Here is a 115343-nt window from a genome sequence, read left to right as displayed (position 1 = left end):
CAGAACGCCCTGGCCCGCCACCAGGGCCAGCACGATTACATCCTGCTGGACTGCGCGCCCACCCTGGGCCTGCTGATGATCAACGCACTGGCCGCGGCCGATCGCCTGATCATTCCCACCCAGGCCGAACCGCTGGCGCTGCACGGCCTGGACGGCATGGTGCGCACCGGTGAAATGGTCGAGCGCTCGCGCCGCCGCCCGCTGCCGATCTCGATCCTGCCGACCCTGTTCGACCGCCGCACCCGCGCGGGCAACGAATCGCTGCGCAGCATGCAGGACCGCCACATCGGCCGCGTCTGGGAAGACGCCATCCCGCTGGACACCCGCATCAGCAACGCCGCCGGCCTGACCCTGCCCAGCGCGGGCGAAGACTACCCCGGCCGTGGCCTGGCCGCGTACCGCCGCGCCCTGAACTGGATCCTGGGCGAAGACGAGCGCGCACTGGAGCAGGCGGCATGAGCACCACCGGCGTGCTGGACGACTATCTGGACGAACTGCTGGGCGAAGCCATCGTGGCGCCGCCGGTTGCCGTCGCCGTGGCCGCCGAACGCGAGCCCACGTGGGACGATCTACCGGCCGAAGTGATCTACGAAACCCAAGACACCGACGGTAGCGCCGGGCCATGCCCGGCGAGCGCAGCGGTGCCCGAACCCGCCGTCGCCGCTCCCGAACGCGAGCCCACCTGGGACGACCTGCCGGCCGAAGTGATCTACGAAACCGAAAACACCGACGGTAGCGCCGGGCCATGCCCGGCGAGCGCAGCGGCGCCTGCACCCGCCGCCGCAACGACCGGCCCTGAACCGACCTGGGACGACCTGCCGGCCGAAGTGATCTACGAAACCGAAGACGTTCCAGCCGCCGCGCAGAGCGACAGCGCAGCGCTGGAGGCCGCCTTCGACGCCGTGGCCCTCGCCGCTCCAGAACGCGAACCCACCTGGGACGACCTGCCGGCCGAAGTCATTTACGAAACCGAAGACACCGACGGTAGCGCCGGGCCACGCCCGGCGAGCGCAGCGGCGCCTGCACCCGCCGCCGCCCCGACCGGCCCCGAGCCCACCTGGGACGACCTGCCGGATGAAGTGATCTACGAAACCGACAGCGCCAACAGCCACGCCCTGGCCCACATCGACAGCCCCGCCCTGCAGGCCGCCTTCGAAGCCGCCGCAGAAGGTGAAACGGTGGCCGTGCCTGCCCCCGCCACGGTGGCGCCGGCTCTTCCGCCCGCCGCGCCCGTCGCAGCCCCGGTCGCCCGCACCGCTGTGGCGCCGCCGCCGCGCGTGGCAGTGAATGCCCCGGCAGGCGCCCGCCCGTCCAGCTGGCAGGAACTGCAATCGCAGGCCCACCAGCCGGCCAGCAGCCCGCACCCGCAGGCCCGCCGCGCCGGCGAACGTACCTCGCGCTGGCTGCGCCTGCGCTGCGGCGTGCAGGCCTACGCGCTGGAGCTGCTGAAGGTGCAGGAAGTGGTGCTTCCCGTGCCCCTGCTGCCCCTGCGCGGCACCGCCGCCGCCATGCTGGGCATCATGAACCTGCGCGGCCAGGTGGTGCCGGTGATGGACCTGGGCCTGCACCTGGGCACTACCACCGCCGAGGACGACGCGCAGACGCGCATCGTGGTGCTGGAAGAAAACGGCGAGATCCTGGGCCTGCGCGTGTCGGCCGTGGAAGACGTGGCCAACCTCACCGATTCGCAGATTGAACCGCCGGACACCGCGCGCATCTGCCAGATTTCCAACGACCTGTTCCGCGGCGTAGCCCGCATTGGCCAACGGCCGATGATCCTGCTGGATGCGACGCGTCTGTTGGGGTGAAGCCCATCCACGCATGGCGTGGATCTACACGCCGGCGTTGCCCGGGGCGATCAACACCATGATCGCCCCGGTAGATCCACGCCATGCGTGGATACCCAGACATCGAGCCCCCGGTAGATCCACGCCACGCGTGGATACCCCCCGAAACAATCCTAAAGAACCCCGCCGGTGTGCCGTTATGGATCTCGGAACCGTTTGTCCGGAGCAATCATGAGCACTGTCGAACTGGGTGATGATCTCGGCATCGAGAGCAGCACCGAGCTCAAGAACCGCCTTTCGCCCCTGGTGGCGGAAGCAGGCGAGCTGACCCTGGACGCAAGCCAGGTCGGCCGCATCCACACCGCCAGCGTGCAGGTGCTGTGCGCCTTCGTGCAGGCCCGCCGCGAGGCAGGGCTGGACACCGGCTTCCACGGTTGCACCGCAACCTTCCGTGACGCCGCCCGCCTGTTGGGCGTCACCCAGGCCCTGGGCCTGGACGTACCCCATGACAACCTGAAATCTGTGGAGAACGCTGCATGAGCGCACGTATCTTGGTGGTGGACGATTCGGCGTCGATGCGCCAGATGGTTTCCTTCGCCCTCACCTCGGCCGGTTTTTCCGTCGAAGAAGCCGAAGACGGCGCCGTGGCCCTGGGCCGCGCCAAGGGCCAGCGCTTCAACGCGGTGGTCACCGACGTCAACATGCCGAACATGGATGGCATCAGCCTGATCCGTGAACTGCGCCAGCTGCCGGACTACAAGTTCACCCCGATGCTGATGCTGACCACCGAATCGGCTGCGGACAAGAAGTCCGAAGGCAAGGCCGCCGGCGCCACCGGCTGGCTGGTCAAGCCGTTCAACCCCGAACAGCTGGTCGCCACCGTACAGAAGGTGCTGGGCTGATTGCCCGGCACTGCTGAACCGCCCCTTCCCCACGTTTCCGGATTACCGCTGCCATGAGCATGGACCTGCAACGCTTCCACGCCACCTTCTTCGAGGAGAGCCGCGAAGGCCTCGACGCCATGGAGGCCGGGCTGCTTGCCCTGGAATCGGGGCAGCAGGATCCGGAAATCATCAATTCGGTGTTCCGCGCCGCCCATTCCATCAAGGGCGGCGCCGGCACCTTCGGCTTTGACACCATTGCCGGCCTGACCCACGTGCTGGAAACGCTGCTCGACGAGCTGCGTGCCGGCAAGCGGGCCCTGGAAGCCACCGCAGTGGACGCCATGCTGTCCTCGGTGGACGTGCTGCGCGCACTGCTGCGTGAAGCCGAACATGGCCAGGCCGCCGACCCGGCGTCGGTGGCCGCAGTGAAGGCCCGCCTGGAAGCGGTGCTGTCCGGGCAGGCTGCGGCCAGCACCCCGGTAGCAGCGGCCGCCCCGGTCGATGACACCCCCGAGGCCTGGCAGATCGGCTTCACCCCGGCGCCGTCGCTGTTCATGAGCGGCAACGATCCGCTGCGCATCATCCGCGAGCTGGAACACCTGGGCTCGCTGCAGGTGGCCGCACGCATGGACCGCCTGCCGGGCTTTGCCCAGCTGGACCCGCTGGAAGCCCACCTGGCCTGGGACCTGGGCCTGGTCGGCAAGGTGCCGCGCAGCAAGATCGAAGACACTTTCGCCTGGGTACTGGACGACTGCGAACTGGATATCCGTCCGGCCGCACCGCCCAGCCTGGCCACCCAGGCACCGCCGGCACCCGCCGCCACGGCGGCCGCTGCACCTGCAGCCGCACCTGCAGCTGCCGCTGCAGCCACGCCGGCCGCTGCCGAAGCAGAGACCTCGATCCGCGTGAGCGTGGACAAGGTCGATGCCCTCATCAACCTGGTGGGCGAACTGGTCATCACCCAGGCCATGCTCAAGCAGGTATCGCATGCGATTGATCCGGTGCATGCCGAACGTCTTTTCGCCGGCCTGGACCAGCTTGAACGCAATACCCGCGACCTGCAGGAAGCGGTGATCGGCGTGCGCATGCTGCCGGTGGACGCGGTGTTCCGCCGCTTCCCGCGCCTGGTGCGCGATCTGTCCAGCCGCCTGGGCAAGCAGGTGCGCCTGCGCACCATTGGCGAAGGCACCGAACTGGACAAGGGCCTGATCGAAAAGATCGCCGACCCGCTGGTCCACCTGGTGCGCAACTCCATCGACCACGGCCTGGAAATGCCCGACGTGCGTCGCGGCGCCGGCAAGGACGAGACCGGCACCATCACCCTGGCCGCTTCGCACCAGGGTGGCCACATCGTCATCGAAGTCAGCGACGACGGCCGCGGCCTGAACCGCGACAAGATCCTGGCCAAGGCCCACGAGCGCGGCCTGAGCGTGCCGGACAACCCCACCGATTCGCAGGTCTGGGACCTGATCTTCCAGCCCGGCTTCTCCACTGCCGATGCAGTGACCGACCTGTCCGGCCGCGGCGTGGGCATGGACGTGGTCCGCCGCAACATCCAGGCGCTGGGTGGCGAAGTGCAGATCGAAAGCAGCCTGGGCAGCGGCACCCGCACGCTGATCCGCCTGCCGCTGACCCTGGCGATCCTGGACGGCATGACCGTGGCGGTGGCCGGCGAAACACTGATCCTGCCGCTGGCCTACGTGCTGGAAGCGCTGCAGCCGCAGCCCGAGGACATCCGCAGCATGGCCGGCGAAGGCCGCGTGCTGCGCGTGCGCGGCGAATATCTGCCCATCCTGTCGCTCACCGAGTACTACGGCTACGGCAACCGCCGCGCCAACAGCGAATCGCTGGTGGTGGTGGTGGAAGGCGATGGCCAGAAGATCGCGCTGGAAGTGGACGAACTGGTCGGCCAACAGCAGGTGGTGGTCAAGAACATCGAGAACAACTACCGCCGCATCGGCGGTGTATCGGGCGCCACCATCCTCGGCGATGGCCGCGTGGCCCTGATCGTGGACATCGGCGGCCTGGTGCGCTCGCTGCGCATGCCGCAGGCCGCCTGACCGCCGCCTACATCGCCGTGCACCACCCAACCGCCGCCCACCTGGGCGGCGGCTCTGTTTGCGGGGCCAGATCCCCGGGGTCAGATCCCTTTCGCAGAAAGGGCTCTGACCCCCGCACTGTGACACCGGTCGCCCCTGCAGTTTCCCCAGCAACCATCCAGATACCCCAAGGCCCCCACCCCGCAAGGCCTGCAGGCGCCCATCCCTACGCCAGCGAATGTGACATCCGTCCATAAAGTCCCCGCGCGCAGCGCCGCTATCTCGCTTTGACGGCTTTCACCGAACCCCCACCGGCACGACCGTTCCCTCCTGCAACCACCCCCTACGCCGCCGCACCCGCGCCGGCACCTGCCCATCCGGAGCACCCTGCATGAAGTGGTTCCACGATCTGCCCATCGCCCGCAAGCTGGCGGTGGGGTTCACCCTGACCACCCTGATGACCGTCATCCTGGGCGTGTTCGCCCTGGTGCGCCTGTCCGAGGCCAACGCGCAGCTGCGCGCGATGGCCACCAACGATATTCCGTCCGTGCAGTACCTGGGCGAAGTGCGCTCGCAGCTGGGCGAATTCCGCACCTACGAGCTGGCCCAGCTGAGCATGCTCGACAAGCCGGAAAAGGTAGCCGAGTACAACACGCGCATGGCCGACACCGCCAAGATCGTTCGCGACCAGTTGGCCGCCTATGCCGCCCTGCCGTCGGGCGAGAAGGAACGCGCGCTGTACCAGCCGGTGCAGGCCGACGTGGATGCCTACTTCGCCGCCAACACCAAGCTGCGTGACGCCGCCACCGCCGGTGACGCCGCCCTGGCCCAGCAGGTATCCGACGAGCAGTCGCGCCCGCTGCGCCGCAAGGCCTTCGAAGACATGAAGGCGCTCAGCGCCTATCTCAGCTCGCAGATGCAGGGCAAGATCGACGATGCCAACGCCACCCACCGCAACAGCCTGATCGCCATCATCAGCTGCATCGTGCTGCTGTCGCTGGTCGCCGCAGCCTTGGCCGTGGTGATCTCGCGCGCCGTCACCGGTCCGCTGGGCAAGGCCGTGCAGGCCATCCAGGCCGTTTCGCGCGGTGACCTGAGCGTAACCACCCAGGCCACCAGCAACGACGAGGCCGGGCGCATGCTGGCCGCCACCAGCGAGATGACCGCCATGCTGCGGCGCTTCTCGGAACAGACCCAGCTGATGGCACAGATGCATGCCGGCCCGGATATCAGCCACCGCATTCCGGAAGATTTCCCCGGCGTGTACGGCCAGCTGGCCGGCGGCATCAACACCGTCATCTTCGAACACCTGGATGCCATCCGCGATGCCATCGACGTGCTGAACCAGTACGCCGCCGGCAACCTGACCGAAGATGCGCGCCGCCTGCCGGGCACCCGCGCCTTCCTGCACGAAGCCATGGATGCGGCCAAGTCCAGCCTGCTGGCCATCAACACGCAGATCCAGCAGTTGGCCAGCGCTGCCGCCGCCGGCGATTTCAGCCAGCGCGGCGATGCCGATCGTTTCGCGCACGACTTCCGCGCCATGATCGACAACCTGAACACCATGATGCAGGTGGCCGACGGCAACCTGGGCCAGCTGTCCACGCTATTGCAGGCCATCGCCGAAGGCGACCTGACCGCGCGCATGGACGGCCAGTTCAACGGCGTGTTCGCCCGCATGCGCGACGATGCCAACACCACCGTCGCCCAGCTGACCCAGATCGTCGGCCAGATCCAGGCCAGCACCTCCAGCATCACCCTGGCCGCCGGCGAAATCGCCTCGGGCAACAGCGATCTGTCGCGCCGTACCGAACAGCAGGCCGCCAACCTGGAAGAAACCGCCGCGTCGATGGAGGAGCTGACCTCCACCGTGCGCCAGAACGCCGAACACGCCCGCCAGGCCAACCAACTGGCCATCGGCGCGCACGGCGTGGCCTCGCAGGGCGGCGAAGTGGTCGGCCAGGTGGTCACCACCATGTCGGCCATCGAAGCCTCGTCGAAGAAGATCGCCGAGATCATCAGCGTGATCGACGGCATCGCCTTCCAGACCAACATCCTGGCGCTGAACGCTGCGGTGGAGGCCGCCCGTGCCGGCGAGCAGGGCCGTGGCTTCGCCGTGGTCGCCAGCGAAGTGCGTACCCTGGCACAGCGCTCGGCTGCAGCGGCCAAGGAGATCAAGGGCCTGATCGATGATTCGGTCGGCAAGGTCAACGAAGGTTCGGCGCTGGTGCACCAGGCCGGTGCGACCATGGGCGAGATCGTGGCCTCGGTGCAGCGCGTGACCGACATCATGGCCGAAATCTCCGCCGCGTCGCAGGAACAGAGCGCGGGCATCGAACAGGTCAACCAGACTGTGGTGCAGATGGACGAAACCACCCAGCAGAACGCCGCACTGGTGGAAGAAGCCACCGCTGCCGCACGCGCCATGGAAGACCAGGCCGCGCAGCTGGGTGAAGCGGTGGCGCGATTCCGCCTTGCCACCCCGGGTCTGTCCAGTGCACCGGTCCGTGTCGCGGCGCCGCCGGTGCCTGCGCCGCGCAAGGCGGTCAGCGCACCGGCCGTGGCCGCGCCGCGTGCGCGCAAGGCGGCACCGCAGCCGGCCCTGGCCGGCGACGGTGACTGGCAGGAGTTCTAAGCGCAGGCGCCGGGGTTTGCCCGGCGCCGGTGTTGTAGAGCCGAGCCATGCTCGGCTTCCCCGTGGAAAAGGCGCCGGGCCCGTCCCGGCGCCGTGATGCGATCGCCCTTCAGCTTCACGCCGCACCGGCCGCTAACGAACTACGGCCCAACGCGTGCACGCCCATGTCCGCCCGCCCCACCGCCCCTGCGAAACCGGTTCGAGACTGGCGCCCGCTGGCCGGGGTGCTGCTGCTTTCACTGTGGCTGGGCTGGACCCTGCCCTTGCTGTGGACGCAATCGCGCGCGGCAGCACCTGAACCGGGCGGCTGGAATGCCACCGATCTGCTCGCGCAGCTGCCGCAGGACGTGCTGACCGCCAGCGCCCAGCAGCCCTTGCTGCTGCGCCTGCCCGACCACTGCCCCTGTGATGGACACGATGTACTGCCCACCGGCAGCGCACTGCAGACCAGCGCCTTGGCCCTGCCGTTCGATTGGCTGGTCCTGCACCAGCAGCAACTGGTCTATGCCGGCCCCGCCCGGCTCGACCCTGGCTGCGGCGGCACCGGCCCTGCGGCCGCGCGCCTGGTGAACCATCTGCTGGCACAGCCGCAGGCAGCCGTGATCCTCGCCACCCCATGCCCATGCCTCAAGGAGTAGTGCATGCACGCATCCCCTGCCCCTCATGCAACGCCCGTCCGCGCCGGATCGCTGCCGTTCCTGCGCGCGCTGTCCACCACCGCCGACCGCCTGTTCCTGGTCGTCACCGCCGGCCTGGTGCTGGCCTCGCTGGTGCTGGCGGTACGCAGTGGCGCCTGGGCGCCGTGGCTGGGGGTCGCGCTGCCGGCACTGCTGGTCACCACGCTGCAGGTCTACTGGCTGCCCGGCACCCGGCTCAGCCGCTGCACCGTGGCCCTGGCCTGGATGGTGCTGTCGGCCACGCTCATCCACCAGACCCACGGGCAACTGGAAACGCACTTCACGGTGATCGTGCTGATCGCACTGCTGCTGTACTACCGCGACTGGTTGCCGATCGTGGTCGCCGCCGGCGCCATTGCCGTCCATCACGTGCTGTTCTACGCACTGCAGGTGCAAGGCCTGCCCTACCCGGTGTTTGCCGCCGGCAGCGGGCTGGGCACCCTCGCCCTGCACGCCCTGTACGTGGTGGTTGAAGCCGGCCTGCTCAGCCTGATGGCTGTGCAGATGCGCCGTCAATTGCTGCTGCTGGGACACGACCCGCAGCAGCTGGCACAGCTGGCGCGGGGCCTGGCCGAAGACCAGCCGGTGCCCGAGCACCTGCAGAACGCCCGGTTCCCGCCGGACTCGCTGGCGGCGGCACTGGTGCAGACCGGTGACCGCCTGCTGCAGCGGCGCGAAAGCGAGCAGCAGACCACGCGCGAATCGCTGCGCATCCGCACCGCGCTGGACGATGTCACCACCCACGTGATGATCGCCGACCGCGAGCGCAACATCGTGTTCGTGAACCGTCCGCTGCAGCACATGCTGGCCGCAGCCGAAGCGGACCTGCGCCGCGACCTGCCGCAGTTCAGCGCCACCGACCTGATCGGCCGCAGCATCGACATCTTCCATCGCAATCCCGCCCACCAGGCCCGGCTGCTGGACACGCTGACCGGCACCTGGCACGCGCAGATCCGCGTCGGCGGCCGCAGCATGCGCCTGATCATCAATCCGATCATCGGCGACGACGGCCAGCGCCAGGGCTTCGTGGTGGAATGGGCCGACCGCACCAGCGAACTGCAGGTGGAAGAAGAGCTGGGGCGTATCGTTGAAGCGGCCGCCCAGGGCGACTTCAGCCAGCGCGTGGGCACGGCGGGCAAGGACGGCTTCTTCCTGCAGCTGGCGCAGCGCCTGAACAGCCTGCTGGACGCCAACGCCTACAGCATCGAGCAGATCTCGCAGCTGCTGGCGGCGCTGTCGCGCGGCGACCTGACCGCGCACATGCAGGGCGATTTCCACGGTGTGTATGCCCGCATCCGCGACGATGCCAACACCACCATCGCCCAGCTCACCGCCATCGTCGGCAGCATCCAGACCGCCTCGGGCAGCCTGACCGGCGCGGCCGCCGACCTCGCCCGCGGCAACGACCACCTGGCCGACCGCACCGAACAGCAGGCGGCCAGCCTGGAAGAAACCGCGGCCACCATGGAAGAACTGACTGCCACCGTGCGCCAGAATGCCGAGCACGCACGCCAGGCCAACCAGCTGGCCAGCGGCGCCGCCGCTGTTGCCCACCAGGGCGGCGACGTGGTGGGCCAGGTGATCAGCACCATGGGCGCGATCCAGGCCGCATCACGAAAGATCGGCGACATCATCTCGGTCATCGATGGCATCGCCTTCCAGACCAACATCCTGGCCCTGAACGCTGCGGTGGAAGCCGCGCGTGCCGGCGAACAGGGCCGTGGCTTTGCCGTGGTGGCCAGCGAGGTACGCACCCTGGCCCAGCGCTCGGCCGCGGCCGCCAAGGAGATCAAGGGCCTGATCGACGATTCGGTCGGCAAGGTCGACGAAGGCTCCACCCTGGTACGGCGCGCCGGCGACACCATGGGCGAGATCGTCGCCTCGGTGCAGCGGGTGACCGACATCATGGGCGAGATTTCGGCCGCCTCGCAGGAGCAGAGCGCCGGCATCGAACAGGTCAACCAGAGTATTGCGCAGATGGATGCCAACACCCGCCAGAACGCCACGTTGGTGGAGGCCTCGGCGCACGCCACCCAGGGCATGGGCGAACAGGCCACGGTGCTGGCGCAGGCGGTGGCACGCTTCCATCTGGACAACAGCCGCCACCTGCGCAGCGTCGAACGCGGGCCACGGCCGGTGTCCCGCCTGCCCGGCTGACCACGGCAGCGGGTTTGACGGGCTACATATTTCCGGCGCGCGGCCGATACCCCCAGTAAGCCGCGCGCCAACACGCGCTGGCGCCCGCCCCAGACCCAAGATTCCATGTCCGACGGCCACGACATTGCATTGAGTGACACCCACGCGGCCGACGCCGCCGACGAGCGGTTCCTGGTCCGCAACCCCCGCCAGCTGCGCCAGTTGCTGCGCTCGCTGATCGACCAGCGTTCCCTGATCAACGCCCATATCGACGGGCGCGATCGTTCCTTCCCTACCGCCCTGCTCGACCTCGACGAGGACGAAGACACCCTGCTGCTGGACGGCAGTCCGCAGGAGGCGTCCAACCGTGCCGCCGAACAGGCCGACCATCTGCTGTGCTTCGCCCAGCTGGAACGGGTGCTGGTGCGGTTCCGGCTGCAGGCATTGGAGCGCGTGGACAACGACGGTCACGTCGCCTTCCGCGCACACCTGCCCGAGGAGCTGGTACACCTGCAGCGCCGCGAGCTGTACCGCCTGGAAACCCCCATCACCGACTCGCCGCAGCTGAGCCTGGCCGCCGGTGAAGCCGGTGCCGACGCACTGTCCATGCGCGTGGTGGATATCAGCGGCGGCGGCCTGGCCATCACCGTGCCCAGCGACTGCGCGCTGTTCACCCTGCAGAAGCGCTACGCCGCCACCCTGTCCATGCCCGACGGCCCGGACCTGCCGATCAGCCTGGTGGTCTGCAACATGCTGCCGCAGCGCCAGCCCAACGGCATCGAAGTGAAGCGGATCGGCATGCGCTTCGACGACCTGCCACGCGGCGGCGACAGCGCCATCCAGCGCTACATCTTCCGCATCGACCGCCAGCGCAAGGCGCGCCAGAACGGCGAGCTCTAAGGCGCCCACCCCGGGGTCGGATCCCTTTCCGCAGGAAAGGGCTCTGACCCCTGCCCGCCACCCACCCCGGTAGATCCACGCCATGTGTGGATGCACCCAACCCCACCTAAAGTCCCCCGCCGCGGGGCCGATATCGAGGCTGACACCGGGACTACCGGCCGAACCAGGACCCTCGATGAACGACAAGACCAGCTCCACCGCCAGCGCCGGTGGCGAATTCCTCAGCTTCACCCTTGGCGCCGAGCACTACGGCGTTGACATCCTCAAGGTGCAGGAAATCCGCGGCTACGACGCGGTCACCCGCGTGCCCGACGCGCCGGATTACATCAAGGGCGTGATCAACCTGCGCGGCACCATCGTGCCGGTCATCGACCTGCGCCTGAAGCTGCGCCTGGAAAACGCGCGCTACGACGCCTTCACCGTGATGATCGTGCTGAACGTGGAAGACCGCGTGGTCGGCATCGTGGTGGACAGCGTCTCCGACGTCATTCCGCTGGCCGCCGAGCAGATCCGCCCGACCCCGGAATTCGGCGCCGCCGTGGACACCCGCTTCATTTCCGGCATCGGCACCCAGGACGACCGCATGCTCATCCTGCTGGACATCGAAACCCTGCTCGACAGCGCCGACATGGGCCAGGCGGCCCTGCTGGAAGACGCCGCCGCCTGAGCACGCGGACTTTTTTTCACACTTCGACAAAGGTCCCCTTCAGTTCCCCGTCAGCTTGCCGATAGGGGGACAGAAGCCGGGTGCGCAGGAGCGCATCAGCCCGGATCGACTGTCCACACCATCCCCGGAGAATCACCTCGATGAAGTCCCTGCTTGTGTTCGTTTCGGCTGCCCTGCTGGCCACCACTGCTGCTTCTGCCTTCGCCCAGTCGGCCGACATGATTCCGCCGGAACTGGCCCCGCGTCAGGTCGGCAAGGACGGCATGGTCTGCGGCAAGGTGGAAAAGGCCCGCTTCGCCGAAGGTTCCGAAGGCCAGCCGACCTTCCTGTACATGGGCGGCGCCTTCCCGCGCCACACCTTCTCGGCACGCATCGCCGGCGAGAACCGCGGCAAGTTCAACTTCCCGCTGGAATCGCTGGAAGGCAAGACCGTCTGCGTGATCGGCAAGATCCAGCGCGACGCCTCGCGCGCTGAAATCGAAGTCAGCTCGCCGTCCAGCCTGAAGCTGGCCAACATCAAGTAATCCGCTGTCCGTCCTGCCACGCCGGCCGCCGGTCGGCGTGGTTGCTGCAAGCGGGCCCGATGCCCGCGCGCGTCTGCCTATGGAGATCGCAACGCCCATGCCGTGGATCAACAATCTGAAACTGATGCCGAAGCTGATGCTGACCTTCGGTGTCCTCCTGCTGGTGATGCTGCTGCAGGGCATCGTCGCCTATCGCGGCCTGCACTCGCTCAACAATGTCACCACCGAGCTGGCCGGCTCGCGCATGGAGAGCATCCGCCTGGCCGGCGAGATGCGCGGCATGATCGGCGAAATCCGCAACTCCGAGTACCAGCAGCTGGTGCGCGCCAGCGCTGAAGTGAAGGCCGAAGCCCATGGGCGCGTGGCCGAGCTGCGCACCAACCTGGACAAGGCGATCAAGACCTATCCCGGGCTGATCGACAACCCGCAGCAGAAGAAGCTGTTCGAAACGTTCGCCAACGACTGGAAGGACGCCCTGACGTCCTACGACAGCGTGTCTGAAATGCTCGAACTGGACCTGCCGGACGACGCCATCGATACCTTCGTCGGCGAAACCCGCACCAAGCACCGCAAGGCCACCGCCTCGCTGGAAGCGCTGATTGCCGAAGACAACCGCCTGGCCCGCGCCGCCCGCGAAGAGGCATCGAGCACCTATTCGGCCTCGGCCGTGCTGACCGTCATCGCCCTGCTGGGTGGCGCCGCGCTGGGCCTGGTCCTGGTCTGGCTGTTCGCACGCGCCCTGGTGGGCAGCGTGCGCGGTGCCGTCTCGGTCGCCAACGACGTGGCCGGCGGCAAGCTCGATGGCCATATCGATGTCAGCCGCCAGGACGAAGTGGGCGAGCTGATGCAGGCCATGCAGCGCATGCAGCGCGACCTGCGCGAGCGCATCGAGACCGACGCTGCCGTGGCCCGCGAAAACCTGCGTATCCGTACCGCCCTGGACTACAGCTCCACCGGCGTGTACCTGACCGACCCGAACAACACCATCGTCTACAGCAACCGCGCCCTGCAGCAGACCCTGTCGCAGTACCAGGACGAGCTGCGCCGCGACCTGCCCGACTTCGATGCCCAGGCCTCGCTGATCGGCAAGCCGGTGACCGTGCTGGAACACCGCGGCGAAATGGACCACACCCTGCTGGCCAACCTGAAGCAGCACGGCGTGGCCCGTCGCCCGATGCAGTACGGCGATGCGCAGTTCGCCCAGGTGGTGTCGACCATCCGCAACGAAGACGGCGACACCGTCGGCTACGTGGTGGAATGGCGCGACCGCACCCAGGAATCGCAGGTGGAAGCCGAAGTGGCGCGCGTGATCGCCCAGGCCGCCGCCGGCGACCTGTCCGGCCGCATCGACGCCGACGGCAAGGAAGGTTTCTTCCTGCAGCTGGCCCAGCAGATCAACGGCCTGCTGGACGCCAACGCCGGCAGCATCGAGCAGATTTCCGGCCTGCTGGCTGCTCTGTCGCAGGGTGACCTGACCGTGCGCATGCACGGCGACTACCAGGGCGTGTTCGCCCGCATGCGTGACGACGCCAACGCCACCGCCGCACAGCTGAGCGAGATCGTTACCCGCATCAAGCAGTCCAGCCGTGCGATCAGCTCGGCCGCCGGCGAAATCGCCTCGGGCAATAGCGACCTGTCGCGCCGCACCGAACAGCAGGCCGCCAACCTGGAAGAAACCGCCGCGTCGATGGAGGAACTGACCTCCACCGTGCGCCAGAACGCCGAACACGCCCGCCAGGCCAACCAGCTGGCCATCGGTGCACACGGCGTGGCCTCGCAGGGCGGCGAAGTGGTCGGCCAGGTGGTCACCACCATGTCGGCCATCGAAGCGTCGTCGAAGAAGATCGCTGAGATCATCAGCGTCATCGATGGCATCGCCTTCCAGACCAACATCCTGGCGCTGAATGCTGCGGTGGAAGCCGCACGCGCCGGCGAACAGGGCCGTGGTTTTGCCGTGGTCGCCAGCGAAGTACGCACCCTGGCCCAGCGCTCGGCTGCTGCGGCCAAGGAGATCAAGGGCCTGATCGACGACTCGGTCGGCAAGGTCAACGACGGCTCGGCACTGGTGCACAAGGCCGGCGCCACCATGGGCGAGATCGTCGCCTCGGTGCAGCGCGTGACCGACATCATGGCCGAGATTTCCGCCGCTTCGCAGGAGCAGAGCGCCGGCATCGAACAGGTCAACCAGACCGTGGTGCAGATGGACGAAACCACCCAGCAGAATGCCGCGCTGGTGGAAGAAGCCACCGCTGCCGCCCGTGCCATGGAAGAACAGGCCGGCCACCTGAGCGAAGCCGTGTCGATCTTCGTGCTGGACGAAGCCGAAGCCGTGGCCGCCCCGCGCGCCCCGGCACCGCGTGCAGCAGCACCGGCCGCGCCGGTCGCAGCCGCCGCACCGGCCCGTCGCAACACCGGCGGTCGCCCGATGGCCACCGAACTGGCCGACGGCGACTGGCAGGAGTTCTGATCCCTGCCCGGGGTCGGATCCCTTTTCCAAAGGAAAAGGGCTCTGACCCCCGCCTTCCCAAGACGCCCTGGCCCGTGCCGGGGCGTTTTCGTTTCCGGGGTATCGATAGATCCAGCCAACGGCGAAGCCCCTCGGGGTGGACGCGCTTCTGCTGGGTTCCGTGGGGTGGCCGGGTGGGTGGGCCGCGCAGGGGACGCTGCAAGTACGTCCTTGTAAGCTCGTAGGCGCCATCCATGGCGCCTGCGCCCCTGCGCAACCCACCCACCCGGCCCCGGACAGTTCCCCGCACGTCCACCCCGGATTGAAGAAAGAAGAGCAAGAGCAACAGCTGCACGCTGCGGGGCCTCTGCGGGGTCGGATCCCTTTTCCAAAGGAAAAGGGCTCTGACCCCACTCGCCCTGCATCCCGCCCCAGGGGTCGGATCCCTTTTCCAAAGGAAAAGGGCTCTGACCCCAATTCCCCGCCCGATAGAAACAACGCTCTTGCCGTCCGCCTCCCCCAGAAGCAACAAACAGCCGACCAACCGCTGTTGCTGTTGCTGTTGCAGTTGCTACAAAAGCCTGCCGCAGGCAGCGAAGCAGCCGCCGCTGCAAGGGAACCTGAATGCGCTCATAGCGCCACCCTCAAATCTCCCCGCCCCCGGCCGATAACCGTTGTGTCACGGCCGGTCGCGCCGTAACCGGTACTGGCGCCGCCCGCCCGTCTCGACCTGGTCCCGCTTCATGAACCTCCTGCATCGCTGGCAACACTACTTCAGCAACCTCTCCGTCCGGCGCAAGCTCAACCTGCTCACGCTGATGATCGCGATCGGCGTGATTGCACTGTCGGTGATCGCCGCCCGCATGCAGTACCTGGACCTGACCGAAACGCGCAAGGACGCCCTGCGCACCCAGGTCGAACTGACCTACGGCGTGCTGGACCACTACAAGCGCCTGGCCGGCACCGGCGAACTGACCGAGGCAGCCGCCAAGGCCGCCGCGCTGCAGGCGCTGGAAGTCATGCGCGCCAACAACGATGCCGACTACTACAACGTGCTGGACACCCAGTACCGCGTGCTGATGCACCCGTTCGCGCCCAAGCGCGTGGGCACCGTGCAGAAGGATTACACCTCCGATGACGGCGTGCCGATCTACTACCTGCAGGTCGGCATGGCCCGCCTCGGCGGCGGCTACACCTACTACCAGACCACCAAGCCCGGCAAGGAAGGCCTGATCGACAAGATCACCTACGCCGGCATGTACGAACCGTGGAAGTGGGTGGTGACCACCGGCGTCTACATGGACGACGTGCAGAGCGACGCCTGGGCCTTCACCGGCATCATGGCGCTGTCCGGTGGCCTGATGGTGCTGATCGTGCTGGGCCTGAGCTGGATCATCGGCAACCGCATCGCCGTGCCGCTGAAGCAGGCCACCGCGGTGGCCGAAGGCATTGCGCGCGGCAAGCTGGACAGCCACATTGGCCCGCAGCCGCACGACGAACCGGGCCGCCTGCTCGAATCGATGTCGCGCATGCAGCAACAGCTGCACGCGGTCATCACCGCCCAGCGCGAAATGGCCCGCCGCCACGATGGCGGTGAACTCAGCTACCGCATCGACGCCGCCGCCTTCCCCGGCGAGTACGGCCTGATGGTGCAGGAAACCAACACCCTGGTCGGCAGCCACGTGCAGACCCTGCACGATGTGCTGGACGTGGTGCAGCAGTACGCCGTGGGCGACCTCAGCCGCGACGTGGCGCGCTATCCGGGCGAAAAGGCCGCCATGACCACCACCGTCGATACGGTCAAGGCCAACCTGGGCCGCATCAACGCCGAAATCAAGCAGTTGGCCGCCGCCGCCGCCGCCGGTGATTTCAGCCAGCGTGGCGATGCCCAGCGCTTCAATCACGATTTCCGCGTGATGCTGGAAAACCTCAACGCCATGATGGCGGTCAGCGATGACAACCTGGGCAAGCTCTCGCAGCTGCTGTCGGCCATCGCCGAAGGCGACCTGACCACCCGCATGCACGGTGACTACCAGGGCGTGTTCGCCCGCATGCGCGACGATGCCAACAGCACCGTTGCCCAGCTGACCCAGATCGTCGGCCAGATCCAGGCCAGCACCTCCAGCATCACCCTGGCCGCCGGCGAAATCGCCTCGGGCAACAGCGACCTGTCGCGCCGCACCGAACAGCAGGCCGCCAACCTGGAAGAAACCGCCGCCTCGATGGAGGAACTGACCTCCACCGTGCGCCAGAACGCCGAACACGCCCGCCAGGCCAACCAGCTGGCCATCGGCGCACACGGCGTGGCCTCGCAGGGCGGCGAAGTGGTCGGCCAAGTGGTCACCACCATGTCGGCCATCGAAGCGTCTTCGAAGAAGATCGCCGAGATCATCAGCGTGATCGATGGCATCGCCTTCCAGACCAACATCCTGGCACTGAACGCCGCAGTGGAAGCGGCGCGTGCCGGTGAACAGGGCCGCGGTTTTGCCGTGGTCGCCAGCGAAGTGCGTACCCTGGCGCAGCGCTCGGCTGCAGCGGCCAAGGAGATCAAGGGCCTGATCGACGATTCGGTCGGCAAGGTCAACGAAGGCTCGGCACTGGTGCACCAGGCCGGCGCGACCATGGGCGAGATCGTGGCCTCGGTGCAGCGCGTGACCGACATCATGGCCGAAATCTCCGCCGCTTCGCAGGAACAGAGCGCCGGCATCGAGCAGGTCAACCAGACCGTGGTGCAGATGGACGAAACCACCCAGCAGAACGCCGCGCTGGTTGAAGAAGCCACCGCTGCCGCACGAGCCATGGAAGACCAGGCCGCGCAGCTGGCCGATGCAGTGGCCATCTTCCGCCTGGACAACCAGGTGTCGGCGGCGGTGAAGGCCGTGGCCGCCCGCGTCGCCCCGCCCGCACACGCCATCGTGCGCGCCCCTGCCCGCCCGCAGGCCGTGCGCACCGCGGCACCGCGCACGCCTTCCAGCCCGGTCGCTTCCAGCGACGGTGACTGGCAGGAATTCTGATCCCCCGCGGCGGCTTCGGCCGCCGCCCACCCGATGGACACCTCCCCCGTGCAGAGCCCAACCCCCATCGTGACCGGCCCCCGCGAATTCGAGTTCGCCGACCGTGATTTCCGCCGCGTCTGCGACCTGATCTACCAGCGCGTAGGCATCGCCCTGGCCCCCGCCAAGCGGGACATGGTCTACGGGCGCCTGTCGCGGCGCCTGCGCGCACTGGGCATGCGCAGCTTCCAGCAGTACCTGGACCATCTGGAACAGGGCGAAGGCGAGGAATGGCAGGCGTTCACCAACGCGCTCACTACCAACCTCACCTCGTTCTTCCGCGAGCCGCACCACTTCGACAAGCTGCGCGAAGAACTGCAGAAGCGCACCGGCCGCGGTCCACTGCTGCTGTGGTCGTGCGCGGCGTCCACCGGTGAAGAGCCCTACTCCATGGCCATCACCGCGTGCGAGGCCTTCGGTACGCTGAAGCCGCCGGTTCGCATCATTGCCACCGACGTGGACACCCAGGTGCTGGCCACCGCCGGCCGCGGCGTCTACAACATCGACCGCGTGGCCAGCCTGGACCCGGACCTGCGCCGCCGCTACTTCCAGCGCGGCAGCGGCCCCAACGAAGGCCAGTGCCGGGTGCTGCCGGCCCTGCGCGAGCTGATCGAATACCGCCCGCTGAACCTGCTGGCACCGCGCTACGACGTGGGCGGTCCGTTCGACGCACTGTTCTGCCGCAACGTGATGATCTACTTCGACAAGCCGACCCAGCGCGCCATCCTGGGCCGGCTGGTGAACCATCTGGCTGACGATGGCCTGCTCTACACCGGGCATTCGGAAAACTATCTGCACGCGGCCGACCTGATCCAGCCGTGTGGCCGCACGCTGTACCGACGCGCACAGGGAGCCGGCGCATGAATGCATCACTGCGCACCGATGATGTGATGCGCTACCAGGACGCACGCTTCAAGACCGTGGCAGCCAAGCTGCTGCCCACCCAGTACCTGGTGGTGGACGACACCACCGCGCTGACCACCACGCTGGGTTCCTGCGTTGCCGCCTGCCTGCGCGATCCGGTGCTGAAGATCGGCGGCATGAACCACTTCCTGCTGCCCGAAGGCAACGCCGGCGATGGCGCCCCCGCGCGCTATGGCAGCTACGCCATGGAACTGCTGATCAACGACATGCTCAAGCGCGGCGCCCACCGCAAGCGCATCGAGGCCAAGGTGTTCGGCGGCGCCAACGTGCTGAAGGGCTTCACCAGCAACCCGGTCGGCACCCGCAATGCCGAGTTCGTGCGCCAGTACCTGCAGGCCGAACACATTCCGATCATTGCCGAAGACCTGTGCGGCATCCATCCGCGCAAGATCTGGTTCTTCGCCGATACCGGCCGTGTGGTGGTGCAGCGCCTGCCGCACGCGCACGAGGCCGAAGTGGCCGCCACCGAATCGGCCGTGCGTGCCCGCCTGTCCAAGGCCCCGGTCACCGGCGGCGTGGAGTTGTTCGAATGAACGGGCCCGGCAACGCCCCATGCCGGGTACTGATCGTCGACGACTCTGCCGTGGTCCGGCAGATGCTCACCGAAATCCTGTCCAGCGATCCGGGCATCGATGTGGTCGGCACCGCTGCCGACCCGTTGCTGGCGCGCGAGAAGATCAAGCGCCTGGCCCCGGATGTGATCACCCTGGACGTGGAAATGCCACGCATGGATGGCCTGGCGTTCCTGGAGAACCTGATGCGCCTGCATCCGTTGCCGGTGGTGATGATTTCCTCGCTGACCGAGCGCGGCGCCGACACCACCCTGCAGGCGCTTGCACTGGGCGCGGTGGATTTCGTTTCCAAGCCCAAGCTGGACGTGGCCCGCGGGCTGCAGGGCTACGCCGAGGAGATCATCGGCAAGGTCAAGATGGCCGCGCGTTCGCGGGTGCGACCGCTGGTGCGTGCGGCGGCGCCCAAGGTGCTGCTGGACGCGGCACCGTCGCTGCGCCCGGCCGCACCGCAGTTCCGGACCACCGACCGGCTGATTGCCATCGGCTCCTCGGCCGGCGGCACCGAAGCGCTGCGCGTGGTGCTGGAAGGCATGCCCGCCGACGCCCCGGCGGTGGTGATGACCCAGCACCTGCCGGCCAGCTTCAGCACCGCCTTCGCCGAACGCCTGGACCGCCATTCGGCCATGGCCGTGCGCGAGGCCAGCGATGGCGAAGCCGTGCTGCCGGGCCATGCCTACCTGCCGCCCGGCGGCAAGCACCTGCGCATCATCCGCGACGGTGCCCGTTGGCGCTGCCGCATCGACGACGGCCCGGCAGTGAACCGGCACAAGCCGGCCGTTGACGTGCTGTTCCGCTCGGTCGCGCAGAGTGCCGGTGGCAATGCCATCGGTGCCATCCTCACCGGCATGGGTGACGATGGCGCGCGCGGCCTGCTGGAAATGCGCCAGGCCGGCGCACCCACGCTGGTGCAGGACGAGGCCACCAGCGTGGTCTGGGGCATGCCCGGCGCGGCGTTCAAGCTGGGCGCCGCCGAAGAGCAGGTGCCGCTGGAGCGCATCGCCGAGCGCCTGCTGGCGCTGGCCCGCGGCTGACCGCGCAGCCGCCTTCCCCCTCACAATCCAACGTCATCCACAGGCGGACCGCCCAGGGCCGCCTGTGCTGTTCCACTTTCAAGGAGTTTCACCATGGCATTACGCCTGATTCCACTGCGCGGCGCGCTTGCCGCCACCTGCCTGCTGCCGATGCTCGCCAGCGGCACCGGTCGAACGGATGCTCCGCCAGCGGCACCCACACCGCCCCCCGCAGGCTGGACAGAGCACGTGGCGATCAGCGCCGGCGCCGGCCAGCACATCCACGATCATCACCCGGATGTCGTACTGCGCATCGTCACCCCCGAAGATGGCGAGCGCATCACCGGCGCGGCCAAGACCGGGCAGTTTGTACGCCAGGTCTTCGGCGCCAACTCCACTACCCGGCTGGATCCCAAGCATCTGCGCGGGACCGACGTTCAGGCAGTACCCAGCCCAGCCATGGACCTCATGCCCAGCCTGTTCAATGACTGGCTGCAGCAGTACTTCACCCTGTTCCCCGCTGCGATTCCCCAGGGCCGCACGCTGTTGAAGGTAGAGGCGAATGAGTGGGCCCTGGTCTACCAGAAGCCCAAGGCAGGGCAACAGCTCTATCAGCTCAGCCACTTCACCCGCCTGCGCCTGCAGCAACCGGACGGCAGCACGATGGACGCCGCGTACTGCAACGATCCCGGGCGCGAGGCCACGCTCGAACAATGGCAAGCCAATGACTACGCGCGACTGCGCGCCAGTGCCCGCGAACTGGCCGCCGCCTGCGTGCAGCGCTTTGTCAGCAAACTGCCACAGTTCTTCCCGCAGCCGCTCCCCACTGAAGGCAGCGGTGACGGCACGGCACGCGTGCGGGTTTTCAACTCGGCAACAGAACGGGTCACCATGCTCGGCGATGCCTACTGCCTGGCCGACGGCAGCCGACGCTTCGATGACCCGCGTTGGCCCGCCTCCAGCAACGCCAATGCGCTGGACAGCGAGGCGGGCAACCTCAGCCTCGGCATCGCCGAAACCGAAACCCTGCGCAGCCTGAAGTCGCCGAAGTACCGCGAGTATGCCGTGCAGGCCGGGCAGCCGTTGATCTTCGACGCGGACGTCCGCCACCGCGGCGCGTTCTGCACCGGCACGCTGGCGGTACAGATCGTGCCGGTCACCGGTATGGATTACGAAGTGAAGATGGATATCGTCGGCCAGGTCTGCAGGTTGAACGTCCATAGCGTCGATGCCGAAGGTGTCCGGCTCGCAGTGCCAGCCAGGCGCGCGCCGGAGACGTGCACGCGTCCGGACGTGGACTACACCACGCTCACCACGAAGACGCCGCGCGAACCGCTGGACGCCATGGGCGTCTTTCTGTTCACCAACAACGCGTTGCAGGTGCAACCTGCGGACAGGGACAGCCCACCGCTGCAGCTGGCCGACGGTCCTGCCGATGCTGCGCGACTGCAGACGCTGTTGCAGCAGATGCTGGCCACGCCGGGAACCCGCGCCTGCGTGATCGTGCCTGCTCAGGATCACGCCAGCCCATTGAACACGCTGCTGCGCGACTACGTGCTCGAGCATGGCGCGGCACTGCCTGGCCTGTGGGAGGCAGCCGCGACGGTCAATCAGGCGCGCCACGCAGCTCCGGCAGCACCGCTGGATCTGCAGGCCGCCGTGCAGCACTGCCAGACCCTGCCCCGCCTGGACTTCCGCGTGCAATAACCCATCGCCTGCGACGGTAGCGATGGCCCAGGACTGACCGGACCGCAGCACCCCCTCGACAACACCTCGTTCGAATGCCGGCACCGGAAGGGCCGGCATGGCTGTTTCTGTTTCTCAAGGAGCTTGACCATGGCCCTGCGCCGCTTCCCCTCCCGAACCACGCTGCTGGCAGCGGCCCTGCTTGCACCGCTGCTGGCCACCGCGGCAGCCCAGCCGGCATCGCCACAGGCACCCTCCTCGCCCGCCACCGACGCTGCCGATGCGTGGAGCGAACGCGTGCAGATCCTGAGCGGTCCGGATACCGCCGCCAAGCCGCTGCACGCACCGGACGTGGCGCTGCGCATCGTCACCCCCGATGACAGCGAGGCACTGACGCCGAAGGGACTGTCCCTGCTGTTCAGTGGAAATGAGCCCGACTACAGCCGGCGCAACCAGCTGCCCGGCAGCATCATCGAAGGCCAGGCCAGCCCAGCCATCACGCTGATGCCGAACGTGGCCAAGGCGCTGGTGGGCGGCTATTTCCGTTATGCGCCCGACGCACTGCCGACCCAGACCAGCACCCTGCGCTTCAATGCCGAAACCTGGGCGCTGGTGCACCAGGGCAACACCCGCAAGGATCCGCTGTACCGGCTCAACCACACCACCACCATCCAGCAGCGCCGCGCCGATGGCAGCCTGGCCGAGATCATCCGCTGCAGCGACAGCGACGAGCGCGCGACGTTGGGTACCTGGCAGGCCAACGACTACGCCCGGCTGAAGAGCGCCGCGCAGATGATCACCATGAAGTGCATCGAGAAGCTGATCAAGCGCATTCCGGCCATGTACCCGCGTCCGTTGGCGGGTGAGGATCTCAGCGCCTACGCCGATGGCGTCGTGCCGCCAGCACGGGTGCGCGTGTACGCCGATTTCGGCCGGACCACCACCCTGCTCACCGATACGACGTGCCGCGACGATTACCGCGACCGAATCGACGTCAAGTACAACAATGCTGGTGACAAGGGCCTGCTCGGCATTCCCAGCACCGAAGCCCTGCGCAGCAAGCAGGACCAGCGGTTCTCCACGCTCAGCTACCAGGAATACCAAATTCCCGGTGGCAAGCCGCTGATCTTCGAGGCGGCCTTTGATCCCAAAAGCGGCCTGTACTGCACGGGCACGCTGTCCGGCCAGTTCGTGGCCAAACCCGGCCAGGACTATGAAGTGGAGTTTGAGGTGGCCGACAAGATGTGCCGGCTGCATGTCCGCCAGGTTCACGCCGATGGCAGCGTGACGCCGCAGCAGGCCCGACCGACCCCCACCATCTGCGAGCGCACGCGCGCGCCGGTGCGCATCGAACCGCGACAGGAGATGCAGGTCCTGCTGTTCAGCCCCGGCCAGCTGCAGATCCAGGACGCCAACCCGGGCAGCGCCGCGCAGCAGCTGCGTGACGAAGCAGGCAGCAGCGACGCACTTCAGCAGATGCTGCAGCAGGCCAGCAGCACGCCCGGCACCCGCCTGTGCGTGGTGGCGCCATCATCGGACTACAGCAGCGTGCTGCACGATGCCGTGCGCGAACGGGTGCTGGACGCGCCGCAGGTGCTGCCCAGCCTGTGGGAAGAAACCGCGTCGGTGAACCAGCGCCGTGGTGCCGCCGCCGATGCGCCGGTTGATATCACTGCCGCCGTCGAACGCTGCAAGGCCTTCCCGATCAAGGAGTTCGCTGGGCAGTAAGCCGCAGCGCGCCCGTTCCGCTTTTCCAAGGAGTATCACCATGGCAGTACGCCCCGCTTGTCTCACCGCCGCGATCGCCGCCAGCCTGCTGCTGGCCGCGTCGGCCCATGCCAGCGACCCAGCACCCGCACCCGACACCGCCGCGGCAACCACCCTCGCGTCGGCGCCCGAACCCGCGGCCGAACCGGCAACCCAGGCCATGCCGGAACCGGTCGCCGAGACTGTTGCTGCGCCGGTTGCGGCCCCCGTGCTGGACTACAGCAGCCTGCAGCGCATCAAGATCACCTCCGGGCTTGGCACCGGGCCCGACGGCAATCGCTACGGCGATCTGACCCTGCGCCTGGTGATGCGCGGTGACACCGCTGGGGCCACCGCCGCCAAGGTCGGTCTGTTTGCGCTGGGCACGTTGGCCGGCATCGGCGGCCAGACCAGCACCTTCAGCAAGAACAACGTGCGCGGCGACAGCATCGGTGAAGTACCCAGCCCCGCGTTTGGGCTGTTGCCCGCGATGATCCGCGAACAGCTGGCGATCTACTTCGCCGCCCATCCCGGCGCCATTCCCAGCGACGAGCGCACCGTCGAAGCCAGCGCCGGCCAATGGTCGCTGGTGTACCAGAAGCTCGGTGATGCAGACACGCCGTACGAGCTGCGCCACGACGCCACCATCGGCTTCCCGGTAGTGCGCAGGCTGTTCCGCAGCGCGAGCGGCGGCCAGGGCGTGCACTGCCAGGACGAGGCACAGGTGGCCCCGCTGCAGGACTGGCAGGCCGACGACTATGCCAAGGCAAAAGCCGCCTCGCGCGACTTCGCCGAGGCCTGCATCGCCCGCTTCGTTGCCGAACTGCCGCGCCTGTTCCCCGACCATGGGGTGTTGCCGGAGACCGCCGTAGAACCGGAGCCACCGGCAGACGCGCCGGCGGTAGCCGAAGACGCGACCGCCGTCACCCAGGCCTGACCCCAGCCCGGGGTCGGACCCCTTGCCGCAGGCAAGGGCTCTGACCCCGGGTGCATCGCGCGCCGCCATCCACGCATGGCGTGGATCTACTGCCGGGCAAGAGGTCGGACCCCGGCTGCATCGCCCGCATCCCCAACCACGCATGGGGTCGGACCCCAAGTGCATCGCGCGCTGCCATCCACGCATGGCGTGGATCTACCGCCGGGCAAGGGCTCTGACCCCGGGTGCATCGTGCGCATCCCCATCCATGCATGGGGTCGGACCCCTTGCCACAGGCAAGGGCTCTGACCCCGAGTGCATCGTGCGCGTCCCCATCCACGCATGGGGTCGGACCCCTTGCCACAGGCAAGGGCTCTGACCCCGAGTGCATCGTGCGCGTCCCCATCCACGCATGGGGTCGGACCCCTTGCCGCAGGCAAGGGTTCTGACCCCAGACGCATCGTCCGCGCCGCCATCCACGCATGGCGTGGATCTACTCGCCCCAGTACAGCCGCATCGGGTTGTCCACCAGCAGCCTGCGCTGCAACTCGGGCGTGGGTGCGATGTGCGGAATCACGTCCACCAGGTGCCCGTCGTCGGGCATGTGGTCCTTCATGTTCGGGTGCGGCCAGTCGGTCCCCCACAGCACCCGGTCCGGGAACTGCCGCACCAGATGCCGGGCGAACGGCACCACATCGGCGTACCCGGGCGGCCCCAGCCGTGACAGCCGCTCGGGGCAGCTGACCTTGCTCCACACGTTGCCGTGCTCGGCCATCAGTCGCACGAAACGCTGGAACTCCGGCCCGTCCACAGGCTGGCTCACGTCCGGGCGGCCCATGTGGTCCACCACCACGGTGGTCGGCAACGTGGTGAAGAAGTTCCAGCGCTCGGCCAGATCGGCCGCCTCGAAGTACACCACCACGTGCCAGCCCAGCGGCGCGATGCGATCAATGATCGCGTGGTAGTAAGCATCCGGCTTCGGGTCGACCAGCCGGCGCACGAAGTTGAAGCGCACGCCCCGCACCCCGGCCGCATGCAGCTGCTGCAGTTCTTCATCACTGACGGTATCGCGCACGGTGGCCACGCCCCGGGCCAGGCCGCCGCTGGCCTGCAGCGCGTCCACCAGGGCACGGTTGTCGGCGCCATGGCAGGTGGCCTGCACGATCACGTTGCGGCTGAAGCCCAGGAAATCGCGCAGCGCGAACAGCTGCGCCTTGCCGGCGTCGCACGGCGTGTACTTGCGCTCGGGCGCATACGGGAAAATGTCGCCCGGCCCGAACACATGGCAGTGCGCGTCCACCGCACCGGGCGGCGGCACGAATTGCGGCCGGCTCGGGTGCGCACAGTAATCCAGCCAGTCGGGATCTTTCTGGAAGGCGGCCATCACAGCCCCCTCGCCTTCAGCTGGGCATCCAGCCGCGGGTAGACACGGCGCGCATTGCCTTCGAACACCTTGTAGCGGTCCTGCGCCGAAATCGCCAATGCATCGACATAGCGGCGGGTGTCATCGAAGAAATGGCCGGTCTGCGGATCGATGCCGCGCACCGCGCCGACCATTTCCGAGCCGAACAGGATGTTGTCGATGTCGATCACCTCGAACAGCAGGTCGATGCCCGGCTGGTGGTACACGCAGGTATCGAAGTACACGTTCTTCATCACATGCTCGGCCAGCGGCGGCTTGCCCAGCATGTCCGCCAGGCCACGGAAACGCCCCCAATGGTACGGCACCGCACCGCCGCCATGCGGGATGATGAAGCGCAGCGTGGGGAAGTCACGGAACAGGTCACCCTGCAGGAACTGCATGAAGGCGGTGGTATCGGCGTTCAGGTAGTGCGCGCCGGTGGCATGGAAGTTGGCGTTGCAGCTGCCCGACACATGCACCATGGCCGGCACGTCCAGCTCCACCATCTTCTCGAAGAACGGGTACCAGGAACGGTCGGTCAGCGGCAGGCCATCCCAATGGCCGCCGGACGGATCGGGGTTCAGATTGCAGCCGACGAATCCGAGCTCGTTCACGCAGCGCTCCAGCTCGGCCACCGCGTGGGCGATCGGCACGCCCGGCGACTGCGGCAGCTGGCAGACGCCGATGAACTGCTCGGGATACAGCTGCACCACCCGCGCGATCAGGTCGTTGCAGTGCCGCGTCCATTCGGCACTTACCTGCTCATCGCCAATGTGGTGCGCCATGGTGCTGGCACGCGGCGAGAAGATGGTCATGTCCGCGCCACGCTCGCGCAGCAGGCGCAGCTGGTTGGCCTCCACGCTGTCGCGCAGTTCATCGTCGCTGATGGTCGGATAGACCGCCGCCGGCAGCGAGCGATCGTTGTAGTGGGCCACCTGCGCCTTGCGGAACGCATCGTGGCCGGCCGGGGCCGTGGTGTAGTGGCCGTGGCAGTCGATGATCATGGGGGATCTCCTGGGGCGATGGATCACCAGCCAAACAGCTGGGCGAAATGCACATCCACGCGCAGGCCAACAATCAGCGCACCGGGGATGTTGGTCGTGCGCGTGGGCGCATAGATCGGGTCGGGGTTGATGACGTACTGCAGGTTGGGCATCAGGCGGATGCCCTTCTTCACCGCCCAGCCATAGCTGAGTTCGGTGATGATTTCATCGGCATGCGGCGCGCCCGTGCCGCCATTGCGGCTGCGGCGATCACGCAGGAAGCCGATCTGTTCGTCGCTGAAGTGGGTGTTGGACACGAACAGGGCCAGGGTGTCCTGGTCGCGGCTGGCAAACGTGCCGGTCTTGACGAAGCCGGCCGACACGAAATGATCGACCGGCGCCTCGTTGCCGGTGTTGAGGTAGGCACGCCCGAACACCGCAAGGTTGCGCTTGCCCTCGCCGCGCCACACGGTCTGGTCGCCCATTGCATACCAGCCCATGCGTGCGCCATCCTGCGCCGCGGTCGGCTTGCCGGTCAGCGCCGCCGAGTTGCCGTTGGCATCGAAGTACGGGCTCTTGCCACCATCGCTGTTGCGGTACATGCCCAGCCGGTACGTGCGCGGCAGGCGATCGTTGGCGAAGCTGGTCTGGTAGCCCACTTCGTAGGCACTGATCGTGCCGGTGCCCTCGCCTACCGAGAAATCCAGGCCGTTCTTGCCGGCCTCGTTCAGCGTGTTGTTGTAATCGAACACGCCGGCCTGGGCGTACCAGCGATCATCCACGTCGTAGCGCACGATGCCCGCCCACGAAGAATTCGGATAGGCGGTGATACCCAGGTCGGTGATCGCACCGTACGGGGTCAGGCACATCGCATTGCTCATGAACACGCAGTTGAGCGGCGAGTTGTTGAAGTAGCTGTTCACCGGCGCGCGGCCGGCAGTGACGCTCAACCCGTTGTCGAAGCGGTGGCGCAGGGTCAGCCGGGTCAGGCGGCCCCCGGCCACCGGTCGCCAGGTCTGTTGTGCGCTGATCGAATTGCCGATCTTCTCGCGCGCCAGGTTGCGCCCGGCGAACCACGCCCACTGGGCATCGACCTCGGTGCCGTGTACGCCGAACAGTTTGTCCAGGTCGAACTTCGATTGGGCCATCACCCAGTACGAGCCTTCGGTGCCCTGTTCGACACCGCCCACCGGGTTGTGGGCCACGTTGCCGACCAGGTCCAAGGTCAGGTCGATGCCCTCGGGCACGCTGCGTTCAGCGGCGAAGGCCGGCGCGGCCAGCACACTGGCCAGCAGCAGGTACAGCGGGGTGCGCAGGAACTGCGACATGTTCTCTCCCTTCCCGGCGCCGCCGGCGCCAGGTTGTTGCATTCGATGGAGGCCACGCGCGGTGGCCGTCAGGGCTCAGACCATGGCCTCAGGCAGGCTGTGCGCCCAGCAGACGCTGGCGCGTGCGGCGGGTGCCGATCTGCGCCGCCATGGTCTTTTCATCCAGCTTGCCTTCCCACTTGGCGATCACCAGCACCGCAATCGCGTTGCCGATCAGGTTCACGAAGGTCAGCCCTTCGGCCAGGATGCGGTGGATGCCCAGGATCAAGGCAATGCTGGCCACCGGAATGGTGCCGGTGGTGCCCAGGGTGGCGGCCAGCACCACGAATGCCGCGCCGGCCACGCCGGCCGCGCCCTTGGACGTCAGCAGCAGCACGGCGATCAGCCCCAGCTGGTGCCACACGGTCAGTTCGGTGTTGGTGGCCTGGGCCAGGAAGATCGCCACCGTGGTCAGGTACAGGCAGGTGCCATCCAGGTTGAACGAGTAGCCGGCGGGAATCACGAAACCGACCACCCCTTCCTCGCAGCCCAGCTTCTTCATCTTTTCGATCAGGCGCGGCAGCACGGTCTCGGTGCTGGTGGTGGCCGCCACGATGATGATCTCATCGCGCAGGTAGCCCAGCAGGCGCCACAGGCTGGCCCCGGTCCACCAGCACACCGTGCCAAGCACCAATACGGTGAACAGCCCGCAGACCACGAAGAACTCGATGATCAGCTCGCCCAGTGACAGCAGCGAGGCGGCGCCGAACTGGCCCACGGTGAAGGCGATGGCGCCGAATGCGCCGATGGGCGCCACATACATGATGTAGCCGATGATCTTGAACAGCGCGCCGGAAGCACTCTCGATCACGTCCATCACCGGCTTGCCGCGTTCGCCGACGGCGGCCAGGGCCACGCCGAACAGCACCGCCACGAACAGCACCTGCAGCACGTGCGCTTCGGTGAACGCGCTGACCAGCGTGTTGGGAATGATGGCCATGATGTAGGCCACGATCGACTGGTCGTGGGCAGTGTGCACGTAGCCCTGGATGCTGGCCATGTCGATGGTCGCCGCATCGATGTTCATGCCGGCGCCGGGCTGCCACAGATCCACCGCCACCAGTCCGACGATCAGCGCCAGGATGGTGATCACCTCGAAGTAGATCAACGACTTCAGCGCCAGCCGTCCCACGCTGCGCATGTCACGCATGCCGGCGATGCCGTGCACCACGGTGACGAAGATGATCGGCCCGATCATCATCCGGATCAGCTTGATGAAGCCATCACCCAGCGGCTTCATCGCCGAACCCAGATCCGGCTGCAGCCAGCCCAGCAACACGCCGATCACGGTGCCGGCCAACACCTGGAACCACAACTGGCCCAATATTCCAAAGCGGCCCGGCCGCTTCCCTACCACGGTCATAACAACCCTCCCAGGTCGCAGAGAATAGAAAGGCGTCGCCTGTTCAGTCGAACAGTTCGCCGTCGAACAGCTTCCGTGCGGTGCGCAGCATCGCCGCGCGGGCCACCTGCCCGTCCTCATTCAGTTCAATCACGCAGGCGGTCGCCCCACTGGGGTGCTCCACTGCCAGCGTCTGTGTCTGCCCGCCCGGCAAGCGGGCCAGGGCGTGGGCCGGCGAGCCCGGCAACAGGCAGGCCGTGGCCACCGTCACCGCGCCCAGCACGCCGATGGAGGCGTGGCAGCGGTGCGGGATGAACGAGCGCACGCAGATCGCGCCGCCGTCGGCCGGCGCGGCCACCAGCATCATCTTCGGCACAGATTTTTCGGCCACCTCGCCCAGGTTCATCATCGGCCCGGCCTGCAGACGGATCGCCTCCAGGCGCGCCTTCAGTGCGTCGTCGGCATCCAGGGTGGCGCGGTCCTCATGCCCGCTGATGCCCAGATCCGCTGCCTGCAGCACCACGCAGGGCATGCCGTTGTCGATCAGGGTCACCTGCACGCCGTCGATCACATCCACCGGGTTGCCGGTCATCAGCAGCGCGCCGCAGCTGGAACCGGCCGTGTCCTCGAACGCCAGCGGCACCGGCGCGGCAGTACCCGGCACGCCGTCGATGCGCGCGTCACCGGCATAGCTCACCACGGCACCCGGTGTCTGCACGCTGGCGGTGGCCAGGGTGCCGGTGTTGGCCATGAAGATGCGTACCTCGGTCACGCCATCGCGTGCCGGCACCAGCCCGCGTTCAATCGCGAACGGGCCCACGCCGGCCAGCATGTTGCCGCAGTTCTGCGCGTCGCTTACCAGCGCCTGGTCCACGAAGACCTGCAGGAACAGGTAATCGACATCGGCATCCTCGCGCTGCGAGGGCGATACGACCGCCACCTTGGAGGTGAGCGGGTCGCCGCCGCCCATGCCATCGATCTGCCGCACGTCCGGCGAACCATAGGCGCGCAGCAGGAAGGCATCGCGCGCGGCGCCGTCGGCCGGCAGGTCCTGGGCCAGGAAGAACCCGCCCTTGGACGTGCCACCGCGCATCCACATCGCGCGCACGCCCTTACTCATAGCGCAGGCCCTTGGCTGCCAGGCGCTCACGCATCGCGTAGATGTCCAGGCCCAGTTCTCCACGGGCCAGGCGCTCGCGCTTGTCGGCCTCGCGTGCTTCGCGCGCCTGCGCCTCGGCAGCCACCCGCGCCGCCTCGGCACGCGGCACGATGCACACGCCGTCATCGTCGGCAATCACCACGTCACCTGCATTCACCAGGGCGCCGCCACAGACCAGCGGCACGTTCACCGAACCCAGCGTTTCCTTCACCGTGCCCTGCGCATGGATCGCGCGGCTCCAGACCGGGAAGCCCATGGCGGTCAGCTCGCGCACATCGCGCACGCCGGCATCGATCACCAGGCCGCGGCAACCGCGCGCCTGCGCCGAGGTGGCCAGCAGATCGCCGAAGTAGCCATCGCTGCAGTCGCTGGTCGGTGCCACCACCAGGATGTCGCCCTCGCCAAGCTGCTCGATGGCCACATGCATCATCCAGTTATCGCCCGGCGGCACCGACACGGTCACTGCGCTGCCGGCGATACGCGCGCCGCTGTAGATCGGGCGCAGCCGCGGGTGCAGCAGGCCGCTGCGACCCTGCGCCTCGTGCACGGTGGCCACGCCGGCCTCGGCCAGTGACTGGATCAGCGCCGGTGCGGCGCGCTCGATGCGGGTGATGACGCGGGACATCCATCCATCCTTCGTTGGCGATGGCGCAGTCTGTTCCGCAGCCCACAGCCCCTCAAGATCGTTTTTCGTCCATGCCATTCAATCTGGTTATAGTTGTGCCATGAACGCGCTGCCCGAGCTGAACCTGAAGCACCTGCACGCGCTGCTGGCGGTGCACACCCATGGCGGCATCAGCGCGGCGGCACCGCACATCAATCTGTCGCAGCCGGCGCTCACCCAGGCCATCGCCCGGCTCGAGCGGCAACTGGATGCGGCGCTGTTCGACCGGCAGCCCAGCGGCATGGTCGCCACCGAGGCCACGGTGCTGCTGGTGCCACGCATCGAGCGTGCCCTGGCCTACCTGGCCCGCGGCGTGCGCGCCGCCCGTCGCGCCGCGCGGCTTCCGGCACTGGCTGCGGTCGAGCGCCGGCTGACCCTCAGCCAGCTGCGCGCGCTCACTGCGGTCGACAGCGCCGGCAGCTTCACCCTGGCTGCAGCGCGCGCGGGGATCTCGCAACCGGCCATGCATCGCGCCGTGCGCGAGCTGGAAGCGGTGATCGAAGTTCCACTGCTGCAGCGGCGCGGCAAGGCCTTGCTGGCCACGCCGGCCGCCACCCGCCTGCTGCGCTGGGTGCAGCTGGCGCTGTCCGAACTGGCCACCGGCGTGGACGAGCTGGCCGCCCTGCGTGACCAGCATGGTGGGCGCCTGGCCATCGGGGTAATGCCGCTGGCCCGTGCGCTGCTGCTGCCACAGGCACTGGCACGCTTCGCGCGGGCGTGGCCGGGCGCCACGGTGAACGTGGTGGAAGGGCCGTTCTCGGAACTGCTGTCCGACCTGCGCCAGGGCAGCCTGGACCTGCTGGTGGGCGCCATGCGCGATCTCAGCGCGGTGCCCGACGTGGTGCAGGAAGGCCTGTTCGACGATGATCCGGTGATCGTGGGCCGCGCCGGTCATCCGCTGGCGGCACGGCAGCCGTGGCGCTTTGCGCAGCTGCTCGACTACCCCTGGGTGATCCCGGCCACCGGCGCACCGGTGCGCGCACGCTGGGAACGGATGTTCCGCGACAACGGCCACGAACCGCCGGTGTTGCGCATTGAGTGTGGCTCGCTGGTGATCACCCGCGGGCTGCTGCTGGAAGACGACTGGCTGACCCTGATGTCACGGGACCAGTTCCTGATCGAACGCCAGGCCGGCCTGCTGGCCGACCTGGGCCTGGCCGGTCAGGCCCTGCGCCGCCGCATCGGCCTGACCACCCGAGCCGACTGGCACCCCACGCGGCCGCAGCAGGCCTTCCTGCAGGTCTTCCGCGAGGTGTGCGCCGAACGCAGCAGCGATGGCCCTGACGCCTGGCCATTCCGCTATCGCTGAAGCCATGGGGGTCAGAGCCGTTTTCCACAGGAAAACGGCTCTGACCCCACCAACGAAAAAACCCCCGGCTCGCACCGGGGGTTCTTCGTTTACCGCATCAACCGATCAGCAGGATCAGGCTGCGACCGTCTTGGCCACGTCCTGGTACTCCTCGATCTGGTCGAAGTTCATGTAGCGGTAGATTTCCGCACCGCTCTTGGCGATCACGCCAATATCGGCCATGTACTCTTCCTTGGTCGGGATGCGACCCAGACGCGAGCAGATCGCGGCCAGTTCGGCCGAACCCAGGTACACGTTGGTGTTGCGGCCCAGACGGTTCGGGAAGTTGCGGGTCGAGGTCGACATCGCGGTGGAACCTTCGCGGATCTGCGCCTGGTTGCCCATGCACAGCGAGCAGCCCGGCATTTCCATGCGTGCACCGGTGGCGCCGAAGGTGCCGTACACGCCTTCCTTGGTCAGCTCCGAAGCATCCATCTTGGTCGGCGGGGCCACCCACAGGCGGGTCGGCAGGTCACGCTTGCCGTCCAGCAGCTTGGCCGCGGCGCGGAAGTGACCGATGTTGGTCATGCACGAACCGATGAACACTTCGTCGATCTTGGCGCCGGCCACTTCGGACAGGGTCTTCACGTCGTCCGGGTCGTTCGGGCAGGCCACGATCGGCTCGTGGATGTCGGCCAGGTCGATCTCGATGACGGCAGCGTATTCGGCGTCGGCATCCGGCTCCAGCAGCTCCGGGTTGGCCAGCCACGCTTCCATCTTTTCGATACGGCGCTGCAGCGAACGCGGATCCTGGTAACCCTCGGCAATCATCCACTTCAACAGGGTGATGTTGCTGGTCAGGTACTCGATGATCGGCTCCTTGTTCAGGCGCACCGAGCAACCGGCAGCCGAACGCTCGGCCGACGCATCTGACAGTTCGAAGGCCTGTTCGACCTTCAGTTCCGGCAGACCTTCGATTTCCAGGATGCGACCGGAGAAGATGTTCTTCTTGCCAGCCTTGGCCACGGTCAGCAGGCCCGACTTGATGGCGTACAGCGGAATGGCATTGACCAGGTCACGCAGGGTCACGCCCGGCTGCATCTGGCCCTTGAAGCGCACCAGCACCGACTCCGGCATGTCCAGCGGCATCACGCCGGTGGCGGCGGCGAAGGCGACCAGGCCCGAACCGGCCGGGAACGAAATGCCCACCGGGAAACGGGTGTGCGAGTCACCACCGGTACCGACGGTGTCCGGCAGCAGCATGCGGTTCAGCCAGCTGTGGATCACGCCGTCGCCCGGGCGCAGCGAGATGCCGCCACGGGTGGAGATGAACTCCGGCAGGGTGTGGTGGGTCTTGACGTCCACCGGCTTCGGGTAAGCGGCGGTGTGGCAGAACGACTGCATCACCAGGTCGGCCGAGAAGCCCAGGCAGGCCAGGTCCTTCAGCTCGTCGCGGGTCATCGGGCCGGTGGTGTCCTGCGAGCCGACCGAGGTCATCTTCGGTTCGCAGTAGGTACCCGGGCGCATGCCCTGGCCTTCGGCCAGGCCACAGGCGCGGCCGACCATCTTCTGTGCCAGCGAGAAGCCCTTGCCGGTGTCGGCCGGCTGCACCGGCAGGCGGAACAGATCGGTCGGGGCCAGGCCCAGCGCTTCACGCGCCTTGCCGGTCAGGCCGCGGCCGATGATCAGCGGAATGCGGCCACCGGCGCGCACTTCGTCGAACAGCACTTCGGACTTCACCTGGAATTCGGCGATCACTTCACCGTTCTTCAGCGCCTTGCCTTCGTACGGACGCAGCTCGACCACATCGCCGTGCTCCATCTTCGACACGTCCAGCTCGATCGGCAGTGCGCCGGCATCTTCCATGGTGTTGTAGAAGATCGGGGCGATCTTCGAACCCAGGCAGACGCCACCGGCGCGCTTGTTCGGGATGAACGGAATGTCATCGCCGGTCCACCACAGCACGCTGTTGGTGGCCGACTTGCGCGAAGAACCGGTACCGACCACGTCGCCCACGTAGGCAACCAGGTGGCCCTTGTCCTTCAGGTCCAGGATCTGCTGGATCGGACCGCGCTTGCCGTCTTCTTCCGGGGTGAACGGCGCGTCGTCGCGCTTGTTCTTCAGCATCGCCAGGGCGTGCATCGGAATGTCCGGGCGGGTGGTTGCATCCGGCGCCGGCGACAGGTCGTCGGTGTTGGTTTCGCCCGGCACCTTGAACACGGTGACGGTCAGGCTCTGCGGCACTTCCGGGTTGTTGGTGAACCACTCGGCATCGGCCCAGCTCTGCAGCACGGACTGCGCGTTGGCATTGCCAGCCTTGGCCTTCTCCTGCACATCGTGGAAGGCATCGAAGACCAGCAGGGTCTTCTTCAGGCCGTCAGCGGCGATGGTGCCAACGCTGGCGTCGTCCAGCAGCTGCACCAGCGGGGCCACGTTGTAACCGCCCAGCATGGTGCCCAGCAGTTCGGTGGCGCGCTCGCGGCTGATCAGCGGGTTCTGCTCGCTGCCCAGCGCAATGGCGGCCAGGTACGAGGCCTTGACCTTGGCAGCGTCATCCACGCCGGCCGGCACGCGGTGGGTCAGCAGGTCGAGCAGGAACTCGGCCTCGCCCTGCGGCGGGTTCTTCAGCAGTTCGATGACATCGGCCGTCTGCTGCGCGCTCAGCGGCAGCGGCGGGATGCCAAGCGCAGCGCGCTCGGCGACGTGGTGGCGGTAGGCTTCCAACATGACAACTCCCGGGTAATGCGTAGGTTGAAAAAACAAAATGGGCTCAGGCTTGCGGCACGATCAGCTTCAGGCCCTTGAAGTAGTCGCGGTAAAACGTGTCGTTCCAGGTGATCAGGCCGTCGCATTGCAGCAATGCGTGGGCCCCGACCATGAATTCGTCCAGGCTGCGGCGGCTGCCGCTGCGCTGGCGGTGGCGGCGGTGCATCTCGCCGGCGCGCAGGGCCGATTTGGCTTCCATCGGGTTGAAGTGCACGCCCATTTCTTCCAGCGCTTCCAGCACTTCGGCGCCACCGCGCAGCGATGCGCAGACTTCGGCCAGGGTGGCGCCGCAGACCACCACGCGGCCACCGACCAGGCTCTGCCGCAGGATCGCTTCCACCGCATCGGCCTGCGGGCCGTTGCTCAGCAGTTCCACCAGCACCGGTGAATCGACGGCAATCATCACGCCTTATTCCTCGTCGCGCACCGCGCGTACCGCCGATTCGGCCGACTCGAAGCCGTCCAGCGCGAACTTGCCGCGGGCGCGGGAGATCGCATCGTCCACGCTCTTGCGCAGGATGATACGGCTGCCGTCCAGCTCCACCTTCAACTGGGTGCCCTTGGTCAGGCCCAGGGCATCACGCACCGCCTTGGGCAGGGTGATCTGTCCGCGCTCTGCAACAGTGGCTTCCATCGGTAGGCCCTCTTCGGTATGCACAAATTATACATACTTTGCCGGGCATACTTCCACCCCGAACCCGGCCGGGCCCGCCCCGGCCCTTACAGCCGCAAAGGATCCGCCACATTCATGACATACGCCATACACCTGCCGCTGTAGTCTGGACCCGATGCCGCAGGCCGGCCCGCGCCCAGGTGAATGCGTTCATACTGGGGCGCACCGGGGCCAGCAGGCCCGCGGCGACCGCAAGCAGGCCCGTATACGCACGGGCCAGAGCAAGCCATCCGCAAGAGGAGTCATCCGCATGAGCGATTCGTTCTCCACCCGCAGCCAGCTCGATGTTGGCGGCAAGGCCTACGATTACTTCAGCCTGCCCAAGCTGGGCCAGCGCTTCGACATCTCCCACCTGCCCTATTCGATGAAGATCCTGCTGGAGAACCTGCTCCGGCACGAGGATGGTGGCGCCACCGTGGGCCCCGAGCACATCGAAGCGGTCGCCCGCTGGCAGCCAAGCGCCGAGCCGGACACCGAAATCGCCTTCATGCCCGCACGCGTGGTGCTGCAGGATTTCACCGGCGTGCCCTGCGTGGTCGACCTGGCCGCCATGCGCGACGCAGTGGTCAAGCTGGGCGGCAAGCCGGAACAGATCAACCCGCAGATCCCCTCCGAACTGGTCATCGACCACTCGGTGCAGGTGGATGTGTTCGGCAAGCCGGACGCGCTGGACTTGAACGGCAAGATCGAATTCCAGCGCAACCAGGAACGCTACGGCTTCCTGCGCTGGGGCCAGAAGGCGTTCGACAACTTCAAGGTGGTGCCGCCCAACACCGGCATCGTCCACCAGGTGAACCTGGAAAACCTGGCCCGCGTGGTGATGACCGCGCAGAAGGACGGTAAGGACGTGGCCTACCCCGATACCGTCTTCGGTACCGACAGCCACACCACCATGATCAATGGCATCGGCGTGCTCGGCTGGGGCGTGGGCGGCATCGAAGCCGAGGCGGCCATGCTCGGCCAGCCCTCCTCCATGCTGATTCCGCAGGTGGTCGGCTTCAAGCTGACCGGCAAGCTGCCCGAAGGCGCTACCGCAACCGACCTGGTGCTGACCGTCACCCAGATGCTGCGCAAGCTGGGCGTGGTCGGCAAGTTCGTCGAATTCTTCGGTGACGGCCTGCAGCACCTGCCGCTGGCCGACCGTGCCACCATCGGCAACATGGCCCCCGAATACGGCGCCACCTGCGGCATCTTCCCGATCGATCACGAATCGCTGAACTACCTGCGCCTGTCCGGCCGCAGCGAAGAACAGATCAACCTGGTCGAAGCCTATGCCAAGGCGCAGGGCCTGTGGCACGAACCGGGCAGCGCGCCGGCGCAGTACAGCACCACGCTGGAACTGGACATGGGCACGGTGAAGCCGTCGCTGGCCGGCCCCAAGCGCCCGCAGGACCGCGTGCTGCTGGAAGACGTGCAGAAGAACTACCGCGAAGCCCTGGTCGGCCTGACCGCCAACCGCGACCGCAAGGACGCGGCCATCGCCAACTTCACCAATGAAGGTGGTGGTACGGCGGTCGGCAACGAGCAACTGGCCAAGGGCCAGGCCGACATCGAGATCGAAGGCCGCAAGGTGCGGCTGAAGGATGGCGCGGTGGTCATCGCCGCCATCACCTCCTGCACCAACACGTCCAACCCGGCGGTGATGATCGGTGCCGGCCTGCTGGCGCGCAACGCGGCGGCCAAGGGCCTGAACCGCCAGCCGTGGGTGAAGACCTCGCTCGGCCCGGGCTCGCGCGTGGTTACCGATTACCTGGAAAAGGCCGGCGTGCTGAAGGAGCTGGAGAAGATCGGCTTCTACGTGGTTGGCTATGGCTGCACCACCTGCATCGGCAATTCCGGCCCGCTGCCGACCGAAGTCAGCGCCGGCATCGCCGCGGGCGACCTGGCGGTCACCTCGGTGCTGTCGGGCAACCGCAACTTCGAAGGCCGCGTGCACCCCGAAGTAAAGATGAACTACCTGGCCAGCCCGCCGCTGGTGGTGGCCTATGCAATCGCCGGCACCACCGACATCGACCTGACCACCGAACCGCTGGGCACCGGCAGCGATGGCCAGCCGGTGTACCTGCGCGACATCTGGCCCAGCAACAAGGAAATCGGCGATGTCATCGCCGCCACCCTGGGCCCGGACATGTTCAAGCAGAACTACGCCGACGTGTTCAAGGGTGACAGCCGCTGGAACACCATCGCCTCGCCGGACGGCAATCTGTACGAGTGGAGCGATGCCTCCACCTACATCAAGAACCCGCCCTACTTCGATGGCATGACCATGCAGACCGGCAGCATCGACGACGTGCACGGCGCACGCGTGATGGGCCTGTTCGGCGATTCGATCACCACCGACCACATCTCCCCGGCCGGCAACATCAAGAAGGACTCGCCCGCCGGCCGCTTCCTGCAGGAACGCGGTGTACAGCCGGCCGACTTCAACAGCTACGGCAGCCGCCGCGGCAACGACGATGTGATGGTGCGCGGCACCTTCGCCAACATCCGCATCAAGAACCTGATGTTCGGTGGCGAAGAAGGTGGCAACACCCTGTACTACCCCGCCGGCGGCGGCCAGCCGGAAAAGCTGGCCATCTACGATGCGGCGATGAAGTACAAGGCCGACAAGGTGCCGCTGGTGGTGCTGGCCGGCAAGGAATACGGCACCGGCTCGTCGCGCGACTGGGCGGCCAAGGGCACCCTGCTGCTGGGCGTGAAGGCAGTGGTTGCCGAAAGCTTCGAACGCATCCACCGTTCCAACCTGGTGGGCATGGGCGTGCTGCCGCTGCAGTTCCGCAACGGCGAGAACGCACAGTCGCTGGGCCTGGATGGCTCGGAAGTGATCGACATCACCGGCCTGCAGGATGGCGCCAGCAAGCGCGCCACCGTTACCGCAACCAAGGCAGACGGCACCCAGAAGACCTTCGAAGTGTCGGTGATGCTGCTGACCCCCAAGGAGGTTGAGTACTTCCGCCACGGCGGCCTGCTGCAGTACGTGCTGCGCCAGCTCGCCGGCCGGTAATGTGCCAACCAAGGTTGGCACCTACCGGGCGTCGGGGCGGTAATCTGCCCTGGTAGGCGTCGACCTTGGTCGACGCACGGCGTGCCAACCAAGGTTGGCACCTACCGGAGCATGGCGTGCCAACCAAGGTTGGCACCTACCGGGGCACGGCGTGCCAACCAAGGTTGGCACCTACCGGGGCACGGCGTGCCAACCAAGGTTGGCACCTACCGGGGCATGGCGTGCCAACCAAGGTTGGCCCCCACCAGGGCGTCAGCCGCTATGGCCGCACGCCATAGATCCGCCACGGGGCCGCCGTCGGCCCCACGTCGTACACCAGGCCGCGCAGCCCCTCTTCCATCACGGTCTCGCCCTCAGCGGCGCCGGTATTGACCACCGTCACCACCATCTCGAACGCCGGGTGCGCCGCCTGGCCAATGCGCGAACACACCACCCCACGATTCTCGTAGTGCACGACCGGGGTGAACCCGGGATCTTCACAGTGCACGGCCACGAAGCGGTAGCCCCGGTCCTCACTGCTGCCCGGCATCAGCGCATGCGCCGCGTACGACACCCGGCCCTGGCCGCCGGCGTAGGCCGGCACCTGCACCCGGAACTGGCCGGTGTCGCCGATCGCCAGCACCGGGTAATCCAACTGCTGCATCGGTGGCGGCGTCTGCGCCAAGGCCACGGCCGAACTACAGAACAGCAGGCAACTCACGACAATGCGCATAGCACTCTCCCTCACGGAACGGCCTGTGATGGTGCAGTACGGCGGCGTATGGCGTCTTTAGGAATGGGATGAAATAGCTGCCTCTAATTTTCATATTTATGATGTTTTTCATAATTCATGAAATTCGTCCACATCCGGTGTAGGCTGGCGCCACAGGTCACCCCTTCTGGAGCCCGCCATGCTTCACCTGCCCGTCCGCTTCGACCCCATCAACGAGCTGACCCACACCACCGCCTCGTCGGTGAAGGAACACTGGCGCAAGGTCATGCAGGAGGTCCGCGACCAGCGCATGGTGGTGGTCACCAACCATAACGAGCCGCAGGCGGTCATCGTCTCCATCGAGCAGTACCGCGCCCTGCAGGCCCGGGTGGAGGCGCTGGAAGCCTCGCTTGAGGAACTGCGCGACCAGGCCCCGGGCCTGGCCGAGCTGCGTGCCGGCTTCGACCAACGCCTGGCCGTGCTGCAACAGGCCCAGGCCGGCAGCAGCGCACGCGACCTGCTGCGCCGCCCCGCCCGCCTTGGCGGGCAGGTCAAGGCCGGCACCGGCCACTGATGGCGCGGCCATTCCTGTACGTCCTTGCCGGCGTCAATGGCGCCGGCAAGAGTTCGGTGGGCGGCCATGTGCTGCGCGAGGCCGGGCTGAACTGGTTCAACCCCGACACCTTCGCCCGCGAGCTGCGCGGCATCACCGGCCTGTCGCAGGCCGAGGCCAACGCCCAGGCCTGGCAGGAAGGCGTCAACCGCATCCGCGATGCGCTGGACCGGCGCTGCAACCACGCCTTTGAAACCACCCTGGGCGGCAATTCGATCGCCGCCCTGCTGCAGGAAGCCAGCCACAGCCACGATGTGCTGATGTGGTTCTGCGGCCTGTCCAGCCCGGAACAACACATCGCCCGGGTCCAGGCCCGCGTGCGCTCGGGCGGGCACCCGATCAACGAAGCCGATATCCGCCGCCGCTGGCCGCTGGCGCAGCAGAACCTGATCCGGCTGATGCCGGTGCTGGCCCAGCTGCAGGTCTACGACAACAGTGCCGAAGCCGCCCCCGGCGAGGCCGTGCCGGACCCCCGACTGCTGCTGCAGATGGAGGATGGCCAGGTGCATTTCCCGCAGCCGGACGACCTGGCACAGCTGGCCGCCACCCCGGCCTGGGCCACGCCCCTGCTGGAAGCCGCATTGCGCCTGTGACCCAAGGGGTCGGATCCCTTTCCAGAGGAAAGGGCTCTGACCCCTACCCCAAAGGCTCGTCGAGCAAGCTCGACGCTACCAAGGCCACCGCCAGGGGTCGGATCCCTTTCCAAAAGAAAGGGCTCTGACCCCGACCCCAAAAGCTCGTCGAGCAAGCTCGACGCTACGAAACCGGCCTGCGCCCGCGCCATGACGCGGCCTTCACTTTTCATTGATTGGACGTTCAATCAATAACCCGCATACTGGTCGCCCTCCTCCCCAAGCCACTCGGCCCATGCCCAAGAAAGGCATCGAACCCCTGCGCCGCCAACAGCTCATCGACGCCACCTTCCAGGTCATCCACGAGATCGGCCTGGCCGACGCCACCGTGGCCACCATCGCGCGCAAGGCAGGCCTGTCTACCGGCATCGTCGCCCACTACTTCGGCGACAAGGCCGGCCTGCTCAACGCCGCCATGAGGCAGATCCTGAGCCAGCTCAAGGATGCCTTCGCCCAGCACCGCGGGCAGGCCGCCACAGATCCGCGCTCACAACTGCGCGCACTGGTGGATGCGAACTTCGACCCCAGCCAGACCAGCGGGCCGGCCATGCGCGTCTGGCTGACCTTCTGGGCAGCCAGCATGCACCAGCCCGAACTGGCCCGACTGCAGCGCATCAACGACCAGCGCCTGTATTCCAACCTGGCCTACCAGTTCCACCGCAGCCTGCCGGCCGAACCCGCCCGCGAGGCCGCCCGCGGCCTTGCCGCACTCATCGACGGCCTGTGGCTGCGCGGCAGCCTGGTCGGCGGCCAGATCGACGGCGACAACGCCCGTCACATCGCCTACGCCTACATCGACTTCCAGTTGCAGGCCAACGCGCTATAAGCGCTGCAGGACCCTGCCCCTTCCAAGGAGTACCCCATGCCCACCCTGCCCGTCCAACAGCTCTACATCCATGGCCGCCGGGTCGACGCCACCAGCGGCAAGACCTTCCAGACCGTGAACCCGGCCAACGGCCAGGTGCTGGCCGAGGTGCAGATTGCCAGCCAGGCCGATGTGGAGCGCGCCGTACGCAGCGCCAGCGAAGGCCAGCAGGCGTGGGCCGCGATGACCGCCATGGAACGCTCGCGCATCCTGCGCCGCGCGGTCGAGATCCTGCGCGAACGCAATGACGAGCTTGCCCATCTGGAAACCCTGGATACCGGCAAGGCGCTGGCCGAAACCACCACCGTGGACATCGTCACCGGCGCCGACGTGCTGGAGTACTACGCCGGCCTGGCCACGGCCATCGAAGGCATCCAGCTGCCGTTGCGCGAATCGAGCTTCTTCTACACCCGCCGCGAACCGCTGGGCGTGGTGGCCGGCATCGGCGCCTGGAACTACCCGATCCAGATCGCGCTGTGGAAATCGGCCCCGGCATTGGCCGCGGGCAACGCGATGGTGTTCAAGCCCTCCGAAGTGACCCCGCTGACCGCGCTGAAGCTGGCCGAGATCTACACCGAAGCCGGCGTGCCCGACGGTGTGTTCAACGTGCTGCAGGGCCCCGGTGGCGAGATCGGCAACTGGCTGACCGAACACCCGGTGATCGAGAAGATCTCCTTCACCGGTGGCGTCACCACCGGTAAGAAGGTGATGGCCGCCGCCGCGTCCTCGTCACTGAAAGAAGTAACGATGGAACTGGGCGGCAAGTCGCCGCTGCTGATCTGCCAGGACGCCAACCTGGACCGTGCCGCCGATATCGCGGTCATGGCCAACTTCTTCAGCTCCGGCCAGGTCTGCACCAACGGCACCCGCGTGTTCGTGCCGCGCGCCATGCTGGCAGCCTTCGAGGCGGCGGTGGTGCAGCGCGTGCAGCGCATCCGCATGGGCGACCCGACCGCGCCGGACACCAACTTCGGGCCGATGGTCAGCTTCCCGCACATGGACAACGTGCTGCGCTACATCGACAGCGGCAAGGCCGAAGGCGCCCGCCTGCTGACCGGTGGCGGCCGCGCCACCGACGCCGCCCTGGCCGAGGGCGCGTACGTGCAGCCCACCGTGTTTTCCGACTGCCGCGACGACATGAAGATCGTGCGCGAGGAAATCTTCGGGCCAGTAATGAGCATCCTGGCCTACGACGATGAGGACGAAGCGGTGCGGCGCGCCAACGACACCCCGTTCGGCCTGGCCGCCGGCGTGGTCAGCAGCGATATCAGCCGCGCCCATCGCATCATCCACCGCCTGCAGGCCGGCATCTGCTGGATCAACACCTGGGGCGAATCGCCCGCCGAAATGCCGGTGGGCGGCTACAAGGAATCCGGCGTGGGCCGCGAGAACGGCCTGTCCACGCTGGGCCACTACACCCGCATCAAATCGGTCCAGGTGGAACTGGGCGACTTCGCCAGCGTGTTCTGAGCAGCGCGCCCCGACCGCAGGAGACAACCATGAGCACCACCCACGAGTACGACTACATCATCATCGGCGCCGGTTCGGCCGGCAACGTGCTGGCCACCCGCCTGACCGAAGACGCCGATGTGCGCGTTCTGCTGCTGGAAGCCGGCGGGCCCGACTACCGCCTCGATTTCCGCACGCAGATGCCGGCCGCACTGGCCTACCCGCTGCAGGGCAAGCGCTACAACTGGGCGTACAAGACCGACCCGGAGCCCTTCATGAACAACCGGCGCATGGACTGCGGCCGCGGCAAGGGCCTGGGCGGTTCCTCGCTGATCAACGGCATGTGCTACATCCGCGGCAACGCGATGGACTATGACAACTGGGCCAGCATGCCGGGCCTGGAAGACTGGACCTACCTGGACTGCCTGCCCTACTTCCGCAAGGCCGAAACCCGCGACATCGGCGCCAACGACTACCACGGCGACCAGGGCCCACTGCAGGTCACCACGCCCAAGGCCGGCAACAACGAACTGTTCGCCGCCATGATCGAAGCCGGCGTGCAGGCCGGCTACCCGCGCACCGACGATCTGAACGGTTACCAGCAGGAAGGCTTCGGCCCGATGGACCGCACGGTGACCGCGAAGGGCCGTCGCTCCAGCACCGCGCGCGGCTACCTGGACCTGGCAAAGCCGCGCCCGAACCTGACCATCGTCACCCACGCCCTGACCGACCGCATCCTGTTCTCGGGCAAGCGTGCAGTGGGCGTGCAGTGGCTGCACAACGACCAACCGCAGCGCGCCACCGCCCGCCGCGAGGTGCTGCTGTGCGGCGGCGCCATTGCGTCGCCGCAGATCCTGCAGCGCTCGGGCGTGGGCCCGGCCGACCTGCTGCGCAGCCTGGATATCGACCTGGTGCACCACCTGCCCGGCGTCGGCGCCAACCTGCAGGATCACCTGGAAATGTACCTGCAGTACGAATGCAGGAAGCCGGTATCGCTGGCGCCGGCCCTGAAGCTGTACAACCAGCCGGCCATCGGCGCGGAGTGGCTGTTCCTGGGCACCGGCATCGGTGCCAGCAACCAGTTCGAGGCCGGCGGCTTCATCCGCAGCGATGCCGAATTCGACTGGCCGAACCTGCAGTATCACTTCCTGCCGGTGGCCATCAATTACAACGGTTCCAACCCGATCAAGGCGCACAGCTTCCAGATGCACGTGGGCTCGATGCGTTCGCCCAGCCGCGGTCGCATCCACGTGCGTTCCAAGGACCCGCGCGAACATCCCAGCATCCTGTTCAACTACATGTCGCACGAGCAGGACTGGCGCGAGTTCCGCGCTGCCATCCGCATCACCCGCGAGATCTTCGCGCAGCCGGCGCTGGCGCCCTACAGCGGCCGCGAGATTTCGCCCGGCCGCGAGCTGCAGACCGATGCGCAGATTGATGGCTTCGTGCGCGAGCATGCCGAGACCGCCTACCACCCCTCGTGCACCAACAAGATGGGCCACGCCGACGACCCGATGGCGGTGGTCGATGGCCAGGGCCGCGTGCACGGCCTGGACGGCCTGCGCATCGTCGATGCCTCGATCATGCCGCAGGTGGTGACCGGCAACCTCAACGCGCCGACCATCATGATGGCTGAGAAGCTGGCCGACGTGATCCGCGGCCGCCCCGCACTGGCCCGCAGCACCGCCCCGTACTACCAGGCCAACGGCGCCCCGGTACGCCGCCAGCGCTGACGCGAATGCCACGCCCGTGCGCCCAGTAGGTGCCCACCTTGGTGGGCACGCGCCGCAACGCCCCAACGACCGGTAGGTGCCCACCTTGGTGGGCACACGCCAACCCACCCAACGCCCGGTAGGTGCCCACCTTGGTGGGCACGCGCCAGCCCATCCTGCCGACCAAGGTCGGCAGCTACCAGGCACGAGCGCGCTGACGATCACGCCCTCTTCGCGTTTTCCCTACGGAACGGTATGCTGCTGCGAGCGGTTCTGGCGGATACTGTCCGCGCCGCACCCATCACAACGATTCCTGGAGGGGGAATATGAGTCTGGATCGTCCCTGGCTGCAGAGCTATCCGAAAGGCGTTCCCGCCGAAATCGACGTCAACGAGTTCCATTCGGTAGCTTCGGTCTTCGACGCCTCCGTGGCGAAGTTCCGCGACCGCCCCGCCTACTCCAGTTTCGGCAAGGTGCTCACCTACGGTGAAACCGATGCCCTGGTCGAGCAGTTCGCGGCCTACCTGCTGGGCGAACTGAAGCTGAAAAAGGGTGACCGCGTTGCCCTGATGATGCCCAACTGCCTGCAGTACCCCATCGCGACCTTCGGCGTGCTGCGCGCCGGCCTCACCGTGGTCAACGTCAACCCGCTGTACACCGCCCGCGAGCTGAAGCATCAGCTGGTCGATGCCGGTGTCACCGCGCTGGTGGTCGTGGACAACTTCGGCGACACCGTGCAGCAGGTCATCGCCGAGACCCAGGTCAAGCAGGTCATCACCACCGGCCTGGGCGACCTGCTCGGGGCCAAGGGTGCGATCGTCAATTTCGTGCTGAAGTACGTCAAGAAGATGGTGCCCAACTACCATCTGAAGGGCGCCATCCGCTTCAAGCAGGCGCTCAAGCTGGGCAGCCGCCACACCCTGCCCAAGGTCGAGATCGACCACGATGACGTGGCGTTCCTGCAGTACACCGGCGGCACCACCGGCGTGGCCAAGGGCGCCATGCTGACCAACCGCAACCTGATCGCCAACATGCAGCAGGCCTCGGCCTGGATCGGCGCATCGGGCATCGAGCCGGGCAAGGAATGGATCATCACCGCCCTGCCGCTGTACCACATCTTCGCACTGACCGCGAACGGCCTGGTCTTCATGAAGTTCGGTGGCTGCAACCACCTGATCACCAACCCGCGCGACATGAAGGGCTTCGTCAAGGAGCTCAAGTCGGTGCGCTTCACCGCCATCACCGGCGTCAACACGCTGTTCAACGGCCTGCTGAACACCCCCGGCTTCGACACCGTGGACTTCTCCTCGCTGAAGGTCACCCTGGGCGGCGGCATGGCCGTGCAGCGTGCGGTGGCCGAGCGCTGGAAGAAGGTGACCGGGGTGACCCTGGTGGAGGCCTACGGCCTGACCGAAACCTCGCCTGCCGCCTGCATCAACCCGCTGGACCTGAAGGAATACAACGGCGCCATCGGCCTGCCGATTCCGTCCACCGATGCCTGCATCAAGGACGACAACAGCAACACCCTGCCGCTGGGCGAAGTGGGCGAGCTGTGCATCAAGGGCCCGCAGGTGATGAAGGGCTACTGGCAGCGCCCGGACGAAACCCGCCAGGCCATCGATGCCGACGGCTGGCTGCACACCGGCGACATGGCGCGCATGGATGAGCAGGGCTTCTTCTACATCGTCGACCGCAAGAAGGACATGATCCTGGTGTCCGGCTTCAACGTGTACCCCAACGAAGTGGAAGACGTGATTGCGATGATGCCGGGCGTGCTGGAAGTGGCCGCCGTGGGCGTTCCGGACGAGAAGTCCGGCGAAGTGGTGAAGGTCGTGATCGTGAAGAAGGACCCGAACCTGACCGCCGAAATGGTCAAGGAACATGCCCGGGCCAACCTGACCGGCTACAAGCACCCCAGAATCGTAGAATTCCGAAAAGAGCTGCCGAAGACCAACGTGGGCAAGATCCTGCGTCGCGAGCTGCGCGATACGCCCGCCACGTAAGGGTTTCCACAGGTTGGAACGCCGTCAGGCCCGGGTCGGAAACGCCCCGGGCCTTTTCGCATGTGAAAGGCTGCACCCGTTGTAGCATCGCGTCGTGTGTGGACCGTTCGGCCCGCCGGCCACCACGTTTTCACGCGGGCCGCCTGCCGAGGACCCTTCCATGAGCACCATCGAAAAACTGCCGACCAGCGGTTCACCGTTTGCCACCATCCGTACCGAAGACAGCGACGACGGCGCTGCCCACTGGCTGTTCATGCATGCCGATGCGTCCACGGGTATCCGCCCGTGCTGCCGCAAGGACATGCTGGACGAGATGTGGAGCTACATGAACGCCATCACCCGCAGCCCGGCCCAGCGTCACAGCGGCCAGCTGCGGCACTTCGTGCTGGCCTCCGACGCCATCGCCTACAACCTGGGCGGTGACCTGGACCTGTTCACCCGCCTGATCCGCGAAGGCAACCGCGACCTGCTGCTGACCTACGCCCAACGCTGCGTGGAAGGCGTGCACCACCTGCACACCGGCTTTGGCGGCGATGTGCGCTCCATCGCCCTGATCCAGGGTGATGCCCTGGGCGGCGGCCTGGAAATGGCCCTGGCCTGCCACACCATCGTGGCCGAGGAAGGCAGCGGCATGGGCCTGCCGGAAGTGCTGTTCGGGCTGTTCCCGGGCATGGGCGCGTACTCGTTCCTGTGCCGCCGCGTGGCCCCGCAGCTGGCCGAGAAGATCATCCTGGACGGCCGCATCTACAGTGCCGAGGAAATGCATGCGCTGGGGGTGGTGGACGTGCTGGTGAAGAAGGGCGAAGGCCGTGCCGCCGTGCAGGAGATGATCCGCCACCAGCAGCGCCTGCCGCAGTCGTACCTGGCCATGAATGCCGCACGCAACCTGGCCCAGGCGGTGAGCTACGACGAGCTGCTGGAAATCACCAAGGTCTGGGTGGATTCGGCGCTGGCACTGGGTGACCGCTCGCTGCGCACCATGGATCGATTGATCAAGGCACAGACGCGTCGTGCGTCGATGGATGCGGCCTGATTCCAGCCCTCCCCCTGCTGGCTTGGAGCCCGGCTGGCCACCGGGCTTTTTTTCGCGCAATCGCAACCCCGTAGAGTCGAGCTTGCTCGACTGCCGTCGATAGTCGAGCAAGCTCGACTCTACGGAGCTGTGGCAGTCGAGCAAGCTCGACTCTACGGAGCTGTGGCTCGACGCTACGGCGCGTCGTCGGCCGCGCCGCGGGCCTTGCGTTCGGCGCGTGCATCCAGCGCCTGCCGGCCTTCCTTGATCGCGCCCTGCAGCACCGCCAGGCGCGCCTGCCATTCGGCCTTCAACTGCCAATCGGCCATGCGCATCAGTTCACCGGCACGGTTGGCCGCGCGCACCAGCCCCAGGTTGCCGGACACACCCTTGATTGCATGCGACTGCTCGCGGAACTGGCCCCAGCGGCCGGCTTCGCCATCGGCCTCTGCCTTGCGCAGGCAGGCCTCGGCATCTTCCAGGCACTGGCGGATGAACTCACGTTCGAAGCCATCGCCCATGCCCAGTGATGCCAGTTCGTCCAGCACGCCGGTATCAAGCACGCCATCGAGCTGTACCGGCGCACGTACCACCAGCGGCGCGGCATTTTTCAGGTTCGCGTTGTTGGCGATCTCCGCCAGCGTGTCCAGCAGGCGCACGGCCACCACGGGCTTGGCCAGGAAGGCATGCGCGCCGGCCTGCGTGCAGCGCTGGATCGCTTCGGGGGTCACATCGGCACTGAGCACCATCACCGGCGTGCGCGGACCGCCGCCGGACTGCATCACCCTCAATTCCTTCAGCATGTCCAGGCCACTCATGCCGGGCATGTGCAGGTCGACGATGGCCGCATCGAATTCGCTCTCGGCCAGCGCATCAAGCACCGCTTCGCCGCCGTCCACGCACATCACCCGGTGGCCGGCCTTCTGCAGCAGGCGCTGCAGCACCATGCGGTTGGCTTCGTGGTCGTCGGCCACCAGGATCTGCATGCTGCGCACGCGCGCACGGTGGCGCAGGAACGGATCGGCGAAGGCGATCACGTTGCCACCCGGGCCGATGTCCTCGCCGGCGGCCACGCTGGGCACCAGACCCGGCTCTACCGGCTGCGGCGGCGCGAACGGCAGTTCCACCCAGAAGTGGCTGCCCTGCGGCGGGTTGTCCAGGTAGCCGATCTGCCCGTCCATGGCCTCGACCAGGCCCTTGGCGATGGTGGTGCCCAGGCCGGTGCCTTCGTGGCGGCGGGCCATGCTCACGTCGGCCTGCTCGAAGGCCTCGAACAAGCGTGGGCGCAGGGCCACCGGCACGCCAATGCCGGTATCGATGATGTCAAAGCGCAGGCGCACCGCACCGTGGGTGTCGGCGTGCACCACGTTCACCCGGATCTCCACCCGGCCCTGGTCGGTGAACTTCACCGCGTTGCCGGCCAGGTTCAACAGGATCTGCCGCAGGTGGCCCACGTCGCCGCGCAGGGTCTGCGGCACGGTCGCGGCCACCTTCACCCGATAATCCAGCCGCTTGGCCTTGGCCTGCGGCAACAGGATCAGGCCGATCGCCTGGATCACGTCGGACAGCACGAAATCCTCGGCCACCACGCGCAGCTTGCCGGCCTCGATGGCCGAGATGTCCAGCACTTCCTCCACCAGCGCCAGCAGGCTGCGGGAAGAGGCCTGGATGGTATTCAGACACTCGCGCTGTTCTTCATCCAGGCGCGTGGTCGCCAACACTTCGGTCATGCCATTCAATCCATTGAGTGGGGTGCGGAATTCGTGACTCATGTTGGCCAGGAAGCGGCTCTTGGCCTCACTGGCCCGGCGCGCTTCGGCCATTGCATGGGTCAACTGACGCAGCAGCGTCGAGAAGTACAGCGGCACCGCCGCCAGGCCCAGCCACAGGCCGATGGCCAGGCGCAGGTTCTGCTGCCAGTACGGGGTCAGCAGCGCGGTGGCGCCGAAGCTGACCATGGCCATCGCCACGGCCACGTAAAGATAGGTGTTGCCAAAGCGCATGCCGTTGCCGACCGTCACCCACATCACCACGATGTAGACCCACGACAGCGGCTCGCCCATCTGGATCATGCCGGCGGCGATCAACCCGTAGTCGGCCAGCATGCCCAGCACGCGGCGCGGGTCGGAGCGGCCAGGCCGCCACAGCAACCAGCCGAACGCCAGCAGCGACAGGCTCAGGCCGGTCAGCACGATGGCCAGCACGCCCACGTACTGGTCGTGCGGCAGGTCGAAACGCACGCTGGGCAGCAGCACGTAGCCCAGGATCAGGCTGATCAGCACGATGCGGACGATCTGCTGCCCATGCTCGCTGTCCTGCCGGTTCGACAGGCGCTGGCGCAGCCGCGACAGCAACCGCTTCACGCGCCCATCCCCGGCCGCGCCGAGGCGGTGGAGTGCTCGGCGCAGATCTGTTCAAGCTGGTTGCGCCCGCGCAGCAGCGCATCCACGCAGCGCGGGTCGAACAGGCGCCCGCGCTGGGCGTACAGATAGGCCAGGGTCGCTTCGAAGGTCCACGCCTCTTTGTACGGACGCGGCGAAATCAGCGCGTCGAACACATCGGCCACGGCCACGATGCGCGCCTCCAGCGGAATCGCGTCGCCCACCAGACCGTCGGGGTAGCCACTGCCGTCGTAGCGCTCGTGGTGGCGCAGCGCGATCAGCGCACCGACCTGGATGAAGCGGTTCTGGCTGCCGCTCAGCAGTTCGTGGCCGATACGCGGGTGCCGGCGCATGATCGCCAGCTCGTCATCGGTCAGCTTGCCCTGCTTGAGCAGCACCGCATCGGGAATGGCGATCTTGCCCATGTCGTGCAGGGGCGCGGCCGCCTCGATCAGCTTCACTTCGTCTTCGGGCAGGCCCAGCTGCTCGGCAATCAGCCCGGCCACGCGCGCCATGCGCTCCAGATACGCACTGGTGCCGGCATCACGGAACTCGATCGCCCGCGCCAGCCGCGAAAGGGTTTCGCGCTCGCGCTCTTCCACCTCGTGCATGCTGGCCAGCAGGCGCTGCTCCAGCGACAAGGCGCGTTGCTTCACATTCTCGCTCTGCTGGCGCAGCTGCAGCAGGTTGTAGCAGCGCGCGCGCAGTTCACGCGGGCGGATCGGCTTGACCAGGAAATCGATCACCCCGGCTTCCAGTGCGGCCTGGCGAATCGGTTCATCGCCCACCACGGTGATCAGGATCACCGGAATGTCGCGATGCTTGGGCAGGCGGCGGAAGCGGCGGGCGAACTCCAGCCCGTCCATTTCCGGCATGCGGTAGTCCAGCAGCAACAGATCGACCGGGTGCGCTTCGCACCAGGCCAGGGCCGTAAGCGGATCGCCAAAGTCGTACACGGACAGTTCCGGTGCGATGTCTTCAATGACATGCCGCAACATCGTCCGTGCAGAAGTCTGGTCGTCGACAATGACGATATTCAACGCGCTCTCTGCCTTCCTTCTCGACCACGCTGGAAACTCAGCCGGCGAGGATACTCCGCCGCTGTGCACACTGGCACCCTGCATCGGCCCCACTCCCGTCACGATGTCGCCGGTTCATGATCGTCATCACAATGTGAAGCCGGCCCTTCGCATTGCCCCCACCCCAGCCCCTGTTTGCCACAGGGGATGTCAAGGCGGTGCAATCACCATACGCCGTGTGCGGAAAGCGTCAATCGCGCCATCCCATTCCGGGACGGCGCGCACATGCAGAGTGCGAACCCGAGCTTAGTGCTCCGGACGCATGTAAGGGAACAGCAGAACGTCGCGGATCGAACTGCTGCCGGTCAGCAGCATCACCAGACGGTCCACGCCGATGCCCAGGCCACCGGTCGGGGCCATACCGTACTCCAGCGCACGGATGTAATCGGCGTCGTAGTGCATGGCCTCGTCGTCGCCGCCTTCCTTCGCCGCCACCTGGGCCTGGAAGCGCTGCGCCTGGTCTTCCGGGTCGTTCAATTCGGAGAAGCCGTTGGCCAGCTCCTTGCCGTTGATGAACAGCTCGAAGCGGTCGGTGTAACCCGGGTCGTTGTCGTTGGCGCGGGCCAGCGGCGAAACCTCCACCGGGTGATCGGTGATGAAGGTCGGCTGGATCAGGGTGTGCTCGACGGTGGCCTCGAAGATTTCCAGCAGCAGCTTGCCCCAGCCGTAAGACGGCTTGACGCGGATCTTCAAGCGCTCGCAATGACGCAGCAGCGCCTCGCGGTCGGTGCAGTCGGCCGCGGAAATTTCCGGGTTGTGGTGGCGCACCGCCTCGTCCATGCGCCAGCGGCGGAAGGCCGGGCCCAGGTCGATGTTGGCGCCGTCCCATTCCACCGTGGTGCCGCCGTTGACGGTCTGCGCCACATCGCGGATCACGCCTTCGGTCAGGTCCATGATCTCGTTGTACGTGGCATAGGCCTCGTACAGCTCCATCATGGTGAATTCCGGGTTGTGGCGGGTGCTGACGCCTTCGTTGCGGAAGTTGCGGTTGATCTCGTACACCCGCTCCAGGCCTCCCACGGTCAGGCGCTTGAGGTACAGCTCCGGCGCCACGCGCAGGTACAGGTCCAGGTCCAGCGCGTTGTGGTGGGTGGTGAACGGCTTGGCCGCCGCGCCGCCGGGGATGTAATGCATCATCGGCGTCTCGACTTCCAGGAAGTCGCGGTTGTCCAGCCACGCACGCATGGCGCGGATGATCTTCGAGCGCTTGATGAAGACCGCGCGCGATTCCGGGGTCACGATCAGGTCGACGTAGCGCTGGCGGTAGCGCTGTTCCACGTCGGAAAGGCCGTGCCACTTGTCCGGCAGCGGCCGCAGCGACTTGGTCAGCAGGCGGATCGATTCGGCCTTGACCGACAGTTCGCCGGTCTTGGTGCGGGTCAGGCCGCCTTCCACGGCGATGATGTCGCCCACGTCCCAGCCCTTGAAGGCGGTATAGGCATCGCCCAGCACCGCGCCCTGCAGGAACAGCTGGATGCGGCCGGATTCGTCCTGGATCTGGGCGAAGCTGGCCTTGCCCATGATGCGCTTGGCCATCAGGCGGCCGGCCATCTTCACGGTGCGGCCGGTGGCTTCCAGCGCCTCGGCGGTCCACTGTTCGGCATCGGCGAACTCATCCTGCAGACGGCCGGCGAACTCCTGGCGACGGAAATCGTTCGGGTACGCGATGCCCTGCCCACGCAGCGCTTTGAGTTTCTCACGGCGCTCGGCGATCAACTTGTTTTCGTCGACGGGGGGGGTATCGGTAGCTTCGCTCATGGATCTGCGGGAATCGTGTAGTGAGGGGGGATGCTGCGCCGGCACAGCCGGTTGCACAGCATACCAAAACCGCCCTGCCCCGGCCCCGGCAGCGCCCCCGCCCCGGTAGCCGCCAACCTTGGTTGGCGTTCTCTGTGTCGACCAAGGTCGACACCTACCAGATCCCGGGCGCCGGTAATCGTCAACCGTTCCCGGGAAACGCCTGCCGCAGTTCGTCCACCAGCACCCGCTGGTTTTCCGAGTAATCCACCGGCACCGATACCAGGTGCACCCCGCCCTCGTTGAAGGCCGCCTCCAGGGTCGGAATGAACTGCTCGATGGCTGTCACCTCATGGCCCTTGCAGCCATAGGCCTGCGCGTACTTCACGAAATCGGGGTTGCTGAAGGTCATGCCGTAGTCGGTGAAACCATCCACCGCCTGCTTCCAGCGGATCATGCCGTAGGCCCCATCGTTGAGGATCAGCACCACCAGGTTCAGGCCCAGCCGTCGGGCGGTCTCCAGCTCTTGGCTGTTCATCATGAAACCGCCATCGCCACATACCGCCAGCACCCGCCGCTGCGGATACAGGATCGAGGCCATGATCGCCGACGGCAGGCCCGCGCCCATGGTCGCCAGCGCATTGTCCAGCAGCAGCGTATTGGCCACCTGGGTGCGGTAATTGCGCGCAAACCAGATCTTGTACATGCCGTTGTCCAGCGCCACGATGCCGTCCGGCGGCATCACCTGGCGCACGTCATGCACCAGCCGCTGCGGGGTGAAGCCCGGCTCCTCGGCGCGGTCGGCCAGGTGGTCCAGGATGGTCGCGCGCAGCGGCAGCAGCGCATCGGCATGCGGCACCTGGCCCTCGATGCGATCGGCCAGCTGGGTCAGCGAGCGTCCGATGTCGCCGATCACTTCCACCTGCGGGAAGTACACCTGCTCCACCGCCGCCTGCGAGTAGCCGATATGAATGACCGTGGGGCCACCGGGACGCATCACGAACGGCGGCTTCTCGGTCACCTCGTGGCCGATGGTCACGATCACATCGGCCTGGTCGATGGCCATGTGCACGTAGTCGCGCTCGGTCAGCGCGGCCGTGCCCATGTACAGGCCCGAGCCGCCGGCCACCGCGCCCTTGCCCATCTGCGTGGTGAAGAACGGAATGCCCGCGCGCAGCACGAAGGCCGACAGCGCCTCGCTGGACTGCGGCCGCGAGGCCGCCGAGGCGATCATCAGCAGCGGCCGCTTCGCCGCGCGGATGAGCTGCGCCGCCCGGTCCAGCGCTTCGGGGCTGGCAATGGGCCGATCCACCGCGTGGGTGGGAATGAGCGATACCCCTTCCACCTCGGTGGCGGCGATGTCCTCGGGCAGTTCCAGCAGCACCGGGCCGGGGCGCTCTTCCTGGGCCACCCGGAACGCCTCGCGCACGATGGTCGGGATCGTGCGCGCCGACACGATCTGCCGCGCCAGCTTGGTCAGCGGCTTCATGGTGCTGACGATATCCACGATCTGGAACCGCGCCTGCTTGCTGGCCACGATGCCCTTCTGCCCGGTGATCATGATCACCGGCCAGGCGCCCAACAGCGCGTAAGCAGCGCCGGTGGTGAAATTCAGCGCACCCGGGCCCAGCGTGGCCAGGCACACGCCCGGCTTGCCGGTCAGGCGGCCATAGGTGGCGGCCATGAACACCGCCGCCTGTTCGTGGCGGGTGATGACCAGCTCGATGCTGGAATGGCGAAGCGACTCGACCACGTCGAGGTTTTCTTCGCCGGGAATACCGAAAATACGCTCGACGCCTTCGTTCTCAAGTGCGGCGACAAGCAGATCTGAACCCTTGGACATCGGAATGCCGTCCTTTCGCTGGACTGTGGGGGAATGGTTGCAGGTGGGATGAGAGCCGGGTGTCAACGCTTGTCGAACCAGACCGTCTGCGCGTTGACGAACTCACGGATGCCGAAGTGCGAGAGCTCGCGGCCGAAGCCACTCTTCTTCACCCCGCCAATCGGCACGCGCGGGTCGGACGCCGAGAAGCCGTTGACGAACACGCCACCGGTCTGCAGCCGGCGGGCCAGCTGCATGGCCCTCGCGCGGTCGCCGCTCCACAGGTTGCCGCTCAGGCCGAACTCGCTCTGGTTGGCCAGCTCCACCGCATGGTCGGCATTGCGGGCGCGGCTGATCGAAGCCACCGGGCCGAAGGTTTCGGTATCGAAGGCCTGCATGCCCGGCTCGACATCCACCAGCACCGTCGGGGCGTAGAAGGCACCGGGGCGATCCAGCTGATGGCCGCCCACCCGCAGCTGGGCACCGGCGTCCACCGACGCCTGCACCTGCGCATGCAGCTGGTCCAGCAGGTCCTGGCGGGCCATCGGGCCGATGCGGTTGCCCGGCTCGCGCCCATCGCCGACGGTCAGCGCCTGCACCTTCTGGCAGAACTGCGCCACGAACCGGTCGTAGACCGCCTCTTCGACGATGATGCGCTTGCCGGCAATGCAGACCTGCCCGGTGTTCTGGAAGCGCGAGGCCACGGCCGCGTCCACGGCGGCATCCAGATCGGCATCGGCCAGCACGATGAACGGGTCCGAGCCGCCCAGTTCCAGTACCACTTTCTTGAGCGCCTGCCCGGCCTGAGCGGCGATGCTGCGGCCGGCGGCCACGCTGCCGGTGAGGGTGACGGCGGCAATGCGATCGTCGGCAATCGCGGCACTGGTGCCCTCGCGGCTGATGTTGGCGGCGATGAACGTGCCTTCCGGCAGCCCGGCCTCACGCCAGGCCGCGTCGAGCAGCAGCGCGGTACCGACGATGTTCTCGGCCGGCTTCAGCAGGAAGCCGTTGCCGCCCATCAGGATCGGCACTGCCGCGCGCATCACCTGCCAGTACGGGAAATTCCACGGCATGATGCCCAGCACCACGCCCAGCGGCAGGTAGGACACATAGGCCTGGTCACCCGGCACCTGGGTCGGTTCATCGCGCAGGAACGGCGCGCCGTGCTCGGCGTACCAGTCGCACAGCACGGCGCATTTCTCGATCTCGGCCAGGGCCTCGGCCTGCACCTTGCCCATTTCGGCGGTGGCCAGCGCGGCCAGCGGTTCGCGGTCACGGCGCAGCACCGCGGCCATGGCGCGCAGGACACCCGCACGCTGTTCCAGGGTGTAGCCGCTCCAGGCGGCGAAGCCGGCCTGGCCGCGCTGCAGGATCGTTTCCAGTTCGGTAGCGCTGGCGAAGGGGTGCTCGGCGATCACCTGGGCGGTGGCCGGATCGCGGGAGATGGCGGTAGTGGGGGCAGCGGACATGCAGGTCTCCTGTTGTCTCGACAGCGGGCGGGCAGCCCGTGTCCTGCACAGGAATGTGGACCTGTTCGAGGGCAGCAACAAGGCGTCTGCTTATCCTGTGACCTGCACTTACCTGTATAGGGGGGGTACGGCAGGGCTTGCAGCCCTGCACCTGCTGCGAGCCAAAGCCGGAGCAACGGCAACGGCAACGGCAACGTCAAATGCTGGCATTCCGTGGGATGGCGGGGCGGTGTGGGTAGGCAGGACACGCCGTTAACCCATCCATGGGGGCTCGTAGGCGCCATCCATGGCGCCTGCGGTCCTGCCTACCCACACCGCCCCGCCTTTGACAGTTTCTCGCGATCTGTCGGAACGGCATGACGCTGCTGGTGGTGGGTGCCGACCGTTGGTCGGCACGGGGTCCGTCGGAACGGGGATGTGCTCGGGTAGCTGTCGACCTTGGTCGACACAGTAGATCCACGCCATGCGTGGATGAATCTGTCAGACATCGAAATCAATCTGGGGTCGGGGCCCGTTGCGCAGCAACCGGATCCGACCCCGTGCAGTACCGGCAGATCGCGGGAATCTGTCCGAGGTGGGGCGGTGTCGGATTGCGGGGTGTCAGCCGCATGGATGCGGCTGCCAAGCCTACAAGGGTGAGGGCGCTTTGTTTGCGAAGCACTGCTTCGCAAGCGCCCGAACGCACAGCCGCCAGCGGCTGGGCCGGGCCCCGGAGGGGTACTTGCGGCGTCCCCGCAATCCGACACCGCCCCGCCCAACCACGGAAACCCGCTCTGGCTTTTGACGTTGATCGCAGCAGGTGCAGGGCTGCAAGCCCTGCCGAACACCCCCTACTTCCGCGGCAGGTAGGTCACCAGCGAAAGGTCATGCCGGCTCTCCGGCACCAGCGCGACGTACTGCAGGTCCAGCAACCCATGCACGGGGTGGTTCAGCTTCTTCGCACCCTCGTCGAAGCGACGTACATCGTGCTCCGGCCACCACAGCCGGAACTCCTCGCTGTGGGCAGCAAGGTCCTCGACCAGTGCCAGGAACGGCGCCTTGTCCGGCGCCTGCGCCATTGCTGCACGGAACCCGGCCAGCAGGCCAAGGGCTTGCAGCCCTGCACCTGCTGCGAGCCAAAGCCGGAGCAACGGCAACGGCAACGTCAAATGCGGGCATTGCGTGGGATGGCGGGGCGGTGTGGGTAGGCAGGACACGCCGTTAACCCATCCATGGGGGCTCGTAGGCGCCATCCATGGCGCCTGCGGTCCTGCCTACCCACACCGCCCCGCCTTTGACAGTTTCTCGCGATCTGTCGGAACGGCATGACGCTGCTGGTGGTGGGTGCCGACCGTTGGTCGGCACGGGGTCCGTCGGAACGGGGATGTGCTCGAGTAGCTGTCGACCTTGGTCGACACAGTAGATCCACGCCATGCGTGGATGAATCTGTCAGACATCGAAATCAATCTGGGGTCGGGGCCCGTTGCGCAGCAACGGGATCCGACCCCGTGCAGTACCGGCAGATCGCGGGAATCTGTCCGAGGTGGGGCGGTGTCGGATTGCGGGGTGTCAGCCGCATGGATGCGGCTGCCAAGCCTACAAGGGTGAGGGCGCTTTGTTTGCGAAGCACTGCTTCGCAAGCGCCCGAACGCACAGCCGCCAGCGGCTGGGCCGGGCCCCGGAGGGGTACTTGCGGCGTCCCCGCAATCCGACACCGCCCCGCCCAACCACGGAAACCCGCTCTGGCTTTTGACGTTGATCGCAGCAGGTGCAGGGCTGCAAGCCCTGCCGAACACCCCCTACTTCCGCGGCAGGTAGGTCACCAGCGAAAGGTCATGCCGGCTCTCCGGCACCAGCGCGACGTACTGCAGGTCCAGCAACCCATGCACGGGGTGGTTCAGCTTCTTCGCACCCTCGTCGAAGCGACGTACATCGTGCTCCGGCCACCACAGCCGGAACTCCTCGCTGTGGGCAGCAAGGTCCTCGACCAGTGCCAGGAACGGCGCCTTGTCCGGCGCCTGCGCCATTGCTGCACGGAACCCGGCCAGCAGGCCACGGGTCATCTCTTCCCAGTTGAGAATCAACGTGCGGTACGGCGCGTACAGGAACATCAGCCGCAGCGTGTTGCGCTCGTACGGCGGAAACTGGCTGTAATCCACGAACAGCTCGGCGATGGCCGGGTTCCAGGCCAGGATGTCGAAGCGGGTACTGCGCACGTAGGCCGGGATCGGCTGCATCGCCTCCACCAGCTGGCGCAGGCCGTCGGTCACGCTTTCGTCTGGCGATTCCAGTGGCACGCCATAACCGGACAGCGCAAACGCGTAGGCGCGCTCGTCATCGCTCAGGCGCAGCACCTTGGCCAGGCGCTCCAGCACTTCCGGCGAGGCCCGCACTTCGCGGCCCTGTTCGATCCAGGTGTACCAGCTCACGCTGACCCCGATGGCCAGCGCCACTTCCTCGCGCTTCAGGCCCGGGGTGCGCCGGCGCCCGGCCGGCAGGCCGAGCGTGGCGGGGTCGACACGGGCGCGGCAGGCCTTCAGGAAGCCGCCCAGTTCCTTGCGTTCACCTTCGCTGCGCATCATCGCCCCCCGTTGCAGGAGACGATGATATCCGCGCAGGCGCGCCGATCAGGCATCGATGCGCTTGGAACCCACGGCCAGGCCGGCCTTCAGGCTGGCCTCGACGAACTCGTCCAGGTCGCCGTCCAGCACCTTCTGCGTGTCCGAACGTTCAATGCCGGTGCGCAGGTCCTTGATACGGCTCTGGTCGAGCACGTAGTTGCGGATCTGGCTGCCCCAACCGATGTCGGACTTGGTGGCTTCCACCGCATCCTTTTCAGCGTTGCGCTTCTGGATCTCCAGCTCGTACAGCTTGGCGGCCAGCATCTTCATCGCATTGTCGCGGTTCTGGTGCTGGCTGCGGCCGGTCTGGCAGGCCACAACGATGTTGGTCGGGATGTGGGTGATACGCACCGCCGACTCGGTCTTGTTCACGTGCTGGCCACCGGCACCGGACGAGCGGTACACGTCGGTACGCAGATCGGCCGGGTTGATGGTGATATCGATGTTGTCATCGATTTCCGGCGACACGAACACCGAGGTGAAGCTGGTGTGGCGGCGGTTGTCCGAGTCGAACGGCGACTTGCGCACCAGGCGGTGCACGCCGGTCTCGGTCTTCAGCCAGCCATAGGCGTAATCGCCTTCCACGCGCAGGGTGGCCGACTTGATGCCCGCGACGTCGCCGCCGGACACTTCCATCAGCTCGGTTTTCCAACCGCGCGATTCACACCAGCGCAGGTACATGCGCAGCAGGATTTCGGCCCAGTCCTGGGCTTCGGTGCCACCGGCACCGGCCTGGATGTCGACGAAGGCCGCCGCATTGTCCATCTCACCGGAGAACATGCGCTGGAATTCCAGCTTCTCCACGTGCGCCTGGTGCTTGTCCAGATCGGCGACCACGGCCAGGGCGGTATCTTCGTCCTGTTCGGATTCAGCCAGTTCCAGCAGCTCGGTCGCGTCGGTCAGGCCATCCAGCACCGAGGCGATGCCGCCCACGGTCTTTTCCAGGCTGGAGCGCTCGCGGCCCAGGTTCTGCGCGTACTCGGCGTTGTTCCAGACGTCGGGGCTTTCCAGCTCCCGCGTTACTTCTTCAAGACGCTCTTTCTTGGCGTCGTAGTCAAAGATACCCCCTGAGCGACACCACACGATCGGTCAGATCGGCGATGCGCTGGCGGACAGGATTCAGTTCGATCATGTCGGCGGTTATGCACTAAATAGATGACTGCATATGATACCGCAGGCCGCGGTTCCCGGCATGAGGCCCGCTCCCCCGCCCGCTCGCGCCGACGCCGGGGCCGACCCGGGTCTTGGTAGAGTCGACTGTCAGTCGACTGCTCTCCGTTCAGGTTGTGCTGGAGCCCGCGCTGCGCGCGCAAGTCGACTGACAGTCGCCTCTACCCCCCCCCGTGCAAAGCGCCCAGCGCCTGCCGCAGCAGCGGCAACTGCCGCCGGCTGCACGGCACCCTGGCCCCGTCCGCCATGTGCAGCAGGGCCTCGCCGCCGTCCAGCGGCTCGATCGAGCGCAGCTGGTCGCGGTGGATCAGCCAGCTTCGGTGCGGCCGCAGGAACACGGCCGGGTCCAGCCGCTGCTCCAGCGCCGCCATGGTGATCCGCAGCGGGTAGTCATGCCCGCGCACCCGCAGGTTCACATAGTTGCCGGCGGCCTGGGCGTATTCCACATCGGCCGTGGCCAGCAGGAACTCCTTGCCCAGCTTGCGCACCAGGAAATGCTGCGGGCGCTCGACCGGTTCCACCGGCGGGCCTTCGTCGGGCGGCGCCAGCAGGTGCGCCTCGCCTTGCCGCTGGCGGCCGAACCAGGCCACGGCATGCACGGCGATCACCAGCAGGCTGTAGGTCTGCACGTCCTTGAAGAACTCGTAGAACCACTGCGCCGGCCAGTCACCATAGACGTAGTGCTGGCCTGCCAGGGCGAAGGCCAGTTTGCGCAGCAGCACCATGGCGCTGACATGCAGCAGCCACCAGGCGATGCCGCCCAGCACATAGAAGCCGATCCGGCGCCGCCAGGTATCGGCATGCAACGGCCACCGGCGGGCCGCCGCCTGCAGCAGCATCAGCAGCCCCAGGGTTGCCAGCGCGCTGCTGAACTCCTCGATGGAGGTGCCCAGCCCGGCGAAGGGCTGCGCATCACGCACCGCCCGCATCCACTGCGCCAGCACGTTGCCCGCGGCGGTACACAGGAACAGCAGCGACCAGAACATCACGTCCTTGCCGGGTCTATACGCCACTTGGGCGGTTGCAGCGGCACGTGCCGCCGGATCTCCATTTTCCATGCCGCCATTGTTGCCCATCCGCCCCCGCCCGCATCGGCCATTGGTCCCTGCGGCCCCGCCATTGGGCCCAGAACGCCCGCCATTGCGCCCTTTCAGCTGGCGCAGTGATGGTTGGCCAGCGAAGGTGCAGCGTCCCCCTGATGCCCATCGCCATGCACCGACACCACGATCTGGACACCCTGCGCATCGCCGCCTTCGCCCTGCTGATCCTCTACCACGCCGCCATGGCCTACGTGGCCGGCTGGGATTTCCACCTGAAGAGCGCTTACACCGCGCACTGGCTGCAGTGGCCGATGATCGCCCTCAATCGCTGGCGCATGCCGCTGCTGTTTGCCATCAGCGGCATGGCCCTGGGCCTGTCCCTGCCCGACCGGGGCCGCCTGCCGCATACCCTGCGCCGCTGCTGGCGCCTGCTGCTGCCGCTGCTGTTCGGCATCGTGGCGGTGGTCTCGCTGCAGGCGTACTGCGAGGCGCTGGACAAGGGCGACGTGGCGCCGGGGCTGGGACGGTTCCTGTGGCGCTACTGGCAGTTCCGCCCCTGGCCGGGCGCGCACTTCAGTGGCTCCCAGTACGGCTTCACTTGGAACCATCTGTGGTACTTGGCCTACCTGCTGCCCTACACCGTGCTGGCCGTGGTGCTGGCCAGCCTGCTGCGGCCGGTGGCCAAGTCGCTGCCGACGCTGCAGGTGAGCGACCGTCTGTTGGGGGCCGCGCTGCTGTTGCTGCCGGGGGTCTGGCTGGCCTGGGCGCTGTTGGTACTGATGCCGCGCTGGCCGCCAACCCATGCGTTGCTGGACGACGTCTACGTGCACGCCGAGTCGCTGCCGCTGTTCCTGGGCGGCTTCCTGGCCGCACGCTGGCAGCGCGGCTGGGACCTGCTGCTGCGCGGCCGCCGGCTGACCCTTGGCCTGGCCGTGCTCGGGCTGTGCCTGGAGTTGGGGATCCGCGCGCTGGCCCGACTGCCGGACGTGGGCAACGTTGATCCGTGGATTCTGGCGCTGCCATGGGCGCAGACCGAACGCGTCGGTCGGGCGCTCTACACCTGGTGCATGCTGCTGGCGCTGTTCGGCTGGGCCCGGGTGCTGCTGGCGCGCCCGTGGCCGGGCCAGGCCTATTGCCGCGAGGCGGTGTTCAGCTGGTACATCCTGCACCAGACCGTGTTGATCGTGCTGCTGTATGCGCTGCGACCGCTGCAGCTGGGCCCGTGGCTGGAACCGGCGCTGCTGGTGGCCGGCACCGTGGGTGGCTGCCTGTTGATCCACGAACTGTTGATCCGCCGCGTGCGTTGGCTGCGCCCCCTGTTCGGACTGCGCGCCCATCCGCTATCGTCGGCCACTGCACGCGTCGTACGGGCGCATTGAGGACAACGGATGTTCCAGACGCAGTGGCACCTGTGGTTGCAGCAGACCTTCGACGCCAGCTGGATGTTGGCAGTAATGCAGTTCATCAGCCTGCTCGGCTACGAGCTGGGCTATACCGCGCTGATCCTGGTGTGCGCGTTCGGCGCGCGACTGCGCGCGGGCCTGTGCGTGATGCTGGCGGTGCTGCTGATGGCCTGCGCCACGCATGCGATCAAGCAGAGCGCCGCCCTGCCCCGCCCCTCCGACGTGGATGCGGCGGTACTGGACAAGGGCGAGCCTTCGCATCCGTTCGTAGTCGATGGCGGTGGCCGCACGTTCTGGTCGCTGCCCGATGCGCAGGCCACGGCGATGCTGCGCGCGCAGCCGCACGCCGACTATGGTTTCAACAGCGGCCACGTGGGCATCACCACCGCCGCCTGCGTCAGCCTGCTGCTGGCATTCGGCATCCGCCGGCGCTGGCTGCGTTGGGTGCTGGTGCTGGGTTGGCCGTTGTTGATGGCCATTTCGCGCATGTACCTGGGCCGGCACTTCCTGGCCGATGTGGTGGCCGGGTGGCTGATCGGGGTCGGTGTGGCCGTGCTGGCGTGGCAGCTGATGCCGGGGCTGCGCGGGGCCAGACGCTGGCAGCTGCCCATACTGTTGGGCTCGGGCGTGGCGCTGGCATGGGCTTCGTTGTGGACGCATCTGGTACCGCTGGGCGAAGCCGCACGCCTGCTGGCACTCGCTCTGCTGGTGGCGTGGCTGCAGTGGCGCGGCTGGCCGGTGGATCCGCAAGGCATCGTGCAACGCGTGCTGCGGGTACTGGGTGTGGTGGTGATCTACCTGTTGGCGCGACCGTTGATTGAATGGCTGGCGTACAGCCTTCCGTTGCCCGACGCGCCGATTACCGAAGTGTTCTGGCATACCGTTGGCACGCTGTTGATCCTCGGCAGTGGCGTGGCGCTGGCGCGGTGGATTCCGCGCCAGCGGTAGATCCACGCCGTGCGTGGATGGCCTGGTTCGGTAGCGCCGGGCCATGCCCGGCGGCTGCGGCGGATTCTGCGCAGCCACGCATGGCGTGGCTCTACTGGACTTCGAATTCGCCTACCAGGATGGTTTCCGAGCGGTCCTTCAGGCGCAGCGTGACCCTCTGGTCCTTCTGCTGCGGCGTGCCCCAATGGGTGGTCAGGCGCAGCATGAGCGTGGTGGCACCGGTCACCAGCTGCTGGCGACTGCCGAAGTAGTTGGCTTCCACCTTGTATTTCCCGGGCTTGGCGTTGCGCAGCGAGAACTGCTCGGGGCCATAGCCGCCGGTGAAGTCCTGCGACATCTGCCCGCCTTGCCAGGTCAGGCGGTTGCCGTAGTACGCGCGCTCGCCGTTGGGGTCGGTCACCCACAGGTCCATGTCGCTGTTGTCGGCATCCCAGGCCAGCACCACACGCAGGTCCAGCGGCATGGCCTGCAACAGGCGCGGATCGATGGCACGGGTATCCAGCGCCGGGCGGCTGCGGGCCACCAGGTTGGTCAGTTCGTCCAGGGCGATCAGGGCAACACCATTGAAACGGCTGTCCCAGCGGCGCACCACCACCTGGTACAGCGGGTCCAGTGCCTGCTGCGGCTTGCCGGCCGCTGCCAAGGCCAGGCCAAGATCGCGGAAGCTCTGCGGCTCTTCCTGGCCCATCGCCAGCACCTGTTCGAACACCGGTACGGCCAGCCCAGGGGCATCGGCCTGCATCAGTCGATAGCCGAGCACGCGCAGCAGGTGCCGGTTGTCCAGCTCCATCTCGGCCAGGTTGGACAGCACACGCAGCGCTAGTTCGCGCTGACCCTGCTCCAGCAGCAGGTCGGCCACGTCGAGAAAGAACGCACTGCTGTCGGCGTGGGCATCGCGTTCGGCCAGGTAGCGGTCGTACAGCTGCGCGGGCGGGCCCTGGCGCAGGCGGCGAGCGACCTCTGAGTCAGGCTGCCAGGCCGCCAACCGGATGCCGAGCTGGCCATCGTTGGCCGGCGCGCCGGCATCACCGGCATCAGCGGCCGCCACGACCATCGCGTCCAACGCCATCGCTTCGGCGGCCGGTGCCTGCCTGCGGGCCCGGGCCGGTGCCATCGGCGCCGGGGGCGGCGGAGGCGCTGCCGGTGCCGGTGCAGCCAGCAGGGCCATCGGCGCACTGGCCAAGGCCTCGTTCTGCGCGATTTCCTTGGCATTGCCCGCAGTGGGCGGCGCGGTCTTCGGCCAACGGCGGTTCCACCACTGCTGGCGCTCCTTCCACTGCGCGGCCACCGCATCCAAGCGGCGGCGGTCCTCGGCCTGGCGATCTACCACCTGCTTTGCGAAACGGGCGTCATACCCGGCGCGCAGCGCGCCCGACGGACGGATGGCATAACGCAGGTAGTCGTCCAGCGTTTCCAGCACGATCAGCGAAGTGTCCGGCCCAACCAGGCCAAACTGCTGCGACAGGCGCTGCATCGCTTCGCGGTTGCTGCGCCGGTCCAGCGCCAACTGCTGCAGCTGCGCCTGTGCCCACAGTCCCGCAAGCAGCGCGCCGTCATCACTGCGCGTGCTGCCCGGCAGAGCCTGCCAATCGCTGCCGGCAACGCGCACCCGCATCGGTACGCCGTCGGCGGCCAGGCGTGCATGCAGCCACAACCAGCCCTGCGCTTCGCTGCGGCGATCGATCACCACGTCCTGCACGCCGCGCCCGGCATCGATCTGCACATCCAGCGGCGCAGACAGCAGTTCGCGCGCTGCGGCGCCCACGTCGGTGCCCACTGCCACAAAACGTCCGCCATGCGCCTGGCTCCAGCCGCGCAGGCGGGTGCTGTCGGTGCGCACGCCCGCACTGCTGATGGCGAACAATCGCTGCCCCTCGGCCAATGCCGGCAGGGCCTCGGGCCCATAGGTCAGCAGGCCGTCACTGACCAGCAGGTATTCCTGCACGCCCGGCTGCGGCCGCCACTGAGCCAACGCACTGGCGCCGTCGGGCCGCACCGCCTGCAACGCCTGGCGCAGCGCACTCCAATCGCCCTTGCTGATACGGAAGCGGCGTTCGGGCTCGGGGCGGTCGCGCAGCACCGTCAGCACCACCGTGCCGTCGCCCATGGCGGCGAAGTAGCGGTCCAGCAGCGCGAACTCACGCGTGCGGTCACGCTGGCCCGCCGAACCCGAGCCATCCCAGAGCAGGCCGATCTCGCGCGGCAGCGTGCGCGGCGTGGTGCTTGTAGCCACCGGCAGCTGTGCCAGCAGGTAATGGCCGTCCTGCCAGTTGGCCACCTGCACCTGCGCACGGCGGGCCGCAGGCAGCGTCCACTGCAGCTGCGCCGGCAACTGCGCGCCGCGCCCCTGCCAATGCAGCTGACCCGCATCGATAAGGAACGGTGCCGTGCCCACCGTCGCTTGCCCCGGCGCCTGCAGTTCCAGCTCAACCGATGCCGCACCCGCGGCGAACTGCAGTGGCAGCGCCCATTGCCAGCCGTTGCCGGCGTAAGCCAGCGGCTCGCGAACAACCAGCTGCACGCGGCGGCTGCCGCCGGCTGGCAGCGGATAGATGCGCAAGCGGAACTGGTTGCCGGCGGTCTGTTCCAGCAGGCCGGGGTCGACGCCGCGCCGGGCGATCTCTTCGAACACCTGGCGCCCCCGATCCTTGGGCACCGGCACCGCCTCGCGCAGTTCGCCATCGATATCCAAGGCAAAGCCGCTGATCTGCTGGCCATCAGCCAGCGGGAACTGCAGCTCGCCTTCCAGCACGCGACGGTTCGGGTTGTGGAATTCCAGGGTGATGCGGGTCTGCGCGATGCCGGCCTGGACCTCGCCTTCGATGCGCGCGTCGCGCAGTTGCACCGGACGTTCGGCGGCCGCGGCGACCAGCAGCGGCGCGCCCGGCTGCGGCCGCGCAATGCCGGGGGACTGCGCGTCTGCGGACCAGGCCGCCAGCACCAGCAGGATGAAAGGGACGCAGCGGGCAAACGCCATGGCACGGCTCCAGTGGGATCGTGCAGGATTCAACGCGCCACCACGGCAGGTGGGGTTAGCGGTCGACCGTCCAAGCATCCCGCCGGGCATGGCCCGGCGTGCGCGAAGCGTGCGCGCCGCCATCAGGCGGGCAGGCAATGCTCCACGATCAGCTGGATCGCGCTGCCGCCGCGGTAGTCATCGCAGGCCAAGCGGTAGGCCAGATGCACATGGCGACCGGGCGCGTTGCCATGCCAGCCGCCGAAATGGATGGCGTTGATCGTGCCGGGCAGCCCGGGCAGGCGCAGTTCCAGCTTCAGATGCCGCTCTTTCAGCACGCGCCAGTTGGCCACTTCGAAGTGGCCGTCGAACAAGGGCTCGGGGAAGCCCTGCCCCCAAGGCCCGGCCAGGCGCAGCGCATCGGCATGGCGGTGATCGAGTTCGTCCGCGGACAGTTCACCATCGCTGAGCACTTGTTGCTGCAGCGCGGCCGGATCCAGCAGTTCCTGCACGATGGCGACGAAGGCCGCCTCGAACGCGGGCAGGTGCTGCAGGCGCATGCTCAGGCCAGCGGCCATGGCGTGGCCACCGAAGCGCTCCACCAGCTCGGGATGGCGTGCATCGACCAGCGCCAGCGCGTCACGGATATGCAGGCCGGGAATGGAGCGCGCCGAACCGCGCAGGGTGTCCGCGCCGGGTTCCGCCGGTGCAAATGCAATCACCGGCCGATGCAGGCGGTCCTTCATTTTCGACGCCACCAGACCGACCACGCCGGGGTGCCACTCGGCGTCGAACAGGCATGCCGCGACCGGGCGCTGGCCCTGCTCGTGCAGCACCACGCGCGACAGCGCCTGCTCGGCGTCATCGGTCATCGACTGCTGCACCGCGCGCCGCTCGGCATTGATCTGTTCCAGGGTCTGGGCAATGTCGCGCGCCTGCCGCGGATCCTCGGTGAGCAGCAGTTCGATGCCCAGCGCCATGTCTTCCAGGCGACCGGCCGCATTGAGGCGCGGGCCCAACGCGAAGCCGATATCGGTGGAGGTCAGACGTGCGGCGTCGCGTCCGCTGGCTTCGATCAATGCCTTCAGGCCCACGCAGCCCTGCCCGGCGCGGAGCCGGCGCAGACCGGCGCTGACCAGCGCACGGTTGTTGGCATCCAGCGCGACCAGATCGGCCACGGTGCCCACGGCCACCAGGTCCAGCAGCGTGGTCAGGTCCGGGCCCTTGCCATCGGTGAACACGCCGGCCTCGCGCATGCAGCGGCGCAGGGCCATCAGCACATAGAAGATGACGCCGACCCCGGCCAGCGATTTGCTGGGGAAATCATCGCCCTGCAGGTTCGGATCGACGATGACATCGGCCGGCGGCAACTGCGGGCCGGGCAGATGATGGTCGGTGACCAGCACCTGCCAGCCGCGCGCCTTGGCGGCGTTGACACCGGCATGGCAGGCAATGCCGTGGTCCACGGTCACCAGCAGGTCTGGCTGCAGCGCTGCCAGTTCATCCACCAGCGACGGCGACAGGCCGTAACCATGCACCATGCGGTTGGGCACCGCGTGGAAGACGTGCTGCGCGCCCAGCATGCGCAGGCCGCGCACACCCACGGCGCAGGCGGTGGCCCCATCGCAGTCGAAATCGCCGACGACCAGGATGCGCTTGTCGTTGGCGATGGCGTCGACCAGCAGGGCCACGGCCGCATCGATGCCGGTCAGCAGTTCGGGCGCATGCAGGTTGCCCAGTCGCGGCAGCGCCAGTTCCGGCGTGGTCGCGCCACGGCTGGCATACAGGCGGGCCAGCAGCGGCAGCGTGTCGTCGGGCCACGCACCGGGCTGTACCGGCTCGCGGCGGCGGATCAGCGGGGTATCGGACACGGGCAGCGCAGCATCGGCGGCAAGGGACATCGGCATCGCCGGGTTGCGGAAGACGTCACCATGATAACGCGGGGCCGGAGACGGGGTCAGATCCCTCTGCCTGCAGAGGGCTCTGACCCCATCGGAAGCATTTGGAATCGACGGCCATTTATTTCATGCTTGCCACCCCCGAAATGGATTTCTTTGCATGCGCCACACTTTGTTCCTGGCCCTCGCCCTCGCCCTCGCCCCGGCCGCCCACGCCGCCACGCCCGAGCCAAAGGCCGGCGTGTCGTTCGACCACAACGACTGGTCGCTGGCCTGTGACAACACCCGTACCTGCCGCGCCGCCGGCTACAGCCCGGAAGAGCCCGGCAACCTGCTCAGCCTGATGCTGGAACGTGCGGGCGGCCCCGGTGCGCCGGTAGTGGCGCGCCTGCGCAATGGCGAGGACGGCGAAAGCCCCATGCCGACCGGCGCCCTGCGCCTGCGCCTGAATGGCAAGGACCTGGGCCCGGTGCGCGACACGGGTGACGGAGAGAAGATCCTGCTGCAGCAGGCCCAGACCGATGCGCTGCTGGCCGCCCTGCCCCGCCAGGCGCGCATCGAAATCGTCGATGGCAAGGGCAAGGCCTGGCCGATTTCCGACAGCGGCGCCACCGCGGTACTGCTGAAGATGGACGAGGCGCAGGGTCGGCTGGGCACGCCCGGCGCGCTGGTGCGCCGCGGTGACAAGGCCGAGGCCAGCGTGCCGGCCGCGCTGCCGATGCCGGTGGTGGTGCACGGCAAGCTGGCGCCGGCGCGCAGTGGCGATGCGGCGCTGGCCAACGCCCCGGCGCTGCGCAAGGCGCTGCTGGCCAGCCTGCCGAACGCGGACGAATGCCGCCGCCTGAGCGAAGGCGAGCAGGACGAGATCGATATCGTGCGGCTGGACGGTTCGCATGTACTGGCCAGTACCAGCTGCTTCATGGGCGCCTACAACTTCAGTAGCGGCTACTGGGTGGTGCAGGACAAGGCACCGTACCAGGCGCGCTTTGTCACCTCCGATGCGGAGGATTTCGACACCGACGACATGACCCTGCGCGGGCGCTTCCGTGGCCGCGGTATCGGCGATTGCTTCTCCGGCCACGATTGGGTGTGGGATGGCCAGCGGTTCGTGAAGACCAGCGCGTTCACCACCGGCCAGTGCCGTGGTGTAGCCGGTGGCCATTGGACGCTGCCGACGATCGTCAGCACGGTGAAGTAAGGCTGGCATGGCTGCGCCCTGCCCGCCTCCGTAGAGTCGAGCTTGCTCGACTGATGCCAACGTGCCAACCAAGGTTGGCACCTACAGGGGCGTGGCGTGCCAACCAAGGTTGGCACCTACCGGGCGTGGCGTGCCAACCAAGGTTGGCACCTACCGGGGCGTGGCGTGCCAACCAAGGTTGGCATCTACCGGGCCAATGGCCGATCCAATGCATCCACGCATGGCGTGGATCTACTGCGTTCGCGTCGGGATCCGACTCCGCTCGGCCGAGGACCCGCTCAGTACGTCCCAGTAGATCCACGCCATGCGTGGATGCATCCGTCGGGTATCGAAACACATCCGGGATCAGAGCCCGTTGCGCGGCAACGGGATCCGACTCCGCTCAGTCGTGCAGTTGGCGGGGTTTCTTCCAGAACTGCCAGCGCTGGCCGCGATCGAGGCGGAACTGCAGGCCGTCTTCGAAATCCAGCACCAGCTGCTGCAGTTCGCCGCGACGCAGTGCCGCAAGCAGCGGAACAATCGCTTCGTTGCCCAGCTGCTGCAGCGAGCGCAGTTGCCGCAGGTCCACCAAGGCATCCACGGCCTGCTCGCCGTCCACCGCAACACCGGCGGCCTGGGCCAGGCCCTGCAGCAGGGCGTCGCGGCTGCGTACCTGTACGTGCTGGGTCGTCACCGATACCGGCATGACGCCGCCGCCCCAGAACCACAGCGAATTGATCGGCTGCTGACCCTGCGCGGCACGCTGCTGGTTCCAGGAATGGTTGTGCAGCAGCACCTGCGCCTCGGTCATCAGCGCCCGCCAGCGGCGACCCGCCGGCCCTTCGGGCAGGTGCGAAAACAGATCATCGCCCAGCACATCGTCGGGGCTGTCGAAATCGGGCAGTTCGATGTCGATGGGCAGGCGCAGGTACCAGCGCGCCGGGTCCGGTGCATCCAGCACGAAACCGGCGTCGGCAAACAGCGGCTGCAGTACCGGCAGCAGGGCCAGGCTGTCGGCCAGCGTGGGCCGCAGCGTTTCGCCGTGCCCCATCATGCGTGCGCCGTGCATGTCCGGCACCATGCAGGCCGGATCGGCGCGCAGCCAGCACGCACCAGCGGCATCGCCGACATCGCGCTGGCGGGTCAGTGCGGCCACCGGCCAGTGCGGCGCGGCCACGCTGAAATGGCGTTGCAGCTGGGCGCGCTCGCCCGCATCCAGCTGCACCGTGGTGGCGCGGCCCAGGGCGCGCGCCACCTCGTCAGGCAATGCAGCCGCCGCAAAGCGGCTGCGCGCCGGCAACAACAGGGTCGCCGTTGCCACCCGGTCAGTCCAGATAGCTGACGCTGACGATTTCGTACTCGCGCTGGCCGGCCGGGGCGTCGATCACGATCGAATCGCCTTCCAGCTTGCCGATCATCGCCCGGGCCACCGGCGAGGAAATGGCGATCAGGCCCAGCTTGATGTCCGCCTCCAGGTCGCCAACGATCTGGTACTTCTTCTCTTCGTCGGTTTCCACGTCGGCCAGGGTCACGCTGGCGCCGAACACCACCTTCGAACCGGCGTTGAGCTTGCTCACGTCGATGATCTCGGCGTGCGACAGCTCACCTTCCAGCTGCTTGATGCGGCCTTCGATGAAACCCTGTTCCTCGCGCGCGGCGTGGTACTCGGCGTTTTCCTTCAGGTCACCGTGCTCGCGCGCCTCGGCGATGGCAGCGATGACCTTCGGGCGCTTGACCGACTTCAGGTGGTCCAGCTCGTCGCGCAGCTTCTGCGCGCCCTTCATGGTGATGGGGGCTCTCATGCATTCAACTCCTTGTGCAGTTCCTGCAGCGACCAGACGGGGCCGGTGCCACGGAATTCCAGTGAATCCACCAGCGCCTTGGCGCCGGCAATGGTGGTCGAGTAGGTGACGCGGTGCTGCAGCGCCTCGCGACGGATCGAGAACGAGTCGTTGATCGCCGCACGGCCTTCGGTCGTGTTGACGATGTAGACGATCTCGCCGTTCTTGATCGAATCGACGATGTGCGGACGGCCTTCCACCACCTTGTTGATGATTTCGCAGTCCATGCCGTGCTGCTGCAGCCACGCGGCGGTGCCACGGGTGGCCACCAGGCTGTAGCCACGCGCCAGCAGCGCCTTGGCCACCGGCAGCACGCGCTTCTTGTCCGGGTCACGCACCGAAACGAAGGCCTTGCCGATCGGCGGGGCCTTGATGCTGCCCGCTTCCTGCGCACGCGCGAAGGCGGCGTTGAAGGTGCGGCCCACGCCCATCACTTCACCGGTGGAGCGCATTTCCGGCCCCAGGATCGGATCGACGCCCTGGAACTTGGCGAACGGGAAGATCGCTTCCTTCACCGAGTAGTAGTCCGGCACGATTTCCTTGGTGGCGCCCTGCTCTTCCAGGGTCTTGCCGGCCATGCAGCGCGCGGCGATCTTGGCCAGCGCCATGCCGGTGGCCTTGGACACGAACGGCACGGTACGCGAAGCGCGCGGGTTCACTTCCAGCAGGTAGATGGTGTCATCACCGTCTTCGCTGGTCTGGATGGCGAACTGGGTGTTCATCAGGCCGACCACGTTCAGGGCCTTGGCCAGCTCCACCACCTGGCGGCGCAGTTCGGCCTGGGTCTTGGCCGACAGCGAGTACGGCGGCAGCGAGCAGGACGAGTCACCCGAGTGCACGCCGGCTTCTTCGATGTGCTCCATCACGCCGCCGATCAGGACGTTGCCATCCTTGTCGGCAATGATGTCCACGTCGCATTCCACGGCGTTGTCCAGGAAGCGGTCCAGCAGCACCGGCGAATCGTTGGACACCTTCACCGCGTCGCGCACGTAGCGGGCCAGGTCGGATTCGCCGTAGACGATTTCCATCGCGCGGCCGCCCAGCACGTAGCTCGGGCGCACCACCAGCGGGTAGCCGATCTCGCGGGCCAGCAGCAGGGCTTCCTGGTCGTTGCGGGCGATGCGGTTCGGCGGCTGCTTCAGGCCCAGCTTGTCCACCAGCTGCTGGAAGCGCTCGCGGTCTTCGGCCAGGTCGATCGAGTCCGGGCTGGTGCCGATCACCGGCACGCCGTTGGCTTCCAGCGCGCGCGCCAGCTTCAGCGGGGTCTGGCCGCCGTACTGCACGATCACGCCCTTGGGCTGTTCCAGTTCGACGATTTCCAGCACGTCTTCCAGGGTCAGCGGTTCGAAGTACAGGCGGTCGGAGGTGTCGTAGTCGGTCGACACGGTTTCCGGGTTGCAGTTGACCATGATGGTTTCATAACCATCCTCGCGCAGCGCCAGTGCCGCGTGCACGCAGCAGTAGTCGAACTCGATGCCCTGGCCGATGCGGTTCGGGCCACCGCCCAGGATCATGATCTTGTCGCGGTTGGTCGGCGCGGCCTCGCACTCGTCCTCGTAGGTCGAGTACAGGTAGGCGGTGCCGGTGGAGAATTCACCGGCACAGGAGTCCACGCGCTTGTAGACCGGGCGCACCTTGTGCGCGCGACGCAGCGCGCGGATGGCCGCTTCGTTGGTGCCGGTCAGCTGGGCCAGGCGCGCATCGGAGAAACCGGCACGCTTGAGCTTGCGCAGGCGCGCAGCGTCCAGCGCGTCGATGCCACCGGCAGCCACTTCGCCTTCGGCGGCGATGATCTCTTCGATCTGGTCCAGGAACCAATGGTCGATGAAGGACAGGGCGTAGATGTCTTCCACGCTCATGCCGGCGCGGAACGCATCGGCCACGTAGAACAGACGCTCCGGGCCCGGCGCCTTCAGCTCGCGGCGCAGGGTCTGCAGGTCGTCTTCGCTGGTCAGGTCCAGGCCGGTCGGGTCGAAGCCGACCTTGCCGGTTTCCAGGCCACGCAGGGCCTTCTGCACCGATTCCTGGAAGGTGCGGCCCATGGCCATCACTTCACCGACCGACTTCATCTGGGTGGTCAGGCGCGCATCGGCCGCCGGGAACTTCTCGAAGGCGAAGCGCGGAATCTTGGTGACGACGTAGTCGATGGACGGCTCGAACGAGGCCGGGGTCAGGCCGCCGGTGATTTCGTTCTTCAGTTCGTCCAGGGTGTAACCCACGGCCAGCTTGGCGGCGACCTTGGCGATCGGGAAGCCGGTGGCCTTGGAGGCCAGCGCCGAGGAACGCGACACGCGCGGGTTCATCTCGATCACGACCACGCGGCCGGTCTTCGGGTTGATGCCGAACTGCACGTTCGAGCCACCGGTGTCCACGCCGATCTTGCGCAGCACGGCGATGGAGGCATCGCGCAGGCGCTGGTATTCCTTGTCGGTCAGGGTCTGTGCCGGGGCCACGGTGATCGAGTCACCGGTGTGCACGCCCATCGGGTCCAGGTTTTCGATCGAGCAGACGATGATGCAGTTGTCCGCGGTATCGCGGACCACTTCCATTTCGAATTCCTTCCAGCCCAGCACCGATTCTTCCACCAGCACTTCGGTGGTCGGCGACAGTTCCAGGCCGCGGCTGACAATCTCGACCAGCTCTTCGCGGTTGTAGGCGATGCCGCCACCGCTGCCGCCCAGGGTGAAGCTGGGGCGGATGATGGTCGGGTAGCCGACGCGGGTCTGGATCTCCAGCGCTTCGTCCAGGGTATGGGCGACGGCGGCGGTCGGGCACTCCAGGCCGATCTCACCCATGGCCACGCGGAACAGCTCGCGGTCTTCGGCCATGCGGATCGCTTCGCGCTTGGCACCGATCAGTTCGACGTTGTACTTCTCCAGCACGCCGTTGTCGGCCAGGTCCAGCGCGCAGTTCAGCGCGGTCTGGCCACCCATGGTCGGCAGCAGCGCATCGGGCCTTTCCTTGGCGATGATCTTCTCGACCGTCTGCCAGTTGATCGGCTCGATGTAGACGGCGTCGGCCATCTCCGGGTCGGTCATGATGGTGGCCGGGTTGCTGTTGACCAGCACCACGCGGTAACCCTCGTCACGCAGGGCCTTGCAGGCCTGGGCGCCGGAATAGTCGAACTCACAGGCCTGGCCGATGACGATCGGGCCAGCACCGATGATGAGAATGGTCTTGAGGTCAGTGCGCTTGGGCATTTTCTTCTCTAAGTCAGTACAGCGTGACAAGGGGGAGTGATCGCACGCTGTCGATCAGGAATCTTGATCCGCAGCGCCGCGCCAGGGGCAGCAGCGATGCGGGGGCTTACGGTCCATCGCGACGCCACCGGCGGGCCGGCGGCGTACTGATCACGCCTTGCTCTGTTCCATCAGGGCCACGAAACGGTCAAACAGCGGGCCCACGTCGGTCGGGCCCGGCGAGGCTTCCGGATGGCCCTGGAACGAGAACGCCGGCACGTCGGTGCGGGCCACGCCCTGGTTGGTGCCGTCGAACAGCGAACGGTGGGTCACCCGCAGGGTGGCCGGCAGGGTCGCTTCATCGATGGCGAAACCGTGGTTCTGCGAGGTGATCATCACCCGGCCGTTGTCCAGGTCCTGCACCGGGTGGTTGGCGCCGTGGTGGCCGTGGCCCATCTTCATGGTCTTGGCGCCCGATGCCAGGCCCAGCAGCTGGTGGCCCAGGCAGATGCCGAAGGTCGGGATCTTCACGTCGATGAAGGTCTTGATCGCTTCGATGGCGTAGTCGCACGGTTCCGGGTCACCCGGGCCGTTGGACAGGAACACGCCGTCCGGCTTCAGCGCCAGCACTTCGGCCGCCGGGGTCTGCGCCGGCACCACGGTCACTTCGCAGCCGCGCTCGGCCAGCATGCGCAGGATGTTGGTCTTCACGCCGAAGTCGTAGGCCACGACCTTGAACCGGGCCGGCACGCTGACGAACGCGTTGGCGTCCAGGTCCAGCTGGCCTTCGGTCCAGGTGTAGGTCTTTTCGGTGGTGACCACCTTGGCCAGGTCCATGCCCTTCAGGCCCGGGAACTTGCGGGCGGCTTCCAGTGCCTTTTCCACGTCGATGTCACCGGCCATCAGCGCACCGTTCTGTGCGCCCTTCTCGCGCAGGATGCGGGTCAGCTTGCGGGTGTCGATGCCGGCGATGGCGACCACGCCGCGCTGGATCAGCCAGTCCTGCAGCGACACCTGGCTGCGCCAGTTGCTGGGACGGCGCGGCACGTCGCGCACGATCAGGCCGGCCGACCACACCTTGGACGCTTCATTGTCCTGGTCGGTCATGCCGGTGTTACCGATATGCGGATAGGTCAACGTGACCATCTGCCGGGCGTAGGACGGATCGGTCAGCACTTCCTGGTAGCCGGTCATGGCGGTGTTGAACACCACCTCACCGACGGACAGGCCGGGCGCGCCTACGGATTCGCCCTCGAATACGGTGCCGTCTTCGAGGACGAGGATTGCGGCTTGGGTCACGGAATTCTCACTTTGGCTACCGAAGGGGGGCCGAAGTCACGCCTGCGCTTCACGGAAATCCGGTTGCAAAAAAGCGCGGACGTACGGTCTGGGACCGGTCCGGCTTTCGTGATTCGGCGAGTGCGAATTGTAGCGCCGCCGGGGCGCTGGCGCCAGCGCTTATATCGCTTTATGAACAGGCGATTGCGTATTCATTTCAATCCGGCGCCGTATGTGGGCCGGAGACGGGGTCGGATCCTTTCCCGAACGGGAAGGGCTCTGACCCCGGACGCGTCCAGAGGGGGTCAGAGCCCTTTCCGCTGGAAAGGGATCCGACCCCGCGCGGTTCAGCCGGATATGGGGTCGGATCCTTTCCCGAACGGGAAAGGCTCTGACCCCGGGTGCCCGCAGATGAGGGGGTCAGAGCCCTTTCCGCTGGAAAGGGATCCGACCCCGCGCGGTTCAGGCCCGCGGGGCGTCCAGCAGGTCGCGCACGCGGTAGCTGCCCGGCGCGCGGCCCTGCAGCTGGCGGGCGGCAAACAGCGCGCCACGGGCGAAGATGTCGCGGTTGGTGGCCCGGTGCACCAGTTCGATGCGCTCACCCAGGCCGGTGAACTGCACCAGATGCTCGCCGACGATGTCACCGGCACGCAGGCTGGCGTAATGCGGCTGCGCCCCGCCCCGCTGCGCGGCCGCGCCCAGGGTCAGCGCCGTGCCCGAGGGCGCGTCCTTCTTCTGCGTGTGGTGGGATTCGACGATGTCGCAGTCCCAGCCGGCCAGCGCCTGCCCTGCCCGCTCCACCAGCTCGTCCAGCACCGCTACGCCCAGGCTGAAGTTGGAGGCCCAGACCAGCGGAATCTGCGTGGCCGCAGCGTCAAGCGCCTGCCGCTGCGCGCTGGAAATGCCGGTGGTGCCCGACACCAGCCCAGCGCCGCGCTGCACACACAGCGCCAGCATCGGGTCGAAGCCCTCCGGCAGGCTGAAATCGATGGCCACATCGAAGGCTGGCGCGCCTGCCAGCTCACTGGCGGCGAAGAACGGCACGCCGTCCACCACCCGCTGGGCCGGCGCCCGGCCGGTCACGGCGGCAACGATCTGCAGGGTGTCGGGGTGTTCGGCAGCCAGGCGCAACAAGGCCTGGCCCATGCGCCCGGAAGCGCCATGGATGAGCAATCGCAGGGGGGTCTGGTTCATGCAGGAAGGCTAGCGGCAGCGCCCCGACCCGTCCAGTAGATCCACGCCATGCGTGGATGCATTCCGAAATGCGTGCGAACCAAGGTTCGCACCCACCAGGCCGGGCGGTTCGCACCCGCCGGTCTACAGCAGTCGAGCAAGCTCGACTCTACCGCTTGGTCGGTCCGCAGCTGTCGCAGCCGCCGCAAGCGCCACCGCCACCGCTGGCCGGCGGCGCGATCTTCCGCCCCAGCACCTGCATCCACCCCGGGCGGCCCGGCTTCAGCAGCGCCAGCGCCACACTGCCGCGCAGCCTGCGCGCCGCACCCGGGAACTGCTTCTTCAGCACCACCCACGCACTGACCAGCACGGCCAGCGCGATGATGAGGTACTGGATCAGCAGCCCGGCGGTCATCAGCCGCCCCCCAGCGCCACGGTCACCTGGTAGGTGATCAGCGCCGCCACGTAGGCCGCAGCGAACAGGTACACGGTGGCAAAGCCCATCTGCTTCCACGAATTGGTTTCGCGCTTGATGGTGGCCAGGGTGGAAATGCACATGGGCGCATAGATGAACCACACCAGCAGCGACAGACCGGTGGCCAGCGACCAGCCATCGCTCAGCAGCGGGGTCAGCGCCTGCGCTGCGGCATCGTCATCGGCGGCCGACAGCGCATACACGGTGGCCAGCGAAGACACCGCCACTTCGCGCGCGGCCATGCCCGGGATCAGCGCGATGCAGATCTGCCAGTTGAAGCCCAGCGGCGAGAAGATCGCCGTCATCGCATGGCCGATCTGCCCGGCGAAGCTGTAGTCGATGGCCGGCATGGTCGCCCCTTCCGGCGCGCCGGGGAAGGACAGCAGGAACCACAGCAGCACGGTCAGCGCCAGGATGATGCCGCCCACGCGCTTGAGGAAGATCATGCCGCGCTCGTACAGGCCCACGGCCAGGTCGCGCGGGTGCGGAATGCGGTAGGACGGCAGTTCCAGCAGCAGCGGGTGCTCGCTCTTGTCGCGGCGCCACTTCTTCATCACCCACGACATCACCAGCGCGCTGAGGATGCCGGCCACGTACAGGCCGAACAGCACCAGGCCCTGCTGGTTGAAGATGCCGACCTTGCCCTCGGGGATGAAGGCGCCGATCAGCAGCGCGTACACCGGCAGACGCGCCGAGCAGGTCATCAGCGGCGCCACCAGGATGGTGGCCAGGCGGTCACGCGGATCCTGGATGCTGCGGGTGGCCATGATGCCGGGCACGGCGCAGGCGAAGCTGGACAGCAGCGGGATGAACGAGCGCCCCGACAGGCCGGCGGCGGCCATCATGCGGTCCAGCAGGAACGCTGCGCGCGGCAGGTAGCCCGACTCTTCCAGGGCCAGGATGAAGGCGAACAGGATCAGGATCTGCGGCAAAAACACCACCACCCCGCCCACGCCGGCAATGATGCCGTCGGTCAGCAGGCTGGTCAGCGGCCCGGCCGGCAGCGCGTCGGCGGCCAGTTCGCCCAGCCAGGCGAACCCGGCTTCGATGCCGTCCATCAGCGGGGTCGCCCACGCAAACACCGCCTGGAAGATCAGGAACATCACCACCACCAGGGTGGCCAGGCCGAACACCGGGTGCAGCAGCCAGCGGTCCAGGGTGTCATCGATCTTCGCGGTGCGTGCGGGCATGCGCACGGCCGCCGACAGGATGTCGCGCACCTTGCCGTGGTAATCGATGCCGCCCTCTACGCCAACCAGCGGCGCATCCAGGTGCGGCACCATGGCATCCAGCCGCTCGACCAGCGCACGCGCGCCCTGCTTGCGCACCGCTACGGTTTCCACCACCGGCACGCCGATCTCGCGCTCCAGCGCGGCCACATCGATCTGGATGCCACGGCGCTGCGCGGCATCGACCATGTTCAGCGCGATCACCATCGGCTTGCCCAGCTCGCGCAGTTCCAGCGCGAAGCGCAGGTGCAGGCGCAGGTTGGTGGCGTCGATCACGCACAGCAGTACGTCCGGCGCGGCCTCGCCCGGGTAGAAACCCCGGCACAGATCGCGGGTGATCGCCTCGTCCAGGCTGGCCGGCTGCAGGCTGTAGGCGCCGGGCAGGTCGAGCACGGCGAACTCGCGGCCGGACGGCGCGCGCAGGCGGCCTTCCTTCCTCTCGACGGTGACGCCGGTGTAGTTGGCCACCTTCTGCCGGCTGCCGGTCAGCTGGTTGAACAGCGCGGTCTTGCCGCTGTTGGGATTACCGACCAGCGCAATGCGCAACGGCGTGGCGGAGGCGTTGCTGGTCATGCGCGGCTTTCCTGGCGGGCGGCATCGATCACGACGCGCTTGGCTTCAGAGATACGCAGGGCGAAACGGGTGAAGCCGACCTGCACCAGCAGCGGCTCGCCCCCCACCGGGCCCTTGGCCACCAGACGCACCTCCTCGCCCTTGACGAAGCCCAGCTCGCGCAGGCGGCGGGCAATGGCATCGTTGGCGTGCAGGTCCTGCACGGAATCGACCACGGCCGGGGTGTGCAGGGGCAGTTCGGACAGCGTCATCTAGCGCGTTCTCTGCTGGATGTAAATGGTTCTCGATTCTAACATTCCCGCGTCGCGTCATGGCCCATGACCAATGGCCCGCTATGATCCATACAGGTATGAAGTGACCCTGGATTCCCATGAACGATGCTTTGCAGATCGAGCGCACTGGCGCCACCCTGACCCTCTGGCTGAACCGGCCGACCCTGCACAATGCCTTCGACGCCGGGCTGATCGCCCAGCTGACCACGGCACTGGAGGAAGCGGGGCGCGATGACGGGGTACGGGTGGTGGTGCTGGCCGGCCATGGCGCCTCGTTCTCGGCCGGCGCCGACCTGCAGTGGATGCGCGGCATGGCCGCGGCCAGCGAAGCGGAAAACCGCGACGATGCGCTGGCCCTGGCACGGCTGATGCGCACCCTGGACGAGCTGCCCAAGCCGACCCTGGCGCGGGTGCATGGCGCCGCCTTCGGTGGCGGGGTGGGCCTGGTGGCCTGCTGCGATATCGCCCTGGCCAGCACCAGCGCCCGCTTCGGCCTGACCGAAAGCCGGCTGGGGCTCCTTCCGGCGGTCATTTCGCCCTACGTGATCCAGGCCATCGGCGCCCGCCAGGCCCGGCGCTGGTTCGCCACCGGCGAGCACTTCGACGCCGACACCGCCCTGCGCATCGGCCTGGTCCACCAGCTGGTGGAGCCGGACCGCCTGGACGACGCCCTGCAGCGCCAGTTGGCCCTGCTGGACAAGGCCGGCCCGATTGCCGCCGCGTCGGCCAAGCAGCTGGTCCGCCAGGTCTGCGAGAGCCGCGACCGCGACCGCCTGGACCATGACAATGCCAGCCTGATCGCCCGCCTGCGGGTGTCGGCCGAAGGCCAGGAGGGCTTGGGCGCCTTCCTGGACAAACGTGCGCCACACTGGGTCACCGAAGCCTGAGCTGTTTCCTGCACGCTACCCACACCGCGTGGCCGGTCATATGGGCGGCCTGCGTATCCCCTCTGGCATCCGGAACAACCGGCCGCCCCGTTTCCCCAGGACCCGACGTGATCCGATTCCCGCTGCCCTGCCCCGCTGCTGCCGATGACACCCGCCCTGCGCTGGGCACTGCCGGGGCACGCGCATGAACGATTTCGTACGCATCGTCGAAGTCGGCCCGCGCGACGGGCTGCAGAACGAACAGCAGACCGTGTCCACCGCCGACAAGATCGCCCTGATCGATCGCCTGTCGGCCACCGGCCTGCGCAGCATCGAGGCCACCAGCTTCGTCAGCCCGCGCTGGGTACCACAGCTGGCCGATGCGACCGAGGTCTTCACCGGCATCAGCCGCCGCCCCGGCGTGGCCTACCCGGTACTGGTGCCCAACGAGCAGGGCTATGACCGCGCCGTGGCGGCGGGCGCACAGGAAGTGGCGGTGTTCACCGCCGCATCGGAAACCTTCAACCGCAAGAACACCAATGCCGGCATCGACGAATCGCTGGCCCGCTTCCAGCCGATCCTGCGCCGCGCCCTGGTCGACGGCGTGCGCGTGCGCGGCTACGTGTCCACCGTGCTCGGCTGCCCCTACCAGGGCGAGGTGCCGCTGGCCGACGTGGTGTGGGTGGCCCGCGCACTGCATCGCATGGGCTGTTACGAAATCTCGCTGGGCGACACCATCGGCGTCGGCACCCCGCACAAGGCCCGCGCCATGCTGCAGGCGGTAGCCGCCGAAATTCCCATGTCCGCGCTGGCCGTGCACTTCCACGACACCTATGGCCAGGCCATCGCCAACATCGCCACCTGCCTGGAAGAAGGCGTGCGCGTGGTCGACAGCGCGGTGTCCGGCGCCGGCGGCTGCCCCTATGCCAAGGGTGCCAGCGGCAACGTGGCCAGCGAAGACGTGGTCTACCTGCTGCGCGGTCTGGGCCTGGAAAGCGGGGTGGATCTGGATGCCCTGGCCGCCACCGGCCGCTGGCTGGCCGGGCTGTTGGGCCGCACCACCGCCAGCCGCACCGGCCAGGCATTGGCGGCCACATGACCGCCCGCGGCCCGCGCGACCGTCCGGCCCTCGGCGAACCTTCCGCCGCAACCGACGTCGCCCTGGCCGCACTGGACAGCGCGCTGGCCGCCACCCCGCCGCCCGCGCTGGCCGCACTGCTGAAACAGGCCCGCCAGGCCCTGCTGGACGAGCGCCAGCGCGCCCAGGACCATCAATCGCGCTACACCGCCTTGTTCGACGCGGTGCCCGACCCGGTCAGCATCCTCAGTGCCGAAGGCGTGGTGCTGGATGTGAACCGTGCCGGCATCCAGGCCTATGACCGCCCGCGCGACGCCATCGTCGGCCAGCCCATCGAACTGCTGAACCCCGACCTGCCCAGCGACCATCTGGAACCGGTCTGGGAGGCATTGAACCGCGGCGACACCTACGTCATCGAAGTGACCAACATGCGCGGCGACGGCAGCCGCTTCCCGGTGGAAGTGCACTCGGCCGGCTTCAGCGACCGGGGCGAGCGCTGCATCGTGGCGGTGGCGCGCGACCTCAGTGGTCGCTGGCGCGCCGAATCGCGCTACCGGCTGCTGATGGAATCGATCGACAAGGGCGTGATCCTGTTTGATCGCAACCTCAACGCCCTGTCGGCCAACCCGGCCGCGCACCGCATCCTGGGCCTGGCCGGCGATGGCACCGGCCTGCACTCGCTGCTGGACCCCGAGGCCTGGATCGTGGTGGACGAACACGGCCAGCCGCTGCCGACCGCCATGTGGCCGACCAACCGCTGTTTCCAGGCCGGGCGGGTGATCCGCAGCACCGTGATCGGCCTGTACCACCGCCCGCGCGGGCGCATGCTGTGGCTGTCGTGCACCAACGTGCCGGTGTTCAGCAGTGGCTGCGACGAGGCCGGGCATGTGTATGCGATGTTCAGCGACATTACCGAACTGAAGCGCAACAGCCTGCTGTTCTCGCGCGCGCAGTCGCTGGCCCATATCGGCGGCTGGGAATGGGACCGCGGCCTGCAGCGCCTGTACTTGACCGACGAGGCCCGCCACATCGTCGGCCAGCCCAACGACGTGCAGGACATGCCCGACCTGCTGGACTGCCTGCGCAGCGATGACCGTGCGGCCCTGCAGCAGGCGCTGGCCGACACCATCGAGCACCGCAGCAGCTTCGGGCTGGAGCTGCAGGGGCAGCGCCGCGACGGCCATTCGTTCTGGATCCGCATGATCGGCGAAGTCTCTACCGGCGATGTGGATGCCGCGCGCATCGCCGGCACCCTGCAGGACATCACCGAGCGCAAGCAGGCCGAGGAAACCCTGCGCGTGCAGGCACGCACCGATCCGCTGACCGGCATCATGAACCGCGATGCGGTACTGAGCGACCTGGAGGTGCGCATGGCCAGCCCCGGCCACGACCGGGTGGCGGTGCTGTACATCGACCTGGACCGCTTCAAGGTGGTCAACGACCTGCTGGGCCACAACGCCGGCGACGAGCTGCTGATCGAAGCCACCCAACGCATCGCCCGCGCGATCGGCACCGAGGGCCTGCTGGCCCGGTTTGGTGGCGACGAATTCCTGGTCATCTGCGATCTGCGCGACCAGCCCGACCAGGCCGAACAACTGGCCGAGCGCATCATCACCGCCTTCGTGCCGCCCTTCCAGCTGGGCAGCGACGAGTTCCCGGTGACGGCCAGCATCGGCATTGCCTGCGCCCCGCAGGATGGCGACCGGCCGCAGCAGCTCATCCAGAATGCCGACACCGCCATGTACGAGTGCAAGCGCCGCACCCGCAACGGCTGGCAGGTGTTTTCGCAGGAACTGGCCGAGCGCCAGAATGACCGTCTGCAGATCGAAAGCCGCCTGCACAAGGCGCTGGACGGCGATGAGTTCCGCCTGGTCTACCAGCCCCAGGTGAACCTGCGCACCGGCGCCACCATCGGCTGCGAGGCACTGATGCGCTGGCAGAACAGCCAACTGGGGGAAATGCGCCCGGACCTGTTCATCCGCCATGCCGAACATACCGGCGATATCGTGCGTATCGGCCACTGGGCGCTGCGCGAAGCCTGCCGCCAGGTGCGGCAGTGGCGCGACGACGGCCTGGGCGTGTTGCGGGTGGCGGTGAACGTGTCCTACCGCCAGTTCACCGGCGACGACCTGGCGCGCAACGTGCGCAGCCTGCTGGACGAGTTCGAACTGCCCGGTACCGCGCTGGAGCTGGAATTCACCGAGCGGGTGCTGATCGAGGACGCACCCGATACCCTGCGCACCTTCGCCCGCCTGCGCGAGATGGGGGTGATGCTGACCATCGACGATTTCGGCGAAGGCTACAGCGCACTGAACTACCTGCGTCGGCTGCCGATCCACGGGCTCAAGCTCAGCCAGCTGTTCGTGGAAGGCATTCCACGCAACCGCTCGGACGTGGCGGTGTGCGAGGCGGTCTGCGCGATCGCCCGCAGCCTGGGCCTGGGCGTGGTGGCCGAAGGCGTGGAAAACGAGGCCCAGCGGCAGTGCCTGCTCGACCTGGGCGTGACCGTCGGCCAGGGCTTCCTGTTCGCCCACGGGCTGGAGCCGACCGAGTTCGAGCGCCACTTGGCCCGCAGCCGCTGACCCCGCCCCTCTCGGCGCCAATACCACCCCGGTGGGTGCCAACCTTGGTTGGCACCATTCCCCCACCCGGTAGGTGCCAACCTTGGTTGGCACGATTTCCCGCCCGGTAGGTGCCAACCTTGGTCGGCACGATTCCCCGCCCGGTAGGTGCCAACCTTGGTTGGCACTGCTGGAACAGTCGAGCAAGCTCGACGCTACGTAAACCACCTATCCCACCCGCCTTTGCAGCACCGCACAACAGCGCACGCCGCACCTTCCGTTAGAATCGGCGGTTCTTGAACCTGCAGGACCGTGCAATGCAGCTGTCTTCCGTACGTGCCGTGATCACTGGCGGCGTTTCCGGCCTGGGCCTGGCCGTGGCCGAACACCTGGTCGCCCACGGTGGCAAGGTCGCCCTGTTCGATCTGAACGACGACAAGGGTGCCGCCGCGGTCGCCGCACTGGGCGCCGACAAGGCCCGCTACTTCAACGTCAATGTCAGCGATGAAGCGGCCGTGGCCGCCGCCATCGACCAGGCACACGATTTCCTGGGCGGGCTGAACCTGGCCATGAACTGCGCCGGCATCCTCGGTGCCGGCCGCGTGCTGGGCAAGGAGGCACCGATGCCGCTGGCCAACTTCCAGGGCACGGTCATGGTCAACCTGGTGGGCAGCTTCAACGTGGCCAAGGCCGCCGCCAACCGCATGCAGCACAACCCGGCCGGCGATGACGGCGAACGCGGCCTGATCATCAACACCGCCAGCGTGGCCGCCTACGAAGGCCAGATCGGCCAGGCCGCCTACTCGGCCAGCAAGGGCGGCGTGGTCGCCATGACCCTGCCGATGGCCCGCGAACTGTCGCGCTTCGGCATCCGGGTGAACACCATCGCCCCCGGCGTGTTCTGGACGCCCATGGTGGACGGCATGCCCGAGGCCGTGCAGCAGTCGCTGGCCGCCTCGATCCCGTTCCCCTCGCGCCTGGGCAAGCCGGAAGACTTCGCCAGTCTGGTCGGCCACATCATCGGCAACACCTACCTCAATGGCGAGACCATCCGCCTGGACGGCGCTACCCGCCTCGCTCCGAAGTGATTCCCCCGGGCGCCGGGATGGCGCCCTCCCCCAACCGACCTAGAACACCATGAAAGCCAACGACATCAAGAAGGGCAACGTCGTCGAGTACAACAACGGCGTGTACCAGATCCGCGACATCGAACGCAGCTCGCCGCAGGGCCGCGGCGGCAACGTGCGCTTCCGTTTCATCATGTACAGCGTGCCGGGCGGCAACAAGCTCGATGCCAGCTTCGATGCCGATGACAACCTGGTCGAAGTGGAACTGCTGCGCCGCCAGTCCACCTATTCGTACAAGGATGGCGATGCCTTTGTGTTCCTGGATGACGAGGATTACACCCCGTACACCCTGGATGCCGATGTGATCGGCGACGACGCCGGCTACATCACCGACGGCCTGAACGGCATCTACGTGCAGGTGATCGACGAACTGCCGGTGGCGATCCAGCTGCCGCAGAACGTGACCCTGGAAGTGGTGGAAACCCCGCCGGAACTGAAGGGCGGCACCGCCACCAAGCGCCCGAAGCCGGCCAAGCTGAATACCGGTCTGGAAATCATGGTGCCGGAATACATCAGCAACGGTGAGCGCGTGCTGGTGAACACCACCACCGGCGAATTCGCCGGCCGCGCCGACTGAGCGCCCTGCGCCGGGCATGGCCCGGCGCTACCGCTGTTCGTAGAGTCGAGCTTGCTCGACTGCTCCAAGTGTGCCAACCAAGGTTGGCACCTACCAGGAACGGGCGTGCCAACCAAGGTTGGCGCCTACCAGAAACGCGCGGCCGACCACGCGCGTTCGGGCAATGCCGTCGAGCAAGCTCGACGCTACGGGGCGGGCGCGGCGAAGCGGCCGCAGCCGTGATACTGGCGGGTGCCCACGGTCAGCATGGCGGTGGCGTCGAAATCCTGCCCACTCATGTCGTCCTGACAGGGCGTGCGCTGGAAGCTGAGCTTGATATCGGTGCCATCGGTGGCCTTACCCACCCAGCCATCGGCACCTTCGGTCGGCGTCGGCACCTGGAAACGGCGCTGGCCATAATCCACTTCAACCTGCAGGCCCGGCGCCGGTCCGCCGACAACGGCCAGCCAGCCCGGCTCATTGCCGGTCGCGCGGAAAACAGGCTCGCTGGCTGCCGTCGTGCCCGATGCGGGCGCTTCCGGGGATGCACTGGAGGTGGGGCGCGCGGGCTGGCACGCGGCCAGCACAGCGGCGAGGGAGACGGCCATCAAGGCGGAAACTGCACGCATGGCGTGGCTCCTTGTCGCAACTACAGGAACCCTGACCCTACCACTGCGCTGTAAACGGGCACTGAAACCGGGCCCTGCGCACTGACGCACGGTTCAGGCAGGGTCGCCAGCAGACGCGGCCTGCTCGCGCAGCCGGGTGGACAGCACGGCCAGGTTGGCATCAATCGCATCCATCTGCTGGCGCTGCTTCGGCGGCAGCTGCGCGCGCAACTGCAGGCGCAGCGCCTGCCAGGCCGGCACCGACTGCGCACTGGCCTGCGCGACCTCGCGTGCCAGCGCGGCCTGTTCGTCGTCAAGCGGCAGCCCGTAGCCCTGCCCCGGCAGCAGCGCACCCGGACGCAGCCACTGCCCGCTCTGCTGCAGCAGGCTGCGCAGGTCCGCGGTGGCCGCACTGTCAGGTGCCGCCAGCAACCGCCGCTTCAGCAGGTCGCGGGCGCGCAATTCGGCCCGGCGCTGCGCCGCTTGTTCCAGCAACAGCAGGGCGGCGGTGGCGCGCATATCGCCGCGCTGCAGCCAGGGCCCACGCTGTTCCGGCGCAAGCTTCAACCAACCCGATACCGTGTCCGCCGGCAGATCGAGCTGCGTGGCCGCCACCGTGAACAACTGCTGGTAGTGATCGCGCGCAGAGGCAAAGTAATAGCCCTGCGCCTGTGCCGATGCACGGTCGGCCAGTACCGTTTCATCCAGCGCCTGCACGCGCACCAGACGCTTGCGCAGGCCGCGCGGCGTCAACTGCGCCAGGCCCACCTGGCCCAGGCGTGGCACGCCGGCCTGCAGCAGCTTGGCGGTTTCCACCGCGCAGTTGTTGCTGACGAAGAAATAGCGGCCGTCGTAGCTCCAGTGCACCTGCGCGGTGCGTTCCAGCAGACTGGCGATCTCGCCGCGGTCCAGCTGCAACGGCAGTGACTGCAGGCCGCGCAGCTCCACCTTGGTGTACTCGTCCACCACCTGCTGTAACGGCAGCACGAACAGGCGCGAGGGGTAGCCGCCGGTCAGCCCGCGCCAGTTGGAAATCTGCACATCCCCCACGAACGCGCGGAACGACAGCACGCGGTGGTAGGCCAGATCCAAACGGCAATCTGGGCCAGGCGCGCGGCCCGGGCGACAGATCACCAGGCGCAGCATGCTGTGGCCCCAGCGGCTCATCGGCTGCGCACTGCCCTCGGCAAACAGGTAGTCCACCGCGTACACCCGCGCCGGGTCCAGGCGCAGCAGCGAGGCTGCACCTTCTTCATCGTCGGCCTGCAGCAGTGGCAGCTGCACCGGGCACTGCGGTGCGGGCAGCGACGGCGGCACACCGAAGTGGGCGTGGTACCACTGCGCCAACGCCGGGCGGCGGCAACCGTAATCTGCATCCAGCAGGAAGTATTCGGCGTTCACCGCCAGGTACTCGGCCGCGCTGTGGCGCTCGTAGGCATCCGGGCTGCGATCGGTGAACGCGTTGTCACCCCGTCCCAGGTGCCAGGGCCGCCGCTGCCAGCCGGCCAGGTCTCGCCAACGCGCGCTGCGTGACCATTGCCCGTCTGCGCGATCGGCCACGTGCACCAGCTCGTGCACCAGCGCACTGCGCCGCGCGCGGCGTGCGCCCGGCGCGACGTCATCCAGCAGCGCGCGACGCAGCGCGATGCCGCCGGCGAACGCACGGCCATGCACGTCCGACGGCAGGTCGGTACGCCAGCCCACCCGCACCGGCTCTGGCAGTGCCTGCAGCAGACCGGCAGGCAGCAGGGCCTGCACATCGTCCAGGGTCTGCTGCGCGGTGTGCTGTTGCGCGGCGGTCAGTCCGGCCGGGTCGAGTTGCAGGCGCTCGGCGGCATGTGCGGCCGGCGCCACCAACCACGCCATCACGGCAATCCCGACCGCCACCGCAGCGCGCCACGGTAGCGCCGGGCCATGCCCGGCGACGGTGGTGGCCGAGCTCATTGCGCCCGCATCAACGGGCCAGCAGTGCCCGCGCCAGTTCCAGATCGCTCTGCTGCTGCGCGCCGGCATCCTGCTCGCGCAGGTGCACCAGCGCCGCCTGCAGGCGCGCACCACGGATCTGGCCATCGGTGGCCACGAAGGCGGCCGCATCATCGCGCGCGGCCAGCACCACCTTGTCATCACCGGAGCTGCTGCCTGACGAACCGGACGAGGCGCCGGTGGCCGAACCGGCCGAGGTACCGGCGAAGCTGGAAGCGAAGCCGGCCAGCGGCAGGGACAGCAGGGCAAGCATCAGCGCGGATCGGATCATGGTGTGCGGTTCGCAGTGGGGATGGGTGAAGCGTAACGGCATCGTGAAGAAGATGTGCGACTCAGACGTCGAACAGCTTGCCGGGATTCAGCCGTGCTTCCGGATCGAAGGCGCGCTTGACCGCCTTCATCAACGCGATCTCGGCTGGGCCACGGGTGCTGTCCAGGTGACCCTTCTTGACCAGGCCAATGCCGTGCTCGGCGGAAATGCTGCCATCGAAGCGCGCCAGCACCTGCGCCAGCAGCTTGGTCACATGCTCGCACTGCGTTACGAAATCGGCATCACTGGTGTCATCGGGCTTGAGCACGTTGATATGCAGGTTGCCATCGCCGATATGGCCGAACCAGACCACGTCGAAATGCGGGTAGGCCTGGCCGATCAGCCCCTGGGTTTCGGCCAGGAACGCCGGCATGGCCGAAATCCGCACCGATACATCGTTCTTGTACGGCTTGTAGCGGGCCAGCGCTTCGGTGATGCCCTCGCGCAGGCGCCACAGCTGGCCCGCCTGGGCATCGCTGGCGCTGATCACGCCGTCGCTGACCCAGCCATTGCCCATGCAGTCTTCGAAGGCGGCCATCGCCGCGGCTTCCTGCGCCTCGTCGTTGGCCGCGAACTCGGTCACCACGTAGTACGGGTGTACTTCGTCGAACGGTGCCTGCGCCCCATGCGCCAGCACGTGTTCCAGCGCCCGGTCGGTGAAGAATTCGAAGGCCTGCAGCTGCAGGCGCGCGCGGAACGCGGCGAACACCTGCATCAGCACGTCGAAGCTGGGCACCGCCAGCAGCATCACGTTGCTGGCCGGCGGCGGGTCGGTCAGCTTCACGGTGGCTTCCACGATCACGCCCAGCGTGCCTTCCGAACCGATCAGCAGCTGGCGGAAGTCGTAGCCGCTGGAGTTCTTGATAAGCCCCTTGTTGAGCTCCAGCAGCTCGCCGTTGGCGGTCACCACCTTCAGGCCGGCGATCCACTCGCGGGTGTTGCCGTAACGGATCACGCGGATGCCGCCGGCATTGGTGGCGATGTTGCCGCCGATCGAGCAGGAACCGCGCGCGGCAAAATCCACCGGGTAGATCAGGCCGTGTTCCAGCGCGGCGTTGTGCAGGGCTTCCAGCGGCATGCCGGCCTGCACCACCAGGGTACGGTCCACGGCATCGTAGGCCAGCGCCTTGTTCATGCGCTCCAGGCTGAGCACCAGCTCGCCGTTGGCCGCCACCGCGCCGCCGGACAGCCCCGTACGGCCACCGGAGGGCACCACGGCCACGCCTTCGGCCGCGCACCAGCACATCACCGCCTGCACCTCTTCCACCGTGGCGGGCAGCGCGATGACCAGCGGTGCCGGGGTCCAGCGCCGGGTCCAGTCGCGGCCGTAGTGTTCCAGGTCGGCGGGCTCGGTCTTCAGCTTCAGGCCGGGACAGGCCTGCTGCAGCGAGGCGATGCGGGAATCGGTCATGACGGTCCAGCGCGGTGCGTGAAGAACGGGCAAGCGTGCCAGCGGCGCGGGCGGGCGTCCAGTCCCGTCGGCACGCGGCGATAGGTTCGAATGCAACCAATTCCGCACTGCACCATGGCGGCGGTGATCTGGCATAGTGAGCGGCCCCTGTCCCACTGGCCGTGCCGTCCCATGTCGCCGAAGAAGACCTCGTTCCCCAAGCAGGATATCCGCGTGCTGTTGCTGGAGGGGGTCAGCCAGACCGCCGTGGAGGTGTTCACCGCCGCCGGCTACAGCCAGATCGAGGCCCACAGCAAGGCCCTGCCCGAAGACGAACTGAAGGCGCGCATCGCCGAGGCACACATCGTCGGCATCCGTTCGCGCAGCCAGCTCAGTGCCGAGGTGCTGGCCGAGGCCAAGCGCCTGATCGCGGTGGGCTGCTTCTGCATCGGCACCAACCAGGTGGACCTGGATGCGGCCGAGCTGGCCGGCATTCCGGTGTTCAACGCCCCCTATTCCAACACCCGCAGCGTGGCCGAACTGGTGATTGCCGAGGCGATCATGCTGACCCGTGGCATTCCGCAGAAGAACGCCGAATGCCATCGCGGCGGCTGGTCGAAGTCGGCCAGCGGCAGCCACGAGGTGCGCGGCAAGACCCTGGGCATCATCGGCTACGGCCATATCGGCACCCAGGTGGGCGTGCTGGCCGAATCGCTGGGCATGCAGGTGATCTTCCACGACGTGGAAACCAAGCTGGCGCTGGGCAATGCCCGCGCCGCGGCCAGCCTGGATGACCTGCTGGCGCGCGCCGACATCATCACCCTGCACGTGCCGGAAACCGCGGCCACGCAGTGGATGATCGGCAGCACCGAGCTCGCGAAGATGCGCAAGGGTGCACACGTGATCAACGCCGCACGCGGCACCGTGGTCGACATCGATGCGCTGGATGCCGCCCTGGCCAGCGGCCACATTGGTGGCGCGGCGCTGGACGTGTTCCCGGTCGAGCCCAAGGGCAACGGCGATGTCTTCGAATCGCCGCTCACCCGCCACGACAACGTGATCCTGACCCCGCACGTGGGCGGCAGCACCCTGGAAGCACAGGACAACATCGGCGTGGAAGTGGCGGCCAAGCTGGTGCGCTACAGCGACAACGGCAGCACCCTGTCAGCGGTCAACTTCCCGGAAGTGACCCTGCCCGAGCATGCCGACAGCCTGCGCCTGCTGCACATCCACCAGAATGTGCCGGGCGTGCTGTCGAAGGTGAACGAGATCTTCTCGCGTCACAACGTGAACATCGACGGCCAGTTCCTGCGTACCGACCCGAAGGTGGGTTACGTGGTGATCGACATCACCGCCAGCGAGGAACAGGCCAGCGCCGTGCGCGACGAGCTGGCCGCGATTGCGGGCACGTTGCGGACGCGCATTTTGTATTGACCCTGGCACCGCGCCATCCACGCATGGCGTGGATCTACCGGTAGCGCCGGGCCATGCCCGGCGGAATGCATCAACGCGCCAACCACCGGCGCGCCATGCGCTGCATCGATGCGTCCGATTGCGGATCTGCCGCGACCTCGGCCACCGGCCGCCAGGCCAGCGCCAACGATTCCTCGCTCAGCACGAAGGCTTCACCGCCCAGCGCACGGATGACGAAACGCACGTCGTAATGCCAATGCCCCGGCACGTCCTTGCGTTCGGGAATCCAGTGCTTGTCCAGGTCGAAGATGGCCGGGTCTTCCAGCACCAGGCCGGTCAGGCCCGACTCCTCCTCGCCTTCCTTCAGCGCCACGTGGGCCAGGTCGCGGTTGCCATCAGCATGCCCGCCCAGCTGCAGCCAACGCTGCAGCTTGCGGTGGTGGGTCAGCAGCACGCGCTGGCCATCGGCGCTGACCAGCCAGCAGCTGGCGGTGAAATGCCCGGCCAGGCGCTCGCGACGGAACGGATCTTCCGGATCGTCCAGCAATGTGCCGAATTCGGCAGCCAGCTCGCCGTGGGACGGCTCCCGGCCGGCATAGTCCTGCAGCAGGCTGCGCAGCCGATCATCAAGCACGGCAAGGGATTGGACGGATTCGTTCATGAATGCGGGGCGATCTGGAAAACATCGGCCATTATCGCCGCGCATTGTTGCGATTGCGCTTGTGCGGTGGCTTCAGCTTTGGCTAAGGTACAGCGGGCCGTTCGCACGGCCTTCACCATTCCAGGCCGCCGGCAACGTATCGGCAGCCCTCCCAATCCGATCATCAGGAAAGTTCTGCATGCTGAAAGCTCTGTTGAGGGTCAAGCCGGTACAACCGGCCGGGCACGTCGATGCTGGCGAACCCATCGAAGGCAGCCTGGACGGCGAAGCCACGTTGAAACGGACCCTCACGGCTAAACACCTCATCCTGCTGGGCGTAGGTGCGGTGATCGGCGCAGGTATCTTCGTGCTCACCGGCCAGGCCGCGGCCAACCACGCCGGCCCGGCGGTGATGCTGTCGTTCGTGCTGGCCGGCTTCGCCTGTGCCCTGGCGGGCCTGTGCTACGCCGAATTCGCCGCGATGATGCCGGTGTCCGGCAGCGCCTATTCCTATTCCTACGCCACCCTGGGCGAAGGCATGGCCTGGTTCATCGGCTGGTGCCTGGTGCTGGAATACCTGTTCGCCTCGGCCTCGGTGGCCGTGGGCTGGTCGGCGTACCTGATCAGCTTCATCACCACCACCCTGCACATGCCGTTCCCGGACCTGCTCAGCGCCGCGCCCATCGCCTGGACCGGCAGCGAATTCGTATCGTCGGGCAAGCTGTTCAACCTGCCGGCGGTGCTGATCGTGGCGGCCGTGTCGGGCCTGCTGTACGTGGGCGTGACCCAGTCCGCGTTCGTCAACGCGATCATCGTGGCGATCAAGGTCACCGTCATCTGCCTGTTCATCGGCATCGGCGCGGCCCATGTCGACCCGGCCAACTGGCAGCCGTTCATTCCGGAAAACACCGGCGTGCCGGGTGAGTTCGGCTGGAGTGGCATCTTCCGCGCGGCCACCATCGTGTTCTTCGCCTACATCGGCTTCGATGCGGTCTCCACCGCCGCCGGTGAAACCAAGGACCCGCAGCGCAACATGCCGATCGGGCTGCTCGGTTCGCTGGCCGTGTGCACCGTGGTCTACATCATCGTCTGTGCGGTGCTGACCGGCATGATGCCGTACCACCTGCTGGGCACCGACAAGCCGGTGGCTACCGCGCTGGAACCCTACCCGACCCTGGCCTGGCTGAAGACCTTCGTCGAGATCGGCGCCATCGCCGGCCTGTCCTCGGTGGTGCTGGTGATGATGATGGGCCAGACCCGCATCGCCTACACGATCTCGCGCGACGGCCTGCTGCCGAAGTTCTTCGGCAAGGTGCATGCCCGCTTCCGCACGCCCTACTGGGCCACGATCGTGGTCGGCGTCATCGCCGCCGCGCTGGCCGGCCTGGTGCCGCTGAACGTGCTGGGCGAACTGGTATCGATGGGCACCCTGCTGGCCTTCGCCACCGTCTGCATCGGCGTGCTGGTGCTGCGCTACAGCCGCCCGGAACTGCATCGCCCGTTCCGCGTGCCGGCGGTGTGGATCATCTGCCCGCTGGGTGCGGCCACCTGCCTGTTCCTGTTCTGGCAGGCGTTCGTGGTGCATTGGCACCTGTTCGTCGGCTGGACCGTGCTGGGCATGCTGATCTACCTGGGTTACGGCATGCGCAACAGCAAGCTGGCCAAGTCGCCCTGATCCCCCTACGGGCCGGCCCTGCGCCGGCCCGTCCGTTTTCCCCCGCGCCGCCTCGAACGGCGCTTCGACAAGACCGACACACATGTTCAAGCAACTGTGGGCCACCAAGCATCCGCATGCCGCCCATGAAGACGCCAACGGGCTGAGCCTGCGCCGCCACCTGGGCCCCTGGGGCCTGACCGCGCTGGGCATCGGCGCGGTGATCGGCGGCGGCATCTTCGTCATCACCGGCCAGGCCGCGGCCAACCACGCCGGCCCGGCCATCATGCTGTCGTTCGTGCTGGCCGCGATCTGCTGCGCGTTCTGCGCCCTGGCCTATGCCGAGTTCGCCGCGATGGTGCCGGTGTCCGGCAGCGCCTACACCTACACCTACGCCACCTTCGGCGAGCTCTCGGCCTGGTTCATCGGCTGGATGCTGGTGCTGGAATACGGCGTGTCGGCCTCGGCGGTGGCGGTCAGCTGGACCGGCTACTTCCTCAGCTTCCTCAGTCAGTTCGACATCCATCTACCGGCCGCGCTGGTCAGCGCGCCGCTGGACGCGCAGCTACGCCCGACCGGTGCGATCGCCAACATTCCCGCCGCCATCCTGGTGCTGCTGCTCACCTGGCTGTGCTACGTGGGCATCAGCAAGTCTTCGGCGATGAACATGGCCATGGTCATCCTCAAGACCGGCCTGATCGTGCTGGTGATCGTGGTCGGCTGGAAGTACGTGGACACCAGCAACTGGACCCCGTTCATTCCGGCCAACGAAGGCCCGGGCAAGTACGGCATGGAAGGCGTGCTGCGCGGCGCGGCCATGGTGTTCTTCGCCTACATCGGTTTCGAGGCTGTGTCGGTGGCCGCGCAGGAATCGCACCGCCCTCAGCGCGACATGCCGATCGGCATGATGCTGTCGCTGGTGATCTGCACCGTGCTGTACATCGCCATGGCCGCGGTGATGACCGGCCTGGTGCCGTTCCAGCTGCTGGGCACCGACGAACCGGTGGTGACCGCCGTGGCCGCGCATCCGCAGCTGGGCTGGCTGCGCTGGGTGGTGGAAGTGGGCGCCCTGATCGGCCTGGCCTCGGTGGTGCTGGTGATGGTGATCGGCCAGCCGCGCATCTTCATGATCATGGGCCGCGATGGCCTGCTGCCGCCGGTGTTCACCAAGATCCACCCGAAGTACCGCACCCCGCACATCAATACGGTCATCACCGGCATCGGCATCGCCCTGCTGGCGGCGCTGTTCCCGCTGGATATCCTGGGCGAGCTGACCTCGATGGGTACGCTGATCGCCTTCGCAGCGGTGTGTGCCGGCGTGCTGATCCTGCGCCGCACCCAGCCGGACCTGCCGCGCCCGTTCCGCATTCCGGCGGCCTGGCTGGTCTGCAGTCTGGGCGTGATCAGCTGCCTGGCACTGCTGTCGGCGATGACGCTGCACAACTGGATGCTGATGGGCGTGTGGACCGTCGTCGGCTTCGTGATCTATTTCGGCTACGGCTTCAAGCACAGCCGCCTGCGGGGGTAGATCCACGCCATGCGTGGATGAACGCTGTCCGACGAACGATGCTCCTGTAGAGCCGAGCCATGCTCGGCTGCGAGCAAGCGCAGCGCCGCGACCCGCTTTCCGCTCTTCCCTCTTCACTCCGTGGCTGGCGCGCACGGAACCTGTCCGTGGCCGGGCGGGGTGGGCTGGCGGGACCGCACGCGCCATGGGCCCGAGGCATGCCTCGGGCGGGTTGGGCAGGACGCCCAACCCCGGTCTTGCCGGGCGCGCAGGATTGCGCGCGCGAGCAAGGCGCCTACGAGCCTCCATGGACGGATTTACGGCGTGTCCCGCCAGCCCACCCCGCCCGGCCAACCCAGGGAATCAGAACGGCGACCCAACCACGAGGGGCTCAGCCGTTGGCCGAATCCAGTAAAATCACCCGCATGAACGCCCCCACCTTCCCCTACGACACCGCGCGCCTGAGCGAACTGGCCCAGCTGCTGATCGACAACGTCCGCGAACTGGCCCAGGCCGGCTGGACCCCGGCCACCAGCAGCAACTTCTCCCACCGCCTGGACGACCGCCACGCCGCGATCACCGTCTCGGGCAAGGACAAGGGCCGCCTGATCGAGGACGACATCATGGTGGTGGATTTCGACGGCCAGGCCGTCGGCCGCCCGCTGCGCCCGTCCGCCGAAACCCTGCTGCACACCCAGCTGTATCGCCGCTTCCCCGACGTGGGCTGCGTGCTGCACACCCACTCCCCGGTACAGACCATCGCCTCGCGCCTGTATGCCCCGCAGCGCCACATCCGGGTGGAAGGCTACGAGCTGCTGAAGGCCTTCGCCGGCAACAGCACCCACGAAATGGCCATCGACATCCCGGTGTTCGCCAATACCCAGGACATGAACGTGCTCTCGGCCCAGGTCGATGACCTGCTGGACCGCCAGCCGCTGTGGGGCTACCTGATCGACGGCCACGGCCTGTACGCCTGGGGCCGCGACATGGCCGAAGCGCGCCGCCACATGGAAGCCTTCGAGTTCCTGCTGCACTGCGAACTGGAACTGCGCAAGCTGCGCGGCTGAACCATCGCGCACAGGCACATGCCCATTGGCCATCTGGCCGCCGCCTGCACCCTGCTACCCTGTCTTTCCCCCGGAATGTTCAAGCTGCCGCCATGAGCCGACTGCGCATCTACGACGACACCCGCCCCGACTCGCCGCTGCTGGATACCCAGGACGGCGCGGTCATCGCTGCCGAACTGCAGAAGATCGGCGTTACCTTCGAGCGCTGGCAGGCCGCCGCGCCGGTTGCCCCCGGCGCCAGCCAGGATGAGGTGTTCGCCGCCTACCGCGCCGACATCGACCGCCTGGTGGCCGAGCGCGGCTTCAAGAGCGTGGACGTGGCCTCGATCGCCCCGGACAACCCGAACCGCGCCGAACTGCGCAAGAAGTTCCTCGACGAGCACTTCCACAAGGAAGACGAGGTGCGTTTCTTCGTCGCCGGCTCCGGCCTGTTCACCCTGCACGTGGGCGACAAGGTGTACGAGATCGAATGCGTGAAGGACGACCTGATCGCGGTGCCCGATGGCACCACGCACTGGTTCGACATGGGCGATGAGCCCAGCTTCGTGGCGATCCGTTTCTTCACCGAGCCGGATGGCTGGGTCGGTCATTTCACCGGCACCGACATCGCGCAGAAATTCCCGCGTTACATTCCTACCCAGGCGTCCTGATCCATGCAGCCCCGCGTCATCCTGACCGATATCGAAGGCACCACCAGCAGCATTTCGTTCGTCAAGAACGTGCTGTTCCCCTACGCCCGCCAAGCCCTGCCGGCGTTCGTGGCCGAGCACGGCCAGCAACCGGAGATCCGCCGCTGGCTGGATGCGGTGGCCACCGAGATCGGCGGCGCCTGCCAGGACAGCCTGGTGGTGGAAACGCTGCAGGGCTGGATCGACCAGGACCGCAAGCACACCGCATTGAAGGCGCTGCAGGGCGTGATCTGGGATACCGGCTACCGCCGCGGCGACTACACCGCCCACTTCTACCCCGAAGTGGCGCCGGTGCTGAAGGGCTGGCACGCCTCGGGCCTGCCGCTGTACGTGTATTCGTCCGGCTCGGTGCCGGCGCAGAAGCTGTTCTTCGGTTTCAGCGACGCAGGCGACCTGAGCCCGCTGGTGTCGGGCTGGTTCGATACCGAAGTGGGCGGCAAGCGTGAGGCCGACAGCTACCGCCGCATCGTGCAGTCCATTGGCGTGCCGGCCGGCGAGATCCTGTTCCTGTCCGATGTGGTGGAAGAGCTGGACGCCGCGCGCGAGGCCGGGCTGCAGACCCGCCTGATCGATCGCCTGGACGATTACCCGCTGCCGCGTACCGGCCAGGCCGCCAACGGCCACGAGCGGGTCGAGAATTTCCAGCAGATCCAGCTGTAACTGCAGAGGGCAGATGCCAACCAAGGTTGGCATGCGCCCGAAGTCCCCGGTAGATGCCAACCTTGGTTGGCATGCTCCTGGATGTGCCAACCAAGGTTGGCACCTACCAAAGCGGGATTCGTATGCCCAACGGTGATCGGTAGATGCCAACCTTGGTTGGCATGCTCCTGGTGTGCCAACCAAGGTTGGCACCTACCCGTGCGGGGTGTTCCGCCCTCAACGGTCGTTGAGGGTTTTCACCTGCAAGGCGGCACGCAATGCGCCCAGATCCACCGGGCCGCGCACGGCGATGTCGCGCGTCTCGCCCGGCACCGGTAGATGCCAACCTTGGTTGGCATGCTCCTGGATGTGCCAACCAAGGTTGGCACCTACCAAAGCGGGATTCGTATGCCCAACGGTGATCGGTAGATGCCAACCTTGGTTGGCATGCTCCTGGTGTGCCAACCAAGGTTGGCACCTACCCGTGCGGGGTGTTCCGCCCTCAACGGTCGTTGAGGGTTTTCACCTGCAAGGCGGCACGCAATGCGCCCAGATCCACCGGGCCGCGCACGGCGATGTCGCGCGTCTCGCCCGGCAGCACGTCCAGCAGGTTGTCCTCCACCTGCACATCCAACGCACCGAAGTCGATCCAGGCGGCGCGCACATACGCCTTGCTCTGCAGTCGCAGTCGATAGTGATCGCCCTCGATCTCCAGCGTGGCCCGCAACGCCTGCCGCGGCAGTGCCTGGTCCTTGGCTTCAACGAAGCCCACCACCTGCCGCGCACTGACCTTGCCATCCTGCAGCAGTTCGAACACCGCCACGGTGCGCGACGGGTCGGCGCCGGCCAGTAGTTCGGCATCACCGAAGTCGCCCACCGAGGTGACCCCGGCGGCAGCCAGCGTCACCGCCGCCTCGCGACGGCGCAGCACCTTGCCGTCCACGTCCATCACCCGCAGCCGCCAACGCGCATCCACTGCAGCGCCATCGTTGATCAGGCGCACGCGGGTGCTGCCTTCGTCACGCAGGGCCGCCAGGGTGACCGGCGCGAAGAAACGACGCGCAGCGAAATGCAGTGCCTTCCAGCGCCCGAAGTAGTCCACGCTGGACCACGATGCACCCGGCCAGACATCGTTGAGCTGCCAGTACAGGGACCCCATGGTGTACGGTCGCGATGCGCGATGATGCAACGCGGCCAGTGCAATGCCATCGGCCTGCATCACCTGGCTCAGGTAGACGAAATCGGCGAAGTCCTTCGGCGTGCCGTAACCGCGCTCGATGTACTGCAGCAGACGGCTGTTGCCCTCGCCGGCCATGAACTTCTGGTGGGCGCGGATGACCGGGCTGTCGATGCGCTGTTCGGCGCGCGTGGCGATCTGGTCCACCGTTGCCAGCGACGGCCAGGCCTGCAGGCCGTACTCGGACATGAAGCGCGGCGTCTCGTGCAGGTACGCCTGCACCGGCAGCGCCGGATTGCCCCAGACCTGCCAGTAGTGCTTGTCGCCGCGGGTGGAATCGTTGGCTTTTTCGTCCAGATCGTTGCTGGGCGAACTGGACCAGTACGGCACGCCCAGCCCTTCCTCGCCCACCACCTGGCGCAGGTCGTTGCCGAACAGATCGACATAGCCCTGCCAGACCCGCGCGGCGAATGCCGGGTCGGCAGCCTTCAGGTCGCGGCCATGGCCCCAATCCTTCCAGGCCGTCTCTTCTTCGTTGTTGCCACACCACAGCACGATGCTGGGGTGGTGGCGCAGGCGCCGCACGTTGTCGCGCGCTTCGGCCACCACGCTGGCGCGGAACGCCGGATCGTAACCGGGCTGCATGCCACCGCCGAACATGAAATCCTGCCAGACCAGCAGACCGAGCTCGTCGGCGATGTCAAAGAACGCGTCGTCCTCGTAGTACCCACCGCCCCAGTTGCGCAGCATGTTCATGTTGGCATCGCGCGCGGCGGTCAGCACCTGGCGCAGGCGCGCCACATCCACCCGCGCCGGGAACGCATCGAACGGAATGACGTTGGCGCCCTTGGCGAAAGTCTCCACGCCATTGATGACGAAGGCGAAACCCTGCCCGCCCTTCTCGTCCTTCTCGCGGCGCAGTTCCACCGTGCGCAGGCCGATGCGCTGCTCGCGCTGGAGTGTAGGGTCGCCGCCAGCGCCCAGCTGCGCGCGCACCGTGTAGCGGTCCTGCGCACCCCGCCCCACCGGCCACCAGCGCCGCGGCTCGGCCAGCTCAACCGGAATCTCCACGCTGTTCTGGCCGGGCTGCAACAGCACCGGGCGCTGCACCGTGGCCACAACGCGGCCGTCGGGATCACGCACCTCCACGTCCACCCTGGCCGAGCCGGCGGCACTGCCCTGCTCCACCTGCAGCAGCACGGCCAGCCGCGCCTGTTTCGCGTCCAAGGCATCGGTACGCACGGCCAGATCGGTCAGGCGGTGCGTGTCCCAGGCCTGCAGGTCGACGCCACGCCAGACACCGGCGGTCACGTAACGCGGCCCCCAGTCCCAGCCGAAATGGTAGGCCGGCTTGCGTGCGAAGTTGCCGACCATCGCGTCCTTGGGCTCATCGCCGTAGGGCGAGGGATAGTTGCCGGCAATCCTGTGCGGCATCGCCTGTACGCCCGGCAGCAGGGTGCGGATGGGCGAACGGAACACGATCTGCAGTTCATTGCCGCTGGGCCGCAGCCGCCCTTCCACGCTTGCACGCCAGGTGCGATGCGCATTGTCGGCCCGCAGCAGCGGCTTGCCGTTCAAACGCACCTCGGCATAAGTGTCCAGGCCGTCGAAACGCAGCTCGGCATGCGCCTTGGCCAGGGTCGCCGCGTCTACATCGAAGCGTGCGCGGTACTCCCAGGCGGCCAGGCCGATCCATTGCAGCTCGGCCTCGGGCGCGCCCACGTAGGGGTCGCGGATCAGGCCATGGGCCAGCAGGTCGGTATGCACGCTGCCGGGTACGCGCGCCGCGCGCCACTGTTGAAGGCCGGGGTGCGCGGCGCCCTGCGCATCGCCGGGCAGCATGCGGAATTCCCACTGCGCCGACAGTGGTGCGGCAAAAGCGGGGAAGCTGCCAAGCGCGAACAGCAGCAGGAGCAGACGGACAGCGAGGGGAAGACGGTGCACGTGTGAGACTCCTGTTGTGTCCGCCGGGCATGGCCCGGCGCTACCAGCCGCGTCCGCCGGGCATGGCCCGGCGCTACCAGCCGTGTCCACCGGGCATGGCCCGGCGCTACCAGCCGCATCCGCCCACGGTAGCGCCGGGCCATGCCCGGCGTGCGACGTCAGCGAACGACGTTCAGCACTTCGTAGCACGCGCCCATGGTGTGGTAATCCACCTTGCCGGCCGGGCTCTTTTCATTGCTGTACTTGCGGTTGTCGGCATCCAGGATGCGGAACCACGCGCCGTACTGGTGGTCGACGAAGTGTTCCCACGAATACGCCCACAGCCGGTCGTACCACTGCCAATAGCGGTCATCGCCGGTGCGCTGGGCCATCAGCGCGGCCGTGGCCAGGGTTTCGGCCTGCACCCAGAAGTACTTGTCGTCGTCGCAGACGAAGCTGTCGCCGCCGATCGGCGCACCGTCCATGCCCGGCTGGCGCCGCGATTCCGGCGCGAAACCGTAGTACAGGCCGCCACGCGCTTCATCCCAGCTGCGCTCGACCGCCACATCGAACAGGTGCTGGGCGGTGGGTACCAGCCAATCGGCCTGCACGTGGCGGTCCAGGATCAGCAGCAGCTTGGCCCATTCGGTCTGGTGGCCGGGCTGGAAGCCCCACGGACGGAACAGGTGCTTGGGATCGTCCAGGTTGTAGTTCCAGTCGATCTCCCAGTTCGTGTCGTAGTGCTCCCACACCAGCCCGCCGGCCTTGGCGGCCTGGCGCCGGGTCATGTTGTCGGCCAGCTGCAGTGCGCGCTGCACATAGCGCTGCTCGCCACTGGCCTCGAACGCGGCCAGCATTGCCTCGCACATGTGCATGTTGGCGTTCTGCCCGCGGTAGCCGGTGAAGTTCCACTGGCCGTCGGCTTCATCCTTGTACAGGCCGTGCTCGGCTTCCCAGAAGCGCGCTTCCAGCAGCTGCCAGGTTTCGTCCATCCACGCGCGGGCCTGTTCGACGCCGGCCTTCAGCGCGCAGCTGTAGGCCAGCAGCACGAACGCCACGCCGTAGCAGTGGTTCATATCGTCTTCGACCTGGCCATCGCGCAGCGTCCAGGCGTAGCCGCCGGTGGACGGGTTGCGATGCACCTCGCGCAGGTAGCGCACGCCATGCTCGACGGCATCGCGGTACTCGGCATTGCCGAATTCGCGATAGGCCATGGCGTAGTTGAAGACGAAGCGGGTGCTGCTGACCAGGTGGCGGTGGCCGGCGTCGTAGACCGTGCCATCGTCCAGGAAGTAGTGGAAGAAGCCGCCGTCGGGATCGATGCAGCGCGGGTGGTAGAACGCCATCGTGTCGGCGATGTGCGCGCGCAGGAACTCGGCCGAGCGGAACTGCGGAGCGAAGCGGGAGGCGGTCTGGGTCATGCGGAAAGTTCCTGGGTCTGCAGCAGCTGCTGCACTTCATCGAGCGAGGGCATGGCCGCGAAGGCGCCCTTGCGGGTGACCGCCAGCGCACCGACGGCCGCACCGAAGCGCAACGTTTCGGTGATCGCCTGCGGGTCCTGGCAGAACGCGGCGAAGCCAGCGCCGGCACCGCCGCGCTCCAGCAGGCCCACCAGCACACCGCCCACGAAGGCATCGCCGGCGGCGGTGGTATCCACCGTGGCCACGCGGAAACTGGTGACCTGGCCCTGCTGCTCGCGGGTGTACCAGCGCAGCGTGGCGGCACCGTCGGTCACGATCACCCAGCGTGCCTGTGCGCCCAGCAGGCGCTGCAGCACGACCTGGTCACCGTCGGCACCGTGCGGCGCGGCCAGGTAGTCCAGCTCTTCGCGCGACAGCTTCACCAGGTCGGCACGCTCCAGCGCCTGCCACAGCCGCGGCGTGGGATCGGTGTCGGCCGGCCACAGCGCCGGCCGCAGGTTCAGGTCAAGGCTGACCACCGCACCGGCGGCACGCGCACGCTCCATGCCGGCGAAGGTTGCCGCGGCAATCTCCGCTTCGGTCAGGCTGTTGGAACACACATGGAAACAGGCGGCGCTGTCGAAGCAGGCGCCCTGGAAATCGCTGTCACGGAACAGCAGGTCGGCCGCCGGCGGCCGGTAGAAGCTGAAGCTGCGCTCGCCGTGGGCGTCCAGCGCCACGAACGCCAGCGCGGTCTTCGCTGCATCGGTGCGCACGATGTAGTCGGTGCCCACGCGGTGCTCGGCCAGGCTGTCGGCCAGGAAGTCACCAAACATGTCCCGGCCCAGCATGCCCACGAACTGGGTCTGCGCGCCCAGCCGGGCAGCGGCCACGGCCACGTTGGCCGGCGCACCGCCGGCGTACTGCAGGAACGCGCGCGGGGTGTCGGCCGAGGCCGGCGGCTGCGCTAGTAGATCGATCAAAATTTCGCCGAAGCAGACAATGGCACCCATTTCCGACTCAGCCTCCCTGCGGGCCGACGGCCGGCGGGCGCGAGCCCACCAGACCGTAGAAGATGATGTAGACGTAGCAGACCACCGGCAGCACGAAGCTCAGGTGCAGGCCGATGCGATCGGCCAGCATGCCCTGCAGCAGCGGAATGATCGCGCCACCGACGATGGCCATGATCAGCAGGCTGGAGGCCTTGTTGGTCAGCGGGCCCAAGCGTTCGATGGCCAGCGAGAAGATGGTCGGGAACATGATGGAATTGAACAGGCCGGTAGCCACGATGCCGTACAGCGCCACCTTGCCGCCCGAGCCCAGGGTGACCGCCAGCAGCACCACGTTGGCCAGCGCGAAGCCGGCCAGCAGGCGGCGCGGCGAGAACTTGGCCAGCAGCCAGGCGCCGGCGAAGCGGCCGACCATGGCGCAGCCCCAGTAGGCCGACACGTAATGGGTGGCCTGCTGCTCGCTCATGCCGCCGATTTCGGGCAGCGCCAGGTAGTTCACCATCAGGCTGCCGATGGACACTTCGGCGCCCACGTAGAAGAAGATGGCCAGCACGCCGAACAGCACGTGCGGCTGCTTCAGCGCATCCAGCAGGGTGTGGTGGCTGCTGTCGGCCTGCTCGGTGGTTTCGGTCAGGCTGGGCAGGCGGAACAGGTAGACGAACACGGCCAGCAGCACCAGCGCGATCGCCAGGCCCACGTACGGGCCCTGCACCGACTGCGCTTCGGCAGTCCGGTAGGCCAGCTGCTCGGCCATCGGCATCGCCTTGATCTCGTCACCGCTCTTCACCGCGGTGCTCAGGATCAGGAAGCCGCCGAACAGCGGCGCCAGCGTGGTGCCCAGCGAGTTCAGGGCCTGCGCCAGGGTCAGGCGGCTGGAGGCGGTTTTTTCCGGGCCCAGCAGCGCCACGTACGGGTTGGCCGCCACCTGCAGCACGGTAATGCCGGTGGCCAGCACGAACAACGAAGCCAGGAAGGCGTCATAGGTGCGCAGCGCGGCCGACGGCCAGAAGCCCAGCGCGCCCACACCGGCAATCAGCAGGCCGGCGATGATGCCCTTCTTGTAGCCCAGGCGCGCCACCAGCCGACCGGCCGGCACCGACATCAGGAAGTACGCGCCGAAGAAGGTGAACTGCACCAGCATGGCGCGGGTGTAGTTCAGCTCGAACACGGCCTTCAGGTGCGGGATCAGCACATCGTTGAGGCTGGTCAGGAAGCCCCACATGAAGAAGATGGTGGTGGCCACCCACAGGGCCGCACGGGCATTCATCACCGGCGCCTGGCTGCTGTTGGATCCCGATGGACGGGGCGTTGCGGAAATCGGCATGCGGTTCGCGCCTCGATGCGCGTGTAGGTCGTTGGTACGTGGAAGGGAAAAGGTCGTGGAAAATCAGTTCGGCCGTGCGGCACTGCTCTCGCGCACGCGCAGCTGCACCGGGGCGACGGTGCGCCGCGGCGGTGCATCGGGATCATCCAGGCGTTGCAGCAGCAGCGCGGCGGCCTGCCGGCCACGCTCGCGCGGGTCGGCGGTCAGGGTGGTCAGCGGCGGCACCGCCACCGAGGCCTCGGAAATGTCATCGAAACCGGTCACCGCGAAATCACCGCCGGGGCGGATGCCGCGGGAGTTCAGGCCCAGCATCAGGCCCAGCGCGACCGTGTCGTTGTAGCAGACCGCGGCACTGGGACGATGGCCGTCGGCGAACAGTTCATCGGTGCGCGCGGCCGCCTCCAGGCGATTGGGCGCCGATTCGATCATCCAGCCCGACGGCAGCACCAGGCCCGCCTCGGCCAGGGCCTGCTGGAAGCCGGCGCGGCGCTGGTGGCAGGAACTGGAATCGGCATGGCCGCCGAAGAAGGCGATCTGCTGGTGGCCGCGCTCGATCAGGTGGCGGGTGGCCAGATAGGCGCCGTGCTGGTTGTCCAGGGTCAGGAAGTCCCAGTCGGCCCCTTCCAGTTCGCGGTTGAACAGCAGCACGTTGGCGTTGGCGCCCAGCGCCTGCCGCAGCAGCGTGGCATCGCTGCCCTCGGCCGGCGACAGGATCAGGCCGGCCGGGGTGTGTTCCATCAGCGTGGACAGCACCGCCTGCTGGCGCTGCGGCGATTCGCCCGTGCTGCCCAGCAGGGTGACATAGCCTCGCCCACCCAGTGCCTCGTCCACGCCGGAGGCAAATTCGGCGAAGAACGGGTTGGACAGATCGTTGATGACCAGCGCGATGCTGCTGGAGGTGCGCCGGCGCAGGTTGGCCGCCGCACGGTTGTAGACATAGCGCTGGCGGCGCAGTTCGGCTTCCACCTTGGCCCGGGTATCGACATTGACCAGCGGACTGCCACGCAGCACCAGCGACACGGTGGCGCGCGACACGCCGATCGCACGGGCGATGTCGGTCACCGTCACCGCCTTGCCGGAACGCTTGCTGGAAGTGCCGTCGTTGTCGTTCATCGCTGTACCGGGCTCCTCGGGAGGGTCAAGCCTAATGGATCGGAGGCCATTCGTGCCGTGCCGTTCGCTGGTTGGCCGCGAACGGCACGACGATGGCTCAGCGCAGCACGCTGCCTGGTGCAGCGCACCATGAGACCGGCAGATCCTTTACCGCAGTGCCCCAGCCCTGGGTCGGGGCCTGTGCATCCAGCGCGAACTGCAGGCGCGGGCCCTGCTGCAGCTGGTTCCAGTCCAGCCACACCGGGGCGTGCGCGCGGCCATCCAGCTGCACGCCCTGCACGTACTGCAGGCGGCGGCCATCGGCGCCGGGCGCGTCGATGCGCAGCGTGCGGCCGTTGCCCATGTCCACTTCCACCTTGGCAAAGCGCGGCGTGTGCAGCAGGAACTGGCCGCTGCCCGGCACCGCCGGGTACACGCCGATGGCACTGAACAGGTACCAGGCCGACATCGTGCCCAGGTCGTCATTGCCGGTGACGCCGTTGGGCGCGTTGGTGAACAGCTGCTGCGCCGCGCGCAGCACGTTGGCGGTCTTCCACGGCTGGCCGATCAGCGTGTACAGCCACGGCGCGTGCAGGTCCGGTTCGTTGTTCGGGTTGTAACGGAACTGGTTGTAGTAGCTGTACGGCCCCACCACCCATTCCTTGCGCGCGGCGGTAAGCGGATCGGCCTGCAGCGCATCCATCGCGAAGAAGGCATCCAGGCGGCGGCCGGCCTGCTCGCGGCCATCCATGGCTTCCACCAGGCCCGGCACGTCCTGCTGCGCCAGCCACTGGTACTGCCAGGCAGTGCCCTCATGGAAGCCATGGTGCGAACGCGGGCTGTAATGGCCGTCGGCCGGGGTGTACCACTGGCCGTCTTCCGTGCGCGGGCGCGGGAAGCCGGTAAAGCCGGTTTCGGCGTCGCGCACCTGCGGGTCCCACACCTTGCGCCAGTTGCGCCCACGCTCGCGCAGCGTGGCCGAATCCTGCGCATGGCCCAGGCCGTCGGCCATCTGCGAAAGCGCGCAGTCGGCCAGTGCGTATTCCAGCGTGGCCGAGCCACCATGGTGGGGGTCCACGTCCATGCCCTTGGACGGGAACGCGCGGTCGTAGACCACGTAGCCCTTGTCCAGGTAGGTCGGGTTGCCCGAGCGACCGGCCATGCGCGAGTTCAGCGGCGGCGTGCCGAAGGCATTGCGGCGCAGCACATCCCAGGCCTGCGATTCACGCCCCTTCAGCGCACCGAAGCGCCACAGGTCGACCATGAACGGGGTGACCGGATCGCCGGTCATGATGTTGGTTTCGAAGTTCGCATAGCCCCAGCGCGGCAACCAGCCGCCCTGCTCGTCAATGGCCAGCAGGGTGCGGCCGATATCACGCGCCACGTCCGGACGGGTCAGCGCCAGCCACTGGTTCTGCGCGCGGTAGGTATCCCACAGCGAGAAATACTCGTAGTAGGTCCAGCCATCGGCGCGGTGGATGCCATCGTCATAGCCACGGTAGCGGCCATCGGCATCGCTGCCGGTGAGCGGCTGCAGCAGCGCGTGGTACAGCGCGCTGTAGAACACGGTGCGGTCATCGCCCGTGCCGCCCTGCACGCGCACCCGCGCCAACTGCTCGCGCCAGTCTTTCTGCGAAAGCGCGCGCATGCGGTCGAAGCCGATCAGTGCACCGCCCTGCATGCCCTCAGCGCGCAGGTTGGTACGTGCGCCCTCGGCGTCCACGTGCGAGATCGCACTGACCGCGGTAACCGACTGGCCCTTGGCCAGATCGAAGGTCAACCAGGCGCCGTTCGGCTTCTGCTCGCCTTCCATGCTGTGCCGCGCATTGGGCAGGCCACCGGCCTCGCCCCAGGTGCCGTGCGCCTTGAACGGGCGATCGAATTCAACGCGGAACCAGGTGGTGTACTGGTGGCCGCCGCAGAAGCTCTTGGTGACCAGCTTGCCTTCCACCACCCGGTCACCGACCACATCGACCACGCTGCCGATCACCGAATGGCGCTCGTTGGCCTGGCCCACGTTCACCAGCACATGGCCATCGCCGCTGCGCTGGCTGAAGGTGTAGCGCTCGGCCGCGGCGCGGGTGCGCGCGGTGGCTTCGGCATCGATGCCGCCGTAGCTGGTCAGGCGCACCTTGTAGTAGCCGGCCTGGCCCACTTCACCGTCGTGGGTGTAGTTGGCGGCGTAGGCCTTGTGGTCGAACTGCTTGGGGTTGGCGGTATCGAAATCGCCGCCCGGGCCGATGCTGCCGGTAACCGGCAGGATGGAGACCTGGCCGCCCTGTTCCCAGCAACCGGCGCCGGACAGGAAGGAGTGGCCGAAGCCACGGATCTTTTCGTCGTCGTAGCGCCAGCCGGAATAGTGGCTGCCGATCGGGCTGACCTGGATCAGGCCGAAAGGTGCGGACGCGCCGGGGAAGGTGTTGCCGTCATCCTTGCTGCCGATGAAGGTGTTGACCTCGCGTTCGAGCGCGGCAGGTGCGGCCTGCAGCCAGGGCGTGATGGCCAGGGCCAGCAGGCAGGTGGCGCGGGCCAGCGGCCGCGGGGACAGCGCCGGCAGGCGCAGGAGGGAACGACGGCGGGACAACCTGGTCACGGACAGGACTCCTTGGCGGCAGGGCGGCAGCGGGTGCCGGCCGCTGCGGCCGAACTCCCCGTTTCCATCGGTACAAATCCGCACCCCGGCGGATTTAGATCGATTGAAGTAGAACAGGGAGCGCCCGCCCATGCATTCTGCGCCGCAGCAAATGAGGGGGGTCTTTTGCAGGGCCTGCGGCCCTGCACCTGCTCAACGGCAACGGCAACGTCCACGTCAAAAGCGGGCTTTCAGTGGGTTGGCGGGGTGGGTCCGGTTGAGGGGGACGCTGCAAGTACGTCCATGTAAGCTCGGTCGCCGCATCCATGCGGCTCACGCCCCCTCAACCGGACCCACCCCGCCTTCGACAGATTTCCGCGATCTGCCGGGAGGGCACGGGGTCGGATCCCGTTGCTGCGCAACGGGCTCCGACCCCAGATTGATTTCGATGTCTGACAGATTCATCCACGCATGGCGTGGATCTACTGGCCGCCGGCCGACTGGATGAACCCAATCGATAGCCGACAGATGTGTCGACCAAGGTCGACACCTACCAACAGCCGCGTGAACCTGTCGAGGCCACGGGGTCGGATCCCGTTGCTGCGCAACGGGCTCCGACCCCAGATTGATTTCGATGTCTGACAGATTCATCCACGCATGGCGTGGATCTACTCGCCGCCGGCCGACTGGATGAACCCAATCGATAGCCGACAGATGTGTCGACCAAGGTCGACACCTACCAACAGCCGCGCGGAACACCAGGCGCCGTTACCAACAGCCGCGGGAATCTGTCAGAGGCGGGGCGGTGTGGGCTTGCAGGACCGCAGGCGCCATGGATGGCGCCTACGAGCCTCCAGGGATGGATTCACGGCGTGTCCTGCAAGCCCACACCGCCCCGCCAACCCACGGATAGCCCGCTTTGAAGTTGACGTTGCCCTGGCTCTCAAAGCAGGTGCAGGGATGCAAGCCCTGCCGAACAACCCCCTCCCCTTTGCGCATGTAAACGATTCCAGTGTGTTTCAGCGAAACATCATTCGCCCGACACGTCCCTGCAATATTGCGCAGCAGCATGCGCAGACCCTCTGGCCATGCTAAAAATCGCCCCGCCATCGCTTAGATCGATCCAAGCGGATCCCGTGGGATGGCCCGGCGTTGGGGACCGGCACCAGATGTACCGAACACCAGCGCGCCGCCCCAGGCAGCCGCGCGGCATCAGCAAAATCGGCACCGCAGATTAGATCGATTCAAGTTTCCGCGTCAGTCACCGGATCAATCCATGAGAGAGGGAGAGATGGCAATCAAGCATTCAACTCGTACGCACGGCCGCGACGCTTTGTCGTTCGCCGTCGCACTGGCACTGGCCGCAGCCGTCGCGCCGACCGGCGCCGCTGCCCAGCAGGCCAACGCACAACCGACCACCGGCAGCGCCGACGCCACCACGCTGGACAGCGTGCAGGTCACCGGCTACCGCTATGCGATCGAGAAGAGCCTGCAGCAGAAGCGCGACGCCAACGCCGTGGTCGAAGTGATCACCGCCGAGGACGTCGGCAAGTTCCCCGACAAGAACGTTGCCGATTCGCTGCAGCGCGTGCCCGGCGTGGTCATCACCCGTGACGGCGGCGAAGGCAAGAGCGTCAGCGTGCGCGGCCTCGACCCCGACCTGACCCTGACCCAGTTGAACGGCAACTACATCGCCACCTCCGAAACCAATGACGAGGCCAGCCGTTCGTTCAACTACACCCTGCTGCCGTCGAACATGCTGTCCAGCGCCGAGCTGTTCAAATCGCCGGAAGCACGCATCGACGAAGGCGGCATCGGCGGCACGGTCATCCTGCACACCCGCCGCCCGCTGGAAATGGAATCCAACTCCGGCTACGTGACCCTGGAAGGCGTCTCCTCCGACACCCACCAGGACGTCGATCCGCAGGCGTCGGCGCTGTACTCGTGGCACAGCAAGGACGAGCGCTTCGGTGTGCTGGTGGGCGTGACCCAGCAGAAGCGCACCAGCCGCACCATGGAAGTGACCACCGAGAACTACCAGTGGTACGGCACCGATGTCGATGCCCGTGATGTCAACGGCAACGCCCTCACCCAGGGCGGCATCAACTACTGGTGGGGCAACTCCGGCTTCAACGATCAGTTCGGCCGCAACTACAGCGACTTCTTCATGCCCACCTCGGTGAACTTCGCGGTGAAGGAAGAGAAGCGCGAGCGCAAGGGCGGCCAGCTGACCTTCCAGTTCAAGCCGGTCGACAACCTGACCCTGACCGCCAACTACTTCCGCTTCCAGCTGGACGGCAACTACACGCAGAACATGCTGAAGGTGCCCGAGTGGAACATGGCGCGCTACAACGGTGACGGCAACTGGGCCGGCGGCCGCCTGCTCAACGGCCTCAGCTTCGACCCCAGCGGCACCGTGGTCACCGGCGCACAGTTCGAAAAGCTGGCTGGCAAGACCTACTACTGCAGCGAAGACGAAGCCGCTGCCGCCGGCCTGGCCCCGGGTGGCTGGGGTCCGGATGACTGCACCGTGCCCACCTCGCAGCTGACCGGTGGCTACAGCCGCGAAAAGGCGCTGTCGCAGACCGCCGACCTGACCATCGACTGGGACATCAGCCCGCTGTGGAAGGCCTCCTTCAGCGGTGGCCGCACCTGGTCCGAGGGTGGCCCGTCGATGAACTTCCGCATGTCGGCCAAGCCGCGCCGCCGCGTGAACGGCGTGTGGGAATCGGGCAACCAGTACACCGCGTGGGACCTGACCGGCACCCCGTCGCTGACCGTCTCGCCGAACCTGCAGGAGGTGCTGATGAATGGCATCGCCGAGGTCGACACCGGTTCCACCGATTCGTCGTGGATGCAGACCGAGGTCGAGCAGAACCACTTCCAGGCCGATGTCACCAAGATGTTCGAAAGCGGCTGGCTGGACTCGATCCAGTTCGGCGCCAAGTACCGTGACGGCAAGGTCCACCGCAACACCGGCAACACCTACTGGGTGTGCCAGGGCGCCGACCCGGCCGACTATGACAGCCGCTACCAGGCCGGCTGTGACAACACCGCCGGCATCGCCCAGCCCGGTTTCTTCCTGTCCAACCCAATCAGCGGCATCGCCGGTGGCTTCAACGCGAATGTATTCCCGGGCATCAACTTCCCGTCCTACATCGACTACCTGAACTCCACCTACGGTTCGTCGCACAACCGCGTTGAGGACGACTTCGTCTACAACGTCAACGAGAAGATCTATTCCGGCTACTTCCAGGCCAACTTCCGTACCGAGCGCCTGCGCGGCAACGTCGGCGTGCGCGTGGTGCGCACCAAGCAGTTCGCCCAGTCCAGCGACTCGATCGAACGCTTCAACGATTACTTCCTGGACAACGCCTCCGGCGCGCCGATGTCGTGCGACGATCCGGCGGCGGCCGCCTTCCCCACCTACGGCTGCGAGAGTGGCTTCGTGCGCCTGCCCGATGCCCTGGCACGCGAGAAGAGCTACGAGCTGATCGGTTCGGACCGCACCTACACCGACGTGCTGCCCAGCTTCAACATTGCCTGGGACATCACCGACAACCTGGTGCTGCGTGGCGCCGCGTCGAAGGTGGTGGCACGGCCGAGCTACACCAGCATTGCCGCACCCGGCAGCCTGAGCTACTACAGCCCCGAGTACGTCAATGACCGCCGCGTTGCCGGCGGTGCGCCGACCGAAGGCTGGGCCGGCAGCGGCAGCAACAAGAACCTGGAAGCCTTTGAAGCGACCCAGTACGACCTGGGCGTGGAGTGGTACTTCATGCCGGGCGCGGTCGCCGGCGTCGGCCTGTTCCGCAAGGACATCAGCAACTTCACCGTGCCGATCGTGCGTGACGTGCAGATGGAAGTCGGTGGCGAAATGGTGACGGTGCAGAACTACAGCACCCAGGCCAACGGCCGCGATGCAGTGTCGCAGGGCGTGGAACTGTACGGCCAGTACACCTTCGACTTCGGCCTGGGCGTGCAGGCCAACTACACCTACAACGACACCAACCTGGCCTCGATCGAGCTCAATGGCGAGAATCTGGGTGCATCGCCGCTGGTGGGCAGTGCCAAGAACCAGGCCAACCTGACGGTGTTCTATGAAACCGACCGGTTCCTGGCCCGCGCCTCGTACAACCGTCGTGGTGAAGTGGTCGGCGGCCTGGTCAACGGCATGACCCAGTACACCGAGCCGTACGACCAGCTGGATCTGAACGTGGCCTACAACTTCACCGAAGCGCTGACGTTCACCGCCTCGGTGCTCAACGCCACCAAGTCGGAACAGCGCATCTACCTGGGCAACGACACCCAGTCGCGCCTGATCTCCAACCTGTATTCGGGCCGACAGATCTACTTCGGCGCGACCTACAAGTTCTAAGCCCTACCGGGGTCGGAGCCCTTCTGCGAAGGGATCCGACCCCGTTCAACGGTCCTCCACGGCAGCTGCGCTTTCACAGGTGGCTGCCGTTCTTGTTCCCCACGGTAGCGCCGGGCCATGCCCGGCGGATCACGGGCGCATGACGCCCGCCGGGCATGGCCCGGCGCTACCGATGGAAGACCGGTTGCATTACCCCGCGCTGTCCAGCGCCTTGCGCAGTGCCGCCACCGTGGCGGTGCTGGTCTGGTGCCAGTCGGGATCCAGCCCGCGCAGCAGCGGGTTCTGGAACTGCATGGCCGAACGCCGCAGCCCCTTGGCCGATGCATGCAGTTCGCTGCAGCCGGTCAGCCGCGCGATCCTGGCGATGTTGGCCGGGCCGATGCCTGCGCCCGCCATCACGCGGATGCGCCCTGCCGCCTGCGCCACCAGCGCGGCCAGCATGCTGCTGCCTGCCTCGGCACTCACCTGCCCGCCGGAACTGAGCACTCGAGTGCAGCCCAGCTCGATCACCTGTTGCAGGGCCGCGGGAAGATCGCGCGCAGCATCGAACGCGCGATGGAAGGTGACCTGCAACGGCCCCGCCGCCTGCACCAGTTCGCGGCACAGCGGCATGTCGATGCCACCGTGCACATCCAGCGCACCGATCACCACGCCATCGCAGCCCAGCGCACGGCACTGCGCGATGTCACGCAGCATCAGCTCGGTTTCCAGTGCGTCGTAATGGAAATCGCCCGGGCGCGGCCGCACCAGCACGAACAAGGGAATCTGCAGGCGCTCGCGTGCGATGGCGATGCTGGCGAGCGACGGCGTGGTGCCGCCCTCGCCAAGGTTGTCGAACAGCTCGATGCGATCGGCGCCACCGGCCTGCGCGGCCAGAGCAGATGCCAGTGAATTGCTGGCGATCTCCAGCGTCAGCGCGGCGCTCACGTCTGGCTGCTCGTGTAGATCGACGGCGAATCGCGCAGGTCGTCCTGACGCTGGCCATCGCATACCGCATAGACGAAGCCACGATGCAGCGCGTACGCGCCCACTTCGCCCTGCTTGTTCATTGCCAGGAAGCACACCTGCAGCGTGCGGCTGGCTTCGGGGCGCTTGCGCACCACCCGGTCGATCGCTTCACGGCAGGCCTGCGCAGGCGTGCGCCCCTGCCGCATCAGCTCGACCACCAGGAACGAGGCGGCGTTGCGGATCATTTCCTCGCCCACGCCCGAGGCAGTGGCGGCGCCCACCTCGTTGTCCACGTACAGGCCGGCACCGATGATCGGGCTGTCGCCGACCCGCCCGTGCAGCTTCCAGGCCATGCCACTGGTGGTGCAGGCGCCGGCAAGATGCCCCTTGGCGTCCAGCGCCAGCATGCCGATGGTGTCGTGGTTGTCGCTGTTGCCGGGGATGCCACGGCGCTCGGCGTTGATCTGCGGCTGGTACTGCTCGGTCTTCAACCATTCGCGCCAGGCCGCCTCGGCCTGCGGGGTGAGCAGCCGCTTGCGCTCGAAGCCCTGTTGCACGGCGAACTGCTGGGCACCGTCGCCCACCAGCAATACATGCGGGCTGTTTTCCATCACCTTGCGTGCCACCGACACCGGGTGCGCGATGTCCACAAGCGCAGCCACGGCGCCGCAGCGGCCATCGCCATCCATGATGCTGGCATCCAGGCTCAACACGCCGTCGCGATCGGGGTTGCCACAATGGCCGACGGTGGGATTGCACAGCTCGCTTTCGGCCCAGCGTGCGCCGGCTTCCACCGCATCCAGCGCGCTGCCGCCCTGGCCCAGCACCTTCCACGCGGCCTGGTTGGCCGGCACGCCGAAGTCCCACGTTGAAACGACCTTCGCCCCGCCCTGCGTGCGCGCCTGCACGCCAGGCAAGGCGGCCATGCCTGCGGCCAGTGCGCCGGCCTGCAGGAACTGCCTGCGATCCACCATGTTGCCCTCCCCTTGCAGAAAGCCATGCCGGCCGCGGGCCGGCTGCGTGATTCAGCCCCCGCGCGGCAGCCGCGCCGCGTGCCAGACGGCCGCGCCGAGCACGCCCAACTGGCCATGTTCCACCCGCCACACCGGCACCTGGCGCAGTACATCGGCCAGCACGCCCTTGTTGAGGAAGCGCTCTCGGAAACGCCCGTCGGCCAGGAAATCCTGTACGTGGGCGGAAATGCCGCCGGCCAGATACACCGAGCGCGCGCCCACGGCAATGGCCGCATCGCCCGCCAGGCTGCCCAGCCACGCGCAGAACACCTGCAGAGTTTCCACCGCCACCGCATCCTCGCCACTGCGCGCGGCGCCGATCAGCGCTTCGGTGGTCGACCACTGCGGTGCAACCCCGCGCAGTTCGCACAGGCACGGGTACAGATTCAGCAGACCGCTGCCGGACAGCACCCGTTCGTTGTCCACGTGCGGCCAGCGCTGCAGCAGCTTGGCCAGCACCTGCAGTTCCAGCGCGGTGCCGGCCCCCAGCG

General features: G+C 67.3%; 85 protein-coding genes and 2 pseudogenes (2 of these 87 running past the window's edge). 43 read left to right on the top strand and 44 right to left on the bottom strand.

Going from position 1 to position 115343, the window contains the following annotated elements; all coding sequences use genetic code 11:
• From C1930_RS09680 to C1930_RS09590, 19 genes are all read left to right on the top strand, one after another.
• On the top strand, positions 1-459 hold the 3' portion of the coding sequence (locus tag C1930_RS09680; RefSeq protein WP_108771595.1) for a ParA family protein. The gene continues 324 nt to the left of window position 1, outside the view; only the last 459 of its 783 coding nucleotides appear in the window; the start codon falls outside the window, past its left edge; the stop codon is at positions 457-459.
• Entirely contained in the window at positions 456-1808 is a 1353-nt protein-coding gene (locus C1930_RS09675; protein ID WP_108771594.1) for a chemotaxis protein CheW, read from the top strand. Before C1930_RS09680 ends, C1930_RS09675 begins: the two co-directional genes overlap by 4 nt.
• Before the next feature lie 210 nt (positions 1809-2018).
• The gene (locus C1930_RS09670; protein WP_108749540.1) at positions 2019-2327 is read left to right on the top strand and encodes an STAS domain-containing protein; all 309 of its coding nucleotides are present in this window, start codon (positions 2019-2021) and stop codon (positions 2325-2327) included.
• Positions 2324-2689, top strand: coding sequence for a response regulator (locus C1930_RS09665; RefSeq protein WP_038688521.1), 366 nt, complete (start codon positions 2324-2326; stop codon positions 2687-2689). Before C1930_RS09670 ends, C1930_RS09665 begins: the two co-directional genes overlap by 4 nt.
• Before the next feature lie 53 nt (positions 2690-2742).
• Complete coding sequence (locus C1930_RS09660; RefSeq protein ID WP_108771593.1) at positions 2743-4731, top strand: chemotaxis protein CheA; 1989 nt, start codon at positions 2743-2745, stop codon at positions 4729-4731.
• Positions 4732-5101: 370 nt separating this feature from the next.
• Positions 5102-7345, top strand: coding sequence for a methyl-accepting chemotaxis protein (locus C1930_RS09655; RefSeq protein ID WP_108771592.1), 2244 nt, complete (start codon positions 5102-5104; stop codon positions 7343-7345).
• Between the two features lie 164 nt (positions 7346-7509).
• Positions 7510-7983, top strand: a complete 474-nt coding sequence (locus tag C1930_RS09650) for a hypothetical protein (RefSeq protein ID WP_159093583.1) — start codon at positions 7510-7512, stop codon at positions 7981-7983.
• A gap of 3 nt (positions 7984-7986) precedes the next feature.
• Positions 7987-10179, top strand: coding sequence for a methyl-accepting chemotaxis protein (locus tag C1930_RS09645; RefSeq protein WP_108771591.1), 2193 nt, complete (start codon positions 7987-7989; stop codon positions 10177-10179).
• Positions 10180-10284: 105 nt separating this feature from the next.
• Positions 10285-11058, top strand: a complete 774-nt coding sequence (locus C1930_RS09640) for a flagellar brake protein (RefSeq protein WP_108753014.1) — start codon at positions 10285-10287, stop codon at positions 11056-11058.
• A 175-nt stretch (positions 11059-11233) separates the two neighbouring features.
• Positions 11234-11725, top strand: coding sequence for a chemotaxis protein CheW (locus C1930_RS09635; RefSeq protein WP_108749534.1), 492 nt, complete (start codon positions 11234-11236; stop codon positions 11723-11725).
• Positions 11726-11943: 218 nt separating this feature from the next.
• The gene (locus C1930_RS09630; RefSeq protein WP_234412378.1) at positions 11944-12249 is read left to right on the top strand and encodes a hypothetical protein; all 306 of its coding nucleotides are present in this window, start codon (positions 11944-11946) and stop codon (positions 12247-12249) included.
• A gap of 97 nt (positions 12250-12346) precedes the next feature.
• Entirely contained in the window at positions 12347-14716 is a 2370-nt protein-coding gene (locus C1930_RS09625; RefSeq protein WP_108771590.1) for a methyl-accepting chemotaxis protein, read from the top strand.
• Positions 14717-15438: 722 nt separating this feature from the next.
• Positions 15439-17709: a methyl-accepting chemotaxis protein gene (locus tag C1930_RS09620; RefSeq protein WP_108771589.1), complete on the top strand. Its 2271-nt coding sequence runs from the start codon at positions 15439-15441 to the stop codon at positions 17707-17709.
• A gap of 33 nt (positions 17710-17742) precedes the next feature.
• Positions 17743-18612 carry a CheR family methyltransferase gene (locus tag C1930_RS09615; protein ID WP_108749530.1) on the top strand — a complete coding sequence of 290 codons (870 nt, stop codon included), beginning with the start codon at positions 17743-17745 and terminating at the stop codon, positions 18610-18612.
• The gene (gene cheD, locus C1930_RS09610; RefSeq protein ID WP_079221788.1) at positions 18609-19205 is read left to right on the top strand and encodes a chemoreceptor glutamine deamidase CheD; all 597 of its coding nucleotides are present in this window, start codon (positions 18609-18611) and stop codon (positions 19203-19205) included. Before C1930_RS09615 ends, cheD begins: the two co-directional genes overlap by 4 nt.
• Positions 19202-20275 carry a chemotaxis response regulator protein-glutamate methylesterase gene (locus C1930_RS09605; RefSeq protein WP_108771588.1) on the top strand — a complete coding sequence of 358 codons (1074 nt, stop codon included), beginning with the start codon at positions 19202-19204 and terminating at the stop codon, positions 20273-20275. Before cheD ends, C1930_RS09605 begins: the two co-directional genes overlap by 4 nt.
• Positions 20276-20368: 93 nt before the next feature.
• Entirely contained in the window at positions 20369-21961 is a 1593-nt protein-coding gene (locus C1930_RS09600) for a hypothetical protein (RefSeq protein WP_159093582.1), read from the top strand.
• Positions 21962-22090: 129 nt separating this feature from the next.
• Positions 22091-23668, top strand: a complete 1578-nt coding sequence (locus C1930_RS09595) for a hypothetical protein (protein ID WP_108771586.1) — start codon at positions 22091-22093, stop codon at positions 23666-23668.
• A 40-nt stretch (positions 23669-23708) separates the two neighbouring features.
• The gene (locus C1930_RS09590; RefSeq protein ID WP_108771585.1) at positions 23709-24623 is read left to right on the top strand and encodes a hypothetical protein; all 915 of its coding nucleotides are present in this window, start codon (positions 23709-23711) and stop codon (positions 24621-24623) included.
• A 472-nt stretch (positions 24624-25095) separates the two neighbouring features.
• On the opposite strand, the gene C1930_RS09585 is transcribed toward C1930_RS09590, so the two are convergent.
• The 6 genes from C1930_RS09585 to C1930_RS09560 all read right to left on the bottom strand — a co-directional run bounded on the left by C1930_RS09585 (position 25096) and on the right by C1930_RS09560 (position 31480).
• Positions 25096-25986: an amidohydrolase family protein gene (locus tag C1930_RS09585; RefSeq protein ID WP_108771584.1), complete on the bottom strand. Its 891-nt coding sequence runs from the start codon at positions 25984-25986 to the stop codon at positions 25096-25098.
• Positions 25986-27008: an amidohydrolase family protein gene (locus tag C1930_RS09580; RefSeq protein WP_108756104.1), complete on the bottom strand. Its 1023-nt coding sequence runs from the start codon at positions 27006-27008 to the stop codon at positions 25986-25988. Before C1930_RS09580 ends, C1930_RS09585 begins: the two co-directional genes overlap by 1 nt.
• Before the next feature lie 23 nt (positions 27009-27031).
• Positions 27032-28315, bottom strand: a complete 1284-nt coding sequence (locus tag C1930_RS09575; RefSeq protein ID WP_159093581.1) for a carbohydrate porin — start codon at positions 28313-28315, stop codon at positions 27032-27034.
• A gap of 88 nt (positions 28316-28403) precedes the next feature.
• A complete protein-coding gene (dctA, locus tag C1930_RS09570) occupies positions 28404-29717 on the bottom strand; it encodes a C4-dicarboxylate transporter DctA (protein ID WP_108756102.1) in 1314 nt (437 codons plus the stop codon).
• A gap of 43 nt (positions 29718-29760) precedes the next feature.
• Entirely contained in the window at positions 29761-30816 is a 1056-nt protein-coding gene (locus C1930_RS09565; RefSeq protein WP_108771582.1) for a 4-oxalomesaconate tautomerase, read from the bottom strand.
• Complete coding sequence (locus C1930_RS09560) at positions 30809-31480, bottom strand: 4-carboxy-4-hydroxy-2-oxoadipate aldolase/oxaloacetate decarboxylase (RefSeq protein ID WP_108749521.1); 672 nt, start codon at positions 31478-31480, stop codon at positions 30809-30811. Before C1930_RS09560 ends, C1930_RS09565 begins: the two co-directional genes overlap by 8 nt.
• A gap of 100 nt (positions 31481-31580) precedes the next feature.
• Between C1930_RS09560 and C1930_RS09555 the strand changes: the two genes are divergently transcribed.
• Positions 31581-32828 (top strand): LysR substrate-binding domain-containing protein, encoded by a 1248-nt coding sequence (locus C1930_RS09555; protein ID WP_108756100.1) that lies wholly within the window; start codon positions 31581-31583, stop codon positions 32826-32828.
• A 114-nt stretch (positions 32829-32942) separates the two neighbouring features.
• Here the strand turns inward: C1930_RS09555 and acnB are convergent, their stop codons facing one another.
• The 3 genes from acnB to C1930_RS09540 are packed head-to-tail and all read right to left on the bottom strand — an operon-like array spanning position 32943 to position 36207.
• The gene (gene acnB, locus C1930_RS09550) at positions 32943-35534 is read right to left on the bottom strand and encodes a bifunctional aconitate hydratase 2/2-methylisocitrate dehydratase (RefSeq protein ID WP_108756099.1); all 2592 of its coding nucleotides are present in this window, start codon (positions 35532-35534) and stop codon (positions 32943-32945) included.
• Positions 35535-35577: 43 nt separating this feature from the next.
• On the bottom strand, positions 35578-35976 hold the full coding sequence (locus C1930_RS09545) for a type II toxin-antitoxin system VapC family toxin (RefSeq protein WP_008267153.1): 399 nt from the start codon (positions 35974-35976) through the stop codon (positions 35578-35580).
• A 6-nt stretch (positions 35977-35982) separates the two neighbouring features.
• Complete coding sequence (locus tag C1930_RS09540) at positions 35983-36207, bottom strand: AbrB/MazE/SpoVT family DNA-binding domain-containing protein (protein WP_108749517.1); 225 nt, start codon at positions 36205-36207, stop codon at positions 35983-35985.
• A gap of 289 nt (positions 36208-36496) precedes the next feature.
• On the opposite strand from C1930_RS09540, the gene acnA reads away from it, so the two are divergent.
• Positions 36497-39250, top strand: coding sequence for an aconitate hydratase AcnA (gene acnA, locus C1930_RS09535; RefSeq protein WP_108756098.1), 2754 nt, complete (start codon positions 36497-36499; stop codon positions 39248-39250).
• Between the two features lie 259 nt (positions 39251-39509).
• Here the strand turns inward: acnA and C1930_RS20230 are convergent, their stop codons facing one another.
• Positions 39510-39962: a hypothetical protein gene (locus C1930_RS20230; protein ID WP_159093580.1), complete on the bottom strand. Its 453-nt coding sequence runs from the start codon at positions 39960-39962 to the stop codon at positions 39510-39512.
• Positions 39963-40140: 178 nt separating this feature from the next.
• On the opposite strand from C1930_RS20230, the gene C1930_RS09525 reads away from it, so the two are divergent.
• The 7 genes from C1930_RS09525 to C1930_RS09495 all read left to right on the top strand — a co-directional run bounded on the left by C1930_RS09525 (position 40141) and on the right by C1930_RS09495 (position 48248).
• Positions 40141-40515 (top strand): type II toxin-antitoxin system Phd/YefM family antitoxin, encoded by a 375-nt coding sequence (locus tag C1930_RS09525; protein ID WP_108752998.1) that lies wholly within the window; start codon positions 40141-40143, stop codon positions 40513-40515.
• A complete protein-coding gene (locus tag C1930_RS09520) occupies positions 40515-41147 on the top strand; it encodes a hypothetical protein (protein WP_108756097.1) in 633 nt (210 codons plus the stop codon). The genes C1930_RS09525 and C1930_RS09520 overlap by 1 nt, the downstream gene beginning before the upstream one ends.
• Before the next feature lie 274 nt (positions 41148-41421).
• Entirely contained in the window at positions 41422-42012 is a 591-nt protein-coding gene (gene betI / locus C1930_RS09515) for a transcriptional regulator BetI (protein ID WP_108756096.1), read from the top strand.
• Between the two features lie 36 nt (positions 42013-42048).
• Positions 42049-43521: a betaine-aldehyde dehydrogenase gene (gene betB, locus C1930_RS09510; protein ID WP_108771581.1), complete on the top strand. Its 1473-nt coding sequence runs from the start codon at positions 42049-42051 to the stop codon at positions 43519-43521.
• Between the two features lie 29 nt (positions 43522-43550).
• On the top strand, positions 43551-45233 hold the full coding sequence (betA, locus tag C1930_RS09505; RefSeq protein WP_108771580.1) for a choline dehydrogenase: 1683 nt from the start codon (positions 43551-43553) through the stop codon (positions 45231-45233).
• Positions 45234-45538: 305 nt separating this feature from the next.
• Complete coding sequence (locus C1930_RS09500; protein WP_108756093.1) at positions 45539-47215, top strand: long-chain fatty acid--CoA ligase; 1677 nt, start codon at positions 45539-45541, stop codon at positions 47213-47215.
• 160 nt (positions 47216-47375) lie between these two features.
• Complete coding sequence (locus C1930_RS09495; RefSeq protein ID WP_108752992.1) at positions 47376-48248, top strand: crotonase/enoyl-CoA hydratase family protein; 873 nt, start codon at positions 47376-47378, stop codon at positions 48246-48248.
• A 173-nt stretch (positions 48249-48421) separates the two neighbouring features.
• Here the strand turns inward: C1930_RS09495 and C1930_RS09490 are convergent, their stop codons facing one another.
• The 9 genes and pseudogenes from C1930_RS09490 to C1930_RS09450 all read right to left on the bottom strand — a co-directional run bounded on the left by C1930_RS09490 (position 48422) and on the right by C1930_RS09450 (position 61561).
• Positions 48422-50590, bottom strand: coding sequence for a response regulator (locus C1930_RS09490; protein WP_108756092.1), 2169 nt, complete (start codon positions 50588-50590; stop codon positions 48422-48424).
• Complete coding sequence (locus C1930_RS09485; protein WP_108756091.1) at positions 50587-51732, bottom strand: two-component system response regulator; 1146 nt, start codon at positions 51730-51732, stop codon at positions 50587-50589. Before C1930_RS09485 ends, C1930_RS09490 begins: the two co-directional genes overlap by 4 nt.
• Positions 51733-51933: 201 nt before the next feature.
• The gene (gene lysS / locus C1930_RS09480) at positions 51934-53445 is read right to left on the bottom strand and encodes a lysine--tRNA ligase (protein ID WP_108771579.1); all 1512 of its coding nucleotides are present in this window, start codon (positions 53443-53445) and stop codon (positions 51934-51936) included.
• Between the two features lie 181 nt (positions 53446-53626).
• Positions 53627-55267 carry an acetolactate synthase large subunit gene (locus tag C1930_RS09475; RefSeq protein ID WP_108752988.1) on the bottom strand — a complete coding sequence of 547 codons (1641 nt, stop codon included), beginning with the start codon at positions 55265-55267 and terminating at the stop codon, positions 53627-53629.
• A 62-nt stretch (positions 55268-55329) separates the two neighbouring features.
• Positions 55330-56715, bottom strand: coding sequence for an NAD-dependent succinate-semialdehyde dehydrogenase (locus tag C1930_RS09470; protein ID WP_108756089.1), 1386 nt, complete (start codon positions 56713-56715; stop codon positions 55330-55332).
• Between the two features lie 830 nt (positions 56716-57545).
• Positions 57546-57800: pseudogene (locus C1930_RS20645) on the bottom strand (transcriptional regulator); the annotation flags it as partial.
• Positions 57801-58493: 693 nt separating this feature from the next.
• Positions 58494-59276, bottom strand: coding sequence for a helix-turn-helix transcriptional regulator (locus C1930_RS09460; protein WP_108771578.1), 783 nt, complete (start codon positions 59274-59276; stop codon positions 58494-58496).
• Between the two features lie 45 nt (positions 59277-59321).
• Positions 59322-60447 (bottom strand): peptide chain release factor 2 gene (gene prfB, locus C1930_RS09455; protein WP_108749502.1). Its coding sequence is split into 2 segments (ribosomal slippage): positions 59322-60371 and positions 60373-60447, totalling 1125 coding nucleotides; the frame shifts between segments, so codons are not numbered across the junction.
• A 199-nt stretch (positions 60448-60646) separates the two neighbouring features.
• The gene (locus C1930_RS09450) at positions 60647-61561 is read right to left on the bottom strand and encodes a LytTR family DNA-binding domain-containing protein (protein WP_108771577.1); all 915 of its coding nucleotides are present in this window, start codon (positions 61559-61561) and stop codon (positions 60647-60649) included.
• A gap of 134 nt (positions 61562-61695) precedes the next feature.
• Between C1930_RS09450 and C1930_RS09445 the strand changes: the two genes are divergently transcribed.
• Complete coding sequence (locus C1930_RS09445; RefSeq protein ID WP_108772575.1) at positions 61696-62904, top strand: acyltransferase family protein; 1209 nt, start codon at positions 61696-61698, stop codon at positions 62902-62904.
• A 9-nt stretch (positions 62905-62913) separates the two neighbouring features.
• Complete coding sequence (locus C1930_RS09440; RefSeq protein WP_108771576.1) at positions 62914-63876, top strand: phosphatase PAP2 family protein; 963 nt, start codon at positions 62914-62916, stop codon at positions 63874-63876.
• A gap of 91 nt (positions 63877-63967) precedes the next feature.
• Here C1930_RS09440 and C1930_RS09435 read toward each other — a convergent pair whose 3' ends face one another.
• A complete protein-coding gene (locus C1930_RS09435; protein ID WP_108771575.1) occupies positions 63968-66853 on the bottom strand; it encodes a VIT domain-containing protein in 2886 nt (961 codons plus the stop codon).
• Positions 66854-66975: 122 nt separating this feature from the next.
• Positions 66976-68733, bottom strand: coding sequence for a single-stranded-DNA-specific exonuclease RecJ (gene recJ, locus C1930_RS09430; protein ID WP_108772574.1), 1758 nt, complete (start codon positions 68731-68733; stop codon positions 66976-66978).
• 157 nt (positions 68734-68890) lie between these two features.
• Here recJ and C1930_RS09425 point away from each other — a divergent pair, with 157 nt between their 5' ends.
• Positions 68891-69928, top strand: a complete 1038-nt coding sequence (locus tag C1930_RS09425; protein ID WP_108771574.1) for a DUF1176 domain-containing protein — start codon at positions 68891-68893, stop codon at positions 69926-69928.
• A gap of 382 nt (positions 69929-70310) precedes the next feature.
• On the opposite strand, the gene C1930_RS09420 is transcribed toward C1930_RS09425, so the two are convergent.
• From C1930_RS09420 to C1930_RS09385, 8 genes are all read right to left on the bottom strand, one after another.
• The gene (locus C1930_RS09420) at positions 70311-71228 is read right to left on the bottom strand and encodes a phosphoglycerate mutase (protein ID WP_108756084.1); all 918 of its coding nucleotides are present in this window, start codon (positions 71226-71228) and stop codon (positions 70311-70313) included.
• Positions 71229-71232: 4 nt separating this feature from the next.
• Complete coding sequence (gene greA, locus C1930_RS09415; protein WP_188489793.1) at positions 71233-71697, bottom strand: transcription elongation factor GreA; 465 nt, start codon at positions 71695-71697, stop codon at positions 71233-71235.
• An 8-nt stretch (positions 71698-71705) separates the two neighbouring features.
• Positions 71706-74948 carry a carbamoyl-phosphate synthase large subunit gene (gene carB, locus C1930_RS09410; protein WP_108771573.1) on the bottom strand — a complete coding sequence of 1081 codons (3243 nt, stop codon included), beginning with the start codon at positions 74946-74948 and terminating at the stop codon, positions 71706-71708.
• Between the two features lie 150 nt (positions 74949-75098).
• Positions 75099-76226 (bottom strand): glutamine-hydrolyzing carbamoyl-phosphate synthase small subunit, encoded by a 1128-nt coding sequence (gene carA, locus C1930_RS09405; protein ID WP_108749497.1) that lies wholly within the window; start codon positions 76224-76226, stop codon positions 75099-75101.
• A 441-nt stretch (positions 76227-76667) separates the two neighbouring features.
• Positions 76668-77399: a 4-hydroxy-tetrahydrodipicolinate reductase gene (dapB, locus tag C1930_RS09400; protein WP_108771572.1), complete on the bottom strand. Its 732-nt coding sequence runs from the start codon at positions 77397-77399 to the stop codon at positions 76668-76670.
• Between the two features lie 148 nt (positions 77400-77547).
• A complete protein-coding gene (locus C1930_RS09395) occupies positions 77548-77793 on the bottom strand; it encodes a DUF6587 family protein (RefSeq protein WP_108756080.1) in 246 nt (81 codons plus the stop codon).
• Positions 77793-79655 (bottom strand): ferrous iron transport protein B, encoded by a 1863-nt coding sequence (gene feoB, locus C1930_RS09390; RefSeq protein ID WP_108771571.1) that lies wholly within the window; start codon positions 79653-79655, stop codon positions 77793-77795. Before feoB ends, C1930_RS09395 begins: the two co-directional genes overlap by 1 nt.
• Positions 79652-79906, bottom strand: a complete 255-nt coding sequence (locus tag C1930_RS09385; protein WP_108749493.1) for a FeoA family protein — start codon at positions 79904-79906, stop codon at positions 79652-79654. The genes feoB and C1930_RS09385 overlap by 4 nt, the downstream gene beginning before the upstream one ends.
• A 119-nt stretch (positions 79907-80025) precedes the next feature.
• Between C1930_RS09385 and C1930_RS09380 the strand changes: the two genes are divergently transcribed.
• The 5 genes from C1930_RS09380 to yeiP all read left to right on the top strand — a co-directional run bounded on the left by C1930_RS09380 (position 80026) and on the right by yeiP (position 86136).
• Positions 80026-80814: an enoyl-CoA hydratase/isomerase family protein gene (locus C1930_RS09380; RefSeq protein ID WP_108756077.1), complete on the top strand. Its 789-nt coding sequence runs from the start codon at positions 80026-80028 to the stop codon at positions 80812-80814.
• 184 nt (positions 80815-80998) lie between these two features.
• Positions 80999-81892, top strand: coding sequence for a hydroxymethylglutaryl-CoA lyase (locus tag C1930_RS09375; RefSeq protein WP_108752973.1), 894 nt, complete (start codon positions 80999-81001; stop codon positions 81890-81892).
• The gene (locus C1930_RS09370; protein ID WP_108771570.1) at positions 81889-84453 is read left to right on the top strand and encodes an EAL domain-containing protein; all 2565 of its coding nucleotides are present in this window, start codon (positions 81889-81891) and stop codon (positions 84451-84453) included. Before C1930_RS09375 ends, C1930_RS09370 begins: the two co-directional genes overlap by 4 nt.
• Positions 84454-84749: 296 nt before the next feature.
• The gene (locus tag C1930_RS09365) at positions 84750-85520 is read left to right on the top strand and encodes an SDR family NAD(P)-dependent oxidoreductase (RefSeq protein WP_108752971.1); all 771 of its coding nucleotides are present in this window, start codon (positions 84750-84752) and stop codon (positions 85518-85520) included.
• Between the two features lie 49 nt (positions 85521-85569).
• Entirely contained in the window at positions 85570-86136 is a 567-nt protein-coding gene (gene yeiP / locus C1930_RS09360) for an elongation factor P-like protein YeiP (RefSeq protein ID WP_108749488.1), read from the top strand.
• A gap of 185 nt (positions 86137-86321) precedes the next feature.
• Here the strand turns inward: yeiP and C1930_RS09355 are convergent.
• The 4 genes and pseudogenes from C1930_RS09355 to C1930_RS09340 form a co-directional block, all read right to left on the bottom strand.
• Positions 86322-86612, bottom strand: a pseudogene (locus C1930_RS09355) (hypothetical protein); the annotation flags it as partial.
• Between the two features lie 225 nt (positions 86613-86837).
• Positions 86838-88667 (bottom strand): DUF4105 domain-containing protein, encoded by a 1830-nt coding sequence (locus C1930_RS09350; protein WP_108771568.1) that lies wholly within the window; start codon positions 88665-88667, stop codon positions 86838-86840.
• A gap of 10 nt (positions 88668-88677) precedes the next feature.
• Complete coding sequence (locus C1930_RS09345) at positions 88678-88977, bottom strand: DUF2388 domain-containing protein (protein ID WP_108756073.1); 300 nt, start codon at positions 88975-88977, stop codon at positions 88678-88680.
• A gap of 61 nt (positions 88978-89038) precedes the next feature.
• Complete coding sequence (locus C1930_RS09340; RefSeq protein ID WP_108771567.1) at positions 89039-90427, bottom strand: FAD-binding oxidoreductase; 1389 nt, start codon at positions 90425-90427, stop codon at positions 89039-89041.
• 171 nt (positions 90428-90598) lie between these two features.
• Here C1930_RS09340 and serA point away from each other — a divergent pair, with 171 nt between their 5' ends.
• Positions 90599-91840: a phosphoglycerate dehydrogenase gene (gene serA, locus C1930_RS09335; RefSeq protein ID WP_108771566.1), complete on the top strand. Its 1242-nt coding sequence runs from the start codon at positions 90599-90601 to the stop codon at positions 91838-91840.
• Between the two features lie 70 nt (positions 91841-91910).
• On the opposite strand, the gene C1930_RS09330 is transcribed toward serA, so the two are convergent.
• Positions 91911-92480 carry an NUDIX hydrolase gene (locus tag C1930_RS09330; RefSeq protein ID WP_234412759.1) on the bottom strand — a complete coding sequence of 190 codons (570 nt, stop codon included), beginning with the start codon at positions 92478-92480 and terminating at the stop codon, positions 91911-91913.
• Positions 92481-92658: 178 nt separating this feature from the next.
• On the opposite strand from C1930_RS09330, the gene C1930_RS09325 reads away from it, so the two are divergent.
• From C1930_RS09325 to mtnC, 5 genes are all read left to right on the top strand, one after another.
• Positions 92659-94134 carry an amino acid permease gene (locus tag C1930_RS09325; RefSeq protein WP_108749481.1) on the top strand — a complete coding sequence of 492 codons (1476 nt, stop codon included), beginning with the start codon at positions 92659-92661 and terminating at the stop codon, positions 94132-94134.
• A gap of 82 nt (positions 94135-94216) precedes the next feature.
• Positions 94217-95641: an amino acid permease gene (locus tag C1930_RS09320; RefSeq protein ID WP_108771564.1), complete on the top strand. Its 1425-nt coding sequence runs from the start codon at positions 94217-94219 to the stop codon at positions 95639-95641.
• Between the two features lie 404 nt (positions 95642-96045).
• Positions 96046-96687 carry a methylthioribulose 1-phosphate dehydratase gene (locus tag C1930_RS09315; protein WP_108771563.1) on the top strand — a complete coding sequence of 214 codons (642 nt, stop codon included), beginning with the start codon at positions 96046-96048 and terminating at the stop codon, positions 96685-96687.
• A 92-nt stretch (positions 96688-96779) separates the two neighbouring features.
• Positions 96780-97337, top strand: coding sequence for an acireductone dioxygenase (locus tag C1930_RS09310; RefSeq protein WP_108756069.1), 558 nt, complete (start codon positions 96780-96782; stop codon positions 97335-97337).
• Between the two features lie 3 nt (positions 97338-97340).
• Positions 97341-98036, top strand: coding sequence for an acireductone synthase (mtnC, locus tag C1930_RS09305; RefSeq protein WP_108752960.1), 696 nt, complete (start codon positions 97341-97343; stop codon positions 98034-98036).
• Between the two features lie 216 nt (positions 98037-98252).
• Here the strand turns inward: mtnC and C1930_RS20225 are convergent, their stop codons facing one another.
• From C1930_RS20225 to C1930_RS09275, 7 genes are all read right to left on the bottom strand, one after another.
• On the bottom strand, positions 98253-98480 hold the full coding sequence (locus tag C1930_RS20225) for a hypothetical protein (protein WP_159093579.1): 228 nt from the start codon (positions 98478-98480) through the stop codon (positions 98253-98255).
• Positions 98481-98517: 37 nt separating this feature from the next.
• On the bottom strand, positions 98518-101136 hold the full coding sequence (locus tag C1930_RS09300; protein WP_108771562.1) for a glycoside hydrolase family 2 protein: 2619 nt from the start codon (positions 101134-101136) through the stop codon (positions 98518-98520).
• Positions 101137-101294: 158 nt separating this feature from the next.
• Positions 101295-102536: an AGE family epimerase/isomerase gene (locus C1930_RS09295; RefSeq protein WP_108771561.1), complete on the bottom strand. Its 1242-nt coding sequence runs from the start codon at positions 102534-102536 to the stop codon at positions 101295-101297.
• Positions 102533-103528 (bottom strand): carbohydrate kinase, encoded by a 996-nt coding sequence (locus C1930_RS09290; protein WP_108771560.1) that lies wholly within the window; start codon positions 103526-103528, stop codon positions 102533-102535. The genes C1930_RS09295 and C1930_RS09290 overlap by 4 nt, the downstream gene beginning before the upstream one ends.
• A 7-nt stretch (positions 103529-103535) precedes the next feature.
• The gene (gene fucP, locus C1930_RS09285) at positions 103536-104849 is read right to left on the bottom strand and encodes an L-fucose:H+ symporter permease (protein WP_108771559.1); all 1314 of its coding nucleotides are present in this window, start codon (positions 104847-104849) and stop codon (positions 103536-103538) included.
• Between the two features lie 63 nt (positions 104850-104912).
• Positions 104913-105962 carry a LacI family DNA-binding transcriptional regulator gene (locus C1930_RS09280; RefSeq protein WP_108771558.1) on the bottom strand — a complete coding sequence of 350 codons (1050 nt, stop codon included), beginning with the start codon at positions 105960-105962 and terminating at the stop codon, positions 104913-104915.
• Positions 105963-106059: 97 nt separating this feature from the next.
• Positions 106060-108504, bottom strand: coding sequence for a GH92 family glycosyl hydrolase (locus C1930_RS09275; RefSeq protein ID WP_108772573.1), 2445 nt, complete (start codon positions 108502-108504; stop codon positions 106060-106062).
• A gap of 1300 nt (positions 108505-109804) precedes the next feature.
• On the opposite strand from C1930_RS09275, the gene C1930_RS09270 reads away from it, so the two are divergent.
• Positions 109805-112891, top strand: a complete 3087-nt coding sequence (locus tag C1930_RS09270; protein WP_108771557.1) for a TonB-dependent receptor — start codon at positions 109805-109807, stop codon at positions 112889-112891.
• Between the two features lie 189 nt (positions 112892-113080).
• Here C1930_RS09270 and C1930_RS09265 read toward each other — a convergent pair whose 3' ends face one another.
• The 3 genes in view from C1930_RS09265 to C1930_RS09255 are tightly spaced (at most 51 nt apart) and all read right to left on the bottom strand, a layout consistent with a single transcriptional unit that may run on beyond the window.
• Positions 113081-113818 carry a copper homeostasis protein CutC gene (locus C1930_RS09265; protein ID WP_108771556.1) on the bottom strand — a complete coding sequence of 246 codons (738 nt, stop codon included), beginning with the start codon at positions 113816-113818 and terminating at the stop codon, positions 113081-113083.
• Positions 113815-114813: a N(4)-(beta-N-acetylglucosaminyl)-L-asparaginase gene (locus C1930_RS09260; protein ID WP_108771555.1), complete on the bottom strand. Its 999-nt coding sequence runs from the start codon at positions 114811-114813 to the stop codon at positions 113815-113817. The genes C1930_RS09265 and C1930_RS09260 overlap by 4 nt, the downstream gene beginning before the upstream one ends.
• A gap of 51 nt (positions 114814-114864) precedes the next feature.
• Positions 114865-115343: the end of a glucokinase gene (locus C1930_RS09255; RefSeq protein WP_108756060.1), read on the bottom strand. Its footprint extends 544 nt past the window's final position; 479 of the gene's 1023 nt are visible here — the last part of the coding sequence; the start codon falls outside the window, past its right edge; it ends in the stop codon at positions 114865-114867.

It is taken from the genome of Stenotrophomonas sp. SAU14A_NAIMI4_8, assembly GCF_003086695.1.
In the GTDB taxonomy this organism is placed as follows: domain Bacteria; phylum Pseudomonadota; class Gammaproteobacteria; order Xanthomonadales; family Xanthomonadaceae; genus Stenotrophomonas.
Note: the sequence above shows the minus strand (reverse complement) of the source record. Positions and strands in the feature narration are given on the sequence as shown.

What these genes read in the sequence shown, in the direction of transcription:
- C1930_RS09675 (WP_108771594.1), top strand. Translation starts at nt 456, where the DNA reads ATGAGCACCACCGGCGTGCTGGACGACTATCTGGACGAACTGCTGGGC.
- C1930_RS09670 (WP_108749540.1), top strand. Translation starts at nt 2,019, where the DNA reads ATGAGCACTGTCGAACTGGGTGATGATCTCGGCATCGAGAGCAGCACC.
- C1930_RS09665 (WP_038688521.1), top strand. Translation starts at nt 2,324, where the DNA reads ATGAGCGCACGTATCTTGGTGGTGGACGATTCGGCGTCGATGCGCCAG.
- C1930_RS09660 (WP_108771593.1), top strand. Translation starts at nt 2,743, where the DNA reads ATGAGCATGGACCTGCAACGCTTCCACGCCACCTTCTTCGAGGAGAGC.
- C1930_RS09655 (WP_108771592.1), top strand. Translation starts at nt 5,102, where the DNA reads ATGAAGTGGTTCCACGATCTGCCCATCGCCCGCAAGCTGGCGGTGGGG.
- C1930_RS09650 (WP_159093583.1), top strand. Translation starts at nt 7,510, where the DNA reads ATGTCCGCCCGCCCCACCGCCCCTGCGAAACCGGTTCGAGACTGGCGC.
- C1930_RS09645 (WP_108771591.1), top strand. Translation starts at nt 7,987, where the DNA reads ATGCACGCATCCCCTGCCCCTCATGCAACGCCCGTCCGCGCCGGATCG.
- C1930_RS09640 (WP_108753014.1), top strand. Translation starts at nt 10,285, where the DNA reads ATGTCCGACGGCCACGACATTGCATTGAGTGACACCCACGCGGCCGAC.
- C1930_RS09635 (WP_108749534.1), top strand. Translation starts at nt 11,234, where the DNA reads ATGAACGACAAGACCAGCTCCACCGCCAGCGCCGGTGGCGAATTCCTC.
- C1930_RS09630 (WP_234412378.1), top strand. Translation starts at nt 11,944, where the DNA reads ATGATTCCGCCGGAACTGGCCCCGCGTCAGGTCGGCAAGGACGGCATG.
- C1930_RS09625 (WP_108771590.1), top strand. Translation starts at nt 12,347, where the DNA reads ATGCCGTGGATCAACAATCTGAAACTGATGCCGAAGCTGATGCTGACC.
- C1930_RS09620 (WP_108771589.1), top strand. Translation starts at nt 15,439, where the DNA reads ATGAACCTCCTGCATCGCTGGCAACACTACTTCAGCAACCTCTCCGTC.
- C1930_RS09615 (WP_108749530.1), top strand. Translation starts at nt 17,743, where the DNA reads ATGGACACCTCCCCCGTGCAGAGCCCAACCCCCATCGTGACCGGCCCC.
- cheD (WP_079221788.1), top strand. Translation starts at nt 18,609, where the DNA reads ATGAATGCATCACTGCGCACCGATGATGTGATGCGCTACCAGGACGCA.
- C1930_RS09605 (WP_108771588.1), top strand. Translation starts at nt 19,202, where the DNA reads ATGAACGGGCCCGGCAACGCCCCATGCCGGGTACTGATCGTCGACGAC.
- C1930_RS09600 (WP_159093582.1), top strand. Translation starts at nt 20,369, where the DNA reads ATGGCATTACGCCTGATTCCACTGCGCGGCGCGCTTGCCGCCACCTGC.
- C1930_RS09595 (WP_108771586.1), top strand. Translation starts at nt 22,091, where the DNA reads ATGGCCCTGCGCCGCTTCCCCTCCCGAACCACGCTGCTGGCAGCGGCC.
- C1930_RS09590 (WP_108771585.1), top strand. Translation starts at nt 23,709, where the DNA reads ATGGCAGTACGCCCCGCTTGTCTCACCGCCGCGATCGCCGCCAGCCTG.
- C1930_RS09585 (WP_108771584.1), bottom strand. Translation starts at nt 25,986, where the DNA reads ATGGCCGCCTTCCAGAAAGATCCCGACTGGCTGGATTACTGTGCGCAC.
- C1930_RS09580 (WP_108756104.1), bottom strand. Translation starts at nt 27,008, where the DNA reads ATGATCATCGACTGCCACGGCCACTACACCACGGCCCCGGCCGGCCAC.
- C1930_RS09575 (WP_159093581.1), bottom strand. Translation starts at nt 28,315, where the DNA reads ATGTCGCAGTTCCTGCGCACCCCGCTGTACCTGCTGCTGGCCAGTGTG.
- dctA (WP_108756102.1), bottom strand. Translation starts at nt 29,717, where the DNA reads ATGACCGTGGTAGGGAAGCGGCCGGGCCGCTTTGGAATATTGGGCCAG.
- C1930_RS09565 (WP_108771582.1), bottom strand. Translation starts at nt 30,816, where the DNA reads ATGAGTAAGGGCGTGCGCGCGATGTGGATGCGCGGTGGCACGTCCAAG.
- C1930_RS09560 (WP_108749521.1), bottom strand. Translation starts at nt 31,480, where the DNA reads ATGTCCCGCGTCATCACCCGCATCGAGCGCGCCGCACCGGCGCTGATC.
- C1930_RS09555 (WP_108756100.1), top strand. Translation starts at nt 31,581, where the DNA reads ATGAACGCGCTGCCCGAGCTGAACCTGAAGCACCTGCACGCGCTGCTG.
- acnB (WP_108756099.1), bottom strand. Translation starts at nt 35,534, where the DNA reads ATGTTGGAAGCCTACCGCCACCACGTCGCCGAGCGCGCTGCGCTTGGC.
- C1930_RS09545 (WP_008267153.1), bottom strand. Translation starts at nt 35,976, where the DNA reads ATGATTGCCGTCGATTCACCGGTGCTGGTGGAACTGCTGAGCAACGGC.
- C1930_RS09540 (WP_108749517.1), bottom strand. Translation starts at nt 36,207, where the DNA reads ATGGAAGCCACTGTTGCAGAGCGCGGACAGATCACCCTGCCCAAGGCG.
- acnA (WP_108756098.1), top strand. Translation starts at nt 36,497, where the DNA reads ATGAGCGATTCGTTCTCCACCCGCAGCCAGCTCGATGTTGGCGGCAAG.
- C1930_RS20230 (WP_159093580.1), bottom strand. Translation starts at nt 39,962, where the DNA reads ATGCGCATTGTCGTGAGTTGCCTGCTGTTCTGTAGTTCGGCCGTGGCC.
- C1930_RS09525 (WP_108752998.1), top strand. Translation starts at nt 40,141, where the DNA reads ATGCTTCACCTGCCCGTCCGCTTCGACCCCATCAACGAGCTGACCCAC.
- C1930_RS09520 (WP_108756097.1), top strand. Translation starts at nt 40,515, where the DNA reads ATGGCGCGGCCATTCCTGTACGTCCTTGCCGGCGTCAATGGCGCCGGC.
- betI (WP_108756096.1), top strand. Translation starts at nt 41,422, where the DNA reads ATGCCCAAGAAAGGCATCGAACCCCTGCGCCGCCAACAGCTCATCGAC.
- betB (WP_108771581.1), top strand. Translation starts at nt 42,049, where the DNA reads ATGCCCACCCTGCCCGTCCAACAGCTCTACATCCATGGCCGCCGGGTC.
- betA (WP_108771580.1), top strand. Translation starts at nt 43,551, where the DNA reads ATGAGCACCACCCACGAGTACGACTACATCATCATCGGCGCCGGTTCG.
- C1930_RS09500 (WP_108756093.1), top strand. Translation starts at nt 45,539, where the DNA reads ATGAGTCTGGATCGTCCCTGGCTGCAGAGCTATCCGAAAGGCGTTCCC.
- C1930_RS09495 (WP_108752992.1), top strand. Translation starts at nt 47,376, where the DNA reads ATGAGCACCATCGAAAAACTGCCGACCAGCGGTTCACCGTTTGCCACC.
- C1930_RS09485 (WP_108756091.1), bottom strand. Translation starts at nt 51,732, where the DNA reads ATGCAGGGTGCCAGTGTGCACAGCGGCGGAGTATCCTCGCCGGCTGAG.
- lysS (WP_108771579.1), bottom strand. Translation starts at nt 53,445, where the DNA reads ATGAGCGAAGCTACCGATACCCCCCCCGTCGACGAAAACAAGTTGATC.
- C1930_RS09475 (WP_108752988.1), bottom strand. Translation starts at nt 55,267, where the DNA reads ATGTCCAAGGGTTCAGATCTGCTTGTCGCCGCACTTGAGAACGAAGGC.
- C1930_RS09470 (WP_108756089.1), bottom strand. Translation starts at nt 56,715, where the DNA reads ATGTCCGCTGCCCCCACTACCGCCATCTCCCGCGATCCGGCCACCGCC.
- C1930_RS09460 (WP_108771578.1), bottom strand. Translation starts at nt 59,276, where the DNA reads ATGATGCGCAGCGAAGGTGAACGCAAGGAACTGGGCGGCTTCCTGAAG.
- C1930_RS09450 (WP_108771577.1), bottom strand. Translation starts at nt 61,561, where the DNA reads ATGGGCAACAATGGCGGCATGGAAAATGGAGATCCGGCGGCACGTGCC.
- C1930_RS09445 (WP_108772575.1), top strand. Translation starts at nt 61,696, where the DNA reads ATGCACCGACACCACGATCTGGACACCCTGCGCATCGCCGCCTTCGCC.
- C1930_RS09440 (WP_108771576.1), top strand. Translation starts at nt 62,914, where the DNA reads ATGTTCCAGACGCAGTGGCACCTGTGGTTGCAGCAGACCTTCGACGCC.
- C1930_RS09435 (WP_108771575.1), bottom strand. Translation starts at nt 66,853, where the DNA reads ATGGCGTTTGCCCGCTGCGTCCCTTTCATCCTGCTGGTGCTGGCGGCC.
- recJ (WP_108772574.1), bottom strand. Translation starts at nt 68,733, where the DNA reads ATGTCCCTTGCCGCCGATGCTGCGCTGCCCGTGTCCGATACCCCGCTG.
- C1930_RS09425 (WP_108771574.1), top strand. Translation starts at nt 68,891, where the DNA reads ATGCGCCACACTTTGTTCCTGGCCCTCGCCCTCGCCCTCGCCCCGGCC.
- carB (WP_108771573.1), bottom strand. Translation starts at nt 74,948, where the DNA reads ATGCCCAAGCGCACTGACCTCAAGACCATTCTCATCATCGGTGCTGGC.
- dapB (WP_108771572.1), bottom strand. Translation starts at nt 77,399, where the DNA reads ATGAACCAGACCCCCCTGCGATTGCTCATCCATGGCGCTTCCGGGCGC.
- C1930_RS09395 (WP_108756080.1), bottom strand. Translation starts at nt 77,793, where the DNA reads ATGACCGCCGGGCTGCTGATCCAGTACCTCATCATCGCGCTGGCCGTG.
- feoB (WP_108771571.1), bottom strand. Translation starts at nt 79,655, where the DNA reads ATGACCAGCAACGCCTCCGCCACGCCGTTGCGCATTGCGCTGGTCGGT.
- C1930_RS09385 (WP_108749493.1), bottom strand. Translation starts at nt 79,906, where the DNA reads ATGACGCTGTCCGAACTGCCCCTGCACACCCCGGCCGTGGTCGATTCC.
- C1930_RS09380 (WP_108756077.1), top strand. Translation starts at nt 80,026, where the DNA reads ATGAACGATGCTTTGCAGATCGAGCGCACTGGCGCCACCCTGACCCTC.
- C1930_RS09375 (WP_108752973.1), top strand. Translation starts at nt 80,999, where the DNA reads ATGAACGATTTCGTACGCATCGTCGAAGTCGGCCCGCGCGACGGGCTG.
- C1930_RS09370 (WP_108771570.1), top strand. Translation starts at nt 81,889, where the DNA reads ATGACCGCCCGCGGCCCGCGCGACCGTCCGGCCCTCGGCGAACCTTCC.
- C1930_RS09365 (WP_108752971.1), top strand. Translation starts at nt 84,750, where the DNA reads ATGCAGCTGTCTTCCGTACGTGCCGTGATCACTGGCGGCGTTTCCGGC.
- yeiP (WP_108749488.1), top strand. Translation starts at nt 85,570, where the DNA reads ATGAAAGCCAACGACATCAAGAAGGGCAACGTCGTCGAGTACAACAAC.
- C1930_RS09350 (WP_108771568.1), bottom strand. Translation starts at nt 88,667, where the DNA reads ATGAGCTCGGCCACCACCGTCGCCGGGCATGGCCCGGCGCTACCGTGG.
- C1930_RS09345 (WP_108756073.1), bottom strand. Translation starts at nt 88,977, where the DNA reads ATGATCCGATCCGCGCTGATGCTTGCCCTGCTGTCCCTGCCGCTGGCC.
- C1930_RS09340 (WP_108771567.1), bottom strand. Translation starts at nt 90,427, where the DNA reads ATGACCGATTCCCGCATCGCCTCGCTGCAGCAGGCCTGTCCCGGCCTG.
- serA (WP_108771566.1), top strand. Translation starts at nt 90,599, where the DNA reads ATGTCGCCGAAGAAGACCTCGTTCCCCAAGCAGGATATCCGCGTGCTG.
- C1930_RS09330 (WP_234412759.1), bottom strand. Translation starts at nt 92,480, where the DNA reads ATGAACGAATCCGTCCAATCCCTTGCCGTGCTTGATGATCGGCTGCGC.
- C1930_RS09325 (WP_108749481.1), top strand. Translation starts at nt 92,659, where the DNA reads ATGCTGAAAGCTCTGTTGAGGGTCAAGCCGGTACAACCGGCCGGGCAC.
- C1930_RS09320 (WP_108771564.1), top strand. Translation starts at nt 94,217, where the DNA reads ATGTTCAAGCAACTGTGGGCCACCAAGCATCCGCATGCCGCCCATGAA.
- C1930_RS09315 (WP_108771563.1), top strand. Translation starts at nt 96,046, where the DNA reads ATGAACGCCCCCACCTTCCCCTACGACACCGCGCGCCTGAGCGAACTG.
- C1930_RS09310 (WP_108756069.1), top strand. Translation starts at nt 96,780, where the DNA reads ATGAGCCGACTGCGCATCTACGACGACACCCGCCCCGACTCGCCGCTG.
- mtnC (WP_108752960.1), top strand. Translation starts at nt 97,341, where the DNA reads ATGCAGCCCCGCGTCATCCTGACCGATATCGAAGGCACCACCAGCAGC.
- C1930_RS09295 (WP_108771561.1), bottom strand. Translation starts at nt 102,536, where the DNA reads ATGACCCAGACCGCCTCCCGCTTCGCTCCGCAGTTCCGCTCGGCCGAG.
- C1930_RS09290 (WP_108771560.1), bottom strand. Translation starts at nt 103,528, where the DNA reads ATGGGTGCCATTGTCTGCTTCGGCGAAATTTTGATCGATCTACTAGCG.
- fucP (WP_108771559.1), bottom strand. Translation starts at nt 104,849, where the DNA reads ATGCCGATTTCCGCAACGCCCCGTCCATCGGGATCCAACAGCAGCCAG.
- C1930_RS09280 (WP_108771558.1), bottom strand. Translation starts at nt 105,962, where the DNA reads ATGAACGACAACGACGGCACTTCCAGCAAGCGTTCCGGCAAGGCGGTG.
- C1930_RS09270 (WP_108771557.1), top strand. Translation starts at nt 109,805, where the DNA reads ATGGCAATCAAGCATTCAACTCGTACGCACGGCCGCGACGCTTTGTCG.
- C1930_RS09260 (WP_108771555.1), bottom strand. Translation starts at nt 114,813, where the DNA reads ATGGTGGATCGCAGGCAGTTCCTGCAGGCCGGCGCACTGGCCGCAGGC.